Origin of the sequence: Mycolicibacter senuensis (assembly GCF_003284925.1) — a bacterium.
Taxonomy (GTDB): Bacteria; Actinomycetota; Actinomycetes; order Mycobacteriales; family Mycobacteriaceae; genus Mycobacterium; species Mycobacterium algericum_A.
In genome coordinates this window covers 1-87,970 of record NZ_QMEX01000007.1, presented here as the reverse complement: position 1 = coordinate 87,970, position 87,970 = coordinate 1, and the positions used below count along the sequence as shown (strand labels likewise).

Genomic DNA, 87,970 nt, shown 5'->3' with positions numbered 1-87,970 from the left:
ACGAACTCGACACCGCGCTGCCCGAGCTCCGACCGGTCCGCATAGCACTCCTTGACGAGTCACACAATCTGCGGGAGCCGCTGGTCGGTGGCGTACAAATCGGAAACGCTGCGCGCGAGCCGCTCATTACGAGATTCAGTCGACATCACGGTTTCCCTGCGCGATGACCGCAGAACTGCGCGGCGACGTGCTGCGCCGCGTTACATCCGCTAGCAGTTCACGCGCCACGATGATCTGCTGAATTTCCGATACACCTTGTGCAACATCAAAAAAGATCGCCTCGCGGTAGAGGCGTTCCGCGCTCAGGTCGCGGGTCACCCCATATGCGCCGCAGACATGCATCGCCGCGTTCGCCGCTTCCCGTGCGGCGCGCCCCGCCACCAGTCGCGCGGACGCAGCCTCCGCCGCAATTGATTCGCCGCGGTCGACCAAGTCGGCGCAGCTGAGCACGAGGGCCTCGGCGCCAAGGGTGCCGGCCGCAGCAGATCCGAGCAGAGCTTGCAGGGTGGGAAATTTGCGACCGATCGGGGCACCGCGATGTTCCCGTGTCAACGCGTAGCGGGTGGCCTCCTCGAGCGCGTGCCTGGCGATCCCGACACAGATCGCGGCGGCGCGAACCTTGCCGAACGCCTCGCCCGCGACCATCACGTCGAACCCGGCGTCGATGCCGCCGATCAGGTGGTCGCCGGGTACTGCGACCTCGTCGAGTGTGACCGGGCGTGCCTCTGTGCCTCCCATGGACAGGACCTTGCTGGGTGGGCCCGTCGTCCAGCCGGCAGCGGAGGTGTCGACCAAGAATGCGCCAAGTGCGGTGTCAGAGGTCCGGGCAAAGACCAACGCGACGCGGGCTTGACCTGAAAAGGAGATGAACTGCTTTGAGCCGGAAAGAATCCAGTCATCGCCGTGCCGGATCGCCCGGGTCGTGATCTGGCGGGGATCGGAGCCGGTCGCGGGCTCGGTGAAAGCCCAAGCAGCGGGCGCGTCGCCTGCGACGATCGTCGGGACGAAGCGCTCGATCTGGTTCGGCGTGCCGTGCGCAAGGATGCTCATCGCAACCTGGATCGTGGTTCCCGGGTAGAGGGCCGCCACGGCACAGTGCCGGGCGACCTCGCAGCTGGCCACGGTATACGCGCGGACGGTGCCTCCCTCGCCACCGTACTCGGTGCCGAACGGCAGTCTGATCAGGCCCAAATCGCGGACCGCAGCCCACAATCCGGCTGAGAACGACTGCACACGATCGACCTCTTCGGCCAGCGGTGCCACGGTTCGCGCCGCTTGCCCCGCAATCGCGTCACGGAAGTCCTCGAGTTCCTGTTCAAGGCGGAGCCTCATCGCCGACCCGCCGTAGGAGTAGGGCGGTGGAAATGAGTTCCGTTCTCGTGGGGCCGAAAGGTCCGTTCGAGCTTCGTCATGGCGATCGCGTCAACCAAATGGGTTCGGGCGAAATTTCCCTGAGACACATTAGTCCGTCGGCAGCGGCGCGGGCTCCGACGTTGTGGAGGGATCCCAGGGCGCGAACGCGGGGGCCCGCTTCTCCAGGAAGCTGCTCACGCCTTCCTTGAAGTCACCGTGGTCGCGCAACACGTCGAGCCAGTAGCGGATGGCCAGCGTCCGCGCGTCCTCGTAGGTTCCGCCCTCGGCCTGATAGACCTGCCGCTTCATGATGCCCATCGCGGTCGGAGACGAATGCGCCGCCAGGTCGCGGGCGTACTCCAGGGTCTTGTCCATCAGTTCCTCGGGTTCGAAGATCCGGTCGACGATGCCCAACGACAGCGCCTCCTCACCGCGCACCACCCGCGCCGAAAACAGCAAGTCCAGAGCCTTCGAGGTGCCCGTCACCCGGGGCAGCGACCACGCCAGGCCGTGTTCGGCCATGATGCCGCGGTGGGCGAAGGACGTGGTGATCTTCGCTGCCGACGAGGCGAACCGCAGATCGCAATTCATCGCCGCGACCAGGCCCAGGCCGGCGCACGCCCCGTTGATCGCCGCGATGATCGGCTTGGGAATCGAACGCGGCAGCGTCATCGGTTGCCGCAGATGCGGTTCGGTCATCGATTCGCCATTGCGCTGCTCGGCGAGCGTGTGTGAATCCATGCCGGGACAGAAACTCTTTCCTGCCCCGGTGACGACGATGACCCGGATGTCGGGGTTGGCCGCCGCCTCGGTCAACAGCCGGAAGTACTCGACCTCCATCGGAATCGACCAGGCGTTGTTGCGCTCCGGCCGATTCCAGGTCACGATCGCCACACCGTCGATGACGTCTTGGGTCACAAGGACATTGCTGGTCACCGTCGACTTGCTCCTCACCAGAGAGAATCTTTGCACTAGAAAGACCATTTTAGTTTAATTGTTTAAATATATGCTGTCCAGGGCCGCGAGAACGGTGCGTCTGTGGGCGCGACGACGGGGAGCGCAGATGGCCGGACCGGAGGGTTCGTCGGCGAGTTGGGACGGCGTTCCCGAGCAGCTGCGCATTCGCTACGACGAGCACCTGGTCAGCATTCCGAACGCGGTCCGGGTGAGCGCGCGCCGGTTCGGTGATCGCGACGCGGTCATCGACGCGACGAACCGGCTGACGTTCCGTCAGCTCGAAGAGGCGATGCTGGCTTGTGTGCGGGCCATGATGGCCCTCGGGGTCGCCCCGGGCGACCGGGTCGCGTTGTGGGCTCCCAACAGTGCGCGCTGGGTCCTGGCGGCGCTGGGAATCCAGGGTGCCGGCGGCGTGCTGGTCCCGGTCAACACCCGGTTCAAGGGTGACGAGGCCGCCTACGTGCTGCGCAAGAGCGGCGCCACGGCTCTTGTCGTGGTCACCGATTTCCTCGACGCCGACTACATCGGGATGCTTCAGGCCGCCGACCCCGATTTGCCGGTGCTGAGGCCGGGGCGGATCGTCGTGGCCTCTGGTGACGCCGCCGAGGGCCAGTTGTCGTGGGACGCATTCCTGGCTGCCGGGCAGCGGGTATCGCCCGAGGCGGCGATCACCGCCATCGACGCCCTGAGCGCCGATGATCTCTCCGACATCATGTTCACCTCCGGCACCACCGGCCATCCCAAGGGCGTCATGCTCACGCACGGACAGTCGCTGCGCGCGCACGGCTGGCTGGCCCAGGTGATGGACTTCCGCGCCGGCGACCGGTACTTGATCATCCCGCCGTTCTTCCACACGTTCGGATACAAGGCGGGATGGATGGCGTGCATCGTCCACGGTGTCACGGCGCTGCCGCTCGCGGTGTTCTCCGTCGATGAGGTTCTCGACATCATCGAACGGGAACGAATCTCCATCCTGCTGGGTCCGCCTGCGCTGTTCCAGGGCATCCTCGATGCCCCCGAGCGCGGCGAGCACGACTTGTCCAGCATTCGGGTGACGATGGCCTCGGCCGCTTCGGTCTCCCCCGAGCTGGTCCTGCGGATGCGCGAGGAACTGGGTGCGCGGATCACCCACACCGCGTACGGGCTCACCGAAGCGACGTCACTGGTGACCACGACCTATCCCTTGATCGACTCGATCGAGGCCATAACCACCACGGTGGGCCGCCCGGCCTGGGGAGTCGAGGTGCGCATCGTCGACGACAGCGGCCGCGACGTCGGCGCCGGGGTGCCTGGAGAGTTGCTCTGCCGCGGTTACAACGTGATGCGCGGCTACTGGGAAGACCCGCAGCAGACCGCGGCGGCCATCTCTGCTGACGGCTGGCTGCATACCGGCGACATCGCCGTCCGAGACGAGGAGGGCTACATCCGCATCACCGACCGCAAGAAGGACGTGATCATCGTGGGGGGTTTCAACGTCTATCCGGCCGAGGTCGAACGGATCCTCGGCCAGCATCCTGACGTCGATTGCATCGCCGTGGTCGGAGCTCCCGATCGGCGGCTCGGCGAGGTCGCGGTGGCCTTCGTGGTGCCGCGGCCAGGCAGCGCGCTGTCCGCCGACGGGTTCCGGGCGTGGGCCGCCACCCGCATTGCCAACTTCAAATGCCCGCGACGGGTGTTCCTCGTCCCTGAGCTGCCCCGCAACGCCAGCATGAAGGTGCTGAAGAACGACCTGCGCCGGCGGGCGCTCAGCGCTGGGACGTGTCCTGCCGACGGTGTCCAGCGGCCAGCTCCGCGATGATCGGAGACCACATGCCGATGTCGTGGGGGTAGGGCGCATAGAACTGCATCCGGTCCATGACGTCGTCGAATCGTGCCGTGATCGCGGCACCGATACCGGCCGGTGGGCCGACGACCGCGAACGCATTCAGGACGTCGTCGTCGATCATGGCTCCCATCGTGTTCCATCTTTCCGGATCATCCGTCCGCGACATCGCGTGCAGCTCGTTGCCCAGCTCACCCCAACCGTGCAGGTCGAGCACGCCGTGATAGCTCGGGGTGCTGGCATAGAAGGCGAGCTGATTGCGGACGGCGTCGACCGCCTTGTGCAGCGAATCCTCGTCTGGTCCGGTCGCGGTCAAGGGCAGCCCGAATACTTCGAAGTCGCGCATCGACCGGCCGGCTTTGTCCAGACCGCGCTGCACCGCGGGCAGGGTGACCTCTCTGATGTAGCGCTCGGTCGTGAAGCCGTGCAGGAAGATGCCGTCGCAGACTTCGCCGGCCACCTCGCACATGGCCTCCCCTACAGCGGCGATCACGATCTTGGGTGAGCCGTACGGGTTCGGTCCGGGCGAGAAGAACGGCGTCATCAGGGTGTGCCGGTAGAACTGGCCTTCGAAGCAGAGCCGAGTGCCGCTCTCCCAGCTGTCCCAGATCGCGCGGATCGCGAGGACCATCTCCCGCATGCGCGCGGCCGGCTTGCTCCAAGGCATCGAAAAGCGCCGTTCGATATGGGGTTTGACTTGGCTGCCCAGCCCGAGTAGGAAACGCCCGCCGGTGTAGTTCTGCAGATCCCAGCCGGTGTGGGCCAGAGTCATGGGTGATCGCGCGAAGGCCACCGCGATCGACGTGCCCAGTTCGAGAGTACTGGTGTGTTCGCCGGCCACAACCAGCGGCAGAAAAGGGTCGTGTTTGGACTCCGAGGACCACAATCCGCAGTAGCCGTCGGTTTCGTGGGTCCGCGCGGTCTGGGCTACCTGCGTGATGGTGCTCGGGATCAGTTTTCCGTCGACACGCATGCTCAGCGGGTTATCCTCTCGTCTCCTTGGGCAGTCCGAGCGCCGTCTCGCTGAGGATGTTGCGCTGAATCTCTGAGGTGCCGGCATAGATCTTCCCCGCGAACGACGTCAGCCAGGTGGTCGACCATGATGCGCTTGAGTTGGGGGCGCCGGGATCATCAGTTCTGAAGTGGCGCAGCGGGTGTCGTCCTTCGGGCACCATTGCCGCGGGGCCGAGCACGGTCATGGCGAGATCGGTGACCGCGGGGTGATGCTCGCTCCAGTAGAGCTTGGACACCGACGCCTCGGTGCCTGGCGGCTCGCCTCGCAGCCAACCGGTCAGAATCCGCATCCCGAGGAACCGCATGATCTCGGCCTTGGTGTAGGCCCGTGCGAGCTGATCGCGGATGACTTCATCGTCGCCCAGGCTGCGTTCCCGCACCAGCGCGATCAGGCGGTCGACTTCGGCGCGGAACATGATCGGATTGGTTGCCGCCTCGTCGCCACGTTCCAGGCCGAGCAGCGTCATCGCCGCCTGCCAACCCTGATCGACACCGAGGACCACGTTGTCGACATGGGTGCGCGCCCCGGTGAAGAACACTTCGCTGAACGCCGAAGTGCCGGAAATCATCCGGATCGGACGAATCTCTATGCCCTTCTGATCGAGCGGCACCAGCAGCATGCTGATCCCGCGATGCCGCGCCGCCTCACGGTTGGTCCGGGCGAGCACGAATATCCAATTGGCCGTTGTCGCCTCGGATGTCCAAATCTTCTGTCCATCGATGACCCATTCGTCGCCGTCGAGGCGGGCTTTGGTGGCCAGGCCGGCCAGGTCGGATCCCGCTCCTGGCTCGGAGAATCCCTGACACCAGCGGTCAGCACCGCTGACGATGCGGGGCAGGAAAGTTTGCTTCTGTTCGGCTGTACCGTGTTTGAGGAGCAGATTGCCGATCATTTTGATGCTGAAGTTGTCGTTGGCGCCGTTAGCGGGTACACCGGCCTTGGCGAATTCCTCGACCAGGATCACCTGCTGAAGTTTGGTCAGGCCGCCTCCGCCGTACTCTGCGGGCCAGGTCGGGGCCAGGTAGCCACGCCGGCCCAGCACCGCTCGCCAGCGTTCGGTGAAAGCGTGGGCCTCCCTGGTGTTCAGGGAACCCAGCCCTGCCCAGTCGGGCGGCAATTCCTCCGACAGAAACGTCCGGACCTCGACGCGGAAATCCTCGGCTTCGGCGGGGTAGCTGGGGTCCACGAGCTCAGGCCCCGGTGAAGGTAGGAGGGCGGCGTTCGGTGAAGGCCGCGAATCCTTCGCGGCCGTCGCCCGTACCGAACAACGCTGAGACAACGGCCCGTTCGTGCGGGATACCCTCGGAGACGGACAGATTCTGGGTGCGTCGTAAAAGGCTTTTCGTTGCCGCGAAGACCTGCGGGGCCCCTGCGGCGATCTGCCCCGCGAGCGCGGTCGCGTCGTGGAGCAGTCCGGCGTCGGTGGCCACGCGGTTGACCAGTCCAACTTCGTAGGCGCGGCGGCCGTCGATGACGCCGCCGAGCATCAGCATCTCGGTGGCGACCCCGACGGGTACCAGTCGGGGCAGCCGTTGCGTTCCGCCGGCGCCCGGCAGTACACCCAGTTTGGCCTCGGGGACACCGAGCTTGGCGTCGGCGGTGGCGATGCGCAGATCGCACGCCATGGCCAGTTCGAGCCCGCCGCCGAAGGCGACGCCGTGGATCGCCGCGATGATGGGCAACGGACTGTTGGACAGGACCTCGAGGGCGTCGGTGAAGCCGTGGATGAAGGATTCGAAATCGGTCGAACCGCTGAATGCGTTGATCTCGGCGATATCGGCCCCGGCCGAAAACCCGCGCCCGGCACCGTGAATGACGATGACGCGCGTCGCCCCGTCTGATTCCAGTTCGGCTGTCGCCACGGCAAGCGCGGTGTAGGTGGCCGAGCTGATCGCGTTGAGCTGGGCCTCGCCGTCCAGCGTGATCCAGCCGATGGGCCCGTCGCGCCGTGTGGTGATCTGTGTGGTCATCGCGTTCTCACGCCATCGTCAGGCCGCCGCTGACCGACAGCGTTTGACCGGTGATGTAGGCGGCGCCGTCGCCGGCGAAGAAGACCACCGCCGGAGCAACATCGTCGGGCGTGCCGATCCGTTTCATCGGCACCGCCTTGGCCAGCGCATCGAACATGCCTTGGCTCATGTCCGCCACCTGTGCAAGCAGGGCGGTGTCGGTAGGCCCGGGGCACACGGTGTTGACGGTGATGCCCTTGGTCGCCACCTCGCGCGCCAGTGCCTTGGCGAAAGCGATGACCGCACCCTTGGTTCCGGCGTAGACCACCTCCCCGCTGGAGCCCACCCGACCCGCATCCGATCCGATGTTGATGATGCGCCCGTAGCGCCGTTCGATCATCGAGTCGAGCACCGTTCGGGTGACGATCACGGTCCCGAGGTAGTTGACCGACACGATCGATCGCCAGGTGGATTCGGTGGAGTCGACGAACTTCTCGATCTTGTCGATACCGGCGTTGTTGACCAGGATCTCAACCGGGCCGAGTTGAGACTCGACCGTGGCCAGAGTGTCGGCCACCGCGCCGCTGTCGGACACATCCATGGCGAAACCGGCATGTTCCCCGCCCAGGGCCGAGGCCACCTCCGCGGCGGCGCTGCCGTCGAGATCACACACCGCGACTGTCGCACCCGCGTCGGCCAGATGGCGCACGAGCGCGCGCCCGATCCCTCCGGCTGCACCGGTGACCAGCGCGGTCCGTCCGGCAAGCGACGTCATGTTAGTCAGCGCCTTTCGCATCGCCGGCGCCGTCGACGAAACGCGGTGCTCGTTTCTCGCGGTGGGCGGCCAGCCCTTCGCGAACCTCCGGTCCGCCGAAGCCGATGAACTCCAGGCCCAGCGAAGCGTCGAATATCGGACCCGCCATTCGGTACCAGTGGTTGAGGCTGTGCTTCGTCCACCGGATCGCCGTCGGTGCTCCGTGGGCCAGTTGGGTCGCGATGCGGGCGGCGGTCTCTTCGACGTCGTCGTCATCGACGCATTTCGACACCAGTCCGATGCGCTCGGCCTCCTCGCCCAGCAGCGGTTCGCAGGTCAGCAGGTAGTACTTCGACTTGGCCATGCCCGCCAGCAGGGGCCAGCAGATCGCGGCGTGGTCCCCAGCGGCGACACCGAGGCGCGTGTGGCCGTCGATGATTTTGGCGGTGCGGCCCACGACGGAGATATCGGCGAGCATGGCGACCACCAGACCGGCCCCCACCGCGGGGCCCCGGACCGCGGAGACAATCGGTTTGGAGCAGTTGATGAGGTTGTACACCATGTCCCGAGCCTCGCGCATGACGCGCATGCGGCTGTCGTAGCCGTTGATCATGTCATCGAGCAGCTCGAAGTTACCGCCGGAGGAAAAGGCCTTGCCCGCCCCACGGACCATCACCGCACGCACCTGCGGGTCGGCATCGATGACCGGCCACACATCGGCAAGGTCGCAGTGCATCTGGGGCCCGACCGAGTTCAGGCCGGGCGCTTCCAGAACGATGTTCAAGACCCCGGAGTCCTGCAGGTCGAATTTCAGGCTCGGAAACCGGCCATCCCAGTCTGGCACCCGCCACTCCCTCCATATGACTTAATAAGTTAGACATTAACATGACGACTCGGTTGCCTGGAAGGCGCCGAGAGCCTTATAGTTCTATCATATAGATATTTGAGGGAGGGGTTGCGATGGACTTCGGACTCTCGGAGGAACAGGCGTCTTTGCAGGAGGTCGCGCGTCAGTTCGTCGAACGGCACTGCCCGCCGCGGCAAGCCAAGGACTGGGACGAGGCCGGCGCCTACCCCGAGCAACTCTTCAAAGCGATCGCCGAGATCGGTTGGTTCGGCCTGCCCTTTCCGGAATCCGCCGGCGGTGACGGCGGCGGAGCCGTCGAACTCGCCCTCATCGCCGAGCAACTCGGGCACGCCAGCCTCGACGTCGCGATGTGCTACATCGGCTCACTCATTCCCGCGCTGACCGTGTACAAGTGGGGGACCGACGCCCAGCGGGAGTGGATCAAGACGCACATGCTGACCGGCTCGGCACGCTTCGCGGTCGCAATGAGCGAGCCCGAAACGGGCTCGGATGCGGCGGCTTTGCGCTGTGCCGCGGCGGATCACGGAGATCACCTGGTGATCAACGGGCAGAAGATGTGGTGCACCGGGGCGGGCCTGCCCGGGACGCGGATCATGATGTACGTCCGGACCTCGACTCGGGGGCGCAAACACGACGGTCTGAGCCTGGTAGTGATCGACGCCGACACCCCTGGCCTGAAGCTGCGGCAGATGCCCACCCTCGCGCGTCACATTCTGGGTACCTACGAGGTCTACCTCGACGACGTCGTGGTGCCCAAGGATAATCTCGTCGGCGAGCAGGACCATGCCTGGACGGTGATGCTGTCCAACCTCGAACTCGAGCGGGTGTTGATGAGTGGCGCCTATGTCGGTGTCGCGCAGGCAACCCTGGATGAAGCCTTGGAGTACTCCAAGCAGCGCACGGCTTTCGGCAGGCAGATCGGCAACTTTCAGTCCCTCGCCCATGCCATGGCCGACATGCAGGTCGAAATCGATTCCGCCCGGCTGCTCGCCTATCGTGCCGCCTGGATGCATGCCCAGGGGATGGCCTGCAGCCGCGAGGGGGCGATGGCCAAGCTCAAAGGATCGGAGACCTATGTCGATGCCGCGCGGCTTGGTATGCAGATCTGCGCCGGCCACGGCTTCTCCACCGAAAGCGTCATGAGCTTCCGGTGGCGCGAATCCATCGTGGCGCCGATCTCGGGAGGTACCAGCCAGATTCAGCGCAACGGGATCGCGCGCAGCATGGGCCTGCGAAGTTACTGAAAAGGCGTGCCGTGATGAAGATATTCGCCAGTGTGGGACAACTCAGGAGGATCCGTGTCCGTCGTCGTCGTTGAAGCTGTCCGCTCGCCGGTGGGCAAGCGGCGCGGCGGCCTGGCCGGTTGCCTGGCCCCCGACCTGCTCAGCGATGTGTTCGCCGCGCTGATCGAGCGTTCGGGCATCGATTCTGCGCTGGTCGGCCAGGTGATCGGCGGCTGCGTGAGCCAGGTCGGTCAGCAGACTAGCAACGTGACCCGCAACGCATGGCTTTCCGCCGGCCTCGACCAGCGGGTGCCCGCGTCGACGGTCAACGCTCAGTGCGGTTCTTCTCAGCAGGCCTTTACGTTGGCCTACGGTCTGGTCGCCGGGGGCGTCGTCGACGTAGCCGTGGCCGGGGGCGTCGAATCGATGAATCAGGTGCCGATGACCGCGAGCGCGATCGCCGAGTACGGGCCTCCCCGGACGCCTCGCTTCGCGCAGCACTACGAGATCACGACTCAGTTCGAGGCGGCGGATCGGATCGCCGAGGCCTGGAAACTCAGCCGTGATCAGCTTGAAGAGTTCGCAGTGCGTTCGCAAAGCCTTGCCGCAGAGGCGATCTCACAGTCACGCTTCGCTGGGCAGATTGTTCCTATCGAGGCGCCTGTGCTTGGTGAGGACGGAGCTCAGCACGGCACACACACGGTCGGTGTCGATGAATGCGTCCGGCCGACAACCCGAGAGGGTCTGGCCGGCCTTCGGGTCAACCTGGCGTCGCGCCCGGGCGCTCTGCACACGGCGGGTACCTCGTCACAGATCTCCGATGGCGCCTCGGCGCTGCTGCTCATGACCGAGGCCCGCGCCGCTGAATTGGGCCTGCGTCCTCGCGCTCGCATCGTCGACTCGCTACTCATCGGGAGCGATCCGGTCATGATGCTGACCGGTCCGATCCCGGCGACGCAGCAGATCCTGGAGCGCAACCGATTGACGCTGGACGACATCGATGTCGTCGAGATCAATGAGGCGTTCGCGTCGGTGGTGCTGGCCTGGCAGCACGAGATGAAAAGCGATCTGTCGAACGTGAATGTCAACGGTGGCGCGATCGCACTGGGTCATCCGCTCGGCGCGACCGGAGGGGTGCTGCTGACGAAGGCGTTGCATGAGCTTGAGCGCGTCGGCGGCCGCTATGGTCTGGTCACGATGTGTGTCGGCGGCGGGATGGGAACGGGGACAATTCTTGAACGTCTCTGAAGTGGTCCGACTCGGCGGGGTGTGAGGTGGCCGGCCCGTTGGACGGGGTGACGGTCGTCGCTCTCGAGCAGGCAGTCAGTGCACCGTTCGCTTCCCGCCAGCTTGCTGACCTGGGCGCGCGGGTGATCAAGATCGAACGCGTCGGCGATGGTGACTTCGCGCGTGCCTATGACGACGAGATTCGTGGGATGGCAAGCCACTTCGTGTGGGTCAACCGCAACAAGGAATCCGTTGCCCTGGACTTCACCGTGCCCTCCGGGCGGGCCGTCCTCGACGAGCTGATCGCCTCCGCCGACGTATTCGTGCAGAACCTTGCGCCGGGCACCGCAGAACGGATGGGCCTGAGCGCCGCCCGACTCGTCGCCACCCACCCACGGCTCATCGCCTGCGATGTAACCGGATACGGCGAGGGCGGGCCGTACGCCGCCAAACGCGCCTACGACCTTCTCGTCCAGGCCGAGAGCGCGTCGATCGCCACCACCGGCTGGCCGGACCGTCCCGCCAAGCCGGGGATCGCCATTGCCGATCTCTCCGCGGGGATGTACGCGTTCAGCAGCGTGCTGGCCGCGCTCTACGAACGCGAGCGAACCGGCCGCGGCCGGGCGATCTCGATCAGCATGTTCGACGCGATCTGCGAGTTGATGGGTTACAGCATCTATTTCACCAGCTACAGCGGGCGCACCCATACGCCCAACGGCATCAGCCACCCGTCGTTGTCGCCGTATGAGGCGTTCGAGACCGCCGACGGACGCAAAGTGGTCGTCGGTGTCCAAAACGACCGGGAATGGGCACGGTTGGCCACCAGGGTGTTGGGGCGGCCGGAGCTGGCCGAGGACCCCCGGTTTGCGACCGGGCCGGCCCGCACCGCGCATCGTGAGCAGGTGACCGCACTGTGCGGGCAGGTGCTGGCCCGGATGACCCTGGAGGAGGCCATCGAGGCCCTCGATAATGCAGGGGTGGCCTGTGGACGGGTTAACCTGCCCAACGAGCTGATCGAACACCCGCAGCTGGAGGCGCGGCGGCGGTGGCGAGACGTCGACTCACCCGTCGGCCCGATCAGGTCGCTGCTGCCGCCGCCGGTATCGCCGGGGTGGGACCTGCGAATGGACCGCATTCCCGACGTGGGGGACAGCACCGTGGCGATCCTCAAAGAGCTGGGCCGCATCGACTCCGAGATTGACGACCTGAAGAGAGCCGGCGTCGTGGGTGTGCCGGCCACCGACGGCCCCGTCGAGGACAAGGGAGCTGAGCATGGATCTTGAGCTGTCGCCGGCATTGCGTGACTTCCGAGACGAGGTGCGCACCTGGTTCGCCGAACATCTGGTCGGTGAATTCGCGGAGCACCGTGGTGTGGGCTTCTCCTGGGACGACGCCGCGTGGGACGTGCGCGTGGCCTGGGAGAAGGAGCTCTCGGCCGGAGGCTGGCTGTGTCTGGGCTGGCCCAAGCAGTACGGTGGACGCGACGCCAGCGTCGATGAGCAGCTCGTCTTTCATCTCGAGTACGCGCGTGCCAACCCGCCGTACCGGGCGGCGTCGCAAGGCGAAGATTTATTCGGTCCGACCCTGCTGGCCTATGGAACCGAAGCGCAGAAGCAACGGTTTCTGCCCAAGATCGTGGCGGTCGAGGAGTTCTGGGGTCAGGGATTCAGCGAGCCCGGCGCCGGGTCGGATCTTGCCGGCCTGCGGACCAAGGCCGTTCTCGACGGCGATGAGTGGGTCATCGACGGTCAGAAGGTGTGGACCTCGGTAGGGACCCGGGCAGATTGGATGTATGTCCTGTGCCGAACCGATCCGGCGGCGCCGCGTCACCGCGGCATCTCCATGATCCTGGTGCCCGTCGATCAGCCCGGGGTCGAAGTGCGGCCGATCCGAAATATTGTGGGGGGCGCGGAGTTCTGCGAGGTGTTCTTCAACGGTGCCCGCACGTCCGCCGATCTCGTGGTCGGCGAGGTTAACTCCGGATGGAACGTGGCGATGGGCGCTCTGGGCACTGAGCGGGGTACCACACTGCTGGCTGAGCATCTGCGGATCGCCCGTGAGGTCGACGAGATGATCGGGGCGGCACGCGATTCCGGGCTCGAACACAGCGCCGTCATGCGTGCTGATCTGGCACGGGCGTGGACCGATGCGAAGATCATGGAATGGAACGGGTTACGCCTGATGAGCACCCTGAAGGGTGGTGGCGGTGACCCCGCGGCGCAGGCCTCGATGAACAAAGTGTTCGCCAGCGAATCCCACATACGGATGGGCGAACTGGCCATGCTGGCCCAAGGTGCGCGCAGCGAGCTGGTGGGCGCATGCTACGAACTGGACCGGTTGCAGCAGATCTTCCTCACGAGTCGCGCCGAGTCAATCTACGGTGGCACCACGCAAATTCAATTCAACGTGCTGGCGGAACGCACCTTGGGCCTGCCGCGCGAACCGCGCCCCGGGTAGACCCCGTAGCCAAGCTCAGATGGCGCCGTCGTGCTGCAACTCGTCGATCGCGGCATCGGAAAGACCAACCACCCGACTCAACACCTCGCGCGTATCCTGACCCAGGACCGGCGGGGCGGTGTAGTCGGTGACGGGCGTGCGTGACATCCGGATGGGATATCGCAGCGCGGGGATGGTGTCCAGCTGTGGATGTGCGATGTTGATCTGCATCGCGCGGTCGCGCACGTGTCTGTCCGCCAGGGCGGCGTGTACATCGTTGACAGGACTGACCGGTACGTCAGCAGCCTCCAGCGCGGTGATCCAGTGTGCGGCATCCCGTTCGGCGAAGATCTTCTCAAGCACGGCGAGCAACTCCAATCGGTGCTCGATGCGTGCGGCGATGCTGGCGAAGCGCGGATCGGCGGTGAGTTCCGGGTGCCCGAGCGCCTGGCAGGCGCGGGCGAACTGCGGATTGGTGGTCGCGACGAGGAAAATCTGGTTGCCGTCGGCGCAGTGGAAGGCCTGAGACGGAATGCCGCCGAAGCCGCCGTTGCCGCGTCGTTCGGGGACAGCGCCGGAGACCAGATAGTTCTCCACATAGTGCGACATCGACGCCAGCCCGCAATCGAGCAATGAGACGTCGAGGTGCTGCCCCTCGCCGTGCTGGTCGCGATGGCGCAGGGCAGCCAAAACCGCGGTGCTGGTGTGTAAAGCGGTCAGAATGTCGATGAGCGAGAGCCCCGACTTCATCGGGCCGGCCCCCGGGGTGCCGTCAGGGTGGCCCGAGACGCTCATCATTCCGCTCAGTGCCTGGAAGATCCCATCGTAGCCGGGCCTGTCGCGGTACGGACCGGTCTGCCCGAATCCAGTGACCGAACAGTAGACGAGCGTGGGGAAGCGCCCGCGCAGATCCTCGTAGCCCAGACCGTATTTCGCCAGGACCCCGGGCCGGAAGTTCTCCAGCAACACATCGGATCGGCCGATCAGGTCAAGCAGCAGCTGTTTGCCGCGGGGTGTGGTGTAGTCGATCGTCACCGACTCTTTGTTGCGGTTGCAGCTGAGGTAGAACGCCGACATCCCGCCGGAAGTGTCGCCGGACAAAAACGGTGGACCGTACTGGCGCGAGTCGTCGCCGACGACGGGTCGTTCCACCTTGATGATCTCGGCGCCGAGGTCGCCGAGAATTTGCGCGGCCAACGGCGCGGCGAGGATCCGGCTAAGATCCAGCACACGGATTCCGTCCAGTGCGGCGCGAGTCACGTCTTATCTCCTCCGGTGCAGGCGGTAGCCAGTATATAGTTAAATGTAATTAATGTTTCACTGCCATCGGTGCCCGACGACGTCGTCAATCCCCACGGTCCTTCCGTGTGGGAAGAGTTCAGAAGCACTACGGCATGTCGGGTGTAACCCGAGGAGGACTCATGGCCGACAACCAGACCGTTGATCCTCACATCCAGGTCGGTCAACCCCTGCATGTGCCCAAAATGGCCGAGCTGATCGGCAGCAACCTGCGCAAACAGATCGTCCGCGGTGAGTTGCGTGAGGGTGACGCCCTGCCGTCGGAAGCCACGCTGATGGAACAGTTCGGCGTCTCCCGCCCTACGCTGCGCGAGGCTTTCCGGGTCCTGGAGTCCGAGGCGCTGATCACCATCAGACGCGGTGCGCACGGTGGGGCCCGCGTGAACAGCCCCGACGGTCGCATGGCGGCGCGCTACGCCGGACTGGTTCTCGAGCACCGAGGTACCACCTTGCGCGATGTTTTCGACGCCCGCTCCATCATCGAATCCACCTGCGCGGGTGAGGCGGCCAAGAGCCGGACGAAGGAAGACCTGGCTCGTTTGCGCTTCTTGTGCCGAGAGATCACCGACACCTCGGACAGCACGTCGCGCATTGCGCTGCATGCGCGGTTCGACGCCGCAGTCGTGGAAGCCTCGCACAATCAGACCATGATCGTGTTGTCGTCGATGCTGCGGACGATCATCGATAAGTCCACCTTGCAGTCGGTGCAGGACACGGCGGGTTCGCCGGCGACGGTCAAGGCCTACGAGGATGCTCATCGCGCGCATCTGCGGTTGGTCGACCTGATCGACAAGAAGAACGTCACAGCCGCCAGAGCGCACTGGAAGCGCCATCTCGACTTGGCCGAAGAGTTCGTCCTGTCGACGGGTGTGGCCGGGCATTCGGTTCTCGATCTGCTGTAGGGACTCATTGCGATGCGCACCTGCGCGCGAGCTCCCGCCGCACGATCTTGCCGCTGGGGTTTCGGGGTAGCGCCTCGAGGAATTCCCAGCGCGCCGGCACTTTGAATCCGGCCAAGTGCTCGCGGGCGTAACGGTGCAGGGCTTGCGGACTTGGAGGTATCGCCGGATCGGTCGGCACGATGAACGCCGCGACGGTCTCGCCCAAGCGCCGGTCAGGAACCCCGACCACCCCTGCTTCGCGCACCTCGGGGTGGCTCTCGAGAACCTGCTCGACCTCGAGCGGAAAGACGTTCTCACCGCCACGGATGATCTTGTCCCCGCGACGGCCGACGAGGTACAGGTAGCCGTCGACCAGGTGTCCGAGATCGCCGGTGCGCTGCCAACCGTCGCCGTCGGTGACGAACGAATGCGCGCAGCGCGCCCATACCTCGCCCACCCCGTCCGGGCCAGGATGGTCAATATGCAACTCCACGCCGGGCGCGGCGCGGCCCGCCGACCGGAGCAAGTCGGTGCGGCCTGCGGCCGCAGCGCGATGGTCGGCCGCGTCGAGCACCGTGAGCGGGCTGCCCTCGGTCTGGCCGAACAGGTTCACCAAATCGACACCGGGCATGACGGTCTGGACGCGCCGCATCGTGTCGGGATGTATGGGCGACCCGCCGTAGCCCAGCACCCGCAATGTCGGCAGCGTCAAGGCATCTGCGGCCAACAGAATCTCGATGATCGATGGGACCACCACGGCATGAGTCGGTGCGACCAACTCGAGGCTGAGCCACGCGTCGACGCTGAAGTCGGGAAAGCACACCAATGTCGCACCGTTGGCGAGCGTCACCGCGATATTGCCCAGGGCGCCGACGTGGTGGAACAGCGCCGCGGTGGCCAGCCGGTCACCGAGTTTGAGGTCCAGCAGAAGACCATTGACGTCAGCGCGGTGGCCCAGCGGCGACTCGCGAACCGGCACCGGCTTGGGTAATCCGGTGGTACCCGAGGTGTGCATCACCATCGCGACGCTGTGCGGGTTGTCGTTAGCGGTCACAGCACGGTTGCTGAAGGTGGGGCCGTCGATGATCTGCGCCCGTCGGCCGGTCGACTCAGCCAGGTCGGTGGCCAACTCCATCCAGTCGGGGTCGGCAAAGAGCACGCCACCCGAGAGGTTTTCTAGGCAGGCCAACAGTTCTCGGCGGGTCATCCGCGGCGCCAGTGGGGCCAACGGTCGTCCCGATACCGCCCCGGCGAGCATCATGGCGATCGAGGTCGGACGCGACGCCATCAACGCCGGCACATCGTCGCCGGCAGCGACCCCCGCTGCGTCCAGCACATCAAGTGCGCCCGCGGTCATCGCGACGAACTCAGTGCCGGACCATCGTTCGACCGACCCGGCGTTAACCGAGATCAGCGCGGCGGAGCCGGAACGGAGGTGCAGGCTCGCAAGCACCCGCTGTGACCACGTCGCGTATGCGTCCGTGTCGGGCACCGACGGCATGATCGCCTCCTGACTGGATGACGAGGACCCGATTCACGTTTAGTATAATTAGGTCGATAATTCTATTATATCGTGGGCGGCAGGACAGAACGAGTGCTGCAGCCTACTGAAGGGATCAACATGGTCGAATCCGTGGACTCTGTGCCCCCGTTGGCCAAGGGCCTCACCTGGGAGGACATGGTTACCGGTTCCGCCTTTCGGACCGGCGCCAGAACAGTCACCGAGACCGATCTGATGAGCTTCGTGCACCTCGGTGGGTTCAACGAACCGCTGTTCTACGATGCCCGCCACGCCGCCGAAGGTGGCTATCAGGGCCGCCTGGTTCCGGGGGCGCTGGTCTACGTTCTCGCCGAGGGACTGATCTTGCAGACCAATGCGCTGCACGGCACCGGCCTTGCCTTCATGCACATGGAGTTGACGATCAAGGCGCCGACCTATGTTGGTGACACCTTGCAGGTGATCGTGCAGACGACCGAGTCACGACCCTCCAGCAAGCCCGGGCGCGGTGTTGTCGCGTCGCTGTGCACGGTCATCAATCAGCGCGGCGAGGAGGTAGCGACCTTCACGCCGGTGCGGCTCATTCGGGGTCGCGACTTCGTCGGTGCAGGTTCCTGAGATGGTGGAGTCCGCAGCGGTGCTGGTCGACTCGGACGGCCCGGTCCGCGCCCTCACGCTCAACCGTCCGGATGCGCTCAACGCATTCGATGACGAACTGCATGAGGCGTTGATCGAGGCGCTGCGGGAGATCTGTTATGACGCCGAGGCGAAGGTGGTCGTGGTGACCGGCGCCAACAAGGCATTCAGTGCCGGCGGCAACATTGACGACTTCACCACGCTGGCCAATGATCTGCATGTGCGTAGGGCCACCCTGCGCAAGGGTCGGAAGTTGTTCGACGACTTGATCAATGTGCACCTTCCGGTGATCGCCGCGGTCAACGGCCCAGCGGTGGGCCTGGGGTGCACGTTGGCGACGGCCTGCGACATGGTGTTCATCTCTGAAGACACCTTCATGGCTGACCCGCACATCACCGTCGGTCTGGTGGCCGGCGACGGTGGTGCGATCACCTGGCCGCTGAACGCGGGACTGCTGCGGGCCAAGGAGTTCCTGCTGACCGGCGACCGCATCACCGCCGAGCGTGCCGTCGAAATGGGGCTCGCCAACAGAGCCGTACCCGCGGATGAGTTGATGGCCCGGGCCACCGAGTTCGCGCACCGACTCGCGGCGTTGCCGTGGCAGGCCGTGCAGGACACCAAGGCGGTGCTCAATCAGCACCTGCGTGTCGCGTCGGCCTCGATGCTCGGATACGGCCTCGCGGCTGAGAGCCAGTCCCATGACACTGCCGAATATCGCGCTGTGCCAGAACGTTTCCGAGCGAGACGGAAGTGAGGTTGCGATGGACTTCGCGCTGAGCGACGAGCAGCAGACACTTCAGCAGGTGCTGCGCGAGTTCCTGCAGGCCAAGTCGCCGGAAGTCGCCGTCCGGGAGCAGATGGAGGACCCTGTCGGCTTCGATCGGGCGCTGTGGACCCAGATGGCGCAACAGCTGGGTTTGCAGAGTCTGGCCATTCCCGAGGAATTCGGCGGTAGCGGCTTCGGATTCGTCGAACTGGGGATCGTGTCGGAAGAGCTGGGCAGGTCTCTGGCAGTCACCCCGTTCTTCGCCTCGTGCGTGATGGCCTCGCACCTGCTGCTGGCTCTCGATGACCAGCAGGCCTGCAGCGACTACCTTCCGGGCCTTGCCAGCGGCGAGTCCATCGCCACCGTGGCCCTCGCCGAAGACAGCGGGTCGTGGCAGCCCTCGTCGGTGGCAGCGACGGCGACAGGGGCGGATGACGCATGGGCCATCAACGGACACAAGTCGTTTGTGCTTGATGGCGCGGTGGCCGACCTGATACTCGTCGCCGCCAGAGTCGAAGGGATGGTCGGGGTTTTCGCTGTGGACAGCGGGGCGCGGGGCCTGGCCGTCGAGCCTTTGGCGACGATGGATCAGACCAGAAAACAGGCCCGGCTGACCTTCGCCGACACTCCGGCGCGGCTGGTCGGCTCGGTCGAAGCCGCAGAGCCCGCGTTACTGAAGATGCTCGACCTGGCCGCCATCGCGGTCGCCGCGGAGGCACTCGGTGGAACCGGCATGGTGCTGGACATGGCGGTGGACTACGCGAAAGTCCGCGAGCAGTTCGGTCGCAAGATCGGATCGTTTCAGGCGATCAAGCACAAATGTGCGTCGATGCTGGTGGAGCTCGAATCATCGCGCTCAGCAACGTATTACGCGTTGTGGGCGGCATCGGTCGGTCATGACGATGTTCCCAAGGTCGCATGTCTGGCCAAGGCCTTCTGTGTTGATGCGTTCCTTTACGCCTGTGGAGAGAATATTCAGATTCATGGCGGTATCGGATTCACCTGGGAGCATCCGGCCCACCTCTACCTCAAGCGTGCGAAGAACGCGCAACTGTTCCTCGGCAGCTCTGACTTCCACCGACAGCGCCTCGCTGATCGCATCGGCATCTGATCACCACAACGATAGGGGAGAAAACACATGGGATCGCTTGACGGTCGGGTCGCCATCGTGACCGGCGCCGGCCGGGGTCTTGGCCGCGCGCATGCGCTCACACTGGCCGCTGAAGGTGCTGCCGTGGTCGTCAACGATCCAGGCACCGGGGGAGACGGGGCCGGCGCAGACGCCTCGCCGGCGCAGCAAGTCGTGGCGGAAATCGAGCAGGCCGGTGGTCGGGCTGTCGCCAACCTCGACAGCTGCGCTGACTGGAACGCCGCTGAAATGCTCGTGGCGCAAGCGGTTGACACCTTCGGATCACTCGACGTGTTGGTCAACAACGCCGGCATCCTTCGGGACAAGATGAGCTTCAACATGGCAGAAGCTGACTGGGACGCGGTGATGGAGGTTCATCTCAAGGGCCACTTCGCGCCGTCGCGGTTCGCCGCGGCCTACTGGAGAGCGAAGGCCAAGGAAGGCGGCGACGTCTACGGCCGAATCGTCAACACCAGCAGTGAGTCCGGCTACATCGGCCTGGTCGGCCAGGTCAACTACGCGACGGCCAAAGCCGGCATCGTCGGGATGACGCTTGGCATGGCCCGCGAATTGGAACGGATCGGGGTCACGGTCAACGCGATCGCGCCACGTGCGCGCACCCGGATGACTACCGGCGCGTTCAGCGGCTATCGCGAGGCCGTCGAGGGGCAGTTCGATGATCGGGCTCCGGAGAACATCAGTCCCGTCGTCGCCTGGCTCGCCGGTCCGTGGGCAGGACACATCTCCGGCAAGGTGTTCGTGTGCTACGGCGGTGATGTCGAATTGCAGAGTCCCATTCAAACCGCGGTGCACCTCTCCGCCGGCGAGCGGGCGTGGACCGTCGAGGAACTCGTGACGCGGTCGCATGAGTTTTTTCCCGGCGACAGTACCCCGGGTGTAGTGGCTTTGCGGGCCGGAATCGGCGGCTGACCCACGGGCGCAGGATATAGAGCGGATCGGCGGGTGTTGCCCTAGCACATCGCATCCGGCGGAACGGAACGCAGTGAACAGTATGCTGCTTGTCCATGCGTAACGCGCGGAGAGGGTAGCGATGGCGGTCACGATCAAGTCACTGCAGGCGCCGAAAGCCGCCGAGCTGATCGCTGCCCAGCTACGCCGTCAGATCGTCTCCGGCGAGCTGAAGGAGGGCGACGCGTTGCCGTCGGAATCAGCATTGATGGACCAGTTCGGCGTGTCCCGACCCACGCTGCGCGAAGCGATCCGTGTCCTCGAGTCGGAACGCATCGTGCGGGTCAAACGCGGGAATCGCGGCGGCGCGTACGTGCTCGTACCGCAGTCCGCCGTTGCCGGTCGCTATACCGGGACTCTGCTGCAGTACCAGGGCGCCACGATGGCCGACCTCCACGAGGCACGGGCTCAGCTGGAGTCTGCCTGCGTCGGAGTGCTTGCCCAGAAACGCACGGCGGCCGATCTTCGTGAGCTGGACACGCTGCTCGCGGCCGGCGAGGAGCTTCGCAGCGATCCGATTGCGTACGGCGAAAAGCATGAACTGCAATTTCACCGCAGGCTCGTGGAGTTGGCCGGCAACCAAACGATGGTCGTCCTGCTCGACATGCTCTTCTCGATCGTTGAGATGCAAAACCGGTCCTACATGAAATCGCATCCGGTCGACGAGAGTCAGCAAGCGGCGATCCGCGCGTCCCACCGCGCTCATGTGAAGGTTGTCGATCTCATCCGTGCCAAATCCAGCGAGGAAGCGGTTGCCCTGTGGCACAAACATCTGACCCTGATCAGCGAACTCGTCACCGGGCCCGGCGAGGTTGTGCTCGACATATTGCCGTGACGGGGGTGCGCCTGGTCCGGCCGACCCGCCTTACCCGCCTAGTAGTTAGATAATATAGTTGGTTCGCGTGGGTCGATCGAGCGCCGAGGAGAGAAATCAGATGACGCAGGGATCGGGGCCACTGACCGGTGTGCGTGTTATCGAGATCGCGGGGCTGGGAGCCGGACCGTATGCCGCGATGCTGCTGGCCGACCTCGGCGCCGATGTGATCCGGGTTGACCGACCCGGTACCCGATCTGCCAGCCCGGAGAAGTACGCACTGAGTCGAGGACGCCGATCGATCATCATCGATCTGAAAAAGCCCGATGGCCTGGCCGCGTTGCTGACGCTCGTGCAGCAAGCCGATCTGATGTTCGAGGGCTTTCGTCCCGGGGTCGCCGAGAAACTCGGATTTGGTCCCGCGACGTGCCTCGAGCGTAATCCGGCACTGGTCTACGGGCGGATGACCGGCTGGGGCCAGGACGGTCCGATGGCTCAGATGGCCGGCCATGACCTCAATTACCTCGGGCTCACCGGTGCGCTGCAACTGTTGGCCCGCCCTGGTGGTCAGCCCGCGTCTCCGCCCGGTTTTATCGCCGATTTCGGCGGGGGCGGATTGATGCTCGCGTTCGGGCTGGTGTGCGCCTTGCTGGAGAGCAGATCGACCGGCGTTGGGCAGGTGGTCGACGCGGCCATGGTCGACGGCGTCGCGTCACTCACCACCCTGGTGCACGCGATGATGGCGCAGGGACGTTGGCGAGAACCACCCGGTACGAACTTCTGCGACGGTGGGGCGCCCTACTACGACAGCTATGAAACCTCCGACGGCGGTTACGTCGCCGTTGCGCCGATCGAACCGCAGTTCTACGGCATCATGGTCGACAAACTGGGGCTCGCTCTCGAGGAGCTTCCCGACCGTGACGACCCGGCGAACTGGCCAGAGCTCAAACGGCGCTTCGCCGGCATCTTCCGATCGCGAACACGCGCGCACTGGGCCGAACTCTTCGACGGCTCCGACGCCTGCGTGACGCCGGTGTTGTCGTTCACCGAGGCTGTCGCCCATCCGCACAATGTGGCCCGGATGACCTACCCGACGGCCTTCGGTGTCCGCCAGCCGACACCCGCTCCGCGCTTCGGCCGCAACCCGGGTTCCATCAGCGGTCCTCCGCCGCTTCCCGGTGAGCATTCGCGTGAAGTCCTCGCGGACTGGGGATTCGCCGAACCGGACATCCACCGATTGATCGACGCCGGTGCCGTTGTCGGGTCGCCATGACATGCGACGCACATTAGGCGTAACGCAGCGGCAGTGTGTCCAGCGCGAAAGTCTGCGCGGGGAACACGATCTCGGGGGTGTAACCGCGCGCCAGCTCGAACTCGGGCACCCGGCGCAGCCACTCGGTGATGATCAAATTCAGCTCCATCCGCGCGAGATGAGAGCCCAGGCAGCGGTGTGGTCCGCCGCCGAATCCCCAATGCCGGTGCACCTTGCCGTCCATCACCACGTCGTTGGTCGATATCGCGTCGCTGTCGTCGCGGTTGATTGCGCCCAGGCACAACCGCACCGGTGTTCCTTCCGGCAGCGTGATGCCGCCGATGGTGACGGACTCGGTGGTTACCCGCGGCACCAGCGGCGCCGACGGCTCCAGGCGGATGATCTCTTCGATGAACACCTTGACCTGTTCGGGCTCATCGCGCAGCGCGGCCCTCAGCTGAGGCCGACGCGCGAGTTCCAGGAAAGCGGCGCCCATCGCCGCGGTCACGGTGTCCAACCCGGCCAGCACGAACAAGTAGCTCATGCCGATGGCCTCGGCGTCATCGAGGGCATCCTCGCCGGTCAAAAGCTGCGACAACATGTCGTGGCGCGGGTTTTGTCGGTGTTCGTTGATCGTCTCGGTCAGGTAGGCGAACAGCTCCAGCGCCGGGTTGAGGTCAGCGCCCTCCAGCGAGGGCAGGTCGGCTAGCGCGATGACCGCGTCCTTCCAGGCGATAAGGCGGTCGCGGTCTTTCAGCGGAAGGCCGAACATCGTCAGGAACACTTGCGACGGGTACGGGATCGCGATATCCGCCATCACCTCACACTGGCCCTGGGCGGCGACGGAGTCGACGATGGCAACGGCCTGCCGCTGCAGCGACGGCAGCATCTCAGCCAAGGTGTGCGGGCTGAAGAACGGCTGCAGAATGTTGCGGAACCGGGTGTGCTCCGGCGGGTCAAATGCGATCGGCACCAGCGGAACCGGACTGCCCAGGATGTCGACCGCCTTCTTCGACGAGAAGACCTTGGGATTGCGCAGCGCCGCCAGTACATCGTCACGCCGGGTCACGTAGTACCAGCCGTCCATGAACACCACCGGACCGGTATCCCGCAGAGCCGCCCACCCGGCAGCACGGTCGGTTGCCAGCGGCAATCCCGAATACTCGAGCTGCGGGGCGCCGTGGGTGTCAGATCCGCTCTCACGCATGGTGGTCATATGATCGCCTCTGGCATTCGGTTCCTCCGTCGCCGCCCGTCGCTGCTACGGACTCGGGGCGTGACCTGTGTGGTCACCGCTTTCTAACAAATTAGTCAACTGCAGGTCTGCGGTCAATGATCGATCTGGTGCTGCCACCGCGGCCGGCGCGGTGTGCTACGGGGGCGATGTCCTGGGGGAGATTGTGCAGGTACCGTCAACCGATGTGACGACGCCGAACGGTTCCGCCAAGCGGCGCCCTCCCTATGGAGCCAACCCCAGCCTCGGGGCGAGCGGTAACCGCGCGCGAGCAGAGATCTTGTCCGCTGCCCGGGAACTGTTTGGGGAAGCCGGTTACCACGGCGTCACTGTCGATCAGATCGCTCAACGGGCAGGCCGTTCGGGCCCGGCGGTCTACCAATACTTTGAGAACAAGGAAGAGATCTTCCGCATCTTCGTCGATGAGCTCGGAGCCGAACTCATCGCCCATGCCAAGACGGCGGGCGCGGTGGTCGGCCCCGATGGGTTCGATGCATTGCGGCGCTTCATCGGCGGATTGTCCGCCCTGTTCCAGAAGCACCGGGTCACCGCCATCGAGTGGCCGTCGGCGGAAGCCGCCGACCAACAGCTGCTCACCCCCGCCGAAGCATTCCTGCACCGCTTTGCCGAAGAGGTCCGTCCCAGGCTAGGGCTCTCCACCGTGGCGACAGGGCACGACACACTGCGGTCGGTGCCGATGGCGATGCTGTCGATCGTGCAATGGGCCGAGTACACGCGTGCGGCGCGAAGCCCCGAGCTGACCCCCCAGCGTCTCAACGACTCCCTGGCGCGGCTTTTCTACGGGGTCATCACGCACGCCGGCCACACTGACAACTTGGCGGTAGCTGCCAGGGATCACAGCAAGGGCGGTCCGGGGATACTGTTGAGCAACCCCGGGTCGCCGATGGCGGGACTGCGAAGACCGGTCACCCTGCGGAACCGACCTACCGTCGAACGCATCTTGCACGCCGCGACGCAGGTATTCGCGCGAAAAGGATACGCCGGCTCCAATATTCAGCAGATCGCCGAACAGGCGCAGGTGGGAAAGCCCAGTGTCTACACCTACTGGACGGACCGGGAAGCGTTGTTCTCGACGCTGGCAGGCCGGGCCTCCGTTGCCCTGCAACGTGTACTGTCGCATGACGTTGCGGCCGAGGTACTCAGCAGTGGCGAGGGCGGCAGCCAGTGGCTGGACGAATGGATCGATCTGGTGGTGCAGCACGGGGCGGTGCTGCACATCTGGACCCACGAAACAGCCCTTGATGGCACCGCGTTGGGCGCGCTGGCGGAGCAGATGACAGCGTTCGTCACCGACCGCCTCACCGCTCTGGTGCCCGGCCCGCAGCCTGAGGGGCACAATCCGGTACCGGTTCTGCTGTGGGCCTTGCTTGTTGAATTCCCATACACAATGTCGGTTCAACTGCCTGAGCTCGAGCGTGCCGAGCTGCGCGAGTTGCTGCAGCACATGATCCACTTCGGCCTACCCGCGATTCGCGAGGAGACCGCAGTCTGAACGGCGCCCCGCGGCATCGACGAGATGCAGGGTGCCGCGGAACCGAGAGTCGGAGCTGGGCTCTATGCGCCCACGTGCTGCAGCGGGGGCGGGTTGACCGCGTCCGGATCCGGGTTGGCGAGGGGGAGTCCCATGAACCTGCGGGCGTTGTCGCCCATGAAGTCGTAGGTGCGCCGCTTGTCCATGCCCTCGGCGTATTTGAAGAAGCCTTTCGGCTCGCTCAACCCTTCGGGATGGGGATAGTCCGAGCCGAAGAGCACCCGGTCCCACCCGACGGTTGCGACCACATCGGCCACCGAGCCTTCCCAGAACGGGCTGACCCAGATGTTGCGGCGGAAGACGTCCAAGGGGTGCTCGGGGAAGTTCTGCGGCATCTTCTTGTACAGGTCTTCCAGATCGTGGAACAGCGGTTTGATCCAAGAGCTGCCGTTCTCCACGCTGGCGACCCGCAACTTCGGAAACCGCGTCAGCGTCCCGTGGCAGATCAAACTGCCGATCATGTCGGCGATTTCGCGGTGGCCGAGTACCAACCACCGGAAAGCGCTCATCGCCATGAAGTTGTTGGTCTCGGGCGGCTCCCACATGTTTATGTAGTCGGTCAGCGGCGGCTGGCTGGCGTGCACCACTACCGGGAGCCCGGCAGCCTCGACTTCACGCCAGAAGGGGTCAAACTCCGGCAGCGCGGGAGAGCGCCAGCCGCGCAGGCCCTTAACGGGTGCGGGCTTGATCAGCACCACCCTGGCACCGTTCTCCAGCACGTACGCCAACTCTCGGCGTGCGCCGTCGACCTCTGCGCAGTTGATCACCGGTGTCATGAAGAGTCGGTCCTCGTAGGTGAAGTTCCAGTGCTCCAGCATCCACTGGTTCAGTGCGTGGATCATGGCCATCGTCAGTTCGGGATCTTCTGCCGCCGAATGTTCGACGAGATTGGCCAGCGTCGGGTACACCAGCGCCTGGCTCACTTCTTGGCGGTCGAGCTCTTTGATCCGGTCCACTGGGTTGCGCGCCGCGGCCGGCGCGTCAATTGGGTCACCCTGCATCTCACGCAGTGTCAAACCCTCCGTGTTTTGGCCCGAGTAGAACTTCTCATGCGAGCCCGGGGCGGCGACCCGCTCGAAGGTCGGGTTCGGGATGTACTCGGTGATCTTGCCCATGATCGCGATCCGGCTGTGCCGACCAACCTGGACGAACTGCACCGCCTTTTGATAGCGCTCCGGCAGAAACTTCGTGAGCGCCTCGGGCAGCTCATACATGTGCTGATCGGCATCGAAAATCGGTGCGTCGGTGAACTGCGTCATCGTTGTTCCTTTCCGCAGTGTCCATCAGGCTGAACCGGACTCTGAACTCCCATGTTAGATCAATTCTAACGAAATAGTCAACGAACTTCTCCGGCCTGCTCATCGACAGTCGTGCGGATGTAGTCCCACGCGTCGCGGGCGTTGCGGCCGACCGGAAGAAACATCCACGCGTGAATGCCGCCGTCGAGCTCGTACCAACCGAGTTCCACCCCCTCGGCGTTCGCGCGCCGGCGGAACGCCCGTGCGTCGGGGTTGAGCACTTCGTGGGTGCCGGTCAGGATGCTGATGCGCGGCAATCCCGACAGCGGTACCGTGCTTGGGCTTATCAGTGGATCGTCCAACGAGGCACCACCCGCGTAGTGCCGGGCGGCTTCACGCAACACACTGGGGCTCAGTATCGGATCGACCGCCGCGACCGCGGCGACGCCGGGGTCAGGCAATGCCGCGTGCAGCCACGGTGAGAGCAGGAGAGCGTCGCCGGGCTGCGGCAGGCCAGCAGCACGCAAAGCGTGACACAACCCGAGTGCCAGACCTCCACCGGCTGACTCTCCCATGAACGCAACCGATTTCGGGTGATGAGTCTGCAAGACCTGCCGGTAGACGTCAAGCAGGAACGGATAGACCTCGCGGTAGGTGTGTTCCGGCGCGAGGGGATATATCGGTACGGTGACCGTGCGTTGCAACGTGGTGGCGATTTTCGCGATGGCGGGCCAATGTAGCGCCGGGATGATGTCCAGGACGTAGGCGCCGCCGTGTAAGTAGAGAACGTGTCCCCTCAGGGCATCTGGGGCTACTGACTTGGGACTCACTTCGTAGACGGGCCAGCCGCTCAGATCAGCCTGCCTGACATCGATCTTGTGACGCACTCGGCGGGGCGGCCGCCCGGAGTAGGGCTTCCGGGGATGGGAAACCCAATGATCCAACTTGCGCGGCAGGATCGTCGAGGTAAGCGTGCTGCTCAGCCGCAGCAGCTTCGCCATAGCGCGCAGTCCGCGGGTCGCGTGGGGTCTACCTTGCTCGCCGCCGTCGGTCATCTGGTTACTCATCGCATCCGCCGCGTCTGACGGATACCGAAGGATCGTGAGATTCCCGCGGTGAGTAGTTCAAGCCCGAGTGCAAAGCCGCCCTCGTTGACGTCGATCGCCGCGCTCGGGTCGGGAAGCATTGCCAGTATCGGGTACTCGGTGGAATCGAGCCGATCTATGGCGGTGTCGTCAGGAGCCGGCAGGTCCGACGAGGCGGCGCGGACGGTGTGTTCGTATGCCACGTAGGCGCGGGTGAAGTTGTAGCACACGTTGTACACACGTACGGCGTCGGCGAGCGCCAGTCCGGCGCGCTGCAGTAGGCCGATGCCGGTGTCGAGGCGTCGCCATTGGGCCGGGGTCAGGGCAGCCCGGACGACTGAGGTGGATGCGTACAGCACGACCTCCCGATACGCGGGGGTGTCTTCCATCAGGTCGCGGTAGGCGGTGAAGTAGGCGACCAGCTCGACATCCCACTCACCGTCGCCGGCCGGCGGCAGTCGACGGTGCAGCTCGCGCATCACCCGGTGGGCGAGCGCATCGAGCAGATCGTCTTTATTCCGGAAGTACTTGTAGATGCTCATGACGGCACAACCGAGCTTGCGGGCCAGCGCGGGCATGCTCAGCTGCGCCAAGCCCTCGGTTTCGGTGAGCTCCAGCGCCGCCGCAAGAATCTCCTCGTGGCTCAACGAGTTTCGGGCGCGGCGGCGCGGCACGGCCGGTGAGCTAGACGTTGCCGGCGACATCGTCATCTCCTTTGGGTCGAGAGGGCTGTCCGTGACTCGGGGCCGGCAGCCTCCTCCGCGGACGGGATGAGGTGCCGGCTGCGCAGCGCCGTGCGCAGCACCTTCCCGGCACCGTTGAGCGGCAAGGCATCCACGACGTACCAATAGGCCGGGACTTTGAACCCGGCAAGCCGTGCCCTGGTGAATGTGCGAAGTTCCTCGAATGCCGGCGGGCGTGCGGGGTCGGCGGGCACGATGAACGCGGCAAGCGTCTCACCTAGCCGCGAATCCGGCACCCCGACCACGCCGACGGCCGCGACATCGGGGTGGGCGGCGAGCACATTCTCGACTTCGAGCGGGTAGATGTTCTCCCCGCCGCGGACCACCATGTCGTGGCGCCGACCACGCAGGCGCAGATAACCGTCGGAGTCGACGGCGCCGAGATCGCCGGTGTGCAGCCAGCCGTCCGGCCCGTGGACCGACAGGTGCGGTGCCGCAGCGACGACTTCGCCGACCCCTGCGGCATCGGGTTGATCGATACGCAGCTGCAGACCCGGTACCGGGCGGCCCACCGTGCTCAGCACGGCGCTTGCGCCCGCGGCGGCTCTGCGGTGATCGTCGGGGCCCAGGCAGGTGATCGGGCTGCCCTCGGTCTGCCCGAACAAGTTGACCAGCGCGAGGTTGGGCAGCAGTTGCAACACACGGTGCAAGGTGTCCGGGGTGATCGGTGCGGCGCCGTAGATCAGGGTCTTCAGCGGCACGGTGTGCAGCAGGTTCTCGGTGAGCAGCATCTCGATCATCGAAGGAACCAGCAGGCAGTGCGTGGCCCCGAGTTGGCGCAGGCCGCACCACCAGTCGGTGGAGAATCGGTTGGTCGCCAGGATTGCCGCACCGGACGCGAGCGCGACGAGGGTGTTGCCGAGCCCGCCGATGTGATGCAGCGGTGAGCCCGTCGCGTAGCGGTCGTCCGGAGTGAAACCGACGAGCCCGCCGAGGACCTCGGTTCGTGCCGCGAGCACATCGTCGGTGAAAGGTACGGGTTTGGGGAGCCCGGTTGTTCCGGAGGTATACAGGTAGAAAGCGGCACCGCGGCATTGCGACGGGACCGGCGCCGACGACACCGGTAGTGCCGGCAACGTCACGGTACGCACCCCCGCGGTCGCGGCGACGTCGTCGGCGATCCCGGTGAACGCGGCTTCGGTCACCAGGACCGGTGAGCCCGTCGCGCGCACGACGGCGTCCAATTCGGTTGCGGTCAGTCGCGGGCCCAGCGGAGCCAGGGGCTTGTCGGTGGCCGCGCCGGCGAGCAGTAGCGCCAGGGCGTCGGCGTTGGTGGTGAGCAACGCCGGCACCGACTGGCCGTCGGCGGTGTTCAATGCGGTCAGGAACTCCGCGGCCGAAGCGATCTTGCCGACCAACTCGCGGCCGGTGACGGCTCCGCTTTCGTCGATGGCGGCGAGGCGGTCGCTGGCGGCGTGCGTTGCGATGACCCGTTCCAGCCAGGTCATGTGGATCTGGCCTTGGCTCTGTCCAAGAATGCCGTGACGAGCGCTTGGTGCTCGGCTGTGTCGAATGAGTCGAACTCTTCGGACAACGCGTACTCAAGGATTCCGGCCACCGCCCGCTTCATGTGCATGTTGAGTGCGCGCTTGGTGCTCTGCACTGCCTGGGGCGGCAGAGCGGCGATTCGCTGCGCCACCGTGATGGCCTCGTCGAGAAGATCGGCGTCGGAGACCACCCGGTTGGCCAGGCCCATCGCAACGGCCTGATGCGCTGGAATGCGCTCGCCGGTCAGGAGGTATTCCTTGGCGCGAAGCATGCCCATCAGCAGTGGCCAGGTGGGAGCGCCGCCATCGGCGGCGGTAAGCCCGACGCTGACGTGGGGGTCGGCCAGGTACGCGCTTTCCCCGATCAGGACGATGTCGCTGAGCACCGCCAGGTTGCAGCCAAGTCCGACAGCGGGTCCGTTGACCGCGGCCACTACCGGGAGCGGGAAGTCCACCATCTCGGTCAGTAGCCGGCGGGCGCCCTCAATTTCGCGGCGGCGCGCAGGCCGATCGTCCCAGAGTTCGACGAAGTGGTTGAAGTCGCCCCCGGCGCTGAACGCCGGTCCGGCGCCGGTCAGGACAACGGCGCGGGCATCGGTGTCGCGTGCTAGGTAGCCCCACACGGATTGCAGCGCCGTGTGCAGTGCCTCGTTGGCCGCGTTCATTGCCTGCGGCCGGTTCAACGTCACCACCCGTACAAGACCGCGTGCCTCAATCAGTAACTCGGGTCCGAACGGATTCGTCACAACGCGAACTATAACGGAAGGCTTACGATATAGAAAGCGCCCCGGCTGCCCTCGATGCGGCTACTGGCGCAATTCGGGCATGACCTCCGCGGCGACCCATCGCATGTGGTCGAGGTACTCCTCCAGGTCGCGGACCGGTGGCGGCGGTACCCAGGTCTCAGTCACGCCTACTTCGGCCAGTTGTCCACATTGGTCGACAACCTCGTCGGCATGCCAACTGCCCTTGGCCGCGGGGTTGTCGAGGACGGCGTGAGCGTCGCCCATATTCAGCCACGCGGTGGAGTAAAAGACATCCAGTGGCCGATCGCGCCAGGTGGGTCGCGACCGGATGTAGTCGAGCCGACGGGGAATCCGTTCCGGGGGGGTCTGTAGCGGTGCCCAGCCGGAACCAATTCTGGCGACGCGTTCCACTGCGGCGCGCGAGTCGCCGCCGAACCAGAGTGGGGGATAAGGCGTTTGAACGGGCTTGGGCGCGAAGGCGATGTCCTGGAAATCGACGTGGCGGCCGTGGAAGTCGGGTCGTTGCGCGGTCCACAATTCGACCATGGCATCGACGTATTCGTCCATCCGTTTACCTCGTTGGGAGAAGGGAATGCCCAGAACGTCGAACTCCTCGCGGAGCCAACCCACCCCGAGCCCGACGACGGCGCGCCCGCCGGTCAGCCAGTCCAGCGTTGCCCAGGCCTTCGCGGCGATGAGGGGGTGGTGCAGGGGCAGAATGCTGACCAACGATCCGACCCGAAGCCGACTGGTGACGCCGGCGAAATAGCCAAGGGCGGTGGTGGCGTGCAGCGCGTGCTCACCGGAGAGCGCGACGTGCTCGGAAGGGAAGAAGAAGTGCTCGGACACCAGCGCCGTGGTGAACCCGATTTCGTCGGCGAGGCGGGCTACTCGGGCGATCTCCGCTCCGGAGAGGCCGGCCTCCCATGGTTGGCTGACCGCTTCGACGGTCATGCAGTTGGGAAGCACGATCGAGAACTTCATGCGGCGCTCTCCTTATTCGTTGGCCCGGTCATTGGCACACAACACCGAGCGGGTCGCGTCGAGCAACTCGCGGGCAACCGCCAACGGCGCCCGGCGGGCCCAACTCGCCTGGAAGAGCTCGGGGCCGACCCGGGTGCGGACACCCTTATCAGCGAGCAGGGAAAGGATTGTCGCAATGTCGAATTCGCCCGCTCCCGGCAGCGCGCGGTGATACATCGCTTCCTCGGCCAAGTCCGGCGGTCCGGTGAGTGGACCGTCGCAGAGCTGTACTGCGAAAATGCGGTCCGGCGGGATGCCGGTCAGCGTGCGCTCATCCCATCCGCCGCGGATCAGGTGGCTGATGTCGATGGTGAGCCCGCCGTTGGGCGGGGCTGCGTCGCGCAGGATTTGCCAGCCGGTGGCCAAGTCGCGCACCGGGCCGAACGCGACGAACTCCAGCGATACCCGCAGGCCGAAAGCAGCGGCATCGGCGCACAGCACGCCAAACCGATCGCTGGCTGCGGCGACCGGCACCGTCTGATCACCGGTAAGCGCTGCCGAGACGGTATCAGCGCCCAGTTCGGCGGCCGCTGCGAAGAACGCCGATCGGTCCCACCGGGAGCGGAATACCGCCTTTTCCTGCCCGTTTGGGGTTTCGGGCGACCAGTCGTCGCATCCTTCCAGTTCGACGCAGGAGATACCGGCATCCTGGAGGATCCGTCGCATGGCCGCCGGTGTGAGTCCTTCGCGCGACACCGCCCGGTGGTAGACGAGAGGCCACACACTGACCGCGTCGAAACCCGCGGACGCCGCGGCGGCAACGAAGTCACGAAACGGCGTGGGCAGCAGGCACCCGTTGTAGAGCACGAGCTCTGAAGCGATACTCACGAGGTTAACGCCCTGGTGGGGCGATCATCTCACCGAGCAATACCACCGCAGGTGTTTCCGGGCCGGGAGGCACCACGTCCCAGATCCGGCGCGCCGCCAGTTCGGGCGAGTCGACTATTCCATCGGCGAGCGCCTGCCGAATGCTCGGTGCCAACGGGTTGATCGAGACATCGACTGATGCGTCGGCGCGCAAGGACGGGGTGTCCACGGCACCGGGACGGATGGCTACCACCCAACGGTTTCCCGGCCGTTGCGCCAGTTCTGCCCGCACGGTGCGTACCCACTGCTCCATGGCGGCTTTGCCGGCGCCGTACCCTGCCCGTCCGGCGAACGGCACCCGAGCAGCGGCGGACGAAATCATCACCAGTCCGACTTCGACGTCGGTGGGGGCGTTGCGCAGGAATGCCTCGCCAAGGATCAGTGGCGCCGCCGCGTTGGCCAATACATGACGGCGGTAGGCGACGGGATCGACCTCGCCGATCAATCCGACGGGATCCTGGACGAAGGCATTGTTGACAAAGACCGCGCGGCGCCCGTTGAAGTTGCCGAGTTCGGTGGCGAGATGTTCGGCGACGGCATCCCAGTCGGCCGGCTCGGACAGGTCGGCTCGAACACTCTCCAATGTCGGATGCGGTCGCCGCGCGATGTTGATGACATGCGCGCCGGGGTAGGGCACCGTCTCGGCCAGGGCTGCGCCAATACCGCTGGTGGCACCGGTGATCCAAACGGTGGTTTCGGCAGTCGACACTCAAGATCCTTTCGGGTTCGTCGCGGTCTCAGCGTCGCAAGGCTTGGCCCGGGGTGAACTTGATGGGTAGCCGCCGCACCGCATTCACTTCACCTGCGTCCGGGAACCGTTCGTACTCACCGGCGAGCTCGAAGTCGGGCAGCCGTTGCAGGATGTGATCGACCATGACCTGGAACATCATTCGGGCGAAATGAGACCCCAGACAGCGGTGGATACCGACACCGAAGGACAGGTGCTTTCGGGCGTTCGGGCGGCGCAGGTCCAAGGTATCGGGGTTCTCGAAGACCGTCGGGTCGCGGTTGGCCGCCGCCCACATCAGCAGCGCGCGCTCGCCCGCCTGCAGCTGCTGACCGTGGAACCTGGTTTCGCGCGAGACCGTGCGCGCCTGCCCTACAACGGGCGTGCAGTGCCGGAGAAACTCGTCGGTGCCCTGTGCGAGGAGGCTTGGATCGTTGGTCAGTTCCTTGCGGAGCTGTGGCTCTTGGCAGAGGCGCAGCAGGACATTGCCGGTCAGCCCGCTGGTGGTGTCCATGCCGCCGAGCATCATCAGGAATCCGTACATGGTGATCTGGGTGTCATCGAGCGGTGTGCCGTCCAGGGTGCCGCGCAGGATATCGCTGAACAGGTCGTCGCCCAGGCCCTCGGCGCGACGCGCCTGGAGCTGTTTGGCGATCTCGCCGAAAAGCTCCATGCCGGCGATACCGGCCTTCTCCGGGTCGTCGGAGCGATCGTGCACCAACGTGTGAACCCACTGCACCCAATCGCGGTATCGAGACTCGTCCCACTTCAGCATGCGCAGGATCACGCGGGCCGGCAGCGGGGTGGTGAATTCGGCGACGATGTCGCAGGTGCCACGTTCGATGAACGAATCGATCAACTCATTCGCGATCGCGGTAGCCATCGGCCGCGCTGTCTCGGCGGCCTTGGGCGAGAACTGCCGCAGCGTGACATCGCGCAGTTCCTTGGTCTGCGGCGGATCCGATTCGATGGGCAGAATCGGGAACGGCATCCCGCTGGGCGGCACTCCAACCGTGGGATACGAATTGAACAGGTCGTCGTCGCGTGCCGCATCGAACACCGACGCGTAATCCATCAACGCCCAAAAGCCACCGTGATGCTCGGAATGCGCTACCGGGCAACCCGATTCCCGTAGCCGCGCAATCGGACCGTAAGGGTCTTCGCGGAATTTCGGAGAATGGTGGTCGAGGTCGATCGTGGAGCGGGGCTGAGTGTGGGGGCGGGTATCCGTCATCGGTAGCTACTCCTCGGCGCGGTCTCAACGGGTGCCAGATTCGCCGGGATGGCCACGACACCGCGTTGCCTGGCCTATAACGTAAGCCATCTACTATGGAGGCGTCCAGGCTACTTCTTCAGATTCGATGCTCATGCCGACCGCGCCAACCGAGGAGTCGCCGATGAACACGCCAGAAGTCACGCAGCCGCCGACGGCCGTCGTAGGAGTCACGCCCGGGGAGCTGGCCGCGGACGTGACGGCCTACCGCCGCGAACTGCGACATTTCTTACGCACCGAACCGCAACTCGACGCCTGGCGTGTCGACCCGGCGCAATCAACCGAAGAGATTCTCCAGTCGCACGCTCGCCTGCTGGCGCTGCTGTATTCGGCAGGCTGGAACCGTTACGGATGGCCGCCGGCCGTGGCGGGTCTGGGCGGCAGCGAGATCCACCGGGCTGTCCTCTACGAAGAATTGAGCATGGCCGACCTGCCGATCCCGGAGCAGTGCATGACGCTGGATACGGTCGGCCCTGCCGTACTGGGCTTCGCCCCCGAGTTGGCCGCGAAGCTGCTTCCGGGATACCTGCGCGGCGCGGAGTGGTGGGGGCAAGCGTTCAGCGAGCCCGATGCCGGCAGCGACCTGGCCGCGTTACGTACCCGCGGAAGCATCGACAACGACCGGATGATCATCAGCGGCCAAAAGATATGGACCAGCCAGGGGGCGACCGCGACCCGGTTACTGTGCCTGGTTCGCACCGGTGCCCCCGAATCGCGGCACCGTGGACTGACGATCGTTCTGGTCGATACCGACTGCCCGGGAATCACCATCCGGCCGATCGCGCTGGCCAGCGGCCAGCGCGAACTCGCCGAGGTGTTCTTCGACGACGTGGACGTGCCGCTGGAACGGGTGATCGGCAAGATCGACGGTGGCTGGGCGGTGGCGATGTACCTGATGCAGTGGGAACGGGCCATGTACTGCTATGCGTCGACGTCACGGTTGATGCGGTCGATGCGGCGACTCCGCGATGAAATGATGGCTCATGACATCGCCGGCGCCGCCCAAACCGCGGCCTTCGCGCGCATCTATGTGCAGGTGTTGACGGCCAGAGCCCGCGGCTTGCAGTCCCTTCGGCGGCTGGCCTCAGGACAGGCGCTTGGGCCCGAGGCAAGCATCGATAAGTTGTTGTGCGGGCAGGCGGACAAGGCGGCACACGACCTCGTCGCCGATGTGATGGAGGCGGCATCGCTGGTTGCCGCGCCGACCGACCGGCGCTACGCCCACGATTGGGCGGTGGAGTGGTGGTATTCGCGCGCCGCCACGATCATGGGCGGCTCCGCGGAAATCCAGCGCGGCATCATCGCCGACCATGTTCTGGCACTTCCGAAGGATTAGCACTATGGCCAAGAACCGCACACCTGACGCGCAGACACGGGTTCTGATCGAACAATCCGTCAACGAGATGTTCGCCGGGGCCGAGCAGGGCTGCTTTCACCGATTGGCACCGATGCTCGGGGAACTCGGCTGGAGTGATGTCGCCGAGGAGTATCCGCTGGCCGCTGAACAGATTCTGGTGGCCCAGCATGCGGTGTCGTTGACGACATCGGACCTCCTCGACAGCACGCTGATCGAGCGGCTCACCCCGGCTCTTGCCACGGCTCCGCCGGCGGGTGGCGCTCTGCTTCTGCTCCCGTTCCCGCCGGGTGCCGCCCCGTCATCGGGCCCCGGCCGTGTCGTCGGACTGCTGCAGGGACCGCCGCAACCCACCGACACCATCGTGGTGCCCTTCCTCGCCGGTGACGATATCCGGGTGACCACGGTGTCGGCCGCTGACGTCGACGTCGTGGCGCTGCAGACGTTCGACCCCTCAGTGTCCTGGCTGCAGGCGACGGCCACCGTGACCGACGACGGTCACCCGGCGGATGCCGAGTGGTCCGACACCGTCGCCGAGGGGCGACGCCTGATCGCCACCGAAGTCCTTGCGCTGGCCGCGCGAGCGTTAGACCTCACCGCCCAACACGTCAGCGCCCGCCGCCAGTATGGGCACAGCATCGCGGCTTTCCAGGTCGTCCGGCACCAGCTCGCCCAGGCGCAGGCGGAGATCGATGGCGCCCGAGCTCTGCTCGCCGAGGCTGCCACCGACGGTGGGCATGGCGTGGCCCGCGCCGCGAAGATTGCTGCCAGCCATGCTCAACGCGCGGCGCGCGCGTCGGCGTTGCAGTTGAGTGGTGCCATCGGCTTGACCGAGGAGAACATCCTGCACCGCTACGTGGCGCGCGCGATGCAGCTCGACGTGCTGTTCGGCAGCGCCACCACGCTCGAACTCGAGCTGGCCGGCGAACTGTTTGCACCGGGGAGCTCCGGGACGCCGCTGCCACCCTTGATCTTGGCCTGCTGACGCATGGACAAATCTATAATAGAAGCCTTACGATATGGGCGATGCTGAGACCGCCCATCGGCCGTCCGTTCATCAGAAGAGGAACTTCACAATGTTGGACACAGAACTCAAAGAACCGATTAGCCGCGCCGTGGTCGCCGACGTGGTTGCCGAGCTATCCGCGATGTTCGGCGGTGACGGCGGATCGCTCGAGCTCATCGCCGTGGATGAAGCCAGCGGCGCGGTTTCACTCAAACTTTGCCTCGAAACCGTGGAGTGCGCCGATTGCGTATTGCCGCCGGACCGGTTGCGCGATGTCGTCGGCACCCGGTTGCGCAGTGTTGTGCCCGCAGTCCGGACGCTGCTGCTCGACGATCCGCGGGTGGCGCCGGCGCGAGCCTCGACCGTTGCGGTGCCGCACACCATTTCGGTATTGGACCCGACGGCCGGTGTGGTACCGGGCGACGATGACCCGGGACCCGATCTGGGGCCGTTGGCCGGCAAGCGGATCGGCTTACGGGTCGACGTGTTGTGGGCGGCGTACGACCAGACCGTTGCCGAATGGATCCCGGAACTTCAACGAGCGGGGGCTGTCGTGACGACATGGCGGCGGGCCCAGGGGTTGAAAGGCCCCGAAGGCGAACGTCACCAGGCCGAGTACGACGCGTTCGTCGGTGGCGTGGATGCGATCATCTCGGGATTGGCTAATTGCGGCTCGTGTACCTCGTGGAGCGTCAAGGACGGCCTCAATGCATTGCACCGGGGAATACCCACCGTCGTCGCCGTGACCGAGCACTTCGTCGGACTCGCAGCCACCTTGGCCACCGATGCCGGCCGCCCCGGCCTGCGGCTGCTGCAACTGGATTCGTCGCTGAATGTGCTGCCCGAGGACCAGGTGCGGGCGGCGGCGCGCGACGCCTTCCCGCGGTTGCTCGACGCCCTCGGTGCGGTGGTCTGATGGCCGCTGCCTTGCAGAGCGCGACCGTCGATGTCCCGGCCGATCAGGACGACTTCGACGCGTTCGCTCGGGAGCGTGGCTGGAGCGACGGGTTGCCGCTGATTCCGCCCACCGCCGCGCGGGTGGAGGGCTATCTGCAGCAGTGGGGAGTGGACCCGGCCGAGGTGGTCGCTGAGTTGCCGCCGTCGAATGCCCCGGTCACCGCCGAGAAACTGGCGATCAACGCTGTGATGGCCGGAGCGCCCGCGTCGGCGCTGCCGCTGCTGCGCGCTGCGGTCGAGGCCGTGGCCGACCCCCGGTATGAGCTGCATGCCTTGAACGCCACTACAGGCTCGGTGACGACGGCCCTGATCGTCAACGGCGAACAGCGCCACTCGCTGGGCATTCCGTTCGGGGCCGGCTGCCTCGGCGGCGCCGACGGGCGTGCTGCCGCCATCGGGCGGGCACTGCAACTCATCATGCGCAACGTGGCCGGGCAGCGGATCGGCGTCACCTCGCAGAGCACGTTCGGGCAACCGGCCCGAACTACCGGCATCGTGTTCGGTGAGTGGGAGGAACGCTCGCCGTGGGCCCCGCTGGCGCAGCGCCGCGGTGTGGGTGGTGACGCGGTCACCGCGTTCGGGACGATGGGCACCGTCAACATCTGTGAAACCATGGCCACCGACGCAGACACGTTGCTGCAGTTCATCGGTCGCTCGTTGGCCTATCACGGTGCTAATGGCTATCTGCTCCAGTTGTCCTTCGCCGAAGTGGTGGTGGTGCTCAACCCGGTGTGGGCGCCCATGATCGGCGCGGCCTACCCCGACCCGGCCGACGTCCAAAACCTGCTGTGGGAATCCGCGTCCATCCCGGTCACCGAGTGGCCCGTGCACTATCAACAGCTCTACGAGCAGCACGGCCGGATCAACGGCCAGGGCCGGGTGTTGCTGGCGCGGCGCCCGGAGGACGTCATCGTGTTGTTCGCCGGCGGCCTCGGTGGACTGCACGCTGCGGCGCTGCACAGCTGGGGTACCACGATGGCCCAGACCAGACCCGTCCGCGCGTGATGGCCGGCGCGCTGGCGGGTCTGCGGGTGCTCGACGCCGCGACTCTGCTGGCGGCGCCGCTGATCACCGCCGTGCTGGCTGACCACGGCGCCGACGTCGTTCGGCTGGAACCGCCCGGCGGGGATCCCTACCGGGAATCGGCCCGTCACCTATGGGCGCTGACGGGGCGCGGCAAACGCTCGCTGGTGCTCGATCTGGAGACCGCCGAAGATCGGCGGCGACTCCACGCCGCCATCGGAGGCATCGATGTCATCGTCGTCAACGAACCCGCCGCCAGGCTGCAGCGACGCGGGCTGGACCATGAAACGCTGGCCGCTCTGCACGCCGGGCTCATCTATGTCCACGTCAGTGGATTCGGATTGGATGGGCCTGCCGCCGATTTCCCGGGAAACGGCACCCTCGCCGAAGCGTACAGCGGTCTGACCCACATGACCGGCGACCCCGACGGCCCCCCGGTGTTGCCGTCGGTGCCGCTCGGCGACGCGGTCACCGCCTATGTGGGTGCCTTCGGCATCCTCGCGGCCTGGCATCAGCGTCAGCAGAACGGCGGGGCGGGACAGATTGTCGATGTCAATCCGGTCGACGCGATGTTGCACATGACCGCCCCGATACTGTCCGGTTTCGATGAGTCCACGTCACCGCACCGGCTCGGCAGCCGACTGCCGGGTGTCGCGCTGCGTAACGTCTTCGCCACCGGGGACGGCGGCTGGGTCGCGGTCAGCGCATCCACCAGCCGCCAGGAGCGATCGGTGCGCGAACTCGTCGGTGCCGCCGCATCGGAGACCCCGGAGGTGGCGCTGCGACGATGGGCGGCCGAGCGCCCGCGCGATCAGGTACTGGCCGCGATGGTGGAGGCACGCATCCCGGTGGCGTCGGTCAACACCGCGCACGACCTGATCGCCGACCCCCACCTGCGCTACCGCAACGCGATCCGCAGCCTTCGGCACCACGACGGCAATCCCGTGCGCGTTCCCGCCCCGGCTCCGCGGTTGCTGTCCGGAGCGGGCCACCCATCCGATCAGCTGGCGGCGATCGGCGAACACACCGCCGAGGTCTTAGAGCAATGGCACGTAGCGGCTCAACCGAACAGGCGTCGGGGCGCCACCGACGACATCGGATGACCGGTGACGAAGACCTCGACGTTACCCGGGCAGCATCGAGGACGGCACGTTGAATCCAGGGTTGGCCAGTGCGGTCGCCATCCCACTGCCGATGGGGCCTTCACGGTCGAAGATGGTCGCGACGCCGGTGGCGACCCCCGCCTGGCTGTAATGCGTGACCGACGCCAGACCGATGTGGACGCCCTTCGGCAACCGGCTGAGGGTGAGCGTGTAGTCGGCGTTGACGAATTGCAGCCCCGCAGTGCTCCAGTGGGTCAGTGAGCTGGTTACGTCGGCCGCCATGGCAGCGCGCGTGAACGGACTGAGCGGTTCGTCATCGACGAGAAGCTTGGTTTCCCGCACCCAGACGAACTTTTGACCGTCATGTCGCCATTGGTCCACTCCCACACCCGGACTGCCGTTGACGGGGTCGCGGCCGTAGGAATGAAGCAGCATAGGAAGGTCGTCGGGGATCACATCGGGCTCGTCCGGTATGTCGGGCATGGTGATCGGTGACGTCCACGCCGTAGCCGTCGGGTGCTCGCTACGGCGGAGAAACAGCGCGCTGGCGCGCGCCACCATGGTGTCCTCCTGGCGCATGACCGCGTCGACGAGCTGAATGCGACGGCCCTGACGGACCACGTAGGCATCGACTCGCACAGGTTGGGGCGCCACCGGTCGGAGCAGGTCCACGGTCAACCTGACCGGCTGCAGATCGGGATCGCTGACCTGCCGTTCGACCGCGCGACCGAGCAATCCGCCGACGTAGTTGCCGCTCAGGTGTGGGCCCCACGGCCCGCGCGCCAGCCGGGTGGGGTGATAGAGGTCATCGTCAGCAACGAAGAAGCACGTCGGTACGTCTGCGGGTGGGGTCACGGAGAATCTCGATTCAGCGGTAGGCGGTCACCCGAGCGGTGATCGCCACCTTGTCGTCGTCGGCGACGGCCTGCGCGTCGCCAACCGCGCTCCGGCGGCCGATCCTCATGGGCGTGCCGAGGTAACGGGAGTTCTGGCCGGCGATAAACGGGCGCAGGTAGTTCACCCGCAGCGAGGCCGTCCGTAGCAAGCTATCGCTGCGCTGCTGATTGACGGCCGCCGAAGCGCATACCTCCAACCCGGCCGCCGCCACACCGCCGTGCACGATGCCGATGTCGTTGTAGAGGCTGGGATCGGGGTGCTGCTCCAGTACGTGAAGGCCCTCGTCGACGGGCCGGGGTCGGACCGCCATCAGATCGGTGAGTGTCGTCTGCGCCGTGCGCACCAATGAGTCCGGCGGCCGCTCGCCGACGAATCCGCCCGCGGGAATGTAGAAGGAGCGCACCGTTGCACCGCCGATCACCGTGTTCCCGCGCGTGAGGGTGCAAATCGCCAGTGAGGTGGCGGTGGCGGGACCCAGTGGCCGCGCGCTTGCCACCACGACTGCGTCAGGGGCGTCAATGCTGTCGACGCTCAGCTCCACCGACAGCTCGCTGGACACAGTCCATTGATCAGCGCGCCGGCGATGGTGATTGACCGTGCCGCCTGCTGCGTCGACCAAAATCGCCAGCGGGCCGATGCTCGGCGCGTCGGTGAACGGATTGCGCAACCCCGACATCGGCATTGACATCACGGCGGTCGCATTGGCCGGGTTCTCGTCGAGAAATTCGATCCCAAACCGGGCCTGGATCGTGTCGGGTGTCTCGGTGTCGCGCGTGGTTGCTCGTTCGTCTAGACCGGTCATTCGAGAAGATCGACAACCGTTGACAGTTCGGCTCCGGTCAACACGAACTCCTCCGCCTTCTGCAGGTGTTTGCGCCACAGCTCGCCGGCCTTCTCGCTCTCACCCGCCTTGATCAAATCCAGGATCATCCGGTGGGTTTTCGCCGAGCGGCGGACCGCCTGTTCGGCACGTGCCCCCTTGGTCGGCTGCAGCGAGCGGTTCGCCTTCTGGATGATGTGATGCAGCATGTCGCTGACGATCTGCAGGGTCTTGCCGCCTGACAGACGCGCGATAGCGGCGTGGAAGTCGGTCAGCTGGTCGACGGCCTCGCTGCCGGGCTTCAGCTGTTCCTCGCGTTCGACGATCTCCTCGAGTTCGGCGATCACGGCCGGATTGCGGTCTTTGGAGATCTGCACGACCATCGGTGTTTCAAGGGCGACGCGAGCCTCGTAAACGTCCTTCAGCGTCACGCCCTCGTACTCCAGGATCAGGCCGGCATAGCGGGCGAGTGTCTCCCGCCGCGGCCGGGTCACCCGAGCACCGCCGCGTACGCCGCGCTGCACCTCAATCAGCGACTCCGATTCCAACACCCGGAACGCCTCGCGCAGTGTCGGCCGGGATACCCCGAACCGTTCCATGAGCTCTGATTCCGGTGGCAGCATGGTGCCTTCGGTGATCTCGCCGCGAATGAACATCCGACGCAACACCGTGGCCACCCGATCGGCCATCTTCGGCTCCCGAAGACTGGTGACCTCCATATCGACCCTCCGTCGATAAGTACAACCCTGAATTGATCAATTAATTATTTGGCAGGCTAGCCGACTTCGTCCGGTCGACCGGGATTTCACGGCCGGGAGGTGAGCAACGTCATCGTCTAATACCCCATCGACCGGCCCATCAGATCCTTCATGATCTCCGTGGTCCCGCCGTAGAGGCGTTGCACTCGAGAGTCCCGCCACAGCCGGGCCACCTCGTATTCGTTGATGTAGCCGTAGCCGCCGTAGATCTGCAGACAGCGGTCCATGATCTCCCATTGGACCTCCGAGGTCCACCATTTGAGGCCGGCGGCGTCCTGATCGGAAAGCTCGCCGTCATTGAGCGCCAGGATGCACTGATCCAGGTAAGTCTGGGCGGCATCGAGCTTGGTCTGCATCTCGGCTAGGAAGTGCCGGTTCACCTGGAATTTGCCGATCGGCTGGCCGAAGGCGGTTCGCTCCAGCGCGTACGTCTTGGTCAGCTCCAGTGCACGTCGTGCGGCCGGTAGTGCGTAGCACGCGATGCCCACCCGCTCGCTAGGCAGATGCGAAACCAGGTGGTAGAAACCGCGGTTGAGCTCGCCGACCAGGTTCTCTTTGGGCACCCGCACGTTGTCGAAATATAACTCGGCGGTGTCGGCGGAATACTGCCCGATCTTGTCAAGCTTGCGGCCGCGGGTGAAACCTTCCATGCCGTCCTCGATCATCAGCAGGCTGACGCCCTTGTGCCGGGCCGACGGATCGGTCTTGACGGCGGTCAACACCAGTTTGGACAGTAGGCCGTTGCTGATGAACGTCTTCTGGCCGTTGACGATCCATGCATCACCGTCGTCGCGGGCGGTGGTCTTGATGCCCGCTAGATCCGAGCCCGCGGCCGGCTCGGACATTGCGATCGATCCGATGTACTCGCCGGCGATGAACTTCGGTAGCCAGCGCTCCTTCTGTTCCTCGGTGGTCAGGTCGTTGAGATAGGGCACCAGGATGTCGTTTTGGACACCCAGTCCGATGCCGACCGAGCCGGTGCCGAACATCTCCTCGGACACAATCTGATTGAACCGGAAATCGGTGACCCCCAGGCCGCCGTAACGCTCGGGAAGCGCCCAACCGATCAGCCCGTGCTCACCCGCGGAAAGCCACGCTTCCCGGCTGACTTTGCCGTCGCGTTCCCACTTTTCGGTGTTAGGGGCGCAGTCGCGTTCGAAGAAAGCGCGCGCGGTAGCGCGGAAGTCATTGTGAACGTCATCGAATATGTTGCGGCGCATATGTTTTCCTTAATCCTCGGCCCAGGTTACTATCGCCGGTAGCGCACGCCCCGGGGCGTAGATACCAAACAAGCGCTCACCCAGTAGCGCTTCCAACTGATCGGCGGAGCCGCACAGCGAGTCGATCTGAAATCCTCGCCCGACGTAGCGGTGCAAGTCGTGCTCGGCGGTCAGGCCGATTGCCCCACACACCTGAAGCGCGGCATCGCTGACCGCGCGGTGTGCCCTCCCGGCCGCCGCCTTGGCGGTCTGCGCCGACAGCCTGCCGCCGTAGCGCCAGGACTCGCCGAGCAGCGCGCGTGCTCCCTCCAGGACAGCGGATGCGTCGGCTAACGCATGCCGCGGCGACTGGAAGGATCCGATCTGGACTCCAAACTGGACGCGCACCTTCACATGATCGACCGCGATCCGCAACGCCTTATCAGCCAGTGCCACCAATTCGGTGGCCAGCGCCCGGTGCGCGGCGGCGATCGCACGGTTCCACTCGGTCGACGCCTCGACCAGCACGACGTCCAACGGCCCACTCACCTGTGTCCAGTACACGGACGAGTCGAAGGTGTCCAGCCGCTGACCGCTCAGTTGCCCGGCGTCGACGACACCGACCGAAACCGTTCCCATCGGGCCGGATACCGGGACGACCAGGCGTCCGCCGAGCGGACCCAACACGATTCCGGCCACCCGGTCGGCGTCGGACCCCGGTGTATAGCCCGCCACGAGATCCGGCAGCACAATGCCGTCCACCGGCTCGTCGAGCAGCGCCGCCAGCTCAGCCAGCATCACCCGATCCAGGCAGTCAGTGCTGGCCAGCGACCTGCCTTGTGCACGAAACAGCAGCTCGCATGCCTCGATCGGGTACTCGATCTCGATGTCCGACCAGCCGAGTTCGGCGAGCTGCGGACCGACCACGACGTGTTCACCCGCATTCTTGGCGGCCAGCTCATCGAAGAGCCGGAACACGGCCTGTTCGACCATCGGCCACGATTCGTCGGTCACTGGCCCCGCCTCTCCTTCGGCAGTCCGAGCAGATGATCGGCGATGATGCCACGCTGCACCTCGGCCGTGCCGCCCATGATCGTGGCGGCCCGGGAGTACCACCACTCCGCGCGTATCGTGTCCAGTTCCGCGCTGCTCTTCCCGGCGATCATCTGGTCGCGCTGTATGTCGAGGATCAAGTCGTTGGCTTCCTTTTCAGCGCGGCCGAACAGCAGCTTGTCGATGCTGCTGTCGGCGCCCACCGACTCGCCCCGGGCGAGCCTGCGCACCGTCGTGGCGGTGCGTGCTTGGGCTGATACCACGTCGACGTAGACGCGGGCGAACCTTTCCCGCTGTGCCGATGTGGCGCCGTGGATGACCATCTCCTCGCGTAACCTGCTCAATTCGGTGACCACCTTGGTCAGCACCGCGTAGCCGTACATGCCGCGCTCGAACTGCATCAGGTGCATCGCGACGGCCCAACCGCCGCCCACGTCGCCGACCACCCGCTCGCCTGGTACCCGGACGTCGTCGAAGAACACCTCGGCGAGTTCGCGCCGACCGCTGGCCAGCGCGATGGGGCGGATGCTGACGCCGGGCGCGTCGGCATCGACCATCATCATCGTCAGCCCGCGGTGCCGGGTCTCCGGCGCGCCGGTGCGAACCAGCACCAGCAGCCGGGTCGCGGTGGGGCCTTGGCTGGTCCAGATCTTTTGGCCGTTGATGACGAAGCCGTTGTCACCGTCCTCGACGGCGCGGGTCCGCAGGGTGGCCAGATCGCTGCCGGACTCCGGCTCCGAGAAGCTCTGGCCCCACCATTCCGTGCCGCTGAGGTAACCCGGCAGATGCTTGGCCGCCAGATCCGGCGCGAACTTCAGCAGCGCCGGGCCGAGCGTCTCCAACGTCCAGTGCTGAGCTGGCACCGGCAGCATCGCGTAGCCCAGTTCTTCGTAGTAGACGGCGCGGTGAATCTCGTCGCCGCCCAGACCGCCGGCGCTCTCCGGCCAGCCATAGCGGTTCCAGCCGGCCTCATACAGCCGGGCCAGAACCTCCGCATCGTGGGCCAGACCGTCCTCAGCGGTGGTGAAGGCCGCTGACCGCCAGTCGTCGGCCCAGTCCAGATTGCGCAGGTAGCTGCGGAAATCTTGGCGATACAGCGCCACCTGTGACACATAATCGCGGTGGCGACTGCCGAGGACGCCAGCGTCGACGGGGGCGGACATCCGCACCCCCCTTCGTCGTTTCGGACGGATCGACAGGTTCGATCGAATCCGCTAAACAATTATCTATAAGGGGTACGATAACCCACGCTGACACATCTGCGAGAGGGAGCACCAATGACGGCTTCACCAGTCGCCGCGACAACCGTCCGGTTCAACCCGGAAACGCGCATGTATATCGACGGCCGGCTGCGTGAATCGTCGACCGGCAAAACCGCCGACAACATCAACCCTGCCACCGAAGAGGTGCTCGGCGTCTGTGCCGACGCCAGTGCCGGGGACATGGACGAGGCGATCGCGGCCGCGCGGCGTGCGTTCGACACCACCGACTGGTCGACCAACCGCGAGTTCCGTCAACGCTGCCTGATGCAGTTGCACGACGCACTGCAACAGGAAAAGGAAGACATCCGTGCCGAGCTGATCGCCGAGGTCGGCGCGACGGTGGGGATGACCCACATCGCGCAGATGGAATGGCCGCTGGCCGACGCGATCCGGTTCCCCGCCGAGCTGATCTCGACCTTTCAGTGGGAGCGGATGCTTGCCCAGGACGCCAAAATGGGCGTGCCGTACAACCGTGTCGTGGTGAAGGAGCCGATGGGTGTCGTCGGCGCCATCACGCCGTGGAACTTCCCCTTCGAGATCATCAGCAACAAGGTGGGGCAGATCCTGGCCACCGGAAACACGATGGTGCTCAAACCGGCCATCGAAACACCGTGGAATGCGTTGCGGTGGGGCCGGATCATCGCCGAGAAGACCGACATCCCGGCCGGTGTCGTCAATATCGTTCCGGCGTCGGACAACGACATCGCCCAGGTGCTCGCCACCGACCCGCGGGTTGACATGGTGTCCTTCACCGGATCAACGGCGGTTGGCAAGCTCATCCAGCGGTTGTCCGGCGACACCATGAAACGCAACATGCTTGAGCTCGGCGGCAAGTCGGCGTACCTGGTGCTCGACGACGCCGACATGGGCATGGCGCTGCCCGGCTGTATCGGCGCGCTGATGCACTCCGGGCAGGGCTGTGCGCTGGCCACCCGGATGCTCGTGCCGCGCTCGCACTACGACCAGGCCGTCGAGGTCGCCACCGCGACCTTCGGCTCCCTCGCCGTCGGCGACCCCTCGGACCCGAACACCTTCTGCGGGCCACTGGTGTCGGCCAAGCAGCAGGCCCGGGTACTGAACTACATCGAGATCGCCAAGCGTGACGGAGGCCGCGTCACCGTCGGTGGTGGCGTGCCGAACGGCCTGGAGCGCGGTTACTTCGTGGCACCGACCGTCGTTGCCGACGTGGCACCGGACCACACCATCTTCCAGGAGGAGGTGTTCGGGCCCGTTTTGTCCATCACCCCCTACGACGGCGGTGACGACGGCGCCGTCGAGATGGCCAACAACTCCACCTACGGCCTGGCGGGCGCAATCATGGGCTCAAACGAGCGCGCCATGGCCGTTGCCCGTCGCATCCGAACCGGCTCGTTGATGATCAACAGCGGCATGTACTACGGCGCCGATGCGCCATTCGGCGGATACAAGCTCAGCGGCATCGGCAGGCAGAACGGCATCGAGGGCTTCGAGCAACATCTGCAGACCAAGACGATCGGATATCCGCTGTGACCGACATTCTCAGCGGGATCCGCGTTGTCGAACTGGCCGCTTGGACGTTTGTCCCCGCTGCCGGGGCGGTACTCGCCGACTGGGGCGCCGACGTCATCAAGATCGAGCATCCCGAGACCGGCGATCCGCAGCGCGGCCTGATCAGTTCCGGCGTCGTCACCGGGGCCGGCGGGGTGAACCATTTCGTCGAGCAGCCGAACCGGGGCAAGCGCAGCATCGGCTTGGACACCTCCAACCCGGAGGGGCTCGAGCTGCTGATGAAGTTGATCGAAACCGCCGACGTCTTCGTCACCAACCTGCTGCCGGACTCACGACAGCGGATGGGAATCGACGTCGAGGCGGTGCGGGCCCGGAACCCGAAGATCATCTATGCCCGCGGTCACGGCTACGGCACCAAGGGCGACCTGGCATCGCAGGGCGGATTCGACCTGGCCGCTTACTGGGCGCGGGGCGGAATCGGCGACGCCTACGCGGCCGGCGACGGGTCCTATCCGCCGCTCCAGCGACCGGCATTCGGCGACACCTACGGCGGCCTGGCCATCGCGGCGGGTATCGCAGGGGCGCTGCTCAAGCGGGAGCGTACCGGTGTGCCGTCAGTGGTCGACGTCTCGTTGCTCAACGCGGCGATCTGGCAGCTTGGGCCCGACATCGTCGGTGCCGGCGTCACCGGACAGGACATCCCGAAGTTTCAGCTCGAGGAGATGCCCAATCCGGTGGCCAGCATCTACAAGACGCGCGACGACCGGTTTGTCGCGTTCGTGTTGTTGCAGGCCGATCGGTTCTGGTCCGAGTTCTGCACGCGGCTGGGCCGGCCCGACTTGATCGACGACGAGCGCTTCGCCAACGCGATGGCGCGGTTCGGCAATCGCCAGGACTGCATTGCCGAGTTGCGTAAATCTTTTGCTGCCGAGAATCTTTCACACTGGGAGAAGGCGTTCGCCGGTTTCGAGGGTGTCTGGGACGTGATGCGCACCGCGCAAGAGGTTCACCGAGATCCACAGGCGATCGCCAACGGCTACCTGCCGCGGACCGTCGACACGAAGGCCAACGAGTTCGCCCTGGCCGCCAGCCCGGTGCAGTTCGACGAGACACCGCTTGAGCTGAACTGCGCGCCAGGACACGGCGAACACACCGACGCGCTGCTGGCCGAACTAGGTTACAGCGAAGATCAGATCATCGACTTCAAGATCAACTCGGTTGTGCTGTAGTGGTATCCGACGATCTCGCCCGCCGCTTTCTCCACGTCAACCTCAACTGCGGATCGCTGGAGGTCACCGAACGACTCTACGTCGAACACCTGGGACTGTCCGCGCGGATGCGAACCGACCCGCGGGTGGCCACAGATGGCACCATCCTCGGCACTGACGGCCAAACATACTGCGCCACATCGTTTCTCTACGACGCGCGGGGTGGTCGCGGTGGGTGCGCGCTGGAGGCCATCGAGTACCACACGCCGGCGCTGAAACGCGATCCGAGCACCGATCCGGTTCGCCCGGGCATTCGCTCGACGCTGTTCGTCGTGGACGATCTGGAAGGCACGACGAGGTCGCTGCGCGATGCCGGGATCGTTGTGGGTGATCCGGTGGACGGCCTGATCAGCGGCACCGAGTCGGTACTCGTGCTGGACCCCGACGGCGCGGTGGTCGAACTGAGCCAGGCTTCTCCCGATGTCGACGCGTCGAAGGGAGCACTGTTCGCGGGCATCAGGATCGCGGCGATCGACGCGGCCGCCACCGGAGACTTCCTCACCGCGATCGGCTTCGTGGAGATCGAGGCGCCGGTGAAGCGGCCCGTGGCCGGAGAGCAATTGGTACCCGGTGGATCCGCCGGGTCAACGGACTGCGTGGTGGCTCGGTACGCGCTTGCTGAGGACGGGCATCAGTTCGGCCTGACCGTCGTTGCGCACCCCGACACCGAGCCCACCCCGGTGCCCTGGGGTGGCAATCGTCAGGGTCTCTACCGCTGCGCACTTCGGGTCGAGAACGTCGAAAAGGCACTGTCGTCGTTGCCGAAGGCCATTGAACCGCAGGGTGAACCGGTGTGGTGCCCACTACCGGGTACCAAGATCGACGGCCTCTACATCGCGTTTCTACGATCACCCGACGGTGTCGTCTTCGAATTCGTCGAACGACCGGCGAAATATTTCAGCAAGCAAGGGTGAACCGGGGTGACCCTCGACGAGTTGATCGCGCGGGAAAACGTCCGCGACACGTACGCCCGCTACAACCACGCCGGTGACCGCGGGCAGTTGGAGCAGCTGTCGGCCTGTTTCAGCGAGGACGGCATCCTCGAGGTCAAGGGCGGGTTCACCGCCCGGGGCCGGGGTGAGATCGTCGCCGCGCTCAGTGACCTCGGGCCACGGGTCGCGCGGACCGACACCCCACCGCCCGGCGCTCACCACATCGTGCGGCACTACGTCGCCAACCTGCTCTTCACAGCGGTACACCCCGAACGCATCGAAACCCAAGCCTATTTCGTGGTCTTCCAGGTGGATGCGGCCGACCACTGGGGCCGCTACCGCGACGTGCTCGTTCCAGTCGGAGACCGGTGGCTGTTCGCGCATCGACGAGTCTCCGTCGACGGCAAGCGACCGGGTTCGACGGCCTGATTAGACGATTGGATCGGATTGGTCACGTCTGCTGTACCCGTGAATGTCTGGCTTTGAAGAGGTGGAGATGGATTTCGCCCGGCTCCGTCTCAGCGAAAACGAACGTGCGGAACGTCTTGCGGCACAGACGGAGTGCACCCTGACCTGGCTCAGAGGCGACGGCTGGCCGGTGGCCGCGATCCAGACCTATGTGTGGGAGCGGGACGCGTTCTGGGTGACGTCGTTTCGTGACCGGCCGAGGGTTCCCTGCTTGATCGCCGAACCGCGCAGTGCGGTCGCGGTGTCCAGTGCGGGCTCGGCAGCGCCACCCGAGCGGATGGTGAGCGCACGCACGCTGGCCACAGTGCACACCGACCCGCACGTGGGGAACTGGTTCTATCCGGCGTTCTGCCGGCGGGCGACGTCCGACGACGCGGCCGCGACGGTGATGGCTCGCGCGCTGGCCAGACAGGACCGGGTGATCATCGAGCTGAGACCTCAGTCGTGGAACAGCTTTGACGGCGGGCGGTTGCGCGGTTAGTCTCGCGGTAACGGCCTGGCCAGGCGCCCGATCAGAAGGCCGACCGGTGCACCCCACCGTCGACTTCAATCCAGCTCCCTGTGATGTACCCGGCGTTTTCCGAGCATAGGTACACGATCAGCGAGGCGATTTCGGTAGCTGTGCCCATCCGCGCAGCGGGAACCCTGGCCTGGTTGAGCATGAACTCGCGGCGCTGTTCCTCGGTGTCGAGGCCGATGTGGTTCTTGAAGTAGTCGATGGCGTTCTGGGTCTCGATCCATCCAGGGGCGACGGTATTCACGGTGATCCCGTAGCGGGCGTACTCGTCGGCGACGGTCTTGAGCAGTCCGATCGTCGACGGTCTCGTGGCGTTGGCGACGACGTGATGAATATTGCCGTTGGGTTCCTTCGCGGTCGCGGAGCCGACGTGGACGAACCTGCCCCAGCCGGCGTCACGCATCCCCGGCAGGACAGCGTGCAACAGATGAAACTGGCTGATGGTGTAGGCCTCGAACGACTCGCGATACGGCTCGGGGTCGGTGATATCAGCGAAGTCCCCGGGTTTCTGGTATTTCGTTTGGCCGATGACGATCAGCGGCGGACCGAGTTGATCGCGGACCCGACGAACCGCATCCTCGACCTCACCGCGCTGGCTGATGTCGGCCGACACACCGATCGCCGTTCCTCCGCGGTCGTGGATGGCCTCGACCGCGGTGTCGATATCGGCACGGGTTCGCGCGACCACCGCGACCGGGCAGCCTTCGTCAGCAAGCGTTTTCGCGGCCTCAAAGCCCATGCCCTTGCTGCCGCCGACAACGAGGGCAACTCTGCCCTTGATTCCGTAATCCACCATTGCTCTCCTTCGCGTGTGGGGTTTCAGGCCGAAACGGGATCTGCCCGCTCGCCCGGGGTGAACGTGATGTGCAGGTGACGCGGGGCATAGACGTCGCCGGCGTCGCGGAAGCGCTCGATCTCGCCGGTGATTTTGTAATCGGGTAGACGCCTGAGGATTTCCGAGATCATTACCTGGAACATGACGCGCGCATGGTTGGATCCCAGACAGCGGTGCGGACCGGCCCCGAAAGCCAGGTGCCGGTTTGGGGACCTGTCGAAATCGATGACGTCTGGGTTCTCGAACACCTTGGGATCGCGATTGGCGGCCGCGTACATGAGCAAGACGCGGTCGCCGGAGCGCAGGTGCTGGCCCTTGAATTCACAGTCGCGGGTGACCAGCCGGCTCAGCGTGTGCGTTGGAGTGTCGTGACGAAGAAATTCTTCGGTGGCCTTGGGTAGGATGCCGGGCTCGTCGATCAGTCGTTGGCGAAGATCGGGGTGCTCGTCGAGTTGGACGAGCGCATTCCCGGTTAAGCCACTGGTGGTGTCCATGCCGGCGAGCAGCATGAGGAATGCGTATCCGATGACCAGTTCGTCCCGCAGCGGCTCGCCATCGGCCTCGCCCTGCATGATCGTGCTCAGCAGATCGGCGCCGAACCCCTCGTCGCGGCGCCGCTGCATCTCGGCGATGATGTTGGTGTAAATATTGGTGACGGCGCTCACCGACTTCTCGACATTGGAGGTGCGGTCGTGCACGACCGCATGCGTCCACTCCACCCAATCGGGCCAGCGGGTTTCGTCGAAGCCAAGCGCCAGCAGAATCCATCGAGCCGGCAGCGGTGTCGTGAGCTGCTGGATGATGTCGGCCTGCCCGGTCTCGATGAAATCGTCGATCAGTTCGGTGGCGAGCCGCCGGAACGTCGGTTCCAGTTCTTTGGCGGCCGACGGCGAGAACCAGGGCAGCGTGATTTTGCGGTACTGCTGCAGCAGCGGCGGGTCGGTGTCGATCGGAACGAACGGGTCGGGACTGTCGTTCCGCGGCACCTGCTTTTCCTTCACCGAACTGAAAACGTCGGTGTTGTTCTCGGCTTCGTAGACGTCGTCATGGTCGAGGAACACCCAGAATCCGCCCCACGCGTTGGAGTGAGCGACCGGACATCGGGAGCGAAGAGCCTCATATATCTCGTAGTTGTGTTCCCGGAAGTAGTCGGAGTGGTGATCCAGATCCGTGAAAATGTTCTCTGCCAACGCCTCAGTGTTCGTCATCGTTTCCCTGCGCCTCCGTGTCCAGCTCGACTGAGATGGCTTGCTCCGGGCATTCGCGTTCGGCTTCCCGAAGAACGGCCGGATCGGCCCCCGACACTGCGCCTTCGCGGACGACCGCACGGTCTTCGAGGTCGAGAAAATCGAAGACATCCGGCGCGATGGTCAGGCAACGGGCATGGCCTCGGCACCTTTCGGGATCCACGTGTACTCGCATGGCGCTGGCTCCTTCGTCGGCGCGCGCATCGGGCGCTTCAGCGCAGACCGGCAGATCGTGACGACCGTCACTCTACTAAGGGACATGTCACAATGGAAGGGGGTTCGGTAATTTCCCGAAATTCGTTACGCTCGCCGCTTTCCCGGGGCCGTGCGACGTCCTCACTCACCCGAATGGGTCAGCGACCCACAAATGCTGGGTTCGCGACCGCCCAGGACGCCCCGGACCAGGAATAGCTTCTGGCACTCCAGAATCTGCTCGCGGGTTAGCACCGGATGCCGCACCCAGGCGTTGTACGGGAACTCGGTGAGCAACGACCACAGCGCGGTCGCCGCCGACCGGGTGTCCAGGGCGGCCACATCCGGCCAGCGGTGGTGCAAGCGGGCGGTGATCTGCTCGAGGTGCATGCGCGCCGAGCGGGCAACCGGCAACAGCTCGGGGTTCTGCGCGATCTCCGCAGTCCAGATGTGAAACACCGTCCCGTGCGTCGCGACAATCGACAACCAATCATCGAGCCACTCCCCGAGATCGTCAGGTGTGTCGAGCCCGGGCAGCCGCGTGAAGTGGTCGCCCATCAGCCCAGTTGCGCGATGCGCCAGGGTCGCGAAGACGGCGTCGCGCCCAGTCCAGTATTGATAGAAGGTGCCGTGCCCGATCTGAGCCTCGGCAATGATGTCATTCACGCTGGTTCCTGCCAGTCCACGGCGTTCGAATGCGTGAAGTGCTGCCGCGCATATGTGCTCGACCTTCGCCTGGCCGCGTCTACTGACCGGTTTACGTAAGCCGGCCAAGGGGGCGACCAGGTGGGGCGGCGGCACTGAGCGGGTCGCGCCGCGCGGCGGGGCCGCCAATGGATGAGCGGGCGGAAAGACGGTGCGATGAATGATCCGGGCCAGAGTCGCGTGCATCGCGGATTCGTGGCTGCGCGGGTCCGCGACGGCGTGAGCAGCATCGGACGCGATGTGGGCCCATTCGACAAGACAAATGATCGCAGTAGCCAAGACGCGCGGCGCCAACCCGCCGGTATCAGCGTTCCTCAGAGCCGCCTGCATGCCGTCTGCGAACCGCCGCATGTAGTCCTCGGACGGGTTGTAAGTGGCCGGCTGATCCTCGGTATGCAGCGGCCAGTCGGCGAAGACGGGGGAGTGCCTACGCAGCAGGTGTCCTAAACCCTCGATCCACGACTCGACTTCACTGAGACCGTCCGCATCCAGAACCGGTATCGCGGCGAAGTGATCGGCCAGATCGGCGCCGAGTTCCTCGACGAAGATCCGGAAGACCTCCAACTTCCCCTGAAAGTATTGGTAGAAGGCCGTATCGGAGCGGCCCGTGGCGGCGGCGATCGCTTCGACGGTGGTGGCGTAGTAACCGCGCTCGCTGAACAGCACACGAGCCGCCGCGACCATCTCCTGCCACGCCCGTGTGCCGTCGGGGCCAATCACCGGGCTCACCGGATAGGGGGCGCGGCGGCGCTCCGGGGCGGTGGCGGAAACCCGATCCTGCCTCAGCATGTCCGCTGCACCACCGCTGGGCGCGGGTGGAGCGGAATCGAACGTCGGCAACCCGTCTTCCTCAGCGTCGCGTGGCGGGAGTCATTCGGGCAGAAGTCTACCGTTGAGGGACCGCTGGCCGGTGCGGATCTGGCCGCCGATACGGTAGGCCCGGGCCGGATTCCTCACCCGCAGCTCGCGCCGCGTCAGGTGCGCGCCGATACATCGATGCGATCCGGTGCAATCGACGCGCAGGAGGCGTGGGCATGAAGCTTGCCGAACTCATCGATCCGGCGCACACCGCCGTTGTCGTGTCGGAAATGCAGCGCGGCATCATCGGTGACCTCGCCCCGCCCCTTATGCGGCCGCAGGCCACGGAGGTGCGTGACCGTGGCGTCATCGACGGGCTGCGGAGCCTGATCGACGGGACTCGGAACAACGAGGCGCGTGTGGTGCATGCAACCCTGCAGTTCCGCAAGGACCGGGCCGGCATCATCATCAACACGCCGCTGATGGCAGCGATGCTCAAGGACCCGGACTACCTTCTTGTCGGGTCCGAACAGGCAGCCGTGCTGCCAGAACTCGATGTGCGCGAGGAAGACATCATCGCGGCCCGCATTCACGGGATGTCCGCGTTCAACGGAACCGAACTCGACCCGATTCTGCGTAGTCTGGGAATTCGCACGCTGATAATCGGCGGGATCTCGTTGAACGAGGCCATTATCGGCATGGCGATCGAGGCCGTGAACATCGGCTACCGGATCGTGATCGCGCGTGACGCGGCTGCCGGGTTCCCGAAGTCCTTCCAGGAAGACATGCTCAGGCATGCGTTCTCGTTGCTCGGTTCGGTGGTCACCGTCGACGAGATCCTGGCCGTCTGGAAAGGCTAGCCGGGTCAGGGATCGGAAATGGCGTCGCGTGGGAGGCGCCCTCCGTCGAGGAGACGTACCCGGTGGTCCCGCGCGTCGCGCATATCTTCGAGCACGGCCATGAGGTCTGCGGCCTGCGTGATGTGCTGACGCATCCCCATGCCCTCCCACGCCCGCAGCAACAGCGACTTGGTGGCCTGCAGGGTAGACAGCGGCGCCCGGGCGATCTGTGCGGCGGTGCGCTCCACCTCACCGTCGAGGTCCGCGCGCGGCACGACCCGGTTTACCAGGCCCATGGCCAGCGCTTCAGGTGCGCTCAGTGTCTGCGCGGTGTAAAGGTACTCGGCGGCGCGCTTGTAGTTCATGAACACCCAGGGCTCGATCATCGTCTCCCCGCCGGGAAAGCCGAGCGCCTGCACCAAGGGCATCTGGAAATACGCGTCGTCGGCACAGATCGTCAGGTCGGGCAGCAGCGCCCAGTACGTCCCGCCGCCGAGCGCGTATCCGTGCACCTGCGCGATCATCGGCTTCGGAAACTCCCACAACCGCAGCGTGGGGTCCACAAACAGCTTTCTGCTGCCCTGCCAGTTCTTTCCCTGGTGCTCGACCGCCTCGTCGAATTCGTGATACGCGCCCGGCTTCATGACATGACCGGCACAGAACCCCTTGCCCTCGGCCTTGAGAATTACGACCTTGATGTCGTAGTCATACCGCGCGCGGTCGAGGCATTCGTCGACCTGCTGCACCATTGCGCTGGATTGTGCGTTCGCCTGTGCCGGGTTGTTCAGCACGATGCGTGCGATCGGAGCCTCGTGCTCGTAACGGACCACGCCCAGATCGGTGGCGTATCCGGTCATGACCGCGACGCGCACGCAACCGTCACCGGCAGAACCGGCTGGTCGGCTTCAGTGCTGTTGTCGGCCGGGTTATAGGCGACGTTGCGGCTCTGGTCGCGCAGCCGGTCTTGCCTCATAGCGCTTCCTTCCCGTTGCCTGCGGCGTGGTGGCCAGGTCAGCCTCGTGTTAGCCGGGCGTCGGCGATGGTGACACCGATGCTATCCAGAACGGCGCCGGTGATGTCCCAATCCGCAGACCCATCTCCAGCTACATCGCGGCGGGATAGCGCGGCACGTAATCGCTTTCGCAGGCCGGCAGGCCATCCCGGCACAGCCCAACACGGACAGGCTCAGCGCGGAAGCTGCGAAGAAACCTCTGGAAAGTCGACACGAGCAGCTGACAGTTGTGTCAAAATACTGTCGGGACGGCTGCCGATCACGGAGCTGCCACCGCTGACGTGAACATCTAAGGAGCGTCATGTCGGAATACCGCGCAACGCAGTTCCCGATGCCGCATAGGCGGGACGAGGTCATCGAACTCGCCTACCGGCCATGGGAGCTGATCGGAGCAGGCCGGCTCGAAGATGGGCTGGCGTGCCTCGATGACTCAGGCACGTGGTGGGCCATCTCCACCCGAACGACGACCCCGATGGCCGAGATCAAACCCACCCTCCGTGGCGCATTCGGCCTCATCGGACCGTCGTTTGAATTCACCGACGCTATCGTGGAGTCCGACCGCGTTGCGTTGATGGTCGAGTGCCGTGCGGAGTTGCCCGGTGGCGTGGCCTTCCATAACATCTGCACGTTCATTTCGCGGGTCGACCTCGACCGCGGCTTAGTGGTCGAGGTTCGTGAGTACGTAGACACTCTGCATTCTGCGCAGACCCTCCTGCCCGCCTTGGCTGCCGCGGGCGTTAGAACACCCGACTGATGGCGCCGAATGTGCGCCGGTGTGATCGCCCTGCCGCTGTCAACACCGTGCATCGCCAACCGACGGCCCGCTGAGTAGCAAGTCGCTACATTCCAACACCGCATGGAGATCGAAAGGCTCACCATGGAATTAGAAGGCAAAGTGGCCATAGTGACGGGTGCAAGCCGGGGCATCGGCGCCGCGATCGCGCAAGAACTGGGACGTGCGGGGGCAGCGGTCGCTGTCTTCGCCCGCAGCACCGAACACTCTCCGAGTAAGACCTTCTCGGGCACTATCGACGAAGTCGCCGCCGACGTGCGGAGCCAAGGCGTCGAGGCGATCGCCGTGCACGGGGACGTGTCGCGGGAGGAGGATGTCGCCGCCGCCTACGAGGAAACGATGGGCCACTTCGGGCGGTGCGACATAGTCGTGAACAATGCCGCCGTCAGTTATTTGGCGCCCCTGCTCGACATGTCAGTCAAGCGCTGGGACCTTGTCATGGGTGTCAATATTCGTGGTCCAATGATGATGGCCAAGGCGTTCTTGCCCCAGATGATCAAGCGCGGTGGCGGTCACATCGTCAACATCACTTCGGCAGACGGGCGCCTGGACCTCGAAACAGTGGAGCGTCTCGCCGAATCAATCGGATCCACCGGGGGAAGCTTCGGTGCCGACGGCCTCGACTTGTCGAAGAGCAAGTTGGCGTACGGGACGTCGAAAGCGGCCTTGAACAGATTCACCGTGGGGCTGGCCCACGAGACGAGTGGCACCGGAGTGGCGGTCAACGCGCTGGAAGTCCATGCCGTGACCCAGGCTGTGCGCCTCAGCCTTCCCGATGCAGACCATTCCAACAACGAACTACCGGAAGCCCCAGGGCAACTCGTCGCGTGGATTGCTCAGCAGCCGGCGTCGTTCACCGGAAGGATCCTCAGCCAACCCGACCTGCTGAGTCAGCTTCGCGCCAAAGGGATCGTCCGAACGAAAGTATCGCCGTAACCGTAGGTCTTTCGTCTACTCGGTCTCACTCCGACAGCCAAGGGGCGCTGAACCCCTGGGCCAGGGTCGGGCGAGCCAATCCAGCTCGGCGCGGGGGCCATGACAGTATCCACTGTGGTTGACCAGAAGGGATTACCCCCCAATGAATTTCGACTCCAAAGTCGCGGTTGTCACGGGCGCAGCCTCGGGTATCGGCGAGGCCACTGCCAAACGGCTCGCCGAATACGGAGCCAAAGTCGTCATCGCCGATATCGACCAAGACGGCGCCGAGCGCGTTGTCGCCGAGATCACCGGCAGTGGCGGCGACGCAGCATTTCGGCGCACCGACATCGCCCGGGAAGACGATGTCAACTCGCTGATCGACTTCACCGTTTCCACCTATGGTGGCTTGCACCTAGCCGTCAACAACGCCGCCATCGGTCATACTCCTACGCCACTGCACGAACTCGATACCGCGACCTTCGACACCGTCACCGGTATCGGGTTGCGCGGCACGTTCTTTTGCATGCGCGCTGAGATCGCCCACATGATCGGCCACGGCGGTGGCGCCATCGTCAACACCGCATCAGCTGCCGGACTCAAAGCCGCTGCAGGCCTGCATGCCTATGTCGCCACCAAACACGCAGTCGTCGGACTGACGCGAAACGCCGGATTGGATTACGCCAACCACGGCATCCGCGTGAACGCCGTCGCGCCGGGTACCATCGAGACCCCGCAGATGGCCAGTTTCCCTCAGGAATTGCAAGACGGATGGGCGCGCTTGATCCCGATGGGCCGGATGGGAGTGCCCCGAGAGGTTGCCGACGTCGTGACGTTCCTTCTGTCGGATGAGGCCAGCTTCGTCACCGCGACCACCCTCGAGATTGACGGCGCGTACGTGCAGTCAAGCACCAAGTGAGGGTTCACCTCTGACCGCTGAGGTACGGTCGCGTTTGCGGACAATCCTGGAAAGCGTCCTAGCCAAGTGCGCTAACTCGTGGGCAACGGACCGGCCAAGCCTCGGGGCAGTGTCCCCCACAGCCAACTGACTGCTTGCCCGATCTCCGAGAAATGCAGGCTGACACCGTCTTTGGCGTGATAACACTCCGCGGCTTCGGTGAATCCGTTGATACGGCTGAGCCGGTCGCCGTTGATGCGCAGGATCTGGCCGGTCAGCCAAGATGATTCGGGGGACTGTAGCCAGGCCACCACCGCCGAGCTGCGTCCCGGGTCCAGGGCAGGATCCTCGGCGGCGGCACCGCCGAAGAAGTCCTCGCTGATTCGGGTCACCGCCAACGGTGAGATCGCATTCACCGCAACGCCGTAGCGGCGCATCTCCATTGCCGTCACTACGGTCAGGTTTGCGATCGCCGCCTTGGCGGCACCATAGGCGCTTTGGCTGATGTTGCCCCACAGCCCCGCACCGGACACGGTATTGACGATCCGTGCGTCGACCGGATTGCCCTGCTTGGCCTGCGCCCGCCAATAGTCGCAGGCGTGTTTGGTGACCGCGAAGGTGCCCTTGAGGTGTACGGCGATCACCGCGTCCCAATCGGCTTCCGTCGCACTGGTGATCATCGCGTCGCGCACGATGCCGGCGTTGTTGACCACCCCGGTGAGCGTGCCGAACGTCGAGACCGCAGTCGCGACCATGTCGGCCACGTCGTCCCACGAGGCCACCGAGCCGGTGTGGGCGATGGCCTTGCCGCCGGCCTGCTCGATCTCGGCCACCACTTCCGCGGCCGGCCCCTCGCCGACGCCGCCGGTGCCGTCGCGGCCCACGCCCGGGTCGTTCACCACCACGGCAGCCCCTTGGGCGGCCAGCTCCAGGCAGTGGGAACGGCCGATACCGCGGCCGCCGCCGGTGACGAGGACGACACATCCGTCGAGTGGGGTCATGCGATTGCTCCCTTTCATTGGTCGAAGAGGTGGGTGATGAGCTCGCGGCGCTGCGACCAGTCGGCGTCGCGCAGGTCGGCGTGACCCGATTCGGTGACGATCAGGTCGATGTGATGAGCCGGAGTGGATGCCGGACGGCTCAGCCGGGCGACCAGCGGTGAATGCCCGTTTACCGTCGTGGGCACTGCGATGATGGACAGGCCGCCGCAGCTCATCCGGGCCGCCGCACAGTAGTCGGGGTGCCCGCCGATGCCGCCGACCACTTTTCCGCCACGGCCTTCGACGTTGACTTGGCCCACCGGGTCGATCTCGATGGCGGTGTTGACCGCGACGAACGGGTTCCCGCGCGACAATCGGGTCAGATCGTGGCTGTGGTCGATGCCGCGCAGGATCGGCCGAGCCTCAGCCCACTCGTAGAGCAAGTCGCTGCCGAGCAGGTAGGTCGCCGATGGTTCACCGATCAGCCGGCCACGGCGATCGAGGTCGACGACCGCGTCGGTGAGCAGGCCGGTGTCGATCCGCAGCGGTTGATCCGCACGCCGTAACAGTGCAGTGCCCAGCTGGCCGGGCCCGTACTGCAGCCGGGCGCCCTCGGGTACGAAACGCAATACGGCATCGGCCAGCGCCTCGTGAATCGGTTCGGGCTCACGGGTCGGCACGCGGACCGGCCCGTCGCCGCTGTGGCCGACGACGCGCACCTGGGACCGGTCCAGCGGCGGCTCGGCGCTCGCGCCCGGCGCGGTGGCATCGAGGATGCCCAGCACCGGTACGCCGTGGTCGATGAGCTGCCGCTGCCAGGACACCTCGGTGCCGAAGTGCAGTTGTCCGCTTCGTTCCACCAGCTTGGTGATCAGCAGATCGGGGCGGAGTGTGCCGGCCAACACCGCGTCGATCCCGGCCAGACTGGTCGGCAGGAACCGCGCCGTTGGGCTCTGCAGCACGTCACGTACGCCCCAGCCGGGCATCAGCGCGATGACTTCAGCGAACGCCGTCGGATCCAGACCCTCCAGTGCCGCCGGCAGCCAGCCCAGCACCAGCCGCACCGAACCGACCTCACCGGCCACCGCACTCAGCGTGGCGGGTACAGACGTCCCGTCATCGAGACAGCGCAGTTCACCGACACCGTCGCCAAGCGCCACCGTCATGGCGGGGCGCACGACGGCGCGCAGCGCGGCGGCAAGGTCGGGTCCGGTGAACGACGTTGTCACCGCGGCTCTTTGGGGAGGCTCAGCACCCGCTCGCCGAGGATATTGCGCTGAATCTCACTGGTTCCGCCCAAAATGGTCTGGGCTCGGCCGACCAGCATGTGGTGCACCAGCTCGTCGTCGGCGGGGTCGGTGCACGCATCGGTGCCGAGCACCTCGGTGGCCAGATCGCCCAGGTCGCGGTCGGTCTCCGACGTCATCAGTTTGAGCACCGAGAACTCCGGCGAGGTGAGATCACCGGACTCGATGGCCCGTTGCCAGGTGAACCGCAGCAGCCACATCCGGGCCCACAGCTTGGTCATGGATCGGGCCAGCACCGGATCCAGCAGGTCGTGATCGCGTGCCGCGGCGACCATCCGTTCGTGCAGCCGAAACATCGAGACTGCCTGCGAGCCCAGGGTGAGCCGCTCGCGACCGAGAGTGACCAGCGCAATCGTCCAGCCCTGCCCGACCTCGCCGATCAGGGCGTCGTCGGCAAGTTCGGCGCCGTCGAAGAACACCTCATTGAATTTGCTTTCGGAGTCCATTTGAACCAGCGGGCGCACCGTGATGCCGGGCGTGTCCATCGGGACGACAAACATCGACAGCCCGCGGTGTTTGTCCGGCCCGGTACGCGCCAACAGCAGACCGTATTCAGCCGACGCCGCGGCCGAACTCCACACCTTCTGGCCGTCGATGCGCCAGCCGTTCGCGGTGCGTTCGGCACGGGTGCGCACCGCGGCGAGGTCGGATCCCGCACCGGGTTCGGAGAACAGCTGGCACCAGAGGTCAGCGCCGACCCGGATCGGCTCGAGGAATCGGGCTTTCTGCTCGTCGGTACCGAACTTGATCAAAACGGGGCCGACCAGGTCCGCACCCGTGATGTTCAACTGACGGGGCACTCCGGCGCGTGCGCATTCCTCGGCGAAGAGGGCTTGGACTGCCACGGTCGCGTCGGCGCCGCCGTACGCACGCGGCCAGTGCAGGCAGGTGTAGCCGTGGTCCGCGAGATAGCGGTGCCATTGCCTCCCTGGAGCGACATCGGCCGCCGTTGGTGTGGGTCCGTAGTTACGGAGACCGGAGGGTTTGGGTGCACCCTCCAGAAAAGCGCGCACCTGGGTGCGCAGCGCGTCGATGTCCTCCGTCTGGACAGGCACCATCGCTCCTTTTGTTGGTCGGGGACGGGCCGGGGTCACTTTCCGTCCAGGTAGTCGTTGTACTCGTCGGCTACCGACTCCATCGCGTTGAGCCGACGGGCGAGCAGCCTGATCTCCGACTCGTCGGAATCGGTTGCCTGGAGCTCATCCAACCGGGCCCGGCAGCGCCCGATCTCCGCGACGAGGCGCTCCCTGGCCTCGTCCTTGGTCAACAGATCCTGATCGGTCCAGTCCGATACCGGCAGCTGCTCGATTCGGTCCACGCCGTCCGGCCCGCCGTCCGCTCCCGAGGTCACGCCGCCCGCGGGAAGTTGTAGAACTCGCGGGCGTTCAGTTCGACCATGCGGTGCACCTCGTCGTCGGGCACGTTCTCCAGCGCCTGCGCAGCGCGCTCCCGGCTCTGTGGCCAGAACGAGTCCGAGTGCGGATAGTCGCACTCCCAGGTGATCTTGTCGACGCCGATCATGTGCCGCATCTCCACGCCGAAATCATCTTCGATGAAGCAGCCGTGAATGTGCTTCTTGAACAGGTAGCTCGGCGGGTGATCCTGGTTGATGTTGTTGTAGAAGCGGTGCTTGCGCCACACGCTGTCGCAGCGTTCCAGGATGTAGGGAATCCAGCCGATGCCGCCCTCGGACAAGCCGATCTTCAACTTCGGGTGCCGGTAGAGGGTGTTGGAGAACAGCCAGTCCGTCATCGCGGTCATCGACATGGTCCCCATCAGCGTGATGAACACGGCGAACGGCGCATCGGGAGCGATCGGTGGCGGGAAGCCGCCGGAACCGAAGTGCTGGGCCAACACCATGTCGGTCTCCTCCATCGCCGAGAGCACCGGGTCCCAGTGATCGGAGTGAACGGAGGGCAGGCCGAGCCGATCGGGCAGATCTGGGAACGTCACACACTTGGCGCCCTTGGCTGCGACGCGGTGGATCTCCTTGACGCTGGCGTCGAGGTCCCAGAACGGCAGCATGGCGACGGGAACGAACCGGTCGGGTGCGGTGGCGGCCCACTCGTCGAGGTGGAAGTCATTCCACGCCGCCGAACACAATTTGGCCAGTTCCTTGTCCTCGCCCTCGGCGAAGACCGCCCCGGCGAAACGCGGGAACGACGGGAAGCAGGTCATCGCCTGCACGCCGTCGATGTCCATGTCGGCTACTCGTGCCTTGGGGTCGTAACAGCCGGGGATCATGTCGTCGTAGCGCACCGGCTCGATGCCGTACTCCTCGGGCTTCTTGCCGGCGACCGCGTTCAGGCCGATGTAGGGATAGATTCGGCCTTCGTACTCCCAGACCTGGCACATCTGTTGAGTGTCGGGGCGCTCCCACTCGATGATCTTGGGCCCCGCCTCCAAGAACTTCGTCGGCAGCCGATCGCTCCACACCTTCGGGTGTTCGATCAGGTGGTCGTCGACGGAGATCAGTTCCATCCAGGGCTGCAGCGGCACGGTGCCTCCTCGTGTGGCGTTGGACAATCGTACGAACAGAAAACGTAAAACATTTAGTTGATTTAGTGTGATTCTAGTCACCGCGCTGGTGGTCCAGCAACCAAAGGTGGATAACTAGGTCGGCGGGCGTTTCACAGCAGCTTGACGTGTTCGCTGAGCCGGTCCCAGTGCTGTCCGGGGCCTCCGAACAACACCTCGTCCGTGCGTGCTCGACGCAGGTAGAGGTGGGCGGAGTCCTCCCAGGTGAACCCGATGCCGCCGTGGATCTGGACATTCGCGTGGGCGGCGTTGCGTAGCGACTCCGAACACACGGCCTTAGCCATGCTGGCGCGCCAATTCGCTTCGGCGGCTGCTGCCGCGTCACCGTTTACCGCCTCCAGGGCCGCCTGCGATGCCGACCGTGCCCACTCAAGGTCGACCAGCATGTCGGCGCACTTGTGCTTGATGGCCTGGAAGCTGCCGATCGGGCGTCCGAACTGTTCACGGGTGCGCGCGTAATCGGTGGCGATCTCCAGTACCCGTTCGCACGCTCCGACCTGCTCGGCGGAGAGCACCGCCAACGTTGCGTCCACATTGCGCTCGATGAGGTCGTCTACTGGTGCCTCCACGGTCAGCCGTGACGCCGGAGCGCCGGCGAAGGTGATGGTGGCCATCGGGCGAGTGCCGTCCAGCACCCGCTCCGCTTCGATGGCGATGCCCTCGGCGGTCGGGTCCAGCAGGAAGACGGCGGTTTCGTTGTCGGCTGCGGCGACGACAACCAAATCGTCGGCGGTCGCCCCGTTGAGAACATGGTGGACCACGCCGTCGACGCCCCAACCGTCGCCGCGGCGGCTTGCGGTCAGTGTCACCGCCCCGCGACGCCACACCCCACCGTCGCCGGTGATCGCGGCCGCCGCGGTGCGATGGCCGTCGAGCAGCCCGGACAAGCGCTTCTCCGCATCGGGGTCGTCGGCGCAGGTGTCGAGGAGCAGGCCGGTCGCCAGCACCGTCGAAGCGAGGAACGGCACCGGTGCCAGTGTGCGGCCCAGTTCGTGAGCGACGACGCCCAGCGCCGAGGCGCCGTAACCCGCCCCGCCGAGGCTCTCCGGCACGGCGATCGCCGCGACTCCGACCTGAGCGCACAGCACCGTCCACAGCTCGGTGTCGATGCCGCCGCAGCTGCCGTCGCCGTTATAGGCCGTGGCCCGGACCCGCTCCTCCGACGCGAACTTCTCGCAGGCGGCGCGAACAGACGAGGCGAGCTCCTGGCGCTCGTCGGTGGACAACCCGGTCATCGGTTTCCTCCTGCAATACGTTGGGCCAGTTCCGTTTTCGCCACTTTTCCCAGCCCCGTCAACGGGAACTCGTCGACGATGACGAGCCGCTCGGGCCACTTCTGCTTCATCAGCCCACGCTCGTCAAGGAAGGCGCACAGCTCGTCGAGCGTGACGTCGCGGTGTCGGGAGGAGCGGCGCACCACCGCGCAGACCATTTCTCCGCGTAGCCGGTCGGGTTGCCCCAGCACCACGACCTCGTCGATCAGCGGGTGCGCCAACAGCTCATTCTCGATCTCGTCCGGTGCGATGTTCTCGCCTTTGCGGATGATCAGGTCCTTGGTCCGGCCGGTGATCACAATGCGCCCGTCGGGCCGCAGGTATCCTCGGTCCCCGGTGCGAAACCAACCGTCCGGTGTTGTCGCGCCGGCCCACTGTTCGGGGTCGACGTAGCCGGGCGTCAGATTGTCGCCACGAACCTCGATCTCGCTGGTCGAACTGATCCGGACCGTCACCCCGGGAATCGGCAGGCCGGAGCTGTTGCTCTGTTGTTCGTCGGTATCGGCGGCTCGACTGACACACACCATCGCCGCCTCGGTCATTCCGTACGCGTGCACGATCGGGATGCCCATCTGTTCACGCACCTGCTTGTGCAGTTCGGGCGGGCAGGGTGCGCCACCGCCGATCAACATGCGCAGCGACGGGATCAACGGCCGCGAGATTCCCGCCTCCTGTTGCGCCGACAACAGCATCTGGTACAGGGCGGGGCTGGACCCGGCGATGGTCACGTGGTGTTCGGCCAACAGCTGCGGCAGTTCATCGGCCGTCACCTTCGGCACCAACAGCACTGGGAAATCCGCCAGAACCGCACTGGTCAAATAGATGATTCCGCCGATGTGGGCGATCGGAAAGGCTATCGATCCGACCTCGTCCGGGTGATCACCGAGCCCGAGGTGGCCGGTGAACCCACGGATGGCGGCCAACAGCGTCGCGTCCGAGTGGTACACGCCTTTGGGCAGGCCGGTGGTCCCCGACGTGAGGTACACCCACCGGATGTCGTCCGCCGAGCGCGATCGGTCCAGCGTCGGATGCGGCAATCCGGGCAGCGCGCGCAGTTGGTCGAGGAAATCACCCGGCAGCGTGAGGACGCGCACCCCCGGTGGCGCATTGCCGGCCGTCGTCTCGTCGACGATGAGGATGTCCGCCCCGGCGGCTTCGACGGCCGAGCACACCTCACGGCGCCGGTAGAGGTGCAGCACCGGCGCCTGTGTGACATCGGCGCGTGCCAGGGACAGCATCAAGACTGCCGCCCACGCGTGCGACGGCAGCTGCCAGGCCACGGTCATCCCCGGCCGGACGCCGGCCTCCCAGAGCCAGTGGGTACCGGCGGTGGTCAAGGCGGCGACGTCGGCCACGGTCAGCGTCGTCCCGGCGGTGTCGCGCAACAGCGGTCGCGCCGGTCGTGCCGAGGCGGACTCATCGAGGAGTCCGGCGATGGTGCCACCCGTCACCGCTGGGCCTCCTCGCCTTAAGTTCTAACTATTTAACCAATTAGGATGACGGAACTCCAACTTTTGCCGGCGCCGGCGGGCTCGGGCGTCGATGAAGTCGCGGAGCTGCACTACTTCGCGTTGCCGATGCGCTTGCCGGGGGTGAACCTGACCGGCAGATTGCACACGGCGTAGACCTCGCCGGCATCCGCGAACCGCTGCGGCTCGCCGGCGAGTTCGAAGTCCGGTAAGCGGGCAAGGATCTGGCCCAACATCACCTGGAACATCACCTTCGCGTAGTGGGAGCCCAGGCATCGGTGCATACCCACCCCGAAAGCCATCTGCTTTTTCGCGTTCGGCCGGGTCAGGTCCAGCGTCTCGGGGTTCTCGAACATCGCCGGGTCGCGGTTGGCTGCCGCCCACATGAGAATCGCCCGGTCGCCCGCGCACAGTGACTGTCCGTGGAACTCGGTGTTGCGGGAGACGGTACGGGCCAATCCGAGCGTCGGCGTGTACAGCCTCAGTAGCTCGTCGGTGCCCTTCTTGATCAGCCCCGGATCGCTGATCAGCTGTTGGCGGAGCTCGGTGTCTTCACAGAGCCGCAGCAGCACGTTTCCAGTGAATCCACTGGTCGTGTCCATGCCGCCCAGCATCATCAGGAACGTGTACATGGCGATCTGGGTGTCGTCGAGGGGTTCGCCGTTCAGGGTCCCGCGCAGGATGTCGCTGAATAGATCGTCGCCCAGGCCGTTGGCACGCCGTTGCTCCATGTGCTTGTTGATCTCGGCGAACAGTTCCATGCCCGCCGCAGCGGACTTCTCGGGGTCGTGGGCTCGGTAATGCACCAGGGTGTGCACCCAGTGCACCCACTCCATGTACCGGGATTCGTCGAATTTCAGCAGTCGCAGGATCAGCCGCGCAGGCAGCGGTGTCGTCAACTCGGTGACCAAATCGCATTCTCCGCGCTCGATGAAGGCGTCGATGGCCTCGTTGGTCATCTCCAGGGCGGCGGGTAGGGCCCTCTCGGCCGACCCCGGGGAGAACTGGCGCAGTGTGATGTCGCGCAATTCGATGGTCTGCGGCGGATCGGATTCGATCGGCAGAATGGGAAACGGCATGCCACTGGCGGGCACACCGACCGATGGATAAGAGTTGAACAGGGCGTCGTCACGCGCTGCTTCGAAGACGGACGCGTAGTCCGTCAATGCCCAGAAGCCGTCGTAGTGATGCGAATGGGCGACCGGACAGCCTGATTCCCGCATCTGACGGAATGCCGCATACGGGTCCTCACGGAATTCGGGGGAGTGGTGGTCGAGGTCCACCTCTGCTCGTTGCTGCTCGTCGGTCCGGGTGTCGGTCATCGGCTGCTCCCTTCCCGTGGTTACCTGCTCAGGATTGCGACTGCGGCGGTCCCAGGTGCCCCGTAGAGCTGGGCGAGCGCCACTCGCGGGTCGTTGGGCACCTGCCGGTCGCCCGCGGTGCCCCGCAGCTGGTGCACGAGTTCGTAGACCTGCCGCAGGCCGGATGCGCCGACGGGCTCGCCGTTGGCCAATAGACCGCCGTCGGTGTTGATCGGCAGGCGGCCGCCGATTTCGGTGGCACCGTCGGCGAGCAGCGCCTCCTGTTCGCCGTCCTTGCACAGTCCGGTCTCGGCCATGTGGATGAGTTCTGAGCCGGAGTCGGTGTCCTGCAGCTGCGCGACGTCGATGTCCTCGGGTCCGACGCCGGCCAGCTCATAGGCGGCGTTGGCGGCCTCGGCGGTGGTCCCGGCCGCCAACGGCAGCTCGATCGAGGTCCGCAACAGTTCGTAGGCGCCATCGCGGCGGCTGCGCAGCGCGGTGGACCGCAGATAGATCGGCGTGTCGGTGTACTGCTTGGCCACCTCGGCGCGGCACACCACCACGGCAGCCGCGCCTTCGTTGGGGTTGCAGTACATGTATTGCCGCAGCGGCGCGTTGACGACCGGCGAGGCGAGGATGGCCTCGGTGCTCATGGGCTTGCGGCGCCAGGCGTGCGGGGCCAGGGCGCCGTTGGCAAAGTTCTTGGCAGCGACGCGGGCGAGCGTCTGCTCGCTCACACCATGGTCGTGCATATACCGCATGATTTTGGTGCCGAAGTAATGCGTGGTCAGGAACATGCCCTGGTCGCCATACCACTGCGGTAGGCCGGATACTGACGGGTCGGCGCCAAACGCCCCCCGCGGATGCTTGTCCAGGCCGACGCCCACGGCGATGTCCGCCTCGCCCAGCGCTACATCGCGGGCGGCCAGGGTCAACAGCGAGTTGCCGGTGGCGCAGCCACTGAGTGTCGCGCGTGCCGACAGCCCCGTCATTCCGACAAGCCCGGTGACCGCCTCGGGATTGGACACTTCCAGGCTGCCGGCGTAGAGGCTGCCAACATCGGTCCAGTTCACCCCGGCGTCCCGCAGTGCCCGGTTAATCGCCACGGCTCCCATTTCCAGCGCCGATCGGTCGTCGTACCGCCCGAACGGGTGGAGTCCGACACCGATGATGGCGATCTCGGGCTTGCTGCTCATGGGGGCTCCTTCCGGGCGGCAGGGCTGGGCGGTGAGACTGCCGGCCGCGCCGCCGCTATGATGTCGGTACCGCGAAGTCTATAACTATATAGCTGATTTGATGCAACGGGCCGGGAATCGCCACACCGCCCGTGTTCAGGGCAGTGCGAGCGTGGCGAGTGAGGGCTGAGGCGTTGAGTATTTCGCTGTTGTTGGACATGGCGGTTTCGGGTGATCCCGACCGCGAGGCAGTGGTGGACGGCGGGGTTCGTTTGACCACCGCCGACCTCAGTGAACTCGCCGATGGGGGAGCAGGGGTGATCGCGGGGTCGGGGGCGCGGCATGTGGTTTATGTCGGCACCGGCGGTGTCCTGCTGCCCCTGCTGATCTTCGCGTCGGCCCGGGCGGGTCGAGCGTTCACACCGCTGAACTACAGATTGAGTGACGACGGGCTACGCCAGCTGATCGAGCGCCTGCCCGACCCGCTGATCGTGACCGACAGTGAGTACCGCGACGCGGTTATCGATGCCGGCAAGCAGGTGATGACTTCCGACGAGTTCACCGCGGCCGCGCGCACCACCGATCCCGTATCGGAATTTGCCGATCCCGACGACGTGGCGATCGTGCTGTTCACCTCGGGAACGACTTCCCGGCCCAAAGCCGTAGAACTGTCACACAACAACCTCACCAGCTACATAACCGGCACCGTGGACTTCGGTTCCGCGGACCCCGGCGACGCGGCCCTGGTGTGCGTTCCGCCCTACCACATCGCTGGGGTGGGTGCGGCGTTGTCGAACGTGTATGCGGGTCGAAAAATCGTGTATCTGTGCAGGTTCGACCCCAGGGAGTGGGTGGAGTTGGTCCGCAGTGAACGGGTGACCACCGCGACGGTCGTACCGACCATGCTGGACCGCATCGTGACTGTGCTGGAAAGCGAGCCGACTGAGCTACCGACGCTGCGCAATCTCGCCTACGGCGGCTCCAAAGTGGGCCTGCCGCTGGTTCGCAAGGCTCTGGACCTCCTGCCGGAGGTCGGATTCGTCAATGCCTACGGGTTGACCGAGACCAGCTCGACCATCACGGTACTCACACCCGAAGATCACCATGTCGCCCATGGTTCCAGCGATGAGGCCGTTGCCCGGCGGCTGGGCTCTGTTGGACGGCCGGTGCCCGGCATCGAGATACAGATCCGCGCTGAAGACGGAACGGTGCTAGGCCCCGGTGAGACCGGCGAATTGTTCGTGCGCGGCCCGCAAGTCTCCGGCAAATACGCCGAGATCGGATCCGTGCTGGACGCGCAGGGCTGGTTCCCGACGAAAGACGTCGCTACGGCCGATGAGGAGGGGTACCTGTTTATCGGTGGACGCTCCGACGACACGATCATCCGGGGCGGCGAAAACATCGCCCCGTCCGAGGTGGAAGATGTGCTGATCGAACATCCCGATGTTCACGACGTCGCCGTCGTCGGCCTCGAGGACCCCCAGTGGGGCCAGATCATCGTTGCGGTGGTGGTGCCCGAACCCGGCAGCGTCCACAACGCCGAGGCATTACGCGAGTACGCCCGCAAGAAGCTGCGGGGCTCACGCACTCCTGACCGGATCGTTTTTCGCGACCACCTGCCGACCACTACCACCGGGAAGGTGGTGCGCCGCGAGATCGTCGAAGATCTCAAGTTCGCCACCGTCGACCTGTAAACGTCCGCATGAGAACACCGAGGAGCCAACCATGATCAAGAGCGGCAGCCGGTTGCAGAGCCAGGTCTGCGACACCCAGGTCATCGTCGTCAAGACCGCAGAGAGCTTGGACGATCTGCGCTGCGGGGGACAGCCCATGCTGCCGATCGGCGCCGAGAAGTCGTCCCAGCCACTGGATCCCGCGTTCGCCGACGGCAGCGCAATGGGCAAGCGCTACGTCGACGATGCCGGCGCCGAGGTGCTGGTCACCAAAGCGGGCGCCGGGACGCTCAGCGTGGGGGCGACGGCGCTGGCGCTCAAAGAGGCCAAACCGCTACCAGCCAGCGACTGACGACCTACCCGGGTGAGATGCGCCGTAGGTCAATCCTGAGCCTTGGGGAGCGTCGCTCGCACTGAGGGCGATCCCTTGACTCGCTAGGCACGCCGCCATATTTTGTAGCGGATCCAACAAAAAGTTAGATATGCCGGAGCGGTCAGAGGGCGATGATGCCGGTTCCTGCAGGTGATGGTTCCAGTACCTGCAGGAACCGGCCCCACGATCCACACCGACAAGGGCGGCCTACAGCTGATCTACCACGGCGTCCCGTTGTCAACTTTCGCCCCCGACACCCGCTCGCCGCGAGCTGAAGGCCCGCCGATCCCTTGTCGCAGTCGACCAGTGAATCAGGCGTTGGCGAGCTGCGGCGGTTTGACGGCGTCGGGGTCGGGGTTGGCGATGGGTAGGCCCATGAATCGCCGGGCGTTGTCGCCCATGAAGTCGTAGGTGCGGCGGGTGTCCATGCCTTCGGCGTACTTCCAGTACCCCTTTGGTTCGGCTAAGCCTTCGGGGTGCGGCCAGTCCGAGCCGAACAGGACTTTGTCCCAGCCGACAGTCGCGACGACGTCGGCGACCGAGCCTTCCCAGAACGGGCTGACCCAGATGTTGCGGCGGAACACGTCGTGGGGATGTTCGGGGAAGTTCTGCGGCATCTTGCCGTAGGTCGAGGCCAGATCGTCGAACAGTGGTTTGATCCAGGCGCTGCCGTTCTCCACGCTGGCGATGCGCAGCTTGGGGAACCGGGTCAAGGTGCCGTGGCAGATCAGGCTGGTCAGCATGTCGGCGATCTCGCGATGGCCCAAAGCGGTCCATTTGAACGCCGACATCTCGAATGCGCTGCTGGTATCCGCCGGCTCCCATTTGTCGATGTATTCCTGCAGCGGGGGTTGGCTGGCATGCAGGACGATGGGTAGGCCGGCGTCCTCGACGTCGCGCCAGAACGGATCGAATTCGGGCAGTGCCGGCGAACGCCAGCCCTTGTAGCCGTTGACCGGTGCCGGCTTGATCAGGGCGACCTTGGCGCCGTTGTCGAGGATGTATTCCAGCTCGCGACGCGCCTCGTCGACGAGTCCCAGGGTCAGCACCGGCGTCGAGTAGATCCGGTTGGCGTGGGCGTAGCCCCAGTGCTCGAGCATCCACTGGTTGAGCGCGTGGATGATCGCCACGGTCAGATCGGGATCCTCGGCGGCGGAATGTTCGACCAGGTTGGCCAGCGTGGGGTAGTTCAAGCATGCGTCGACGCCTTGGCGGTCGAGTTCGGCGATGCGGTCTTCGGGATTGCGCGATGCCAGTGGTGCGTCGATGCCCCGGCCGGACATTTCCCGCATCGTCAGGCCCTCGGGGTTCTGGCCGGAGTAGAACTTCTCGTGCGCGCCGGGGGCGGCGACTCGTTCGAAGGTGGGGTTGGGCATGTAGTCGGTGATCTTGTTCAGGATCGCGATTCGGCTGTGCCTGCCGATCTGGACGAACTGCACCTTCGGCTTGAACTGTTCGGGCAGGTGCCGGGTCAGCGCGTCGGGGTTTTCGTACATGTGCTGATCGGCATCGAAAATCGGTGCATCGGTGAACTGGCTGGTGGACTGCGTCATCGGCTTCTTCCTTACCTCAACGTCGGGTTGCCTAGAGCTTCGCCTAACTTGACGAAGGTGTCAAGTCCTGGCGTGTGAACTTATATTAAAAGCCTATGAGCTGCAGATATTGAACTTGACGAGAACGTCATATACAGTTCGCCGCATGACGCTGACCTCCGGTGCTCCCGCCGAATCGCTGCCGGACACCACCCGCGGCGAGCGAACTCGGTCAGCGATCTTGGATGCCAGCCGCCGACTGTTTCTCGAACGCGGCTACTCCGGCACGCCGATAAACGCGATCACCGAGGCGTGTGGCATTTCGCGGGCCGGCTTCTACACCTACTTCAAGGACAAGCGGGAGATTTTCAATGTCCTCGGCGAGACCACGTATCACGAAGTCCTCGCGGTCATCGCCGAGTGGGCCGACGCTCAAGAACCCTTCGGTCCAGCGGACATTCAGGCCTGGGTCGGTCGCTACTTCGACTACATGGACCACCACGGTGCGTTCGTACTGGCCTCTGCACACTCGGCCCCCGACGACACCTCATTCCACAACGCCCGTAATCGCATGGTGACCAGGGCCTCGTGGAAATTGGGGCAGGCCATCGCCGGTGATGGCAGGCACTCGCCGGATGTCATCGGTGTCGCGGTGATGGGGTTGCTGGACCGGGCATGGCACACGGTGCACAGACAGACGGTGGCTGTCGGGCGCAGCGAGATGATCTCGGTGGTTGCCGAGATGATCGCACCGATGGCGGCCGCTGCCGGGTCTTAACCCTGCTCGGCCGGCCGGAACCCGAAGGTCAGTAGCGTTTGACCGTCGGCGGTCTGCAGCGTCGTGGTGGTCGACACCAGCGGCTGCCCGATGCGCAGGTCGGCCGGGTCCACATCGACGATCAGCGTCTCCACCAGCACGCCCTCGGCCAACTCGACGAAACCCACCGCATAGGGCTGGAACGCCTCGGGCGACCGATTGCCCTTGTAGGGCAACGGCGGCACGAACTCCTGCGTGGTGTAGGTGTAAAGCGTTCCCTCAGTGGACAACTCGATGGGTTCGATGTCCGCTTGAATGTCTGGCGCGCCGTCGAACAGCTCGGCCCGCTCGGCGGGGAACTTCACTACGCCTGTGGAACGTCGGCGGGAGCCGAACAGCACCGCGCGGTCGCCCTCAACTCTGAACAATCCCTCGGTGATCAATGTGCTCATCTCAAATTACCTCGATAACCATTGCCGAACCCATCCCTCCGCCGGCGCACATCGACAGCACGCCGATCCCGCCGCCGCGACGCCGTAGTTCATAGATTGCCGACGTCACCATGCGTGCGCCCGTGGCGGCAATCGGATGGCCGAGGCTGATGCCCGAGCCGTAGACGTTGACGATCTCCTCGTTGAGGCCCAGTTCCCGCGCGCAGGCGACTGCCTGGGCGGCGAACGCCTCGTTGATCTCGAACAGCGCCACATCCTCGAGTTTGCGCCCGGCCAACTCCAGTGCCTTCGGAATCGCCGAAATGGGCGCGCTGCCGGTGCGATTCGGCGGAACACCGACCGAACTCCAGGACAGTACATGCGCCAACAGGTCGGTCCGGCCGGCCGGGCTCGCCAGTGCCACCACCGCGGCGGCATCATTGATGCCCGAGGAGTTGCCGGCCGTCACGGTGAACCCGTCGATTTCGGGGTGCAAGACCTTCAGGCCGGCGAGCGTGTCCGCCGTAGTGTCGCGACGCGGATGCTCGTCCTGGGCGAACGTCTTGGAGCTGCCGTCGGGCTGGGGCACCTCGACCGGCACGATCTCGTCGACGAAAGATCCGGCGTCGATGGCTTTCACCGCACGCTGATGACTGCGTAGCGCCCATTCGTCCTGCGCCTGCCGCGAAATGCCGTACTGAACGGCGCAGTTGTGGGCCACCGTGATCGACATGTCCAGCGCGGGGGCGTCGTCGGTGGGCGGATGCGAGAACGGGTACCAGGGGTCCTGGTAATCCTCCGGCGCCTTACCGCTGGTGAACGGCTTGCGTTTACGCAGCAGCGGTGTGGTCGAGCACGACTCCATGCCGCCGGCCAGGATGGCCCGGCTCATGCCCGCCGCGATCTGTCCGGCGCCGACCGCGATCGCCGAGAGGCTGGAGGCGCACTGCCGGTTAACGGCCATGCCCGGGATTTCGGTAAGGCCCAGATCCACCGCAATGTAACGGGCGCTGTCGCCACCACCTTGCAGGCTCTCGGCCAGGATGAAGTCGTCGAACTCGGCGGCGTCGAGCCCGGACCGAGCCACCGCCGCGCCTACCGCCGGTTTGGCCAGCTCAATAGCCGGCAGGTTGGCCAGGGTGCCCTTGCGTGCTGTGCCGATCGCGGTGCGGGCAGCGCCCACGATCGCTGCGCGAGATGTCATTGCGGCCACGTGTCTCCCAAGGTTGTGGGGTGGGTACCGGACAGGGGGCCCGGCGGGGCGCGATCAGTCTATACCGTTAAATAGATATCGGTATAACCGGCGTGTTACGACAGGAGTGGCCATGAGAGTGATCGGATCCGTTGGCGAAGCGGTTCTGACGATCGGAGAAGAACTCGGTGTGACAGATTGGCTGGAGGTGGACCAGAACCGCATCGACGCTTTCGCCGATGTCACCGGGGACCACCAGTGGATCCATGTGGACACCGAGCGGGCGAAGTCCGAAAGCCCTTATGGTGCAACGATTGCGCACGGCTTCCTCACCCTGTCGCTGATACCGGGCGTCAGCAAGGAGAACTACCGCGTCGAGAACGCCAAGATGGGCATCAACTACGGCCTGAACAAGGTGCGGTTCCTGGCGCCGGTCACCGCGGGCAGCCGGATCCGGGTGCGCTCCGTACTGGTTGACGCCACGAAGGTCGACGACAGCACCGTGAACCTGACCGTTCGGCACACCGTCGAGATCGATGGGTCCGACAAGCCGGCCGCGGTGGCAGACCTCATCGCGCGTTACGTGTTCTGACCGCCGGTGCCCGAATCCACTAAATATTTCTCGGAATACGGGTCTTGGGCGCTACACTTCGGTCGCGGTCGGCTTGAGCTCGCAACCCCGTTGGAAGGTCCGATGATTCTCAACGTGCCAACTGTTGTGTTGCCGGCGGCCGCGTCATGACGGGCGGTCCGTTCGACGGGAAGGCGGTCCTGACCGGAGCCGGGAAGTCGCAGGTCGGCCGCCGGCTGGGCCGAACCGGCTTGGAGCTGACGCTGGAGGCGGTACTGCGCGCGATCTCCGATGCGGGCCTGAGCGTGGACGACATCGACGGTATCGCCAGCTACCCCGGACCGGGGGTTCCGGACCCAGGATTTTCCGGGGCGACCATCACCGAGGTGCGCAATGCGCTGGGGTTGCGCAGCCGCTGGTATGTCTCGGCGATGGAGACCGCAGGCCAGATCGGGCCCGCGATCGAGGCGTGCATGGCCGTCACGCTCGGGCTGGCCAACCACGTCGTGGTCTACCGGTCGGTCTGGGAGTCCACTGCCGCGCAGCAGGCCGGCGGTGGCCGGGCGTCGGTGCTGTTCACCGGCGGCAAGTTACCGCCCCACCTGGAGTGGGTCGCGCCGTTCGGTGCGCTCTCAGCGGCGAACTGGCTGGCCATGCCGGCCCAGCGCTACATGCATGATTTCGGGTTGACGCGCGAACAGCTCGGCTACATCGCCATCAACGCGCGTCGTAACGCGGGGCTTAATCCTGACGCCATCTACCGCGAACCATTGACGATGGATGACTACCTGGGCGCCCGGATGATCTCCGAGCCGCTGTGCCTCTACGACTGCGACGTCCCGTGCGATGGCGCGACCGCCGTCATCGTGTCACGCCGCGATGCCGCCAACGGTCTACCGCGTCATCCGCTGACGGTGGAGTCGGTGGGGCCGGGCATGTTCGAACGCGCCACCTGGGATCAACGGTCGGATGTCACGACGATGGCCGCCCATGACTCGGCCGCGACGCTGTGGGAGAACACCGCGCTGAGGCCGGCCGATGTCGACATGGCTCAGCTCTACGACGGTTTCAGCTTCCTGACCGTGATGTGGCTGGAGGCGATGGGGTTCTGTGAGCACGGGGGAGTGGGCGACTTCATTGAGGGGGGTGAACGGATCGCACTCGACGGTTCGCTTCCGCTCAACACCAGCGGCGGGCAACTGTCGGGTGGCCGATTGCACGGCATGGGATTCCTTCACGAAGCATGTGTGCAGATGTGGGGCGAGGGCGGTGACCGGCAGGCGCCGAAGACGCCCGAGGTGGTGGCCGTCGGCGTCGGCGGCGGGCCGGTCGCCGGGTCGATGTTGCTGAGTAGTCGGTAGTGGCTGCCCAGACGCTGGGCAATATCGTCACCGACAACGCCCTGCGGTTCTCCGATGTCCCCGCATACCGGCTGGGTCAGCGCACGGTGACCCACGCGGCGTTGCACGATCGCGCGGTGCGTTTGGTGTCGGCGATGGCGAAAGCCGGTGTGCGACGGCAGGATCGGATCGCGGTGTTGAGCCGCAACAGCGTGGAGTTCGGCGAGCTGATGGCGGCGACTCAGCTGGGCGGAATCATCCTGGCAACCGTCAACTTCCGGCTGTCGCCGCCGGAAGTGCTCGACGCGTTGCGTCGGGTGTCGCCGTCAATCGTGTTCTGCGCCGATGAATTCGCCCCGATGATCGCAGAATTCGCGCCACTCTTACCGTCGCCACCGTTGCTGGTGTCCATCGGCGACGGCGGGCGCCCCGACGTGGTCGGCTACGAAGAATTCGTCGCCGATGGAGATGCCGACGAGCTGGTATTAGTCGCGCACCCCGACGACATCGGCTGCCTGTTGTTCACCAGCGGCACCACCGGCGCGTCGAAGTGCTGTGTGCTCGGACAGCGGGAACTGCGACGGGTGGCACTTGCGATGAATACCGAAATGCGTTCCGGTAGCGCCGATCGCATGCTGATCAATATGCCGATGTTCCACTTCGGCGCCATGGCCATGATCGGCGGTCTGCACGCCCGCGGCGGAACCGTGTTGCTGCAGCAGCAGTTCGACGCGGCCGAAGCCATCCGATTGATCGCAGACGAACAAGTCACCGTGCTGCATCTCGCGCCGGTGATGCTGAGGACCCTCATCGAGGAACTCGGTGACTCCCGTGCCGCCGACAGCGTACGCACAGTCGTGTACTCGGCCGCGCCGATGGGCTTGACCACGTTGGAACGGGCGCTGGCCGTGCTGCCCGGTGCGGGCTTCCTCAACCTGTACGGACAGACCGAAGGCATCGTATCGGGACTGCCGCGGGAACTACATGCCCTCGACCATCCCGACGCGGCCGATCGGTTGCGGTCTGTCGGCTTTCCGTTCCCCGGGGTACGGGTCCGGATCGTCGATGACGACGGTCGTGACGTCGCGGTGGGGGAACCCGGCGAAATCGTTATCCGCTCGGAGTCGATGTTCCGCGGCTACTGGGACGATTACGCCGCCACCCTGGTGACGCTGCGCGACGGATGGTGCCACACCGGAGACATCGGCCGGTTCGACGGGCAGGGGCTGCTGTACCTGGTGGACCGTAAGAAAGACGTCATCGTCACCGGGGGCGAGAATGTGTACTCGCCGGAGGTCGAGGATGTGGTCTGCGGGCTCGACGGGGTGGCGGCCTGCACCGTGATCGGAGTTCCCGACGACCGCTGGGGAGAAGCGGTTTGTGCCGTCGTGGTGCCGCATCCCGGTGTGATCGTCACACTCGACGCGGTTCAGGATCTCGTGCGGCAGAGGCTGGCCGGATACAAGGTGCCGCGCCGCCTGGTGACCGTCGACGAGTTGCCGGTGTTGGCCAGCGGGAAGGTTGACAAGAAGCGGTTGCGCACCGAATTCGGGACTGCGTAGAGACGGGTCGACTCCGGTCAGGGCGCTGCGGGCTGGCCGTAGGCCGCGACCACAACGCTGCGGCTCAGACTGTTCTCCGACCACACGCCGATCGCGGTGTTCGCGCAGTCCTGCATGGTTGCCCGCGACGGCGGGTCATACCACCACTGATTGAGGATCTCGATGCCGTTGATCGCCACCGCCGGGTTGATCGCGACGGTTTCGGCAACCTTGCCGACGAAGCCGGCGTCGCGGGCCCGGTCCTGGGGGGTGGATCCGTCCGAGCCGATGTCGCCGTTGATATCTCGGTTGTTGAGCACGTCGAGCGTGTGCCGGCGAGCCGCATCGACCAGTCGGCCGTCCAGCCGTGGCTCGAGCGTGCAGCCGTTCTTCCGCTGTGCGGTGTAGATGTTGACGAAAACGCTCTCGTTCAACCGCTTGTTGTCCGCGTGCACCGACGGCGCAGCCACCACCATGCCGCCGGCTACCGCGGCCACCAGAGATAGCGCGGGCGCGCAGCGCCGCGCTGTGCCACCGTGTGTCATGAGCCTTCCCGCAGATCTGGCCGGACCGAACTTCGGATGACACTACCCCTAAATGGGGTAAATGAATTACGCTTTCATACGTTATGAAGCTGACCTATCCGGTTGCCGCAGCTGTGCTGGTGACCTTCGTGGGCGGCGGAGCGCCGGTGGTCACCGCGCCCGCGGCAGTTGCCGACGCGGCCGGCTATGTGGTCAACGTGACCCTCCGGCCGGGATACCACTTCGCCGACGCCGATCAGGCTCTCGCCTACGGCCACGGCATCTGCGACAAGATCAGGCAGGGCGAGGCATATGCACAACTCGCCGGTGACATCAAGGCCGACTTCAACACCTCCGATGAGTTTCAAGTGTCGTATCTGATCAGCCAGGCTGTCCAGGAGCTGTGTCCGAGCCTGATCTGGCAAGTGCGAAATTCGGCGGACGGTTACCGGCCGCCGCCGCCATGAGTCGCACTCGGTTCAGTCGAACCGCAGTAGAGAGTGCCGCAGCAGTCGCACCATGAGTTCGGCGGCCCGTCGGTCACTGTCGAGGCTTCCGGGTACCGGCTCCGTCATCCTGCCTAACACCGCCAGGAACACCGCGGCAGCAACGAGAGGGTCCAGTCCCGGCGGCAGTGTCGCTCGCCGCAGCAGTGCCGCGACTGCCTGGTACATCGAGCCGATACCGTGCTCGACGTCGGCTGCAGAGAGTTGTTCGGCCACGGTGCCGTCGAACCAGGCGCGGATGACGCCGCGATAGCCGCGGTGAAACCGGACGTAGCCCAGCATCCAGTCGGTGAACCTGCCGGCGTCGAACGTGGCATCGGCGATGCCGTGCAGGGCGGTGGCGTGCCGCTCGGCGTCGGCCATGGCCCGGCGAGTGACTTCGGCAAGGATTGTGTGTTTGGTGCTGAAATACCGATACAGGGTGGCGCGGCTGATGCTGACCGCCGCGGCGATGTCTTCCATTCCGACGGCGTAGTAGCCGCGCTCGGCGAACAGTTGCGAGCTGGCGGCGAGGATCTCCTGGCCGATCGGTGAGAGGTCGAGCATGGCACACTGCGCCGGACCGACGGCTGGGCGCGCGGCCGGCAACGGCGCTTCGCTCCGATCGGCGCTGCGGGGTGGACATACGTGGCCGATAGCGTCGAGCGGGGTGTCCGGGAACAGCATCAGCTGCAGCGCGACAGCCAGCGACCCCGACACATCCGTGCGCGAGGGCAGCGGAAAAGTCCTGCGGTAGCGGTAGAGATTGACCATGTGCGGGATCCGGGTCAGCGCCGCCACGGCCTCATCAGGTTGCAGACCAACCGGCTCGGCGGCACGCACCCGGTTGGTGACTTGATGCCGGAACGCGTCGGCCACCGAGCCGACATCGATGACGGACAATCCGGCGGCAGTACCGATGCCGGGGAACTCCGCGAACACCGCTGCGTGCGCGTCGTAGATATCCGCCCACTCACGCAGCCACCGGCTCAGGTTGCGTAGGCCGTCGGTGTCGGGACCGAGGCGCCGCAGTCGGTCGCCGTGGTCGAGCAATGCTTGCTCGGATGTCGCTACCAGCTCGCGGAAGATACCCTCCTTGCCCGCGAAGTACTGGTAGATCGTCGGGCGTGATGCGTCGGCCACTTTCGCGATCGCGTCGATGGAGGTGCCGTGATACCCCTGCCGCCGAAAGAGGTCCGCCGCACAGGCCAGAATCCGCTCGCGGGTGTGCAGTCCGCGGCGACCCACGGTGGGATTGAGCGGCGGCGCGTACCCGGGTCGCCGCGTCTTGTCCGGCACCGTCATGGGCGAGGCGTCGGTCCGGACAGGTTGCGCCTCGGCTGACCGGAGTAGCCGAAGAACTTCTCGAAGTTCGCGTCGTTGATGGGCTGCGCGGTATTGCGCTGAGCCGCGGCACGCAGGGCGTCCAGGCGAGTCTTGGCCCTGTCCAGCGCCGGGGTGTCGCCAGCCGCGGTCAGTCGGTCGACGTCGGCTGACGCCACGGCGATCTCCAACCGGAGCCGTTCACCGGCCTCACCGAAGGTGAGCAGGTCATGGTCGTCCTCGTCTGTTCTCCCGCGTGCCGTGCGGTCGACGGGATGATGCTGCGCTGGCGTCATGATCTGCCTCTCTGCCACTGGACGTTTGTGGTACACATCATATAGTCTATGAGACATACCGTCAGAAATTAAGACCAACTGTCAGAACCACGGAGAAATCAGCCATGCCCTTGCGAGATGAACACCAGATCGTGTCGGTCGACGACCACCTCGTCGAGCATCCTCGGGTGTGGCAAGACCGGTTGCCGGAGAAGTTCCGGGAGGCCGGCCCGCGGATCGTCGAGCAGGACGGCAAACACCTGTGGTCCTACGACGGCCAGATATTTCCCACCATCGGCCTGAACGCGGTGGCGGGTAAGCCGCCGGAGGAGTGGGGGATGGATCCGGTTCGCTACGAGGACATGATCCCCGGCTGCTATGACCCGGTCGCGCGGATCGCCGACATGGATCTCGACGGGGTGCAGGCCGCGTTGTGCTTCCCGTCGTTCCCCGGTTTCGGCGGCGGGACGTTCATCCGCGCCACCGACAAAGAATTGGCGTTGCTGTGTGTGAAGGCGTGGAACGATTTCTACATCGACGAGTGGTGTGCGACTGCACCGGAGCGATATGTGCCGCTGGCGATTCTGCCGGTGTGGGACATCGACGCCACGATCGCCGAGGCCGAACGGGTGGCCGCCAAGGGGGCGCGCACGGTGTCGTTCCCGGATAGCCCGGTGCCGCTGGGGCTGCCGTCGTTTCACTCCGATCACTGGGACGGTCTGTGGCGGGTGTGCTCGGACGCCGACATGCCCGTGTCGCTGCATTTCGGATCCGGCTCGTACGTGCCCGGATTCTCGTTCTCCTCGATGAAACCGGTCCCGGGCCAGATGGCGATGCCAGACGCCCCGTTCGCCGTCGCGATCACACTGTTCTCCACCAACCTGATGTGGACCACGGTCGACCTACTGTTCTCCGGCAAGCTGCAGCAGTTTCCGAAACTGCAGATCTCGCTCGCCGAGGGCGGCATCGGCTGGGTGCCCTACATCCTGGAACGCGCCGACTACGTCTGGGAGCGGCACCGCTACTACCAGAACATCGACTTCGACAGCCGGCCCTCAGAGCTGTTCCGCAAACACTTCTGGGGTTGCTTCATCGACGACGAGCACGGCCTGAGCAACCGGCATGCCATCGGTGTGGACCGGATCATGCTGGAGATCGATTTCCCGCACAGCGATTCCAACTGGCCGAATTCGCGTAAGCGTGCCGCCGAGGTGCTCGCCGAGGTGCCCGACGACGAGTGTTCGTTGATCGTTGAGGAGAACGCCCGGCGAATGCTGAACTTCCCGCGCGTTTCGGCCGACGAGCCGCGGCTGGCTTCGGTCTAGCGCCAGCGCACAGTTGCGTCACCGGCGCAATGACTGAAATAGTTAATCATTTAGTCTGATGTAGTCATGGCCCGTCGGTGGCTGGGTGCGGCGCGTGCGGGCGTTCGAAAGCGAGGAGGTCGCATGAAGGTTCGTCTCGATAAGTCCAAGTGTGTTGGACATGCCCAGTGTTACGCCGTCGACCCGAAGTTGTTCCCGATCGATGACTGCGGCTACTCGATCCTCGAAGAGCATGAAGTGAAGCCCGAGGACGTGCAGTTGACCCGGGACGGCGTCGCTGCCTGCCCCGAGGGTGCGCTGATTCTCGAAGAAGACTGACCGCCCGGCTTGCCAAGTCTCCGGCGTCGCGCCAGACTGCTTCACATAGATAACCAAGTTGACGTTGTGGGGTGTTGATGCAGTCAGGCGACTGGCGGTCCCGGCTCGAGGGTCTACTTGCCGATTACCGTCGTCGGCAAGCCGAAGCGGCGCAGGCCGGTTCTAAACTCGACCGTATCGAAGGGGCGCGGGCCTGGCACGCCGAACTCGTCGACAATGAGCTGGCCGCCCCGGGTTGGCCGAAGTCCGTCGGTGGGCTCGAGTTGTCGCTGGAGGACCAACTCGACTATTACCGGATGACCACGGCCGCTGGCGCGCCTCCGCACCCGTGCCCGCTGTCGTTCATCGTCGCTCCGACGCTGATACAGCACGGCACTCAGAACCAGAAGGACCGCTTCCTGCGGCCCTTGCTGCGGGCCGACGAATTCTGGTGCCAAGGTTTTTCGGAGCCCGGAGCGGGCAGCGACCTGGCATCGTTGTCCACCCGCGCCCTCCGAGACAACGGGATGTACCGGGTCACCGGCCAGAAGGTCTGGACATCGATGGCCGACCGGGCCGACTGGATGTTCGCCTTGGTTCGGACCGGGCCCGCCGGGGAGCAACGCAGCATTGACGGCATCACCTATCTGTTGATCCCGATGGACAGCCCCGGGATCACGGTCCGACCCTTGCGTGACATCAGCGGTGCAGCGCACTTCGCCGAGGTATTCCTCGATGACGTCGAGGTGCCCGTGGACAATGTGGTCGGCGCCGAAGGACAGGGCTGGGCGATCATGCGCACTTCGTTGGGCCACGAGCGCGCGACCGCCTTCCTCGCTGACGAGTTCAAGTACCGCCGCACCGCCGACCAGGTCATCGAGTTGGTGGTAGGGCGGGGAATGGACTCCGACCCCCTGGTGCGCCAGGACGTTGCGCTGCTGGAGTCGGGTGTGCGCGGCATCGCCGCCAACAGCGCCCGGGCGCTCGCCGCGGTGCTGCGTGGCGAAGATCCCGGCGGCGTGGCGTCGGTGAACCGGCTGGTGAAGTCCGAGTTCGAGCAGCATATGCACGCCCTTGCGCTGCGTGCGCTAGGCCCGTACGCGGCCCTGGGTAGTCGGGCGCCCGACGCCGTCGACCGCGGGCGATGGACCTACGGATACCTGATGAGCCGCGCCACCACCATCGGCGCCGGAACCGCGGAGATTCAGCGCAACACCATCGCCGAAACGGTGCTCGGGTTGCCCTCGCATCGCGGCGAGCGGACCCGACCCGCCGCCGTCATCCCGGGCGAGCCGCTGGCCTTCGCGAGCGACGATGAGCGCGAATTGCGTAGTGTCCTGGCGGCCGCGTTGGAAGCCACGGTGGATACCGGCAGCCTGCTGGACCGCAAACGCCCGGTCGACGCCGGTGACCCCGCTGTATGGTCGGCCCTGGTCGAGTTCGGACTTCCCGGTCTGGCCGTGCCCGTGTCGCTCGGCGGGGCCGGTGCACCGCCTCGCCTGCTGTACGCCGCCATTGAGGAGGTGGCGAAGGCGATCGCACCGGCGCCGCTGGTGCCGACCGTCACCGCACTGGCGGTGGCTGTGCAGGTCGGTGCGAAGGCGGTGGCGCGGCGCATCGCCACCGGAGCACCAGCGGCGTTCGCGGTTCCGCTGCACGACGCAGGGTGGGTCACTACCGGCCTGGAACTGCCCGAGTGGGACGGCGCCGGGCTCAGCGGTGTGGTACCGATCGTCGCGGGGGCACCGTCGGCCGAAGTGCTGCTGGTCTTGGCGCGAGTTGTTGACGGCGACGACGAGGTTCTGCTCGCGGTTGACCCGTCCGATAGCGGGGTCGAGGTAAACCCGCACCAGCCGCTTGACCTCACCGCCACGGTCGGCGCGGTGACCCTGACGCAGGCTGCCGGAGAAGTGCTCGCCGAGGGTACCGCGCTGCGGCACGGTCTGCGCAGTGCGCATCGCCAGACGTTGCTGGCAGTCGCTGCAGACTCGGTGGGGGTGGGTTGCCGCGCGCTGGCGATGGCCGTGAGGTGGGCCGGGGAGCGGCGCCAGTTCGGCCGTGAGATCGGCGCGTTTCAGGCGGTTTCGCACCGCTGCGCGGACCTGCTGGTAGCGCTGGAGGGCGCGCGTAGTCAGATTCTCACTGCCGCAGACGCCGACGTCGACGGCGCAGAGTCCGACTACTTGGTCGACCTTGCGGCGGCCGCCGCGTTGGATGCGGCGGTGGCGGCCGCCGAGAGCGCAATCCAGATTTACGGCGGCATCGGCTTCACCTGGGAGCATCCCGCGCATCTGTTGCTGCGGCGCGCCCAGGCCAACGCAGCGTTGGCCGGTCGTGCGGAGGTGCTGCGCGATCGGGCTGCTGCACGCGTGCTGGCGGTCGCCCGGGAGAAAAGGCTGGAGGAGGCATTAACGCGATGAGTCGGCGCACGGGGCGGCCATCAGCCCCCGAAAACGAGATCGCACGGATGGACGGGTAAGGCAGCGATGGAATACGGAATGGGTCCGGAGTTCGAGGCGTTTCGCGCCGAAGTGCGGGCATTCGTGGCCGAGTACGCACCGGTGATTCCGCCGCGGGCCGGGGTGCGCAGCGCCGAGAACGAGGCAGAGCTCAAAGCGTTGCAAGAGTGGACCGCGCGGCTGTACGAGGCGGGTTACGCCGGAGCGGACTGGCCGAAAGAGTTCGGTGGCCGCGCCGACTGGTCGCCCCAACACGCTGTCGTGGTCGGTGAAGAACTTGCCCGAGCGCAGGTGCCTGGCGTCCCGAGCGCTGGTGTGCTCGCCTCACACGCGCTCATTCACCATGGAACCGACGAGCAGCGCCGCCGGCACCTGCCCGAAATTCGTGCGGGTCGCCAACTGTGGTGCCAGTTGTTCAGCGAGCCGGGTGCCGGCAGCGACCTCGCCTCGCTGCGCACCCGGGCGGAGCGCACCGGCGAGACCTACATCCTCAACGGTCAGAAAGTCTGGACCACCGACGGACACTGGGCGCACTACGGCTACCTGTTGGCTCGCACCGAACCTGACGCGCCGAAGCACAAGGGGATCAGCGCCTTCATCCTCGATATGTCGTCGCCGGGTGTGACGGTCCGCCCGCTGCGCGAACTGACCGGCACCAGCGACTTCAACGAGGTTTTCTTCGACGACGTCGAGATCGCGGCCGATGCGGTGATCGGCACGCCGGGTCGGGGATGGCAGATCGCCAACGCCACCCTCGCCCATGAGCGGAGCAGCGTCGGCGCCGTCGTGGTCCGACTGCGGATGGGCATCGAAGCGCTGACCGACCTGGCTCGCCAGGTCCGACTCGACGGCCGCCCCGCGATCGAGAGCGACCGGGTACGCGATCGGATTGGGCAATTCGCCGCCGAAGTGGAGGCATTGTCAGCGTTGACCTATGCGAACATCACCCGCTGGACGCGGGGCACCGAGCGGAGGCATGACGCGGCGATGGCCAAGCTGATGTTCAGCGAATTGAATCTGGCGATGGCGCAATTCGCCGTCGAACTCGGCGGGGAAGCGGGCGTGCTCGTCGAAGGCGATCCGAATGCGCTGGAAAACGGCCGCTGGCAGGACGAATGGCTCTACGCCCGGGCCTACACGATCGCCGGCGGCAGCAGCGAGATCATGCGTAATGTGATCGCCGAACGCGGGCTGGGACTGCCGCGCTAATCGCAACCGTCGATCGTCTAGAACTAGCTAACTATCTAGCTGATTATCCGGTAGGCTCGGCTCACGCGCCAAAGCTAGCATCGTCGAGGGGTAACTATCATGGATCCGAAACCCGACTATGACGCCAGCGATGAGATCGAGTACTTCTTCCAGTGGTTGCCCTGGGCGCTGCGCGGCAACTTCCCACCGCCGGCGTACCCGCCCGACTAGCGCGGGTTTCGGCTAGCGAGAACTGAGCTGCTGCGATGCTGGGCAAACATTCCTGACCTCATCGACCTTGATCCATTGCAGGAGTCGGCTGAGTCGTCTGCTTTCCCGGGCAAGCCCCGCATGACGCGGTGACGGCCATGTTGAAGTTCACCGAAATCGACCAAGAGGGGTCATTTTCGCGGTGGCTAGGCGGCGGCAGGGACCGCTTCGGCGCGGTGTTCGACGCGAGTGCTGCTCGGCGCAAGTATTGCGCTGCCGACCCAGACGTAGGCGACTGACAGGATCGCAGAGCCCGCCGCGCAGAGGTTGATGATGACCAGCGACGTGGTCGAATTCATTCCGAAGCCGATGGGGACGAGGGTGGTGACGCCGACGCCGATGATGAAGCTCGGAACGAGGAGGGCGAGACAGGCCGGGTATTTGCGCACGAAGGCGGTCTTCGTGCTTGCGTATACCAGCATGGCGACCACGAAGATGACCGCACTGTTTGAGAACGCCATCCACACCGGGTAGTCGAAGATCTTAACCGGTTGCTGCGACCCGAAGTACGTCAACGCTCCCATCTTCAGCAGCGTGGCCTCGAAGAGGAACGTGCCGACAATGGCCACGGCGAAAAGGCCGAACAAACGCTGCCGCGAGATTCCCCTCTCGAGCAGGCTGGAGAGCGCCAGGACTCCGGGGCCGAAGAACACCGCATAGCAAGGCAGGACCCAAAGTGGAATCGTGATGCCGAAGGCCGTCAGGACGGTGAGTGAATCGGCTTGGTGATAGACGATGTCGACCAGCAAGTCGCCCAGGGGCTCGTAGAAGACGGCCGACATGGCGCCGAGCGTGGTCCAGAACATGTCCGAGCGGCCGGTGCGTCGCCATCTGTTGATGGCGTAGGCGAACACCGCCGACGCCAGTAGGCCAATCACGACGAGCATGCTGACTTGCCAGGACATCGACTGAATTAGCAACGGCGGGGAATCTTTTTCGATGGTGGGAACCCGAGTCGGAAGTCGATCCATGCCGATCATGTGTGCCCCTTGCTTTCGGGTGTCTCCACCGGATCTGTGCCCTACCTGACAGCACTACCTACTTTGTGGGATGCACGACAATTTAGAGTGCATCGTCGGATGCTGTCAAGGTCGGAGTTGCGCCTCGACGTGAGGGTCTGCGACGGCCGTGTCGGTCGGGGGGTGTGCGCTACCCCATGTTTTGACGGACGTGTCAAAACATGTGAGTATGGGAGCATCCGTTTGAGG

The 87,970-nt window shown here is 65.4% G+C and carries 83 protein-coding genes and 2 pseudogenes; 39 read left to right on the top strand and 46 right to left on the bottom strand.

Annotated elements, in window-relative coordinates:
• Positions 1-135: 135 nt before the first annotated feature.
• Both DQP56_RS04630 and DQP56_RS04625 read right to left on the bottom strand, forming a co-directional pair.
• Entirely contained in the window at positions 136-1,332 is a 1,197-nt protein-coding gene (locus DQP56_RS04630) for an acyl-CoA dehydrogenase family protein (protein ID WP_112683805.1), read from the bottom strand.
• A gap of 129 nt (positions 1,333-1,461) precedes the next feature.
• Positions 1,462-2,289 (bottom strand): enoyl-CoA hydratase-related protein, encoded by an 828-nt coding sequence (locus DQP56_RS04625; protein ID WP_205868797.1) that lies wholly within the window; start codon positions 2,287-2,289, stop codon positions 1,462-1,464.
• 127 nt (positions 2,290-2,416) lie between these two features.
• Here DQP56_RS04625 and DQP56_RS04620 point away from each other — a divergent pair, with 127 nt between their 5' ends.
• Positions 2,417-4,108, top strand: coding sequence for an AMP-binding protein (locus DQP56_RS04620; protein ID WP_165824897.1), 1,692 nt, complete (start codon positions 2,417-2,419; stop codon positions 4,106-4,108).
• Here the strand turns inward: DQP56_RS04620 and DQP56_RS04615 are convergent.
• The 5 genes from DQP56_RS04615 to DQP56_RS04595 are packed head-to-tail and all read right to left on the bottom strand — an operon-like array spanning position 4,056 to position 8,694.
• On the bottom strand, positions 4,056-5,105 hold the full coding sequence (locus DQP56_RS04615; RefSeq protein ID WP_112683803.1) for an LLM class F420-dependent oxidoreductase: 1,050 nt from the start codon (positions 5,103-5,105) through the stop codon (positions 4,056-4,058). The two genes, DQP56_RS04620 and DQP56_RS04615, sit on opposite strands and share 53 nt — an antisense overlap.
• Positions 5,106-5,115: 10 nt before the next feature.
• Entirely contained in the window at positions 5,116-6,333 is a 1,218-nt protein-coding gene (locus DQP56_RS04610; RefSeq protein ID WP_112683802.1) for an acyl-CoA dehydrogenase family protein, read from the bottom strand.
• Positions 6,334-6,337: 4 nt separating this feature from the next.
• Positions 6,338-7,117, bottom strand: a complete 780-nt coding sequence (locus DQP56_RS04605) for an enoyl-CoA hydratase/isomerase family protein (protein ID WP_112683801.1) — start codon at positions 7,115-7,117, stop codon at positions 6,338-6,340.
• 7 nt (positions 7,118-7,124) lie between these two features.
• Positions 7,125-7,871 (bottom strand): SDR family NAD(P)-dependent oxidoreductase, encoded by a 747-nt coding sequence (locus DQP56_RS04600; RefSeq protein WP_112683800.1) that lies wholly within the window; start codon positions 7,869-7,871, stop codon positions 7,125-7,127.
• Position 7,872: 1 nt separating this feature from the next.
• A complete protein-coding gene (locus tag DQP56_RS04595) occupies positions 7,873-8,694 on the bottom strand; it encodes an enoyl-CoA hydratase/isomerase family protein (protein WP_112683799.1) in 822 nt (273 codons plus the stop codon).
• Positions 8,695-8,810: 116 nt separating this feature from the next.
• On the opposite strand from DQP56_RS04595, the gene DQP56_RS04590 reads away from it, so the two are divergent.
• From DQP56_RS04590 to DQP56_RS04575, 4 genes are read left to right on the top strand one after another with little or no spacing between them, the layout of a single operon-like run.
• Positions 8,811-9,962 (top strand): acyl-CoA dehydrogenase family protein, encoded by a 1,152-nt coding sequence (locus tag DQP56_RS04590; RefSeq protein WP_112683798.1) that lies wholly within the window; start codon positions 8,811-8,813, stop codon positions 9,960-9,962.
• A 54-nt stretch (positions 9,963-10,016) separates the two neighbouring features.
• Positions 10,017-11,189 (top strand): acetyl-CoA C-acyltransferase, encoded by a 1,173-nt coding sequence (locus DQP56_RS04585; protein WP_112683797.1) that lies wholly within the window; start codon positions 10,017-10,019, stop codon positions 11,187-11,189.
• A gap of 26 nt (positions 11,190-11,215) precedes the next feature.
• On the top strand, positions 11,216-12,451 hold the full coding sequence (locus DQP56_RS04580; protein ID WP_112683796.1) for a CaiB/BaiF CoA transferase family protein: 1,236 nt from the start codon (positions 11,216-11,218) through the stop codon (positions 12,449-12,451).
• Complete coding sequence (locus DQP56_RS04575; protein WP_112683795.1) at positions 12,441-13,625, top strand: acyl-CoA dehydrogenase family protein; 1,185 nt, start codon at positions 12,441-12,443, stop codon at positions 13,623-13,625. Before DQP56_RS04580 ends, DQP56_RS04575 begins: the two co-directional genes overlap by 11 nt.
• Before the next feature lie 15 nt (positions 13,626-13,640).
• On the opposite strand, the gene DQP56_RS04570 is transcribed toward DQP56_RS04575, so the two are convergent.
• Positions 13,641-14,864 carry a CaiB/BaiF CoA transferase family protein gene (locus DQP56_RS04570; RefSeq protein ID WP_112683794.1) on the bottom strand — a complete coding sequence of 408 codons (1,224 nt, stop codon included), beginning with the start codon at positions 14,862-14,864 and terminating at the stop codon, positions 13,641-13,643.
• A gap of 161 nt (positions 14,865-15,025) precedes the next feature.
• On the opposite strand from DQP56_RS04570, the gene DQP56_RS04565 reads away from it, so the two are divergent.
• Positions 15,026-15,805 carry a FadR/GntR family transcriptional regulator gene (locus DQP56_RS04565; protein ID WP_205868796.1) on the top strand — a complete coding sequence of 260 codons (780 nt, stop codon included), beginning with the start codon at positions 15,026-15,028 and terminating at the stop codon, positions 15,803-15,805.
• A 4-nt stretch (positions 15,806-15,809) separates the two neighbouring features.
• Here DQP56_RS04565 and DQP56_RS04560 read toward each other — a convergent pair whose 3' ends face one another.
• A complete protein-coding gene (locus DQP56_RS04560; protein WP_162111685.1) occupies positions 15,810-17,276 on the bottom strand; it encodes a class I adenylate-forming enzyme family protein in 1,467 nt (488 codons plus the stop codon).
• A gap of 141 nt (positions 17,277-17,417) precedes the next feature.
• Between DQP56_RS04560 and DQP56_RS04555 the strand changes: the two genes are divergently transcribed.
• The 6 genes from DQP56_RS04555 (at position 17,418) to DQP56_RS04530 (ending at position 22,869) form a co-directional block, all read left to right on the top strand.
• Positions 17,418-17,900 (top strand): MaoC family dehydratase, encoded by a 483-nt coding sequence (locus DQP56_RS04555; RefSeq protein WP_234825507.1) that lies wholly within the window; start codon positions 17,418-17,420, stop codon positions 17,898-17,900.
• A gap of 1 nt (position 17,901) precedes the next feature.
• Positions 17,902-18,672 carry an enoyl-CoA hydratase/isomerase family protein gene (locus tag DQP56_RS04550; RefSeq protein ID WP_205868795.1) on the top strand — a complete coding sequence of 257 codons (771 nt, stop codon included), beginning with the start codon at positions 17,902-17,904 and terminating at the stop codon, positions 18,670-18,672.
• Positions 18,673-18,679: 7 nt separating this feature from the next.
• Positions 18,680-19,795, top strand: coding sequence for an acyl-CoA dehydrogenase family protein (locus DQP56_RS04545; RefSeq protein ID WP_112683792.1), 1,116 nt, complete (start codon positions 18,680-18,682; stop codon positions 19,793-19,795).
• Positions 19,796-19,852: 57 nt separating this feature from the next.
• Entirely contained in the window at positions 19,853-20,743 is an 891-nt protein-coding gene (locus DQP56_RS04540) for an SDR family NAD(P)-dependent oxidoreductase (RefSeq protein ID WP_435673817.1), read from the top strand.
• Between the two features lie 121 nt (positions 20,744-20,864).
• Positions 20,865-21,617 (top strand): FadR/GntR family transcriptional regulator, encoded by a 753-nt coding sequence (locus DQP56_RS04535; protein ID WP_112683790.1) that lies wholly within the window; start codon positions 20,865-20,867, stop codon positions 21,615-21,617.
• 100 nt (positions 21,618-21,717) lie between these two features.
• On the top strand, positions 21,718-22,869 hold the full coding sequence (locus DQP56_RS04530; protein WP_112683789.1) for a CaiB/BaiF CoA transferase family protein: 1,152 nt from the start codon (positions 21,718-21,720) through the stop codon (positions 22,867-22,869).
• Positions 22,870-22,882: 13 nt separating this feature from the next.
• Here DQP56_RS04530 and DQP56_RS04525 read toward each other — a convergent pair whose 3' ends face one another.
• Entirely contained in the window at positions 22,883-24,064 is a 1,182-nt protein-coding gene (locus DQP56_RS04525; RefSeq protein WP_112683788.1) for a cytochrome P450, read from the bottom strand.
• Positions 24,065-24,269: 205 nt separating this feature from the next.
• Here DQP56_RS04525 and DQP56_RS04520 point away from each other — a divergent pair, with 205 nt between their 5' ends.
• Positions 24,270-25,595: a TetR/AcrR family transcriptional regulator gene (locus DQP56_RS04520; protein ID WP_162111682.1), complete on the top strand. Its 1,326-nt coding sequence runs from the start codon at positions 24,270-24,272 to the stop codon at positions 25,593-25,595.
• Between the two features lie 62 nt (positions 25,596-25,657).
• Here the strand turns inward: DQP56_RS04520 and DQP56_RS04515 are convergent, their stop codons facing one another.
• From DQP56_RS04515 to DQP56_RS04475, 9 genes are all read right to left on the bottom strand, one after another.
• Positions 25,658-26,893: an amidohydrolase family protein gene (locus tag DQP56_RS04515; RefSeq protein ID WP_112683786.1), complete on the bottom strand. Its 1,236-nt coding sequence runs from the start codon at positions 26,891-26,893 to the stop codon at positions 25,658-25,660.
• Between the two features lie 77 nt (positions 26,894-26,970).
• A complete protein-coding gene (locus DQP56_RS04510; protein WP_112683814.1) occupies positions 26,971-27,873 on the bottom strand; it encodes an alpha/beta hydrolase fold domain-containing protein in 903 nt (300 codons plus the stop codon).
• A gap of 62 nt (positions 27,874-27,935) precedes the next feature.
• Positions 27,936-28,661 (bottom strand): TetR/AcrR family transcriptional regulator, encoded by a 726-nt coding sequence (locus DQP56_RS04505; RefSeq protein WP_205868794.1) that lies wholly within the window; start codon positions 28,659-28,661, stop codon positions 27,936-27,938.
• Positions 28,662-28,663: 2 nt separating this feature from the next.
• Complete coding sequence (locus DQP56_RS04500) at positions 28,664-30,148, bottom strand: class I adenylate-forming enzyme family protein (RefSeq protein ID WP_112683784.1); 1,485 nt, start codon at positions 30,146-30,148, stop codon at positions 28,664-28,666.
• Positions 30,145-30,933: an enoyl-CoA hydratase/isomerase family protein gene (locus DQP56_RS04495; RefSeq protein ID WP_112683783.1), complete on the bottom strand. Its 789-nt coding sequence runs from the start codon at positions 30,931-30,933 to the stop codon at positions 30,145-30,147. Before DQP56_RS04495 ends, DQP56_RS04500 begins: the two co-directional genes overlap by 4 nt.
• 60 nt (positions 30,934-30,993) lie before the next feature.
• Positions 30,994-31,917 (bottom strand): TIGR03619 family F420-dependent LLM class oxidoreductase, encoded by a 924-nt coding sequence (locus tag DQP56_RS04490; protein ID WP_112683782.1) that lies wholly within the window; start codon positions 31,915-31,917, stop codon positions 30,994-30,996.
• 12 nt (positions 31,918-31,929) lie between these two features.
• Complete coding sequence (locus tag DQP56_RS04485) at positions 31,930-32,784, bottom strand: sugar phosphate isomerase/epimerase family protein (RefSeq protein WP_112683781.1); 855 nt, start codon at positions 32,782-32,784, stop codon at positions 31,930-31,932.
• Between the two features lie 4 nt (positions 32,785-32,788).
• Positions 32,789-33,532, bottom strand: a complete 744-nt coding sequence (locus DQP56_RS04480; protein WP_112683780.1) for an SDR family NAD(P)-dependent oxidoreductase — start codon at positions 33,530-33,532, stop codon at positions 32,789-32,791.
• 28 nt (positions 33,533-33,560) lie between these two features.
• Positions 33,561-34,784 carry a cytochrome P450 gene (locus tag DQP56_RS04475; protein WP_112683779.1) on the bottom strand — a complete coding sequence of 408 codons (1,224 nt, stop codon included), beginning with the start codon at positions 34,782-34,784 and terminating at the stop codon, positions 33,561-33,563.
• Between the two features lie 163 nt (positions 34,785-34,947).
• On the opposite strand from DQP56_RS04475, the gene DQP56_RS04470 reads away from it, so the two are divergent.
• The 5 genes from DQP56_RS04470 (at position 34,948) to DQP56_RS04450 (ending at position 40,266) form a co-directional block, all read left to right on the top strand.
• Positions 34,948-36,159, top strand: coding sequence for an acyl-CoA dehydrogenase family protein (locus DQP56_RS04470; RefSeq protein ID WP_112683813.1), 1,212 nt, complete (start codon positions 34,948-34,950; stop codon positions 36,157-36,159).
• A gap of 4 nt (positions 36,160-36,163) precedes the next feature.
• Complete coding sequence (locus DQP56_RS04465; RefSeq protein ID WP_112683778.1) at positions 36,164-37,162, top strand: acyl-CoA dehydrogenase family protein; 999 nt, start codon at positions 36,164-36,166, stop codon at positions 37,160-37,162.
• Between the two features lie 91 nt (positions 37,163-37,253).
• Positions 37,254-38,099: a UGSC family (seleno)protein gene (locus DQP56_RS04460; protein WP_170306046.1), complete on the top strand. Its 846-nt coding sequence runs from the start codon at positions 37,254-37,256 to the stop codon at positions 38,097-38,099.
• Positions 38,099-39,145, top strand: coding sequence for a hypothetical protein (locus tag DQP56_RS04455; RefSeq protein ID WP_112683777.1), 1,047 nt, complete (start codon positions 38,099-38,101; stop codon positions 39,143-39,145). Before DQP56_RS04460 ends, DQP56_RS04455 begins: the two co-directional genes overlap by 1 nt.
• Positions 39,145-40,266, top strand: a complete 1,122-nt coding sequence (locus DQP56_RS04450) for a CaiB/BaiF CoA transferase family protein (protein ID WP_112683776.1) — start codon at positions 39,145-39,147, stop codon at positions 40,264-40,266. Before DQP56_RS04455 ends, DQP56_RS04450 begins: the two co-directional genes overlap by 1 nt.
• A 21-nt stretch (positions 40,267-40,287) precedes the next feature.
• On the opposite strand, the gene DQP56_RS04445 is transcribed toward DQP56_RS04450, so the two are convergent.
• From DQP56_RS04445 to DQP56_RS04420, 6 genes are all read right to left on the bottom strand, one after another.
• Positions 40,288-41,121 carry a thioesterase family protein gene (locus DQP56_RS04445; protein ID WP_112683775.1) on the bottom strand — a complete coding sequence of 278 codons (834 nt, stop codon included), beginning with the start codon at positions 41,119-41,121 and terminating at the stop codon, positions 40,288-40,290.
• Between the two features lie 13 nt (positions 41,122-41,134).
• Positions 41,135-41,965, bottom strand: coding sequence for a PaaI family thioesterase (locus DQP56_RS04440; protein ID WP_112683774.1), 831 nt, complete (start codon positions 41,963-41,965; stop codon positions 41,135-41,137).
• Positions 41,962-42,702: a FadR/GntR family transcriptional regulator gene (locus DQP56_RS04435; protein ID WP_112683773.1), complete on the bottom strand. Its 741-nt coding sequence runs from the start codon at positions 42,700-42,702 to the stop codon at positions 41,962-41,964. The genes DQP56_RS04440 and DQP56_RS04435 overlap by 4 nt, the downstream gene beginning before the upstream one ends.
• A gap of 116 nt (positions 42,703-42,818) precedes the next feature.
• Entirely contained in the window at positions 42,819-43,961 is a 1,143-nt protein-coding gene (locus tag DQP56_RS04430) for an acyl-CoA dehydrogenase family protein (protein ID WP_112683772.1), read from the bottom strand.
• 9 nt (positions 43,962-43,970) lie between these two features.
• Entirely contained in the window at positions 43,971-44,933 is a 963-nt protein-coding gene (locus tag DQP56_RS04425; protein ID WP_112683811.1) for an acyl-CoA dehydrogenase family protein, read from the bottom strand.
• A 17-nt stretch (positions 44,934-44,950) separates the two neighbouring features.
• Complete coding sequence (locus DQP56_RS04420; RefSeq protein ID WP_112683771.1) at positions 44,951-46,156, bottom strand: acyl-CoA dehydrogenase family protein; 1,206 nt, start codon at positions 46,154-46,156, stop codon at positions 44,951-44,953.
• A 114-nt stretch (positions 46,157-46,270) separates the two neighbouring features.
• Between DQP56_RS04420 and DQP56_RS04415 the strand changes: the two genes are divergently transcribed.
• Genes DQP56_RS04415 through DQP56_RS04395 form a run of 5 tightly spaced genes read left to right on the top strand, consistent with a single transcriptional unit; the run spans position 46,271 to position 50,892 of the window.
• On the top strand, positions 46,271-47,764 hold the full coding sequence (locus tag DQP56_RS04415; protein WP_112683770.1) for an aldehyde dehydrogenase family protein: 1,494 nt from the start codon (positions 46,271-46,273) through the stop codon (positions 47,762-47,764).
• Complete coding sequence (locus DQP56_RS04410) at positions 47,761-48,972, top strand: CaiB/BaiF CoA transferase family protein (RefSeq protein WP_112683769.1); 1,212 nt, start codon at positions 47,761-47,763, stop codon at positions 48,970-48,972. Before DQP56_RS04415 ends, DQP56_RS04410 begins: the two co-directional genes overlap by 4 nt.
• On the top strand, positions 48,972-49,925 hold the full coding sequence (locus DQP56_RS04405; RefSeq protein WP_112683768.1) for a VOC family protein: 954 nt from the start codon (positions 48,972-48,974) through the stop codon (positions 49,923-49,925). Before DQP56_RS04410 ends, DQP56_RS04405 begins: the two co-directional genes overlap by 1 nt.
• Positions 49,926-49,931: 6 nt before the next feature.
• On the top strand, positions 49,932-50,372 hold the full coding sequence (locus DQP56_RS04400) for a nuclear transport factor 2 family protein (RefSeq protein WP_112683767.1): 441 nt from the start codon (positions 49,932-49,934) through the stop codon (positions 50,370-50,372).
• Positions 50,373-50,415: 43 nt separating this feature from the next.
• Positions 50,416-50,892 (top strand): hypothetical protein, encoded by a 477-nt coding sequence (locus DQP56_RS04395; RefSeq protein ID WP_133258886.1) that lies wholly within the window; start codon positions 50,416-50,418, stop codon positions 50,890-50,892.
• 31 nt (positions 50,893-50,923) lie between these two features.
• On the opposite strand, the gene DQP56_RS04390 is transcribed toward DQP56_RS04395, so the two are convergent.
• From DQP56_RS04390 to DQP56_RS04375, 4 genes are all read right to left on the bottom strand, one after another.
• Entirely contained in the window at positions 50,924-51,724 is an 801-nt protein-coding gene (locus DQP56_RS04390; protein WP_170306045.1) for an SDR family oxidoreductase, read from the bottom strand.
• 23 nt (positions 51,725-51,747) lie between these two features.
• Positions 51,748-52,971, bottom strand: coding sequence for a cytochrome P450 (locus tag DQP56_RS04385; RefSeq protein ID WP_112683765.1), 1,224 nt, complete (start codon positions 52,969-52,971; stop codon positions 51,748-51,750).
• Positions 52,958-53,185, bottom strand: a complete 228-nt coding sequence (locus tag DQP56_RS25730; RefSeq protein WP_112683764.1) for a ferredoxin — start codon at positions 53,183-53,185, stop codon at positions 52,958-52,960. The genes DQP56_RS04385 and DQP56_RS25730 overlap by 14 nt, the downstream gene beginning before the upstream one ends.
• A gap of 161 nt (positions 53,186-53,346) precedes the next feature.
• Complete coding sequence (locus DQP56_RS04375; protein ID WP_112683763.1) at positions 53,347-54,696, bottom strand: TetR/AcrR family transcriptional regulator; 1,350 nt, start codon at positions 54,694-54,696, stop codon at positions 53,347-53,349.
• 245 nt (positions 54,697-54,941) lie between these two features.
• Between DQP56_RS04375 and DQP56_RS04370 the strand changes: the two genes are divergently transcribed.
• A complete protein-coding gene (locus DQP56_RS04370) occupies positions 54,942-55,565 on the top strand; it encodes a cysteine hydrolase family protein (RefSeq protein WP_112683762.1) in 624 nt (207 codons plus the stop codon).
• 5 nt (positions 55,566-55,570) lie between these two features.
• Here the strand turns inward: DQP56_RS04370 and DQP56_RS04365 are convergent, their stop codons facing one another.
• Positions 55,571-56,401 (bottom strand): enoyl-CoA hydratase-related protein, encoded by an 831-nt coding sequence (locus DQP56_RS04365; protein WP_112683809.1) that lies wholly within the window; start codon positions 56,399-56,401, stop codon positions 55,571-55,573.
• 456 nt (positions 56,402-56,857) lie between these two features.
• On the opposite strand from DQP56_RS04365, the gene DQP56_RS04360 reads away from it, so the two are divergent.
• The 3 genes from DQP56_RS04360 (at position 56,858) to DQP56_RS04350 (ending at position 59,183) form a co-directional block, all read left to right on the top strand.
• Positions 56,858-57,310: a nuclear transport factor 2 family protein gene (locus DQP56_RS04360; protein WP_112683761.1), complete on the top strand. Its 453-nt coding sequence runs from the start codon at positions 56,858-56,860 to the stop codon at positions 57,308-57,310.
• A gap of 102 nt (positions 57,311-57,412) precedes the next feature.
• Positions 57,413-58,285 carry an SDR family NAD(P)-dependent oxidoreductase gene (locus DQP56_RS04355; protein WP_112683760.1) on the top strand — a complete coding sequence of 291 codons (873 nt, stop codon included), beginning with the start codon at positions 57,413-57,415 and terminating at the stop codon, positions 58,283-58,285.
• Between the two features lie 142 nt (positions 58,286-58,427).
• Positions 58,428-59,183: an SDR family NAD(P)-dependent oxidoreductase gene (locus DQP56_RS04350; protein ID WP_112683759.1), complete on the top strand. Its 756-nt coding sequence runs from the start codon at positions 58,428-58,430 to the stop codon at positions 59,181-59,183.
• 71 nt (positions 59,184-59,254) lie between these two features.
• Here DQP56_RS04350 and DQP56_RS04345 read toward each other — a convergent pair whose 3' ends face one another.
• From DQP56_RS04345 to DQP56_RS04305, 9 genes are all read right to left on the bottom strand, one after another.
• Complete coding sequence (locus DQP56_RS04345) at positions 59,255-60,163, bottom strand: SDR family NAD(P)-dependent oxidoreductase (protein WP_112683758.1); 909 nt, start codon at positions 60,161-60,163, stop codon at positions 59,255-59,257.
• Between the two features lie 14 nt (positions 60,164-60,177).
• Complete coding sequence (locus tag DQP56_RS04340) at positions 60,178-61,371, bottom strand: acetyl-CoA hydrolase/transferase C-terminal domain-containing protein (RefSeq protein WP_435673816.1); 1,194 nt, start codon at positions 61,369-61,371, stop codon at positions 60,178-60,180.
• The gene (locus tag DQP56_RS04335) at positions 61,368-62,504 is read right to left on the bottom strand and encodes an acyl-CoA dehydrogenase family protein (protein ID WP_435673815.1); all 1,137 of its coding nucleotides are present in this window, start codon (positions 62,502-62,504) and stop codon (positions 61,368-61,370) included. Before DQP56_RS04335 ends, DQP56_RS04340 begins: the two co-directional genes overlap by 4 nt.
• Positions 62,505-62,539: 35 nt before the next feature.
• The gene (locus tag DQP56_RS04330; protein ID WP_112683756.1) at positions 62,540-62,800 is read right to left on the bottom strand and encodes a hypothetical protein; all 261 of its coding nucleotides are present in this window, start codon (positions 62,798-62,800) and stop codon (positions 62,540-62,542) included.
• The gene (locus tag DQP56_RS04325) at positions 62,797-63,948 is read right to left on the bottom strand and encodes an amidohydrolase family protein (protein WP_205868793.1); all 1,152 of its coding nucleotides are present in this window, start codon (positions 63,946-63,948) and stop codon (positions 62,797-62,799) included. Before DQP56_RS04325 ends, DQP56_RS04330 begins: the two co-directional genes overlap by 4 nt.
• 131 nt (positions 63,949-64,079) lie before the next feature.
• Positions 64,080-65,222, bottom strand: coding sequence for an acyl-CoA dehydrogenase family protein (locus DQP56_RS04320; protein WP_112683755.1), 1,143 nt, complete (start codon positions 65,220-65,222; stop codon positions 64,080-64,082).
• The gene (locus DQP56_RS04315) at positions 65,219-66,712 is read right to left on the bottom strand and encodes a class I adenylate-forming enzyme family protein (protein WP_112683754.1); all 1,494 of its coding nucleotides are present in this window, start codon (positions 66,710-66,712) and stop codon (positions 65,219-65,221) included. The genes DQP56_RS04320 and DQP56_RS04315 overlap by 4 nt, the downstream gene beginning before the upstream one ends.
• A gap of 110 nt (positions 66,713-66,822) precedes the next feature.
• The gene (locus tag DQP56_RS04310; RefSeq protein ID WP_112683753.1) at positions 66,823-68,052 is read right to left on the bottom strand and encodes a cytochrome P450; all 1,230 of its coding nucleotides are present in this window, start codon (positions 68,050-68,052) and stop codon (positions 66,823-66,825) included.
• Positions 68,053-68,072: 20 nt separating this feature from the next.
• Positions 68,073-69,227, bottom strand: a complete 1,155-nt coding sequence (locus DQP56_RS04305) for a thiolase family protein (RefSeq protein ID WP_112683752.1) — start codon at positions 69,225-69,227, stop codon at positions 68,073-68,075.
• A 173-nt stretch (positions 69,228-69,400) separates the two neighbouring features.
• On the opposite strand from DQP56_RS04305, the gene DQP56_RS04300 reads away from it, so the two are divergent.
• Entirely contained in the window at positions 69,401-70,900 is a 1,500-nt protein-coding gene (locus tag DQP56_RS04300) for a class I adenylate-forming enzyme family protein (RefSeq protein WP_112683751.1), read from the top strand.
• A gap of 31 nt (positions 70,901-70,931) precedes the next feature.
• Complete coding sequence (locus DQP56_RS04295) at positions 70,932-71,231, top strand: hypothetical protein (protein ID WP_112683750.1); 300 nt, start codon at positions 70,932-70,934, stop codon at positions 71,229-71,231.
• Positions 71,232-71,563: 332 nt separating this feature from the next.
• Here DQP56_RS04295 and DQP56_RS04290 read toward each other — a convergent pair whose 3' ends face one another.
• Complete coding sequence (locus tag DQP56_RS04290; RefSeq protein ID WP_112683749.1) at positions 71,564-72,805, bottom strand: amidohydrolase family protein; 1,242 nt, start codon at positions 72,803-72,805, stop codon at positions 71,564-71,566.
• Between the two features lie 145 nt (positions 72,806-72,950).
• Between DQP56_RS04290 and DQP56_RS04285 the strand changes: the two genes are divergently transcribed.
• Positions 72,951-73,562 (top strand): TetR/AcrR family transcriptional regulator, encoded by a 612-nt coding sequence (locus tag DQP56_RS04285; RefSeq protein ID WP_112683748.1) that lies wholly within the window; start codon positions 72,951-72,953, stop codon positions 73,560-73,562.
• On the opposite strand, the gene DQP56_RS04280 is transcribed toward DQP56_RS04285, so the two are convergent.
• Positions 73,559-73,993 carry a Zn-ribbon domain-containing OB-fold protein gene (locus DQP56_RS04280; protein WP_112683747.1) on the bottom strand — a complete coding sequence of 145 codons (435 nt, stop codon included), beginning with the start codon at positions 73,991-73,993 and terminating at the stop codon, positions 73,559-73,561. The two genes, DQP56_RS04285 and DQP56_RS04280, sit on opposite strands and share 4 nt — an antisense overlap.
• A gap of 1 nt (position 73,994) precedes the next feature.
• Complete coding sequence (locus DQP56_RS04275; protein WP_112683746.1) at positions 73,995-75,185, bottom strand: thiolase family protein; 1,191 nt, start codon at positions 75,183-75,185, stop codon at positions 73,995-73,997.
• A 112-nt stretch (positions 75,186-75,297) separates the two neighbouring features.
• Here DQP56_RS04275 and DQP56_RS04270 point away from each other — a divergent pair, with 112 nt between their 5' ends.
• The 3 genes from DQP56_RS04270 to DQP56_RS04260 all read left to right on the top strand — a co-directional run bounded on the left by DQP56_RS04270 (position 75,298) and on the right by DQP56_RS04260 (position 78,637).
• Entirely contained in the window at positions 75,298-75,756 is a 459-nt protein-coding gene (locus DQP56_RS04270; protein ID WP_112683745.1) for a MaoC family dehydratase, read from the top strand.
• A gap of 146 nt (positions 75,757-75,902) precedes the next feature.
• Complete coding sequence (locus DQP56_RS04265; protein WP_112683744.1) at positions 75,903-77,096, top strand: thiolase family protein; 1,194 nt, start codon at positions 75,903-75,905, stop codon at positions 77,094-77,096.
• On the top strand, positions 77,096-78,637 hold the full coding sequence (locus tag DQP56_RS04260) for a class I adenylate-forming enzyme family protein (protein WP_112683743.1): 1,542 nt from the start codon (positions 77,096-77,098) through the stop codon (positions 78,635-78,637). Before DQP56_RS04265 ends, DQP56_RS04260 begins: the two co-directional genes overlap by 1 nt.
• A 20-nt stretch (positions 78,638-78,657) precedes the next feature.
• On the opposite strand, the pseudogene DQP56_RS04255 reads toward DQP56_RS04260, so the two are convergent.
• Positions 78,658-79,161, bottom strand: a pseudogene (locus tag DQP56_RS04255) (CAP domain-containing protein); the annotation flags it as partial.
• 83 nt (positions 79,162-79,244) lie between these two features.
• Between DQP56_RS04255 and DQP56_RS04250 the strand changes: the two are divergent.
• Positions 79,245-79,607 (top strand): DUF732 domain-containing protein, encoded by a 363-nt coding sequence (locus DQP56_RS04250; RefSeq protein ID WP_112683741.1) that lies wholly within the window; start codon positions 79,245-79,247, stop codon positions 79,605-79,607.
• A gap of 12 nt (positions 79,608-79,619) precedes the next feature.
• Here DQP56_RS04250 and DQP56_RS04245 read toward each other — a convergent pair whose 3' ends face one another.
• Together DQP56_RS04245 and DQP56_RS04240 are read right to left on the bottom strand one after the other, a co-directional pair.
• Positions 79,620-80,930 carry a TetR/AcrR family transcriptional regulator gene (locus DQP56_RS04245; protein WP_112683740.1) on the bottom strand — a complete coding sequence of 437 codons (1,311 nt, stop codon included), beginning with the start codon at positions 80,928-80,930 and terminating at the stop codon, positions 79,620-79,622.
• A complete protein-coding gene (locus DQP56_RS04240) occupies positions 80,927-81,244 on the bottom strand; it encodes an acyl-CoA synthetase (RefSeq protein WP_112683806.1) in 318 nt (105 codons plus the stop codon). The genes DQP56_RS04245 and DQP56_RS04240 overlap by 4 nt, the downstream gene beginning before the upstream one ends.
• Positions 81,245-81,348: 104 nt before the next feature.
• On the opposite strand from DQP56_RS04240, the gene DQP56_RS04235 reads away from it, so the two are divergent.
• The 5 genes and pseudogenes from DQP56_RS04235 to DQP56_RS25165 all read left to right on the top strand — a co-directional run.
• Positions 81,349-82,548 (top strand): amidohydrolase family protein, encoded by a 1,200-nt coding sequence (locus DQP56_RS04235; protein ID WP_112683739.1) that lies wholly within the window; start codon positions 81,349-81,351, stop codon positions 82,546-82,548.
• 123 nt (positions 82,549-82,671) lie between these two features.
• Positions 82,672-82,866: a ferredoxin FdxE gene (gene fdxE, locus DQP56_RS04230; RefSeq protein ID WP_112683738.1), complete on the top strand. Its 195-nt coding sequence runs from the start codon at positions 82,672-82,674 to the stop codon at positions 82,864-82,866.
• Between the two features lie 77 nt (positions 82,867-82,943).
• Entirely contained in the window at positions 82,944-85,265 is a 2,322-nt protein-coding gene (locus DQP56_RS04225) for an acyl-CoA dehydrogenase family protein (RefSeq protein ID WP_112683737.1), read from the top strand.
• A gap of 66 nt (positions 85,266-85,331) precedes the next feature.
• Positions 85,332-86,513 carry an acyl-CoA dehydrogenase family protein gene (locus DQP56_RS04220; protein WP_112683736.1) on the top strand — a complete coding sequence of 394 codons (1,182 nt, stop codon included), beginning with the start codon at positions 85,332-85,334 and terminating at the stop codon, positions 86,511-86,513.
• Positions 86,514-86,612: 99 nt separating this feature from the next.
• A pseudogene (locus tag DQP56_RS25165) lies at positions 86,613-86,723 on the top strand (CAP domain-containing protein); the annotation flags it as partial.
• Positions 86,724-86,908: 185 nt separating this feature from the next.
• On the opposite strand, the gene DQP56_RS04210 reads toward DQP56_RS25165, so the two are convergent.
• A complete protein-coding gene (locus tag DQP56_RS04210) occupies positions 86,909-87,742 on the bottom strand; it encodes a hypothetical protein (RefSeq protein ID WP_112683734.1) in 834 nt (277 codons plus the stop codon).
• Positions 87,743-87,970: the final 228 nt, after the last annotated feature.

Excerpts from the sequence above, each read along its gene's own strand:
- DQP56_RS04630 (WP_112683805.1), bottom strand. The coding sequence starts at position 1,332 with ATGAGGCTCCGCCTTGAACAGGAACTCGAGGACTTCCGTGACGCGATT.
- DQP56_RS04620 (WP_165824897.1), top strand. The coding sequence starts at position 2,417 with ATGGCCGGACCGGAGGGTTCGTCGGCGAGTTGGGACGGCGTTCCCGAG.
- DQP56_RS04615 (WP_112683803.1), bottom strand. The coding sequence starts at position 5,105 with ATGCGTGTCGACGGAAAACTGATCCCGAGCACCATCACGCAGGTAGCC.
- DQP56_RS04605 (WP_112683801.1), bottom strand. The coding sequence starts at position 7,117 with ATGACCACACAGATCACCACACGGCGCGACGGGCCCATCGGCTGGATC.
- DQP56_RS04600 (WP_112683800.1), bottom strand. The coding sequence starts at position 7,871 with ATGACGTCGCTTGCCGGACGGACCGCGCTGGTCACCGGTGCAGCCGGA.
- DQP56_RS04590 (WP_112683798.1), top strand. The coding sequence starts at position 8,811 with ATGGACTTCGGACTCTCGGAGGAACAGGCGTCTTTGCAGGAGGTCGCG.
- DQP56_RS04575 (WP_112683795.1), top strand. The coding sequence starts at position 12,441 with ATGGATCTTGAGCTGTCGCCGGCATTGCGTGACTTCCGAGACGAGGTG.
- DQP56_RS04565 (WP_205868796.1), top strand. The coding sequence starts at position 15,026 with ATGGCCGACAACCAGACCGTTGATCCTCACATCCAGGTCGGTCAACCC.
- DQP56_RS04550 (WP_205868795.1), top strand. The coding sequence starts at position 17,902 with ATGGTGGAGTCCGCAGCGGTGCTGGTCGACTCGGACGGCCCGGTCCGC.
- DQP56_RS04545 (WP_112683792.1), top strand. The coding sequence starts at position 18,680 with ATGGACTTCGCGCTGAGCGACGAGCAGCAGACACTTCAGCAGGTGCTG.
- DQP56_RS04535 (WP_112683790.1), top strand. The coding sequence starts at position 20,865 with ATGGCGGTCACGATCAAGTCACTGCAGGCGCCGAAAGCCGCCGAGCTG.
- DQP56_RS04530 (WP_112683789.1), top strand. The coding sequence starts at position 21,718 with ATGACGCAGGGATCGGGGCCACTGACCGGTGTGCGTGTTATCGAGATC.
- DQP56_RS04525 (WP_112683788.1), bottom strand. The coding sequence starts at position 24,064 with ATGACCACCATGCGTGAGAGCGGATCTGACACCCACGGCGCCCCGCAG.
- DQP56_RS04515 (WP_112683786.1), bottom strand. The coding sequence starts at position 26,893 with ATGACGCAGTTCACCGACGCACCGATTTTCGATGCCGATCAGCACATG.
- DQP56_RS04510 (WP_112683814.1), bottom strand. The coding sequence starts at position 27,873 with ATGGCGAAGCTGCTGCGGCTGAGCAGCACGCTTACCTCGACGATCCTG.
- DQP56_RS04505 (WP_205868794.1), bottom strand. The coding sequence starts at position 28,661 with ATGTCGCCGGCAACGTCTAGCTCACCGGCCGTGCCGCGCCGCCGCGCC.
- DQP56_RS04500 (WP_112683784.1), bottom strand. The coding sequence starts at position 30,148 with ATGACCTGGCTGGAACGGGTCATCGCAACGCACGCCGCCAGCGACCGC.
- DQP56_RS04490 (WP_112683782.1), bottom strand. The coding sequence starts at position 31,917 with ATGAAGTTCTCGATCGTGCTTCCCAACTGCATGACCGTCGAAGCGGTC.
- DQP56_RS04475 (WP_112683779.1), bottom strand. The coding sequence starts at position 34,784 with ATGACGGATACCCGCCCCCACACTCAGCCCCGCTCCACGATCGACCTC.
- DQP56_RS04470 (WP_112683813.1), top strand. The coding sequence starts at position 34,948 with ATGAACACGCCAGAAGTCACGCAGCCGCCGACGGCCGTCGTAGGAGTC.
- DQP56_RS04465 (WP_112683778.1), top strand. The coding sequence starts at position 36,164 with ATGGCCAAGAACCGCACACCTGACGCGCAGACACGGGTTCTGATCGAA.
- DQP56_RS04460 (WP_170306046.1), top strand. The coding sequence starts at position 37,254 with ATGTTGGACACAGAACTCAAAGAACCGATTAGCCGCGCCGTGGTCGCC.
- DQP56_RS04455 (WP_112683777.1), top strand. The coding sequence starts at position 38,099 with ATGGCCGCTGCCTTGCAGAGCGCGACCGTCGATGTCCCGGCCGATCAG.
- DQP56_RS04450 (WP_112683776.1), top strand. The coding sequence starts at position 39,145 with ATGGCCGGCGCGCTGGCGGGTCTGCGGGTGCTCGACGCCGCGACTCTG.
- DQP56_RS04440 (WP_112683774.1), bottom strand. The coding sequence starts at position 41,965 with ATGACCGGTCTAGACGAACGAGCAACCACGCGCGACACCGAGACACCC.
- DQP56_RS04435 (WP_112683773.1), bottom strand. The coding sequence starts at position 42,702 with ATGGAGGTCACCAGTCTTCGGGAGCCGAAGATGGCCGATCGGGTGGCC.
- DQP56_RS04430 (WP_112683772.1), bottom strand. The coding sequence starts at position 43,961 with ATGCGCCGCAACATATTCGATGACGTTCACAATGACTTCCGCGCTACC.
- DQP56_RS04425 (WP_112683811.1), bottom strand. The coding sequence starts at position 44,933 with ATGGTCGAACAGGCCGTGTTCCGGCTCTTCGATGAGCTGGCCGCCAAG.
- DQP56_RS04420 (WP_112683771.1), bottom strand. The coding sequence starts at position 46,156 with ATGTCCGCCCCCGTCGACGCTGGCGTCCTCGGCAGTCGCCACCGCGAT.
- DQP56_RS04415 (WP_112683770.1), top strand. The coding sequence starts at position 46,271 with ATGACGGCTTCACCAGTCGCCGCGACAACCGTCCGGTTCAACCCGGAA.
- DQP56_RS04395 (WP_133258886.1), top strand. The coding sequence starts at position 50,416 with ATGTCTGGCTTTGAAGAGGTGGAGATGGATTTCGCCCGGCTCCGTCTC.
- DQP56_RS04390 (WP_170306045.1), bottom strand. The coding sequence starts at position 51,724 with ATGGTGGATTACGGAATCAAGGGCAGAGTTGCCCTCGTTGTCGGCGGC.
- DQP56_RS04385 (WP_112683765.1), bottom strand. The coding sequence starts at position 52,971 with ATGACGAACACTGAGGCGTTGGCAGAGAACATTTTCACGGATCTGGAT.
- DQP56_RS25730 (WP_112683764.1), bottom strand. The coding sequence starts at position 53,185 with ATGCGAGTACACGTGGATCCCGAAAGGTGCCGAGGCCATGCCCGTTGC.
- DQP56_RS04375 (WP_112683763.1), bottom strand. The coding sequence starts at position 54,696 with ATGCTGAGGCAGGATCGGGTTTCCGCCACCGCCCCGGAGCGCCGCCGC.
- DQP56_RS04370 (WP_112683762.1), top strand. The coding sequence starts at position 54,942 with ATGAAGCTTGCCGAACTCATCGATCCGGCGCACACCGCCGTTGTCGTG.
- DQP56_RS04365 (WP_112683809.1), bottom strand. The coding sequence starts at position 56,401 with ATGACCGGATACGCCACCGATCTGGGCGTGGTCCGTTACGAGCACGAG.
- DQP56_RS04360 (WP_112683761.1), top strand. The coding sequence starts at position 56,858 with ATGTCGGAATACCGCGCAACGCAGTTCCCGATGCCGCATAGGCGGGAC.
- DQP56_RS04355 (WP_112683760.1), top strand. The coding sequence starts at position 57,413 with ATGGAGATCGAAAGGCTCACCATGGAATTAGAAGGCAAAGTGGCCATA.
- DQP56_RS04350 (WP_112683759.1), top strand. The coding sequence starts at position 58,428 with ATGAATTTCGACTCCAAAGTCGCGGTTGTCACGGGCGCAGCCTCGGGT.
- DQP56_RS04345 (WP_112683758.1), bottom strand. The coding sequence starts at position 60,163 with ATGACCCCACTCGACGGATGTGTCGTCCTCGTCACCGGCGGCGGCCGC.
- DQP56_RS04320 (WP_112683755.1), bottom strand. The coding sequence starts at position 65,222 with ATGACCGGGTTGTCCACCGACGAGCGCCAGGAGCTCGCCTCGTCTGTT.
- DQP56_RS04310 (WP_112683753.1), bottom strand. The coding sequence starts at position 68,052 with ATGACCGACACCCGGACCGACGAGCAGCAACGAGCAGAGGTGGACCTC.
- DQP56_RS04305 (WP_112683752.1), bottom strand. The coding sequence starts at position 69,227 with ATGAGCAGCAAGCCCGAGATCGCCATCATCGGTGTCGGACTCCACCCG.
- DQP56_RS04295 (WP_112683750.1), top strand. The coding sequence starts at position 70,932 with ATGATCAAGAGCGGCAGCCGGTTGCAGAGCCAGGTCTGCGACACCCAG.
- DQP56_RS04290 (WP_112683749.1), bottom strand. The coding sequence starts at position 72,805 with ATGACGCAGTCCACCAGCCAGTTCACCGATGCACCGATTTTCGATGCC.
- DQP56_RS04285 (WP_112683748.1), top strand. The coding sequence starts at position 72,951 with ATGACGCTGACCTCCGGTGCTCCCGCCGAATCGCTGCCGGACACCACC.
- DQP56_RS04280 (WP_112683747.1), bottom strand. The coding sequence starts at position 73,993 with ATGAGCACATTGATCACCGAGGGATTGTTCAGAGTTGAGGGCGACCGC.
- DQP56_RS04270 (WP_112683745.1), top strand. The coding sequence starts at position 75,298 with ATGAGAGTGATCGGATCCGTTGGCGAAGCGGTTCTGACGATCGGAGAA.
- DQP56_RS04265 (WP_112683744.1), top strand. The coding sequence starts at position 75,903 with ATGACGGGCGGTCCGTTCGACGGGAAGGCGGTCCTGACCGGAGCCGGG.
- DQP56_RS04250 (WP_112683741.1), top strand. The coding sequence starts at position 79,245 with ATGAAGCTGACCTATCCGGTTGCCGCAGCTGTGCTGGTGACCTTCGTG.
- DQP56_RS04245 (WP_112683740.1), bottom strand. The coding sequence starts at position 80,930 with ATGACGGTGCCGGACAAGACGCGGCGACCCGGGTACGCGCCGCCGCTC.
- DQP56_RS04240 (WP_112683806.1), bottom strand. The coding sequence starts at position 81,244 with ATGACGCCAGCGCAGCATCATCCCGTCGACCGCACGGCACGCGGGAGA.
- DQP56_RS04235 (WP_112683739.1), top strand. The coding sequence starts at position 81,349 with ATGCCCTTGCGAGATGAACACCAGATCGTGTCGGTCGACGACCACCTC.
- fdxE (WP_112683738.1), top strand. The coding sequence starts at position 82,672 with ATGAAGGTTCGTCTCGATAAGTCCAAGTGTGTTGGACATGCCCAGTGT.
- DQP56_RS04225 (WP_112683737.1), top strand. The coding sequence starts at position 82,944 with ATGCAGTCAGGCGACTGGCGGTCCCGGCTCGAGGGTCTACTTGCCGAT.
- DQP56_RS04220 (WP_112683736.1), top strand. The coding sequence starts at position 85,332 with ATGGAATACGGAATGGGTCCGGAGTTCGAGGCGTTTCGCGCCGAAGTG.
- DQP56_RS04210 (WP_112683734.1), bottom strand. The coding sequence starts at position 87,742 with ATGATCGGCATGGATCGACTTCCGACTCGGGTTCCCACCATCGAAAAA.